This window comes from Stenotrophomonas sp. GL_101, assembly GCF_057835675.1.
Map to the genome: position 1 here is coordinate 623,738 of NZ_CM174432.1, position 115,343 is coordinate 739,080.

Consider the following 115,343-nt stretch of genomic DNA (forward strand, 5'->3'; position numbering starts at 1 on the left):
CGGCGGGCGTGGCCGGGCTGTGGCGGTTGCCGTGGCTGGATATCGCCACCGCCGGGGTGATCGGTCTGCTGATCGGCCTGATGACGCTGTACACCGATCGTCGCCCGGCCAGCCGCGAGGCCAGCGAGGCACTGGCGGCGTTGCTGGCCGGTACGGTGGCGGCGCTGGTGGCCTCGTTCCTGGGGCCGCTCAATCTCAATACGGTGATCATCGCCTCGCTGGTGGTGATGCTGCCGGGCATGTCGCTGACCAATGCGGTCAACGAGCTGGCCAGCCAGCACTGGGTGTCGGGCACGGCCCGGTTTGCCGGGGCGGTTACCACGATCCTGAAGTTGACGGTGGGCGCGGTGATCGCGGTGACCTTGTCCGGCGTCATCGGGCTGGAACCGCATGTACGCGCCTCGCGGCCGCAGGCCGACTGGGTGGAATGGAGCGCATTGTTGCTGGCCGCGTTCGCCTTCGCGATGCTGTTCAAGGCCAACCGTCGCGATTATCCATGGGTGATGGCCGCGGCCGTGGCCGGGTACGCCATTTCCAAGTTCGCCGGCCAGGCCTGGGGCCTGCCGGCGGGTATTTTCATGTCGGCGATGGTGATGACCGCGGCGGGCAATCTGTTTGGGCGCTGGGTGCAGCGTCCCGGCGCGATCATCCGCCTGCCCGGCATCATCATGCTGGTACCGGGCAGCACCAGCCTGCGCGGGGTGCTTACCCTGGTGCAGCAGCAGGACATGAGCGCCGGCCAGACGGTACTGATGACCGTGCTCAACGTGGTGATGGCACTGGTGGCCGGGCTGCTGTTCGGCAACCTGCTGGTGCCGGCGCGGAAGAATCTCTGAAAAGCGAAGCCGAGACAGGGGCCAAGTCCAACATCCAGATCCAGCGCAGCGGTTACGGGAGAGAGGGTTGATGCTCTTTCTGTACCGACCAGTGGCGTGTCCAAAAGCTGGTATGGGTGTGTTGGCGGGACCCGTGGAATCACGCGCCACGCAGGAAACAAAAAGCGCCGGCTTTCGCCGGCGTTTTTGAATTTCAGTTTCCGATGAAACCAGAAACCATTACTTCTTGATCAGGAACTCTTCGACCTTCTTGCCCTTGGTGGTCAGCGCGGCCAGCCAGCGCGGCTGCTTGCCACGGCCGGTCCAGGTTTCCTTCGGGTTGGCCGGGTTGCGGTACTTCGGGGCGACTTTGCCCAGCTTGCGCACGGCCTTCTTGACCGGTGCCTTGGTCGCCTTGGTCGCACGGCCACGGGCCGGGGCGGCGCCACCGAACACTTCTTCGATCGAATACCCGTGCGCCTTGGCCAGCTTGGTCAGCTGCGCGCGCACCTTGGTCACCGCCGGGCGCTTGGCCACGATGGTCTGTTGCTTCTTGGCGTTCTTGATCAGGGCGCCCAGCTCTTTGGCGGACAGGCCACTCAGGTCAATGCTCATCAACTACTCCGGAATCTAATTAAGGACGGGGTGGGCCAGTCCTTGGCATCGGCGACAGCATACATATCCCGTCGGGTGCTGCACAGAGTTAACCGGGATATTCAATCGCCCGGCCCAAAGGAATAGGTTCTTCTCCCATCTGCGGGAAAAGCACAACGCGCGTTGGGGTTCCTGTATCTGGCTGGCCAGGCAGGGGTGGGCGAGTTCACGTGGGCAGATGGGCCGAGCGCCGGGCATCGGTACCAGCGTGCAGAGAGCGCTGGCCGCCCACGGTAAAGACCGGCGTGCGCCTGTGCGTTCCGCAAGCCGAGCCCCTTGGCGGCCGGCAGGCCCTTGGCAAAATAAAGGAGGAGGCCGTCGCCACCGGGCGGCGGCCGGGGGACATTTGCACAAGGGCCTGCCGGCCGCCAAGGGGCCCCGGACGCTCGCGTCGTGTCCGGACAAAGTGACATCCGCGCAGGCTGCTGTCGCCGCTTGGCTGAACCTCTCAACCGGGAGAAGTGACCCGTCCTGCCATAGGTTGACACCTGTGGCGGATGATCTGGCCGCCGTCAGGCGGCCAGAGACGCCCGATGCACCGCATCGGGCGTTTGCATTTTAAGCGACAGGTGCGGCCGCTCGGCGTTATAGATCCCCACCGACTCGGCGACCATCTGGCGTGCCTGCAGCAGGTCCCGGGGCCGGTGCAGCAGGAACTCGCCCTTCAATATCCCATTTACCCGTTCGGCCAGCGCATTCTGGTAGCAGTCGTAGCCATCGGTCATCGAGCAGGTCACCCCATGCCTGGCGTGGATCTTCTGGTAGTAGTCCGAGCAGTACTGGATGCCCCGGTCGGAGTGATGGATCAGCTGCTGCCGCGTTTTTCGTTCCTTCAGCGCCATCTGCAGTGCTTGGGCGACCTGTTCGGTCTGCAGGGTGTCGTGCACGCTCCAGCCCACGATCCTGCGCGACCACACATCGGTAATCAGGCTCAGGTATACAAATTTCCCCTGCGTGGGCAGGTAGGTAATGTCGGCTACCCAGACCTGCTCACTGCCGGTCGGTACCACGCGCCCTTCGCCGGGCTTGAGAAGATTGGGGTGCCGCCGGAAGCGGTGATGGCTGTCGGTCGTCTTGTGGTACGCCCGCCGCATGGGGACCAGCAGCCGGGCATCACGAAGGACGCCAAACAGACGGTCGCGCCCCATTGCCACTCCCGATGCTTGAAGCGTCGGTCCAATCAGATGATGCAGCTTGCGCGTGCCGATGCGCGGCTGGCGCGCTCGATAGCCACCTACCAGCGCGAGCGCCCGAGCACCGTCGGCCAATTGCCGCTGCTGACGATGGCCTGCCTGATAGTACGCTTGGCGACTGATACCAAAATGCCGGCAAGCCCTTGCCACGCTTACGCCTTGGAGGCGCCTTTGCGTGAGGACTTGCCGGAAGGCTTTTTTACGATGCGCACCCCGTAGTCTTCCTTGAGCACATCCACGATGGCCTCGAAAAGCTGCGCCTTCTCGGTCGCCTCCCGCAGCTGAACCTGCAGGACTTTGATCTGTTGTTCCGGTGTCAGCGGCTTGGCCGTTCCGGACTTGGGAGCTGTGGTCATGGGGGCAGATGATGCCCCACCTGACCAGTCTTGCCGACCATGTCGCCGAAGCCACGACAGCACGGTGCTCCGTCCTTGGATTCCGTAGCGCTCCTGGGCCTGCTTGTAGGTCAGCTCCCCACGCTCGACCTGGTCCACCACCGACAACTTGAAGGCCAGCGAGTAATCCCGCTGGCTGCGCCTGATTGTTGAATTCATTGAACATTCCTCTTCCTGTGGGAAAAGGTGTCAACTCAATTCAGGACGGGTCAAAGAACCAAAAAAAGCCGGGGTATTCCCCCGGCCTTCTTCGATTCCCCGGTCTGGATCAGCCTGCCAGCCGACCCAGCAGCGCATCGCGGTCCAGGCTCTCGGCCTCGCTCGCGGTGCGCGCCCGGTACTCGTAGGTCCCGGCAGCCAGGCCGCGCTCGGATACCACCACCCGGTGCGGCACCCCGATCAGCTCCATGTCGGCAAACATCTGCCCCGGGCGCAGGCCGCGGTCGTCCAGTGCCGCATCCAGTCCGGCCGCCTGCAGCTGCGCCAGCAGGTCGGCAGCGGCAGTGGCGACGGCGTCGTCCTGCTTGGGGTTGATCACGCACACCACCACCTGCCACGGAGCCATCGCGGCGGGCCAGATAATCCCGGCGTCGTCATGATTCTGTTCGATGGCGGCCGCGACGATGCGCGAAATACCGATGCCATAACACCCCATCGCCAGCACCGCGGCCTTGCCGTTTTCATCCAGCACGGTGGCTTTGAGCGCCTGCGCATACTGGCGGCCGAGCTGGAAAACATGGCCGACTTCAATGCCGCGTGTGATTTTGAGTTCGCCACCATCGGCGGCGCGATCGCCTTCCTTTGCGTTGCGGATATCGACCACTTCCGGCTCGGCCAGGTCGCGGCCCCAGTTGACCCCGGCAAGATGGAAACCTGCCTCATTGGCACCGATCACAAAGTCGGCCATCGCCGCCACGTCGCGGTCGGCGAGGATGCGGATCGGCTGCGCCGGATTGAGCGGACCCAGGAAACCCGGCGCGCTGCCCAGGTGCGCGGCGATCTCCGCCTCGCCGGCCATGCGGTAGCCCTGCAGGCCCTCCACCTTGCCCAGTTTGATTTCGTTGACGTCGTGGTCGCCGCGCACCAGCGCCAGCACGAACCCCGCCGGGCCCATCACCGCGATCGACTTGACCGTGCGTTCCAGGCCCAGGCCGAGCAGTTCGGCGACGGCCTCACAGGTCTTCTGGGTGGGCGTATCGACCTTGCGCAGCGCTTCGCCGGCGGCCGCGCGCGGTGCCGGCGCGGCGGCAACCGCCGCTTCCATGTTGGCTGCGTAATCCGAGCCGGTGGAGAACACCAGCGCATCTTCGCCGGACGCGGCAATCACGTGGAATTCCTGCGATGCATCGCCGCCGATCGCGCCGGAATCGGCCTGCACCATGCGGAAATCCAGGCCCAGGCGGGTGAAGATGCGGCTGTAGGCCGCCTTCATGTTTTCGTACTCGCGCACCAGGCAGTCATCGTGCAGGTGGAACGAGTACGCATCCTTCATCAGGAACTCGCGTGAACGCATCACCCCGAAGCGCGGGCGGATCTCATCGCGGAACTTGGTCTGGATCTGGAAGAAATTGACCGGCAGCTGCTTGTAGCTGGACAGCTCCTGGCGCGCGAAATCGGCCGCGGCCTCTTCGGCGGTGGGGCTGTAGCAGAACACCTGGTCCTTGCGGTCCTTGATCTTCAGCAGCTGCGGACCAAACTTCTCCCAGCGCCCGGTGGCTTCCCACAGTTCCTTGGGCTGGATGGTCGGAATCTGGAATTCCACCGCGCCGGCGCGCTCCATTTCCTCGCGCACGATGCGCTCGACCTTGCGCAGGACGCGCAGGCCCAGCGGCGACCAGGTGTACAGCCCCGAGGCCAACTTGCGGATCATGCCCGCGCGCAGCATCAAGCGGTGGCTGGTGAGCTCCGCGTCGCTGGGGGTTTCCTTGGTGGTGTGCAGGTGGAACTGGGAGAGGCGCATCGTCGGCTTCGCTGAACGGCAGAAGCCGATATTCTGCCAGTCCCGCCGCCGCGATGCCCATCACCGCCGGGAAGCGCTCGGCCGCCGCCGCGCGTGGCCGCCCGGCCGGACGTTCAGGCGGCCGGCTTGCAGTACGCCTTGATGGCTGCTTCGGCCAGGCCCTTCTGGGCGTCGCGCTGCCCCGTGTCCAGCGCGGTATCGGCGATGCCGTCGCCGTTGGTGTCCTGCATGACCGCGCCCTGGCCGTTGAGCAGGGTCAGGTTGCTGCGCGCGGTGGTGCACTCGCTGGTTTCAGCCGGGGCCTTGGCGGCCGCTTCGGTGCGGATGACCGGATCGCGGCCCTGGACCTGGCGCGATTCATACTTCTGGCCGGTTGGCGGCTTTTCCGAATACTGGGTCACGCCTTGGGCGTCCTTCCACTTGTAGACGGTACCGGCACTGGCCGAGGCGCTGGCCAGCAGCAACAGGCAGCACAGAGAGGGCAGGGCACGCATGGCAACTCCGGGCAGCAGGGTCTGGGCGCCGATTGCAGCATCCCGGCCCGGCGCTGGCAAGCCGGCGGCGACAGGCGGGTCGCCGGGCGGCGGCAACGGTCTGCAGACCGGCCGTTACTGCCTGCACTGCCCCAAAGGCCGCCACACCCACTAAACTGGCCGGTATGGATGAGATGAAACCCCCGCCGCGCTCGCGCAGCATCTACTTGTTGCCCAACCTGTTCACCACTGCAGGCCTGTTTGCCGGCTTCTACGCGATCATCGCGGCGGCCAATGGCGACTTCGTCAATGCCGCCATCGCGGTGTTCGTGGCCGCGGTCATGGATGGCCTGGACGGCCGCGTGGCCCGGTTGACCGGCACCAGCAGCGAATTCGGCGTGCAATACGACTCGCTGGCCGACCTGGTCAGCTTCGGCATGGCCCCGGCCCTGGTGATGTACCACTGGTCGCTGTCGTGGCTGAAATTCGACGATCCGGTGCTGGGCCGGGTCGGCTGGGCGGTGGCGTTCCTGTATGCGGCCTGCGCCGCGCTGCGCCTGGCCCGCTTCAACACCCAGGTCACCGTGGTCGACAAGCGTTGGTTCATCGGCCTGGCCAGCCCGGCGGCAGCCGGCCTGATGATGTCCTTCGTCTGGGCCTTCGCCGATGGCAACCTGGGCTGGGACGGCAACCAGCTGCGCTACGTGGCACTGGGCGTGACCCTGGTGGCTGCACTGCTGATGGTCAGCCGGATCCGCTTCTGGAGCTTCAAGGGCAGCGGCGAGAAAGGACCGCGTGCCGATCGCGTGCCGTTCCTGGCGTTGGCGCTGGCGCCGATCGGGATCGCGATCATGGTCATCGACCTGCCGCGCGTGCTGTTCGCGGTGGGCATCGTGTATGCGCTGTCCGGCCCCTGCTACTGGCTGTGGCAGCGTACCCGCAAGACGGCCGAGCCCGGCGCGTGAGCGAGGCCGGCCTGCCGCCGCTGTGGTCGTCTGCGCAGCAGTCGTGGCTGCAGGCGATGGGCTACACCGTGTTTGTCGACGGGCAGGTCGAGGAGGCAGCCGCGGTCGCTGCGGTTGAGTTGAGCGTGGCCAGGGCAACGCCGGAGCCACCGCCAGCGGTGCCGGCCACCCCGGTGGAGGCAACCTCCCGCTCCGCCCCGCCAGCGCGTGAGCGCAGCGCGGGGGGGCGTCGGGCCGCGGTACGCATGCCCGACCGGCTGCAGATCGCGCTGCTGCGCGCCTCCGGCTGCAACCCGTCCGAACCGGACACGCAGGCGTTGATGGCCGGCTGGAACCTGGAACAGCTGCGTGGCGATGCCGCCGCCAAGCGTGCGTTGTGGCCGCAGCTTCGCGCCCTGCGCAAGCGGGGCCGGGGATGAGCGCGGTCAGCTCGCCGCGCCCGCTGTCGCTGCGCGCGCTGCGCGAGGCGGACCTGGACGTGGTGATGCCGATCGAGCTGCGCGGCTACCCGTTCCCGTGGACGCGCGGCATCTTCGTGGACTGCCTGCGGGCCGGTTACCCGTCGCTGGCGCTGGAAGACGACGGCGTGCTGGTGGGCTACGGTGTGCTGAGCATCGCTGCCGACGAAGCGCACGTGCTCAACGTCTGCGTGGACCCGCTGAGCCAGTCGCGTGGCCTGGGCCGCTACCTGTTCCGCGCGCTGGTGGTGCTGGCGCGTGAGCATCGCGCGCAGCGCGTGTTCCTGGAAGTGCGCCCCTCCAACACCGCGGCGGTGGCGCTGTACCACAGCGAAGGCTTCAACGAGATCGGCCGCCGCCCACGCTATTACCCGGCCCGCGACGGTCGCGAGGACGCGCTGGTGATGGCGATGGAACTGGTGGACGACGACATCCAGACGATGCCGCCGCTGTAACGGCGTGCCGCACGGCGCTACCCGGCCATCCGCAGCGCGCCTGCACCCAGCACGATCAATCCGGCCGCGATCCAGCGCTGGGCGGTGACACGTTCGCGCAGGACCCAGGCCGATATCAGGATGCCGAACAGGATCGAGGTTTCGCGCAGGGCCGAGATCATCGCCACCGGCGCGACCGTCATCGCCCACAACGCCAACCCGTAGGAGGTCAGCGTGCCAATGCCGCCGACCACCGCATACCCCCAGTTGCCGCGCGCATAGGCCACCAGCGGCCCCGCGCGGGTACACAGGGCCCACAGCGGCAGCGGCAGCCCGGACAGCAGGAACAACCACAGCGTGTAACTGAGCGCCGCGCCGGAATGGCGCGCGCCCCAGGCATCGACCAGCGTATAGCTGGCGATCACCATCGCGTTGAGCAGTGGTAACCACAGGTGCTGGCGTGACCCGCCGCCGGTCATGCACAGGATGCCCAGGCAGATCAACGCGATGCCGCACCAGGCGATGCCGTGCAGTGGTTCATCAAACAAAAAGATACCCGCGATGGCGACCAGGATCGGCGCGCAGCCCCGCATCAGCGGGTAGGAGGTGCTCATGTCGGTGAGATGGTAGGTGCGTGCCACCAGCACGTAATAGACCACCTGCAACAGCGTGGAGGCCGCCAGCCAGGGCCAGCTGCGCGGGTCCGGTGCGGGCAGGAAGGGCAGGCAGATCGCCGCGATCAGCGCCGCCGAGCCGGTCACCAGGATCGTGGTGAACAGGGTGTTGCTGCCGCGTTTGACGATCGCATTCCAGCTGGCATGCAGCGCGGCGGCAAACAGGACGATGCAGAAAAGGGACAGCGACATCGTGTCGGCGCAGGCTCCTTGAAAGAGCGCCCATCATGCCAGCGCAAGCATCCCCCGGCCGCCTGCGGCAGCCTCCTCCTTGATTTTGCCCAAGGACCTGCCGGCCGCGAAGGGGCTCGGCTTGCGGAAGGCGGGAGCAAGCCCACGCTTCTGATGGACCGCTCGCGCTCTGCCCAGCGCTCGACCCGGTATCTGGCCAGGCATTCGGGGCCGCGATCAGGGTAACCCTCAACGGTGGTGACCAACCTTGGTAAGCGCATCGGTGCCCGCGCGCGGAGAACCGCAGCGCCCACCAAGCGGCACCGAAAGCTCGCGATACACCCAAGCGAAGACGCACACACTCGCTGCTGCCGCCCGTTGAAGTGAATCTCTCCACTCAACGGAGAGAACAACCAAAAGCGCCGCGATCCCTGATGGGATCGCGGCGCTTTACTTAAGTGAACAACACTAGACCCAGGGTCAGCTTTTTCTGTGATCCATCCGTGCTGGATGCCTGCGCCAGAGCCGGCCAATGGCCGGCCCCGGACGCTTACAACTTCGCGCGCTGCTCGCGCAGACCGGCCAGCTGCGCGGTCCAGTCGACCAGGCGCACGCGCTCCTGTTCGACCACCGCCGCCGGCACCTTGTCGGTGAACCGGGAGAGCTTGGTTTCGCTCTTTTCCTTCTCCGATTCCACCCGGCCGATCTCCTTGTCCAGGCGGGTGCGCTCGGCATCCATGTCGACCAGCCCTTCCAGCGGGACCAGCAGCGTGAGCTCGCCGACGATGGCGGTGGCTGACGGCGGCGTTTCAGTACCGGTGGCCAACCAGTCGATGCGTTCCAGCTTGAGCAGGAACGTCAACGATGCGGCGAAGCGGGCGATGCGCGTACGGTCCTCTTCGTTGCCGCCCTGCAGCAGCAGCGGCACCAGCTTGGACGGCGGCACGTTCAACTCGCTGCGCACGCGGCGCAGGGCGTTGACCATCGACTTCAGCCATTCCACGTCGGCTTCGGCGCGGGCATGATCGCCGGCGAACTCCGCAGCCGTCGGGTACGGGCGCAGCGACAGGGTATCGCCGTCGATGCCCAGGCGCGGGGCCACCTGGCGCCACAGCTGTTCGGTGACGAACGGGGTCAGCGGGTGCAGCAGGCGCAGCAACGCTTCCAACACGTACAGCAGCGTGTGGCGGGTGCTGGTGGCATCGGCGGCGTTGTCGCCGTTGAGCGCCGGCTTGGTCAGCTCCAGGAACCAGTCGCAGAACTCATTCCAGGCGAACTCGTACAGGCACTGCGCCAGCAGGTCGAAGCGATAGTTGGCGTAATGGGTCTGCGCGTCGGCCGACACCGCTGCCAGCCGCGACAGGATCCAGCGCTCGGCGTCGGTACGCGGCTGCGGCACGCCGGTGAAGCGGCTGCCTTCGGTGTTCATCAGGGTGAAGCGGCTGGCGTTCCACAGCTTGTTGCAGAAGTTCTTGTAGCCTTCGGCGCGGCTCATGTCGAACTTGATGTCGCGGCCATGGGTGGCCAGGGCTGCGATGGTGAAGCGCAGCGCATCGGCACCGTGGGCGATGATGCCGTCGGGGAATTCGCGGCGCGTCGCCTTCTCGATCTTCGGGGCGTCCTTGGGCTTCATCAGCCCGGTGGTGCGCTTGGCGACCAGGTCGTCGATGGAGATGCCGTCGATGATGTCCAGCGGGTCCAGCACGTTGCCCTTGGACTTGGACATCTTCTGGCCCTGCCCATCGCGGATCAGGCCGGTCATGTAGATGTCCTTGAACGGAATCCTGCCGGTGAAGCTGTCAGTGGCCATGATCATGCGCGCCACCCAGAAGAAGATGATGTCGAAGCCGGTGACCAGCACCGACGACGGCAGGTAGCGGTCGAAGCCGCGTTCGGCCATCGCCTGCTCGTTGGGCCAGCCCAGGGTCGAGAACGGCCACAGCTGCGAGGAGAACCAGGTCTCCAGCACGTCGCTTTCCTGGTGCAGCACCACGTCCTCGCCCAGCCCGTTCTTCGCGCGTGCCTCGGCCTCGTCGCGGCCGACGTAGCAGGTGCCGGCATCGTCGAACCACGCCGGGATGCGGTGGCCCCACCACAGCTGGCGGCTGATGCACCAGTCCTGGATGTTCTCCATCCAGTGCCGGTAGGTATTGATCCAGTTGGGCGGGACGAACTGGATCGACCCGTTCTCGACCAGCTCCAGGCCGCGTTTGGCGAGCACGTCCATCTTCACGAACCACTGGTCGGTGAGGTACGGCTCGATCACCTGCTGGGTACGGTCGCCGCGCGGCACCTGCAGCTTGTGCGCATGGGTCTCCACCAGGATGCCGAGGTCTTCCAGTTCGGCCAGGATCACCTTGCGCGCTTCGTAACGGTCCAGCCCGCGGTATTTCTCCGGGGCGTTGTCGTTGATCGCCGCCACCGGGGTGAACAGGTTGATCATCGGCAGGTTGTGGCGCACGCCCACCTGGTAATCGTTGAAGTCATGCGCGGGGGTGACCTTGACCACGCCGGTGCCGAAGGCGCGGTCCACGTAATCATCGGCGATCACCGGCACGCTGCGCCCGGTCAGCGGCAGGGTCACGCTGCGGCCGATCAGGTGCGCATAGCGCTCGTCTTCGGGGTGCACCATCACCGCGGTGTCGCCCAGCAGGGTTTCCGGGCGGGTGGTGGCCACCACCAGGTAATGGCGGGTTTCGCGCAGGGTCTCAACGCCGTCGGCATCGCGCTCGACGTGCTCGTAGCTGGCACCGTCTTCCAGCGCATAGGCGATCGACCACAGGAAACCGTCTTCTTCCACGCTTTCCACTTCCAGGTCGGAAATGGCGGTCTTCAGCACCGGGTCCCAGTTGACCAGGCGCTGGCCGCGGTAGATCAGGCCCTGCTCGTGCCAGCGCACGAACGCCTCGATCACCGCTTCGGAGGGCTGCGGGTCCATGGTGAAAGTGGTGCGCGACCAGTCTGCCGAGGTGCCCAGGCGGCGCATCTGGCGCTCGATGATGTCGCCCGACTGCTGCTTCCACTCCCACACTTTGTCGATGAAACCGTCGCGGCCCAGCGAATCGCGGGTCTCGCCATTGCCGGCCAGCGCCAAGTTGCGCGACACCACCATTTCAGTGGCGATGCCGGCATGGTCGGTGCCCACCTGCCACAACGTGTCGTAGCCGCGCATGCGGTGGTAGCGCACCAGCGCATCCATCAGGGTCTGCTGGAAGGCATGGCCCATGTGCAGCGTGCCGGTCACGTTCGGCGGCGGCAGCAGGATGGTGTACGGCTCGCCCTTGCCGGACGGCTTGAAATGGCCGGCCTTCTCCCACGAGTCGTACAACTCGGTTTCAAAGGTTTTGGGGTCGTAGCTGGAGGCGAGTTGGGTCATGCGGGAGCCAGGATCGAAGACGGGAGGTGGGGGTGCGGGAAGTGGGGCGACGTGGTGGTGCCGACGTTGTAGAGCCGACGTTGTAGAGCCGACTGTTAGTCGGCTGCGGTGCGGTGCTGCGGTGCCATGCAGCTGTTCGGTGCAGCCGACTAACAGTCGGCTCTACCCTGTCGAGAGGATGCCTGCGATCGGGCGGCCGATGGTGAAGAAGGCGAACCAGGGAAAGATCAGGGCGGTCAGCAGGCGCATCAAGGGTCTCCGGGTTCGGGGGCAGCGCCACGGTGGGCGCCGCGCGGCTTACATGTCGTACTTGTTCAGGTCAAAGCCCAGCGCCTTGTACTGGCGCCAGCGCTCGCGCAGCGGTTCGCGCGCCTCCGGGTCGGCCGGCACCACCTCCAGCACGCGATCGCAGCTGGCCAGGTAGGGGTCGTCGCGCAGGTTGATCACCAACGGGCGGGCAGGGGCCTCGGTGCCGGGCACGGCAATCAGCACCAGCGCCTCTTCCTCGTCCATGTCTTCGCCGGCGATCTGGTGCGGAATGTAGGCATCGTCGTCGAACGACCACAGCAGCTCATCCAGTTCCTCGGCCTGGGCCTGGTCGCGGGCCAGCACCAGGGTGAACAGCCCGGCGTCGTTGGCCTTGCGTGCCAGCTCGCAGACCAGGCGCAGCGGCTCGGTCAGGAAGCGGGGCTTGGCGATCAGGTAGAAATCAGCACGGGACATGGGCAGGCCTGGAGCGAAAGGGAAGGCCCGGCACCGGGCCGGGCGGGATCGCGGCAGCCGATGGGCCGCCGCGATCGGTGCTGCATCAGGCGCGGGCGACCTGGTCCAGCAGCCACTGGCTCAGCAGGCCGACCGGGCGACCGGTGGCCATGCCACGCTTGCCTTCGTCGCTGGCCACGCCGGCGATGTCCAGGTGGGCCCAGCGCTGGCCGTCGGTGAAGCGCGACAGGAAGCAGCCGGCGGTGATCGCACCGGCCCAGCGGCCGCCGATGTTGTAGACGTCGGCAAAGCTGGAATCCAGCATCGGCTGGTACTCGTCCCACAACGGCAGGCGCCAGGCGCGGTCGAACACGTGCTCGCCGGCGGCCAGCAGTTCATTGGCCAGGTCGTCGTGCTTGCTCATCAGGCCGGCGGTCTGGTGGCCCAGCGCGACCACGCAGGCACCGGTCAGGGTGGCCACGTCGATCAGCGCGGCCGGCTCGAAGCGCGCCGCATAGGTCAGCGCGTCGCACAGGATCAGGCGGCCTTCGGCGTCGGTATTGCCCACTTCGATGGTCTTTCCCGACATCGCGGTGATGACATCGGACGGACGGTAGGCGTTGCCGTCGATGGCGTTTTCCACCGCCGGCACCACCACCACCAGGTTCAGCGGCAGCTTGGCGGTGACCGCCGCGACGAAGGTGCCGATGACGTTGGCGCCACCGCACATGTCGTACTTCATTTCTTCGATGCCGCCCTGGGTCTTCAGGTTGACGCCGCCGGTATCGAAGGTGATGCCCTTGCCGACCAGCACGTAGGGCTTGGCGTCGCCGCCGTTGCTCCACTTCAGCACCACCAGGTGCGGGCGGTTGGCCGAGCCGCGGGCCACGGCCAGCAGCGAGCCCATGCCCAGCGCTTCCATCTGCGCCTCGTCGAGGATTTCCGCTTCCGCACCGGCATGGGCCTGGGCGAAGGCGACCGAGGACTCGGCCAGGTAGGCCGGCGTGCACAGGTTCGGCGGCAGGTTGCCCAGCTCGCGGGCGTGCTGCACGCCGGCGGCGATGGCCTGCCCCTGGGTCAGGGCCTGGCTGTCGGTGCCGGCGATGGCCAGGGTGGTCAGGCCGGGTTCGTCGGCCTTCTTCTTGCCCAGCGTGGCGCTGTAGCGGTAGGCCGCGTGGTCGGCGGTGATGATCGCCTGGCGGATGTTCCAGGCCGCGTCGCGGCCCTTGACCGTCAGTTCGGTCAGGGTGAACAGGGCGTGGTGGTTGACCCCGCTTTTGAGGGCGCGGCTGGCGTCGCCGACCGCCTTGAGGTACTGCGGCACGCCAAACTTGGCCGGCTCGCCCAGCCCCACCACCAGCACGCGCGGGGCGTTCACGCCCGGCAGGTCGTGCAGCAGGGTGGTGTTGCCGGTCTTGCCGCCGACGTTGCCGCGGGCCAGCAGGGCCGACAGGCGGCCGCCCGACGCGGCGTCCAGGGCTTGCGCCGCCGGGCTCAGGGACTGGTCGGCATAGGCGCCGACGATGACGCAATCGCACTCGGCCGAGGCCGGCGCTGCGTGGTTCAGGGTGAATTCCAGGGCCATTGATCAGATTCCGTTGGCAAATCCGTACAATCGCGAGCTGTTTACGTCCCGTCAGTAGACTGGGCAGCACCGCGAACGAATCCGAGAGTTTAAACCACCGCCCCATGTCGAAGCTCGATCGCTATCTCCTGCGTGATTTCGTCCAGAGTTTTCTGGCCACCCTGATCGTATTGCTGGTGGTGAGCGTCGGTGGTGTCCTGGTGGACATCCTCGGCAACATCGCCGACGGCCGGCTGCCGGCCCGCCTGCTGTTCTCCCAGCTGGGCCTGCAGTTCATCGTCTACATGCCGCTGATCCTGCCGCTGGCGCTGATGCTGGGCCTGCTGCTGGCCACCGCGCGGCTGTACCGGGATTCGGAAATGGCCGTCCTCACCGCGATCGGCGTGGGCCCAACGCGGCTGTTGCGCCCGGTGCTGATGCTGGTGCTGCCGGTGGTCGGGCTGATCGGGATGTGCTCGCTGTGGCTGGGGCCCTGGGCCGACCGCACCGGCGAAACCATGATCGAGGAGGCCAACCGCAGCGTGGTCATGGCCGGGCTGGAGTCGGGCAAATTCACCACGCTGCCCAATGGCGGGGTGGTGTACCTGTCCTCGGTGTCCTCCGATGGCACCCGGTTGGGCAAGGTGTTCCTGCAGCGCCAGAAGGGCGACCGCATCGAGGTGGTCTCGGCCGACCGTGGCCGGATGTTCTTTGAAGGGGCACGCCAACGCTACCTGGAGCTGGAAGACGGGCACCAGGTCGAAGGCCCGGCGGCGGGCGCGCTGGACTACCGGCTGATGACCTTCGCACGCAACGACGTGGCCATGCCCGATGGCGCCGATACCCGCGAGAAGGACGACCCGGAACTGATGCCCACCACCCAGCTGTTCGGCGATCCGCGCCCGGCGGCGCAGGCGCAGCTGCATTCGCGCATTACCCCGCCGCTGATCGCGCTGGCCTTCGCGCTGATGACCCTGCCGCTGGCGCGTAGTTCGCCGCGCCAGCAGCGCTACGGCCGCATGATGCTGGCCTTCCTGGCCTACATGGTGGGCATGAACCTGATGTTCATCGGCACGCGCTGGATCGCCGATGGCAAATTGTCCGGCAGTGTCGGTCTGTGGTGGCTGAGCCTGCCGCTGCTGGCGCTGGCGATCTGGATGTACCTGCGTGACGGCAAGCTGTCGCGCCCGCGGAGGACCGCATGAAGCTCCACCCGATGCGGTTTGATGTCTATCTTGGCCGGGCGGTGCTCGGCACGGTGCTGCTGACCTGGGCGGTCCTGGTCGGGCTGGACGTGGTGATGGCCTTCTCCGGTGAGTTCAAGGACGTGGGCAAGGGCAGCTACACGCTGGGCCATGCGGCGGCGTGGGTGCTGTACACGGTGCCGCGGCGTGCCTATACGTTCTTCCCGACCGCGGCGGTGATCGGTTCGCTGATGGGCCTGGGCCAGTTGGCGGCGACGTCCGAGCTGACCGCGTTGCGCGCGTTGGGGCTGTCGCGCAAACGCCTGAGCGCGTCGGTGGCGATCGCGTTGTCGTTGTTGACCGCGGTGATGGTATTCAACGGCGAGGCGGTGGCACCGTGGGCGCAGAGCCGGGCCGACGACATCAAGATGAGCGCCAAGTGGGGCAACAACCTGGCGGTAGCGCGGTATTCGGGCGTATGGGCGCGCGAGGGCGATACGTTCCTCAACGCCGGCGCAGGCGATGAGCAGCTGCAGCCCGGCGGGGGCACCAAGCTGGTGCTGCGCGATGTACGCCTGTACCGGATCGGCGAGGACGGCAAGCTGGCGTCGCTGACCTACGCGGGCACCGCCGAGCACGGTGACAACGGCTGGGTGCTCAACAAGGTGCGCCGGGATACCTTCGGCGAGCGTTCGGCCACCCGTGAGACGGTGGAGTCCGAGCCGTGGAACTCGCGCCTGGATGCGGCGGCGTTGGCCAGCGGCATTTCCAAGCCGCGCAACCTGACCGCGATGGACCTGCGCACCAGCATCGAATATCGCAAGCGCAACGGGCTGGATGCGCGCGATTACGAGGACATCTACTGGAGCCGGTGGTTCTACCCGGTCAACGTGCTGGCGCTGTGCCTGGCAGCGGTGCCGTTCGCGTTCGGTTCGCTGCGCAGCGGGGGCATGGGCAAGCGCTTGTTCCTGGGCATCCTGTTCGCACTGGGCTTCTGGCTGTTGCAGCTGTTCTTCGGGCGCATGGCCGGTGCATTGAAATTCGACTACCGCATCGCCTACGCGCTGCCGCCGATCGTGATGCTGGCGGTGTCGGGCCTGTTGTTCCGGCGCAAGTCGGGCTGAGCGACGCGCCGCGCTGGCGCCACCACCTGCGTGGCTGGCGCTAGCGTTTGGGCAGGCGCTGCAGCTGCGTGCCGCTGGCGCGGTCGTGCCAGGTCAGGCGTTGGCGATCAAGCAGGGCCCACCACAGGCCAAGGCCGCCGAGCAGTACCGAGAACGTGCCAACGCTGTAACGCAGCCACAGCTGGCGGCGGGTGGGTGCCGAGCCATCGGTATTGACCACCTGCAACCGCCACGGGCGCATGCCCAGGGTCTGGCCGCCGCGGCGCCAGCTCAGCGTGGCGTACAGGCCGGTGACGATCCAGCAGCACAGCCAGAGCAGCCATTGCAGGGCGCTGAACGGGGCGATGTTGTCGCGGGCGGCGTGCCCGGCCAGGGCATAGCCGGCCACGAACAGCGCACTGGCCAGCATCCACAGCGCCAACGCGGGGAAGAAGTCGTACAGCAGCGACAGCAGCCGCCACAGCAGCAGTGAGGCGGGGCGGTCGGTGGTCGCAGCGGTGGTGTTGGCCATGCGCCGAGCATACCTGCGCCGCTGCCACGGTTCGATGGCTGCCGGGCGCGCTGCTCCGTATGCTGGTGGCATGTCCGACGCTACTACCCCCGCGCTGCGCCGCCAGATGGTGCAGCAGCTGCCGCCGCTGCGCGATGCTGACAACGCGCTGATCCAGCGCTTCCTGGATGCCATCTGGGCCGAACACGGACTCGCCCGCGCCAGCCTGGACAGTTACCGGCGCGACCTGGAGGGGCTGGCGCGCTGGCGCGATGGGGCCGGGGGGGGATTGGGTGCGATCGACCGGGCCGGACTGTTCGATTACCTGGCCTGGCGGACCCGGCATGGCTGGTCCCCGCGCAGCACCGCACGGCTGCTATCGGCACTGCGGGCGTTCTTTGCCGATGCGCTGCGCCGCGGCCAACGCAGCGAAGACCCCAGTGCGCTGCTGGATCCGCCGCGGCTGCCGCGCCTGCTGCCCAAGGCCTTGGCCGAAAGCCAGATCGATGCACTGCTGGCCGCGCCGGACATCGACAGCCCGTTGGGGCTGCGCGACCGGGCGATGCTGGAACTGATGTATGCCGCCGGGCTGCGGGTGAGCGAGCTGGTGAACCTGCCGGCCAACGCGGTCAACCTGCGCCAGGGCGTGCTGCGGGTCACCGGCAAGGGCAGCAAGGAGCGCCTGGTACCGTTGGGCGAGGAGTCCCAGCACTGGCTGGAACGCTACCTGGCCCAGTCGCGGCCGCAGCTGGCGGGCAAGCGCCCGGTGCCGGCCGCCCAGGACGGTGCGGTGCCGATGTTCCTGGCGCCCTCGCTGCACCCGCTCAGCCGCCAGCAGTTCTGGGCACTGGTGAAGAAATACGCGGTGCTGGCCGGGATCGACCCGGTGCGGATCAGCCCCCACGGGCTGCGCCACAGCTTCGCCACCCACCTGCTCAACCACGGGGCAGACCTGCGCGCGCTGCAGATGCTGTTGGGCCACAGCTCGTTGTCCACCACCCAGATCTACACGCTGGTGGCGCGCGAGCACCTGCAGAAGCTGCATGCGCGGCATCACCCGCGCGGCTGAATCTGCACCTTCTTCATGCGCCCTGTCGCTGTTCCGCCGCGGTCCCGCTGCGGTGATCGGCGGCTGTGCGAGAATCGCGGTCACCTTCTTCCACCCCCGGAATGCTCGATGCTCCGTGTTGCCATTGCCGCGCTTTTCGGCGCCATCAGCCTGACTGCCTGTGCGCAGCAACCGTCCGCCCCGGCGGCAACCCCGGCCGCCTCCGCGACCAAGGCGGCCCCGGCTGCGGGCGGCAGTGCCGACCAGCGCGTGCGCACGGCACTGCAGCAGCTGGACCCCAACTTCAAGCCGGATTTCATCGGTGCCGCGCCGTTCCCGGGCTTCCGCGAAGTACTGGTGTCCGGCCAGGTGCTGTACGTGTCCGATGACGGGCGGTACCTGATGCAGTCCCAGCCCTACGACATCCAGAACAAGGCGCCGGTCAGCAGCCAGGGCCTGTTGAGCTACCGCCGCAAGCTGCTGGAGGGCGTTCCCACGGCCGAGCGCATCGTGTTTGCCGCGCCCAACGCCAAGCACACCATCAGCGTGTTCACCGATATCGAGTGCGGTTACTGCCGCAAGCTGCACCAGGACATCGCCGAGCTCAACCGCAACGGCATCAGCGTGGAATACCTGGCATTCCCGCGCATGGGCCTGGGCAGCCAGGACTACACGGACATGATTTCGGTGTGGTGCGCGGCTGATCGCAAGCAGGCGTTGACGGCGGCCAAGACCGGCAAGCCGGTGGTCGCGAAGAACTGCACCAATCCGGTTGCCCTGCAGTACAAGCTGGGCCAGCAGATGGGAGTCAACGGCACGCCGGCGATCTTCGCCGCCGATGGCACGCAGTTGGGTGGCTACCTGCCGCCGGCCCAGCTGAAAGCCGCGCTGGAGCGTATTGGGGGGAAGTGATTTTTTAGAAGCTTTTAAGCGCTGGAGCAGAAGCAAATCCCAGGCAGAGCAGAGCAACAGCTGCGCTGTGCGGGTTCTGCGTACTGGGTAGGTGGGGGTGGGGTTACGGGACACGCTGCAAGTCCCCCTCCGGGGCCCGGCCACGCCGCATTGCGGCGCGGCGTTCAGTCGTGCGCGAGGCAGTGCCTCGCAAGCGCACGCCTTCACCCCTGTAAGCTCCGCCATCGCATCCATGCGATGGAGGGTCCCTCCACCCCACCCCCACCTACCCCCGACACATTTCCGGTGCTCACAGGCAAGCGTCGGTTCTGCTGACGCAGCGAGGGGTGGGGGTCTGCTGCGTTCGCTTGGGGAAAGCGTGGATAGGAGTGGTTGGGGGGTGGAGGGCGGTGGGTAGCAGAGATCCCTGCTTGCCCATGGCCACCAGCCAACTGTCTGGGGCGGGGGTGTGTGGGTTCACGGGACCCTCCACCGCATGGATGCGGTGGCGGAGCTTACATGGACGTACTTGCAGCGTGTCCCGTGAACCCGCACACCCCCGCCCAGCGCGAAGGGCAAGCGGCCCAGGGTTTTGATCGCCAACAAAAAAGCGCCCCGGAACATCCGGGGCGCTTTTGTTTTCGCTTTTGCTCGGCTTGGGCTTTTGCTCAGCTTTTAGCTTTAGCTTTCCGCCCTTCAGCTTCTAGAAACTCAATTCAACCCATCACTGACCGCCTTGGTCAGCGTGCCTTGCGCGTCGTCGCCGCTGAATTCCCAGATGAACGCGCCGCCGAAGCCCTGCGCCTTCACGTAGTTCATCTTGCGGGTGATGTTGGCCGGCGTATCGAAACTCCACAACGTGCTGCCGTTGTAGACCCAGGTCGCCCCGGCCGTGTTGTCGGTGTAGCCGTTCCAGGCCAGGTGCTTGAGCACCTTCCAGTCTTCGATGCCGGCCTCGTAGGTCCCCGGTGCCGCGCCGCTGGCGCTCTGGTACAGCCCGTTGTTCGCGCTGCCCACCCCGGTCCAGCCACGCCCGTAGTAGCCGATGCCCAGGTTCAACTTGCTCGCCGGCACCCCGCGGCTCAGGAACGCCTCCATCGCATCATTGCTGTTGTACAGCTTCTGGTCGCCGGTGGACGGATCGGCCGGCGAATCGAACAACGCCGAGTGATGGTTGGTCTGCGGATCCCACGCGCCGTGGAAGTCGTAGGTCATCACGTTGATGTAGTCCAGGTACGGGTGGTAGGCGGCCGGGTCGGTGACACGCACCTTGTCGATCCCCGCGCCCACCGCCACCGTCAACAACAGCCCCGGTCGCACCGCGTCCAGCTGGCGACGGAACTCGGCCAGCAGCGCGGTGTAGTTGGCGTTGTCGGCCGGGGTGCCGCAGCTCAGCCCGCAGGCCACCGGGTATTCCCAATCGATGTCGATGCCATCGAACACCCCTGCCGCCGCGCCCACGCCACCGGCACCGTCGGTCACCGGCAGGTTGCCCTTGATGTAGGCGTCCACGCAGGACGCCACGAAGGCCTGGCGGTTGGCCGGTTGCGCCGCGCTGGAGAAGCCGCGCGACCAGGTCCAGCCACCCAGCGAGATCAGCACCTTCACGTTGGGATGCTTGGCCTTGAGCTGCTTGAGCTGGTTCCAGTTGCCGCGCAGCGGCTGGTCCCAGGTATCGGCACTGCCGCTGACGCTCTCGCCGGCACCGAAGGCCTTGCTGTAATCGGCGAACGCATCGCCGCCCACCCCGGTGTTGGGGTCCGAGGCCTGGGTCACGCCTACTTCGCAGCGGTTGTTGCGCACGTTGCCGAAGGCATAGTTGATGTGGGTGAGCCTGGCCGCCGAACCGCTGGTGTCGATGTTCTTGACCCGATAGTTGCGCCCATAGATGCCCCACTGGGTGAAGTAGCCGATCACCCGCTTGTTGCCGCCGCCACCGCCCGCTGCCGTGGTCACGCTGATCGACGCGCTCTGCGCCGAGGCGTTGCCGGCGTTGTCGCGCGCCCGCACCGTGTAGGTGTAGGCAGTGCTGGCGGTGAGCCCGCCGTCGGTGTACTGGGTGGCGCTGGGCGAGCCGACCAGGCTGCCGCTGCGGTACACGTCGTAGCCGGCCACACCGCTGCCGCCGCTGTTGTCGGTGGCCGCGTTCCAGGCCAGGTTGACCGTGCTGGCGGTTTTCGACGGTGAGGCCAGCCCGCCGGGCACGCTGGGCGGGGTGGTGTCGTTGCTCGCCGCGGTGACAGTCACACTGACCGTGGCCGAGGACGTCACCGCCGCGTTGTTGTCGGTGGCTACCGCCTTGAAGGTGTGGCTGCCGGCGCTGGCGTTGGCCCAGGTCACGCTGTACGGGGCGCTGGTGTCGATGCCCAGCGAGGTGCCGCCCCGGAAGAACTCGACCTTGCTGATGCTGCCGTCGCTGTCGGCGGCGTTGGCGCTGACGGTGATGCTGCTGCCGGCGGTGAAGCTGGCCCCGGCGCTGGGCGCGGTCAGGCTGACGCTGGGTGGCTGGTTGCTGCCGCTGCCATCGCAGGGGCCCAGGTTGGTGTAGTACGGCGCACCGGCGGGGTGGTCGGGCGGGGCATTCCAGATGTCCTGGTTGGCCCGATACAGCACGCCGCCCTTCTGCAGGGTGGTGCCGGACAGATAGATCACCGCGCCGTTCCATTCCGGCGCACCGGTACAGTTGGCGGCCAGCGCCAGTCCGGGGGCAGTGCCGGCCGCAGCCAGTGCCAGGGCCAGCAGCCAACGTCTGTGGCGTGCCGGGGTTTGGGAGGATAACGATGTCACCGCACTGCGCATCATCGGGTCAGGCATGGTCTTACTCCGATCTAGTGATGGGCGCGGGCCGCCCAGGTGGACGGCCCGCGTGCAGCAGGTCCGGGCGCCGGTGAGAGAGGCCGGCAACAGCAGTGGGGGCGGACGAGGACCCGGCCGGAAAGCACGTCGGCCAGGTAGTGATAACGTTGTCATGTAATTCCCGGCCAATCCGTGAGCCAGCGCAAGGTTCGGCTGTGAAGGCCCGGGCGGGGAGGTATCCGGCCGGGGCGGTCGCGGCGGTGGACTTGGGTACAATAGTGGGCCCCGTTCCCAACCACGGTTCCCCGGACATGATGGTCCTCGAGGGCGCATCCGCCCTTTCGCCGTTCCGCCGCGAACGTCTTGAATCCCGCCTGCAGTCCCTGGCCACCGATCTGCGCATCACCGGTGCCTGGCATGTCTACTTCATCCAGACCGAGGGCAGCGCCGCTCCAGGCCCGGTGATCCTGAGCCGGATCCTGGAAGCCGAGCCGGCCCCGGCCGAGCGTGCCGCCGAGGCGGTCAGCCGCTACGTGGTGCCGCGCCTGGGCACGCTGTCGCCGTGGTCGAGCAAGTCCACCGAGCTGGTGCGCGGTGCCGGGCAGCCGATCCAGCGCGTCGAGCGCGGCCTGCGCATCGACCTGGCTGGCTGGCCGAGCGATGCCGCCACACAGGATGCCGTGGCACGCGCGCTGCATGACCCGATGACCCAGTCGGTGCTGACCGACACCGCACAGGCCCAGGCGCTGTTCAGCGCGCCGGCCCGTGGCGCGTTGGAACGCATCGCGCTGGACGACCTGGAAGCGGCCAACAGCCGCCTGGGCTTGGCCCTGGCCCAGGACGAGATCGACTATCTGCGCCAGCGCTTCGGCGCGCTGGGCCGCGCGCCGTCGGACGTGGAACTGATGATGTTCGCCCAGGCGAACTCCGAGCATTGCCGGCACAAGATCTTCAATGCCAGCTGGACCATCGACGGCGCCGACCAGTCGCACTCGCTGTTCCGGATGATCAAGAACACCCACCAGCAGACCCCGCAGCACACGTTGAGCGCCTACAGCGACAACGCCGCCGTGGTTGCCGGCCTGCCGGCCGCGCGCTACCGCCCGGACCCGGCCAGTGGCCAGTACCGCAGCGAGGCGGTGGTCGATTCGGCGTTCTGCATCAAGGTGGAAACGCATAACCACCCGACCGCGATCGCGCCCTTCCCGGGTGCGGCGACCGGTGCCGGTGGCGAGATCCGCGACGAAGGCGCCACCGGCCGCGGCGGCAAGCCCAAGGCCGGCCTGACCGGCTTCTCGGTGTCGCACCTGCGCATCCCGACCCTGCCGCAGCCGTGGGAAGCCCCGCGCGCGCTGAATCCGCGCATGGCCCCGGCGCTGGACATCATGCTGGAGGGCCCGCTCGGCGGTGCCGCCTTCAACAATGAGTTCGGCCGCCCGAACCTGCTGGGTTACTTCCGCAGCTTCGAGCTGCCCGAAGGCGAGGGCCTGACCCGCGCCTACGACAAGCCGATCATGCTGGCCGGTGGCCTTGGTGCGATCGACCAGAACCAGGTCGAGAAGCTGCGCCTGCAGCCCGGCGATGCGGTGATCGTGCTGGGTGGCCCGGCGATGCTGATCGGCCTGGGCGGCGGCGCGGCCAGTTCAGTGGCCTCCGGCGAAAGCGCCGAAGACCTCGATTTCGCCAGCGTGCAGCGCGACAACCCGGAAATGGAGCGTCGTGTCCAGGAAGTGATCGACCGTTGCGTCGCGCTCGGCACCGACAACCCGATCCGATGGTTCCATGACGTCGGCGCCGGCGGCCTGTCCAACGCCATCCCCGAACTGCTGCACGACTCCGCCGTGGGCGGTGTGATCGACCTGGGCAAGGTGCCCAGCGACGACCCGTCGTTGTCGCCCATGCAGTTGTGGTGCAACGAGTCGCAGGAGCGCTACGTGCTCGGCGTGCCGCAGGCGCGGCTGGCCGAGTTCGCCGCCCTGTGCGCGCGCGAGCGTTGTCCGTTCGCCGCGGTCGGCGTGGCCACCGCGGAGGAACGCTTGGTGGTGGCCTACGGCGCGACCGTTGGCAGTATCCCGGCCGATGCTCCGATCGACCTGCCGATGGACGTGCTGTTCGGCAAGGCCCCGAAGATGCACCGCGATACCGCCCACCCGCCGGCCCCGCGCTGGCCGGTGCTGAAGACCAAGGGCATGGACCTGCATGAAGCCGGTCTGCGCGTGCTGGCGCATCCGTCGGTGGCGTCCAAGAACTTCCTGGTCACCATTGGCGATCGCAGCGTGGGCGGCCTGACTGCCCGCGAGCAGATGATCGGCCCGTGGCAGTTGCCGCTGGCCAATGTGGCCATCACCCTGGCCGGGTTCGACACCGTCGCCGGTGAGGCGATGGCGATCGGCGAGCGCACCCCGCTGGCCCTGCTCGACGCTGCCGCCTCGGCGCGCATGGCGGTGGGCGAAGCCATCACCAACCTGTGCGCCGCCCCGGTGGATGCACTGGACACGGTAAAGCTGTCGGCCAACTGGATGGCCGCGGCCGGCCACAACGGCGAAGACGCGTTGCTGTATGACGCGGTGCGCGCGGTGGGCATGGAACTGTGCCCGCAGCTGGACCTGAGCATTCCGGTGGGCAAGGATTCGCTGTCGATGCAGGCGCAGTGGCACGATGCCGGCCAGGCGCACAAGTCGGTGTCGCCGGTGTCGCTGGTGATCACCGCGTTCGCTCCGGTTGCCGACGCCAACGCCCAGCTCACCCCGCTGCTCGACCGCGAGACCGACAGCGAGCTGTGGCTGATCGGCCTGGGCGCGGGCAAGCAGCGCCTGGGCGGCTCGATCCTGGCCCAGGTGCACGCTGACCACAGCGCGCTGCCGGCCTTCGCCGGTGCCGTGCCGGATCTGGACGACCCGCAGCGCCTGCGCGCGTTCTTTGAGTTGATCCGCGATGCGCGCCAGGCCGGCCTGTTGCTGGCCTACCACGACCGCAGCGATGGCGGCGCGTTTGCCGCGCTGTGCGAAATGGCCTTCGCCTCGCGCCAGGGCCTGGACATCACCCTGGATGCGTGGGGCGATGATCCGTTCCGCAGTCTGTTCAATGAAGAACTGGGCGCGGTGGTGCAGATCGCCAAGGAAGACCGTGCGGCGTTCGCCGACCTGGTCGAGCGCCACGCCCTGACCGAATGCGCGCAGCGCATCGCCCGCCCGACCACCGCCCCGGTGGTGCGCGTCTCGCTGCAGGGCGAGAGCCTGGTCGAGTGGCGCTGGGAAGCGTTGTTCGATGCCTGGTGGTCGGTCACCCATGCCATGCAGAAGCTGCGCGACAATCCCGAGACCGCCGACCAGGAACGTGCGATCGCACGCAACTTCAACGCGCCGGGCCTGAAGCCGAAGCTGACCTTCGACCTCAACGAAGACGTGACAATGCCGTACATCAACACCGGTGCGCGTCCGCGCGTGGCGGTGCTGCGCGAACAGGGCGTCAACGGCCAGATCGAGATGGCCAACATCTTTGAACGCGCCGGTTTCAGCGCGTACGACGTGCACATGAGCGACCTGATCGAAGGCCGCGTGGCGTTGTCCGACTTCACCGGCCTGGTTGCCTGCGGTGGCTTCAGTTACGGCGACGTACTGGGTGCGGGCCGCGGTTGGGCCACCTCGGTGCTGGAGCGCAGCGCCCTGCGCGATGCGTTCGCCGCGTTCTTCGCCCGCGACGACAGCTTCGCGCTGGGCGTGTGCAACGGCTGCCAGATGATGAGCCAGCTGAAGGACATCATCCCCGGGGCAGAGCATTGGCCGCAGTTCCGCCGCAACCGCAGCGAGCAGTTTGAAGCCCGCACCGCGCTGCTGGAAGTGGTGGAGTCGCCGTCGATCCTGCTGCGCGGCATGGCCGGCTCGCGCCTGCCGGTGGCGGTTGCCCATGGTGAAGGCCAGGCGGTGTTCGCCACTGCGGTCGACCAGGCGGCCGCGCGCGTGGCGCTGCGCTACGTCGATGGCGATGGCAACGTGGCCAGCCAGTACCCGCTGAATCCGAACGGTTCGCCGGACGGCATCACCGGGCTGACCAGCACCGATGGCCGCGTCACCATCATGATGCCGCACCCCGAACGCACCCCGCGCGCGCTCAACCTGAGCTGGCGCCCCAGTGACTGGCAGGGTGATTCGCCGTGGCTGCGGATGTTCCGCAACGCACGCGTATGGTGCGGCTGATATTGCGCAACGCGTCATTGTCGATGCGATGAAAATCGCGTGAAGAAACCGCCGGTCCTGCCGGCGGTTTCTTTTTGTGCGCAGCAGAAAATGATCGTCGCCAATGAGTTACAGCGGGTTACAGCGCGAAAATGCGTTATGACCATTACTCACATGAAACTAACGAAATAAGCCTGTTTTTGGACGTTTCTGTGACGTACTTCGCGGTCATGAGTTTATGGATGTCAAAGTCTTGACGTTCTTGGCACGGTGCGTTAACACTGCATGCTCATTAGGAAAGCGTTCAGTTCTGCAGTAACCGCATGGATGGCGAGTCAGCAGCAAGTTCGTAGCACTCCATTCGGCGCAACGCCGTAAATCAAGCGAAAAAACGCCCCCAGGGGACGTTGGACCACGTGGTCCGGCGTTGGCGTCGCTTTGCCAAAAACCAGCCCACTCAGGAGTTACATCGATGAATCGGATTTATCGCAAGGTCTGGAACAAAGCACTGGGGCAGATGGTTGTCGCCTCGGAATTGGCCACCAGCGCGTCTGCCGGCGTGGTCATCGACCAGCGACGATCCACCGGCACGCGCGCCTCGTCGCTGCTGTCGGCTGCCATCGCATTGACGCTTGGAGTGGGACTGGCAGGCATCGCACCGCGCGCACAGGCGCAGTCGGTGGAAGTGGGTGGCAATGCCAACTGCGTGGTGCTCAACAGCAAGATCATCGACAGCTGCGTGGTGGATGGCAGTGCCACCGCCACGGGCAGCAATGCGGTCGCCATCGGTAGCAACAGCACCGCCTCGGCCGCCAACAGCGTCGCCCTCGGCGCCGGTTCCAAGGCCAACCGGGCCAATACCGTTTCCGTCGGTGACACCGGCAAGGAACGCCAAATCACTCACCTCGCCGCAGGCACCGCCGCCACTGACGCGGTGAACAAGGCGCAGTTGGACAAGGTTGCCGTCGCCGCCGAAGGCGCGACCCGCTATTTCAAGGCCGACGGCGCTGGCAACGACAGCGACGCGGCGAGCATCGACGGTGACGGCGCACTGGCTGCCGGTGCCGGTGCCAATGCCGATGGCGATGGTGCCACCGCACTGGGCCAGGGCAGCCAGTCGCTGGCCAATGCCACCACGGCAGTGGGCAGTGGAGCAATCGCCGCCGGCCTCGGCGGCAGCGCCTTTGGCCAGGGCGCGATGGCCTTCGGCGATGCGGGTACCGCCATTGGCCAGAGTGCCGCAGCGTTCGGGCTCGGCGATGTTGCCGTGGGTGCTTCTGCGGTAGCGGCCAGCGAGAACGGCGCGGCCACCGCGATTGGCGGCCTCGCCGAAGCCAGCGCCGACGGCGCCACTGCGATTGGGGGCGGCGCATTGGCGATCGGCGCCGGCAGCACCTCGCTGGGCCGCGGCGCGGGCAGTGGTGGTGAAGCCTCGGTGGCGGTCGGCGCGTTCAGCGTTGCCGTCGCCGATTTCAGTGCCGCGCTGGGGTCCAACTCCGCAGCGGTGGCGGTGGGCAGCGTGGCGCTGGGCGCCGGCTCCTACGCCGATCGCCAGGACACGGTGTCGGTGGGCAATGGCGAAAACGGCCTGCGCCGGCAGATCACCAACGTCGCCGACGGCACCGACGCCAACGACGCGGTCAACAAGGCACAGCTGGATGAAGTGGGCGCCGTAGCGGCCACCACCGGCAAGTACTTCCAGGCAACCGGCAGCGAGGACAGCGATGCCGGTGCGTTTGCCGGCGGCGACAACGCCACCGCCATCGGTGAGGCCTCCAACGCACTGGCCAATGGCGCCACCGCGCTGGGCAGTGGTGCCACCGCCGTGGCACAGAACGCCACGGCGGTCGGCTTCAACGCCGTCGCCAGCGGCCAGAACAGCGCTGCGTTCGGCAACAACGCCCAGGCCAATGGCCCGGGCAGCGTGGCCGTTGGCGGCGCGGCGGTGGATGCCGATGGCAACCCGCTGATCACCAACGGTGGGGTCCCGGTGGATACCGGCGCCACCAGTGCCGGCGTCGGCGGTACTGCGGTAGGCGCCAGCGCCGAAGCGTCCGGTTTTGCCTCCTCGTCCTACGGCGTCGGCGCCTACGCGGGCGGTGCGCAGTCCTCCGCGTTCGGTGCGGTCTCCAATGCCATCGGCGATTACTCCACCGCCGTGGGCACGCAGAGCGTGGCCACCGGCAACAGCAGCACCGCCATCGGCGGCCCGGCCGACCTGCTGCCGGGCCTGGGCTTCTTCGTCCAGACCCAGGCCAGCGGCGAAGCGGCTACCGCCGTCGGTGCCGGCGCCATCGCCAGTGGTGATTACGCTACGGCCAATGGCACCTTGACCGAGGCATCGGGCACCGAAGCCACCGCCGTGGGCTACTTCGCCTACGCACCGGGCGAGGGCGCCACCGCACTCGGCGCGGAAACCTGGGCCAGCGGCGAACTCAGCACCGCAGTCGGCTTCTACGCCACCGCGCGCGGCGCCAACAGCGTTGCGCTGGGTGCCAATTCCACCGCTACCCGGGCCAATACGGTGTCGGTGGGGGATGTCGGCAACGAGCGCCAGATCACCCATGTGGCCGCCGGTACTGAAGCCACCGATGCGGTCAACAAGGCGCAGCTGGATGGCGTAGCCGAGGTGGCCAATGTCACGGCCAGCCGCTTCAAGGCCAACGGCTCGGCGGACAGTGACGTGGGCGCATTCGCCGATGGCGATGGCGCGCTGGCGGCCGGTGAAGCCAGCAATGCGCTCGGCGCCGGCGCCGCGGCGCTCGGCAACGGCGCCAATGCGCTGGGCGATGACAGCGTGGCGGTCGGTCGCAACGTGGCCGCCAACGGCAACGGCAGTGTTGCCATCGGCGGCCTGGGCCAGGCCTACGATGAGTACAACCAGCCGTTGGTCGACGCCGACGGCAACGCAGTGAAGGTCGGCACTACCGCCGTGCAGGATGCGGTGGCGGTCGGTGCGGGCGCACTGGCCACCGGCACCACCAGCAATGCCTTCGGCAGTGGCGCACAAGCCACCGGCAACAACAGCCTGGCGGCCGGCTACAAGGCGCGTGCCAGCGGCGACTACAGCGTTGCGCAGGGCGACAACGCCTTTGCCAGCGGCGAAGAAACCACCGCCACCGGCGCCTATGCATGGGCGACCGCCGACGGTGCAACCGCCTATGGCTCCAGTGCGTGGGCCACCGAAGCCAACGCCACCGCCGTGGGCCAGTCGGCCTGGGCCAGCGGCACCGGCGCCACCTCGATCGGCTACAACAGCTGGGCCCAGGGCACCAGCGCCACCGCCATCGGCCGCGGTGCCTTCGGCTACGGCAACAACAGCGTCGCAGTCGGCTTCCAGGCACTGGGCAACAGCATCAACAGCATCGCCATCGGTACCAATGTCGTTGCCGGTGGTGAAAGCGCCATCGGCATCGGTGCCGGCAGCAGTGCCAGCGCCTCCAACGCGGTTGCCCTGGGCGCCGGTGCGGTCGCCGACCGTGCCTACTCCGTGTCGGTGGGCAGCGACACCCGCCAGCGCCAGATCACCCAGGTGGCTGCCGGTACCGAAGGCACCGACGCGGTGAATGTCGACCAGCTCACCGAGGCCACCGCGCAGTTCCAGGCCAGCGGCGACGGCGTCGCCGTGGCCGCTGGTGAGGAGAGCGTCGCGGCCGGGTCCAATGCCGCCACCGATGGTGACTACGCCACCGCCGTGGGCTCCAGCAGCTTTGCCGCCGGCAGCGGCGCAACGGCCCTGGGCAGTGGCGCCTTTGCGCTGGCCGACAACGCCAGTGCAGTAGGCTTCAATGCCCTGGCCACCGGCGCCAATGCCATCGCGGTCGGTGCCAACGCACAGGCCACCGGCGAGTACGCCACCGCCACCGGCGCTGAAAGCGAAGCGACCGGCGAGCAGAGCACCGCCACCGGTGCGGCCAGCATCGCCTCCGGTGCCGGCAGCCTGGCCGGTGGTGCACTGTCTGAAGCGGCCGGGGAAGAGTCGGTCGCGCTGGGCTACTACAGCACTGCCAGCGGCCAGGGCGCGACCGCCGTGGGTGCCGAAAGCGTGGTCAGCGGCACCTTGTCGGCCGGCTACGGTTTCGGCGCCGAAGCGACCGCCGGCTACACCACCGCCATCGGTGGGCTGGCCGTGGCCAGCGCCTTCAACGCCACCGCGCTGGGCAGCTTCGCCCAGGCCACCGGCTCCAACAGTGTCGCCGTGGGTGGTGATGCCGAAGCCTCCGGGGCCTACAGCACCGCCACCGGCCAGGGCAGCCTGGCCAGCGGCACCAACAGCGTGGCCGTCGGCGGTGCGCTGTTCGGGCTGCTGCCCACCGAAGCGTCGGGCGACTATTCCACCGCCGTCGGCGGTGGCGCCTGGTCGCCGGGGGTGAACAGCACCGCGCTGGGCAACGCCGCCACTTCCAGCGGCATCAACAGCGTGGCGCTGGGCGCCGACTCGATTGCCGACCGCGATGACAGCGTGTCGGTCGGCAGTGCCGATGTGCAGCGCCAGATCACCAACGTCGCCGCCGGTAGCGAAGGCACCGATGCGGTTAACCTCAACCAGTTGAACGCGGTGGCCGCCGCCGGTGAAGCCACCAGCAAGTACTTCCAGGCCAGCGGCAGCGACAACAGCGATGCCGGTGCCTACGTCGGAGGCGACGATGCGCTGGCCGCCGGTGAAGCGGCCAACGCGATCGGCGACGGTGCCAGCGCGCTGGGTGCCGGGGCCAATGCGGTGGCCAACAATGCCACCGCCGTCGGCGTCAACGCACTGGCCAGCGCAGAGGGGGCCGCTGCACTGGGCAGCAACGCCCAGGCCACCGGCGAGAACAGCGTGGCCGTCGGCAACGGCGCCGTTGCCAGTGAGCTCGGTGCCACCGCCGTGGGCAACGCCGCCGCCGCGAGCGGTGCGTACAGCACGGCCAACGGTACCGAATCGGTGGCCAGCGGCCAGCAGGCCACCGCCAGCGGCTTCCGCAGCAGCGCGGCCGACGCCGGCTCCACCGCATACGGCAGCTACAGCGACGCCAGTGGGCGACTGTCCGCCGCGCTGGGTTACGGCGCAGTGGCATCGAACAACCTGGCCACTGCGGTGGGCACCTCGGCCACCGCGTCCGGAGCCAGCGCGGTCGCATTGGGCGAGTCCAGCGAAGCCACCGGCGATGAAAGCGTGGCCATCGGTGGCTCGACCTTCTTCGGCCTGCTGCCGGCCCGTGCCAGCGGCACCGGCGCGGCGGCGTTCGGGGCCGGCGCCTGGGCAACCGATGATTACGCCACCGCGATCGGCTGGAATTCCTGGGCCGATGCGGCCGACACCACCGCGCTCGGTGCCAGTGCCACGGCCAGCGCGGCCAACAGTGTCGCGCTGGGCGCAGGCTCCACTGCGGACCGCGTCAACACGGTCTCGGTGGGCACGGCAACCTCGCAGCGGCAGATCACCAACGTTGCCGACGGTACCGAAGGCACCGACGCGGTCAACGTGAACCAGCTCGATGCCGTGGCCGAGGTGGCCGAACAGACCCATCGTCAATTCAAGGCCTCCGGCAGCGGCAACGGCGATGACGTCGGCAGCTTCGTCGACGGTGCGTATGCCACGGCTGCCGGTGAAGCGGCCAATGCCTTCGGCACGGGGGCCTCGGCCTACGGCAGCGGCGCACTGGCCGCCGGTCGCAACGCCTCGGCGTCGGGCTTCAACGCCTCGGCGACGGCCGATTCGGCCACGGCCATCGGCGGCGCGCTGTACTACGAAGATGCCAACGGCAACGTGGTGCTCGACCAGGCCACCAGCGCCAGCGGTATCGGCGCCACCGCGCTGGGCGCCGGTGCGCAGGCGGCGGGGGTGTTCAGCACCGCCAGCGGTGCCGGCGCCACGTCGGCCGGGCTGCAGTCGTCGGCATTCGGCTTCAGTGCCGACGCCGGCAGCGACTACAGCACCGCCGTCGGCGCCTTCAGTGCCGCCAGCGGCGTGCGCAGCAGCGCGTTCGGTTACGGTGCCGATGCCAGCGGTGACTATGCGTCCGCGCTGGGCTGGGGCAGCACGGCCTCGGGTAGTTACGCCAACGCGATCGGGTATTCGGCGCAGGCCAGCGGTGCCAACAGCCTGGCAGCGGGTTCCACAGCGTGGGCGACCGCGGCGCAGACCACGGCGGTGGGCCAGTTGGCCTGGGCAACGTCGGCCGGCTCCACCGCGATCGGCCAGGACAGCTACGCCTACAGCGGCATCAACGCGACCGCGCTGGGCAAGAGCAGTTCGGCCAGTGGCGCAGGCAGCGTCGCGCTGGGGGCCGGGTCGCGCACCAGCGAAGCCAACGTGGTTTCGGTGGGCGGCGGCAACGGCACCACCGGTCCGGCCACGCGCCGCATCACCAACGTCGGTGCGGCGGTGAATGCCAGCGATGCGGTCAACAAGGCGCAGCTGGACAGCGTGGCGGCCACCGCCGATGCGGTTGGCAAGCACTTCCAGGCCAGCGGTGACGGCGTGGCTTCGGCCAGCGGCAGCGATGCGCTGGCGGCAGGGTCCGGTGCCGCCGCCAGTGGCAACCGCAGCAGCGCCCTGGGTACCGCGGCAGTGGCCTCGGCCACCGGCGCCACCGCCGTGGGTGCCGATGCTTCGGCGCGGGGAACCAACAGCACCGTGCTCGGCCGCGCGGCCTCGACCAATGCGGTCAACGGCGTGGCCATCGGCAACGGCGCATTCGCCAGCAACGGGGCCGGCAGCATCGCCCTGGGTGCCGGCGCCGGGGTATCCGGTGCCGGTGCGGTCGCACTGGGTGCCGGCTCGCGTGCCGTCGAGGCCAACGTGGTCTCGGTGGGTGGCGGCAATGGCACCGACGGCCCGGCCACGCGCCGTATCGTCAACGTCGGTGCCGGTCGCATCGCGGCAGGCAGCACCGATGCGGTCACCGGTGGCCAGCTCAACACCACCAACCAGCGCGTGGGTGCGGTGGAAACCCGTGTCGGTGACTTCGACGAGCGGATCGGCTCGGTGGAGAACGTCACCGCCAATGCGGTGGCCTACGACGATGCCAGCCGCGACACACTGACGCTCTCGGGCGTCCAGGGCACGGTGATCGACAACGTCGGCAGCGGCTCCATTGCGTCGGGCAGCCGCCAGGCGATCAACGGCGGTCAGTTGTTCCAGTCCTTGTCCGATGCCGCCAGCTTCCTTGGCGGTGGTGCCAGCGTAGGCATGCAGGGCGTGTTCGTGGCGCCCAATTACGTCATCCAGGGCGCCACCTACACCAACGTGGGCGACGCACTGGGCGCACTGGACCGCAAGGTCAGCGACCTCGACCAGCGCGTGGCCGGTACCGGCACCAACGCGCGGGCCCGCAGCGCCGCCGCACCGGTTGCGGCCAGCCTTGCCGGCGCGTCGCAGGCCGATGAGGGGGCAGCGGTGGCCAGCGTGCAGGGCACGCCGACCGCCGCCAGCGCCGGCACTGCGCAGGTGGCCAATGCACCGGCGGCCGCGCCGACCGCAGTCAACGCGGTGGCGATGGGCGATGGCGCAGTGGCCAGTGGCGCTTCGGCCACCGCGATCGGACAGGGAGCCAGCGCAACGGCCGCCAATTCCGTCGCACTCGGCCAAGGCTCGGTTGCCGACCGCGCCAACGCGGTGTCGGTGGGTGCGGTGGGCAGCGAGCGCCAGGTCACCAACGTCGCGGCCGGCACCCAGGCCACCGATGCGGTCAACAAGGGCCAGCTCGACGGAGGCATCGCCACCGCCAACAGCTATACCGACCAGCGCTTCGGCGCGATGGCCGACAGCTTCGACATGTACAAGGGCGAGATCGACCAGCGCCTGCGTCACCAGGATCGCCGCATCGATCGCCAGGGGGCGATGAGCGCGGCCATGCTCAACATGGCCACCAGTGCCGCCGGCGTCCGCACCCAGAACCGGGTCGGCGTGGGCGTGGGCTACCAGGGCGGCGAGTCGGCGCTGTCGTTGGGCTACCAGCGTGCGCTCAGCGAGCGCGCCACGGTAACCATCGGCGGTGCCTTCAGCAGCGATGACAGCTCGGTGGGCGTCGGTGCCGGTTTCGGCTGGTAAGCGGACGTGGCAACGCGTGGCCTCCGGGCCACGCTGCAAGCAATGCAAGGCCTGAGGGGGCAGGTCACGGGAACCCTGGCCAGGGCCGGCCAGGAAACCCGCATGGAGTGTTGGCCTGAACAATCGTTTGATCCATGACCTTGAAGAGGACTTCAACGTGACGAACAAGCAGAACCTTCGCATCACCGCACTGGCAGCCGCGCTGCTGTCGATCTCCGCCGGCAGTGCCTTCGCCGGCACCCTGCGCGTCGAGGAACCGACCCGTCCGGCTACGGCTGCCCAGCAGTCCAGCAACGGCATCATCGTCAAGTACCGCACCGGTACTGCCGCCGCATCGGACCGTTCGGCCAAGCTGGCCGTGGTGAACTCGGCACTGTCGCGGGCAACGCTCAATGGCGGCACCGCGCGCGCGGGCGCGCTCAGCCCGCAGGTGGTGCGCAAGCTCGGCGTGGGTGCCGACCTGATCCGCCTGCAGAGCCGCCTGGGCGCCACCGAACTGCAGAAGGTACTGGCTGAACTGAAGGCCGACCCGACCGTGGAATACGCCGTTGCCGATGTGCGCATGCAGCGCGCCGACCTGCGCGCCAAGCCGAGCGAAACCAAGCAGCTGGTGCCCAACGATCCGTACTACGCGCAGTACCAGTGGCACTTCAGCAGCCCCACCGGCGGCATCAACGCGCCGTCGGCGTGGGATGTCTCGCAGGGCGAGGGTGTGGTGGTAGCGGTGATCGATACCGGCATCCTGCCCGACCATGAAGACTTCTCCGGCAACCTTCTGGAAGGCTACGACTTCATCAGCGACGCGGAGACCTCGCGCCGTCCGACCGACGCCCGCGTGCCGGGTGCGCTGGATTACGGCGACTGGGTCGAAAACGACAACGAGTGCTACTCCGGCTCGCTGGCCGAAGACAGCTCCTGGCACGGTACCCACGTGGCCGGTACGGTCGCCGAGGCCACCAACAACGGCGTCGGCATGGCCGGTGTCGCCTACAAGGCCAAGGTGCTGCCGGTCCGCGTGCTGGGCAAGTGCGGTGGCAGTCTGTCGGACATCGCCGATGCCATCACCTGGGCCTCCGGCGGCACCGTGGCGGGTATTCCGGCCAACGCCAATCCGGCTGAAATCATCAACATGAGCCTGGGCGGTTCCGGCGCCTGCGATCCGGTCTACCAGGCCGCGATCAACGGCGCGGTCTCCCGCGGCACGCTGGTGGTGGTGGCGGCGGGCAATGCCGGCGGCAACGTATCCAACGCCCGCCCGGCCAACTGCAACAACGTGTTGGCGGTGGGCGCCACCCGCATCACCGGTGGCATCACCTATTACTCCAACTACGGCGCGGCGGTGGATCTGTCCGCCCCGGGCGGCGGCGGCGGTGTGGATGGCAACCCGGGTGGCTACGTCTGGCAGGCGATATCCAGCAGCACCACCTCGCCGGACCTGGGGACCTCGGATTACGGCGGCAAGGGCGGCACCTCGATGTCGGCGCCGCACGTGGCCGCGGTGGCCGCGCTGGTACAGAGTGCGCGCATCGCCAACGACCGTGATGCGTTCACCCCGGCCGAGCTGGAAACCCTGCTCAAGCAGACCGCGCGCGCCTTCCCGGTGGCGATCCCGGCGGCCACGCCGATCGGCACCGGCATCGTCGATGCCAAGGCCGCACTGGCCAAGGCACTGGAAGAAGAGTGCACCGAGAACTGCGGCCCGACCGCTACGCCGTTGACCAACAAGGTGGCCATCAGCGGCCTCAGCGGTGCCGGTGGCAGCGAAGTGCTGTACAGCTTCGAGGCCCAGGCCGGCAAGGTGCTGAGCCTGCTGACCTACGGCGGCAGCGGCAATGTGTCGGTGTACGTGAGCCAGGGCAAGGAGCCGACCGCCACGGTGTTTGATGCCAAGTCGACCCGTCCGGGCAACAGTGAAACCGTGCGCTTCACCGCGCCGGTGGCGGGCACGTACTACATCAAGCTGGTCGGCGAATCCGCGTTCAGCGGCGTCAGCGTCATCGCCAACCAGTAATCCAGGTGTGATTTCTGGGGCGTCGGTCTTTGTGACCGGCGCCCCATTTTTTTGTTCAGTTGCAGAAGCGTGAAATTCAATAGCGCCAGGAGCAAAAGCGCCAGATGTTCGCGTGCGCCAGTCTGGGCCGGCGCGGGTGGGTTGACGGGACACGCTGCAAGTACGTCCATGTAAGCTCGTTCGCGCCATCCATGGCGCTCAACGGTCCCGCCAACCCACCCGCACCGGCCCTTGATACATTTCCGGTGCACCCAGGAAGGCAGAAGTTCCATGCGCTTCTGAGGAAAAGGGCGGCTGCTGCTGCCACTGGACGTGGGGGAAATCAAGCGTTCGAGGCCGGTTGTTCTTTCAAACCAGATGTTGCGGCGGCGTTGTAGATTCGGATGCAAGCGAAGCATTGTGCTTTGGCATCTGCTTGCCCATGGCCACCAGCCAAGTGTCGAGGGCTGGAGTGGGTGGGTTCACGGGACCCTCTTGCAGCGTGTCCCGTGCCCCCCCTGCCCAGCCTGGAGCGGCAGGCAAGCGCCGCTTTTCGCTTGTGGCTGCCCGCTTTCGCTTCTGCTTCTGGGGCCCCCAACGGCCGATTCATCTATCGGCCCGCAAGCCGCTGCATTCTTTTTCAAACGGTGGCGTCGGCCATCCCCCAACGGTAGTGGCGGGAACGGAATTCATCCGCATGTCGCTTGCTGAACTGCTAAAGTCGGCAGGTCGCCAGGAGAGCTTCGTGAACGCGGTAGCCCACGATCCCACTGCAGAATCCACTGCGGAAACCCGCATCGTTGAAGCGCTGCTGCGCAATGGACGCCTGAAGGAAGGCGACCTGGTGCGCGCGCAGCCCCTGCACCGTGAAGCCGGTGGCAGCCTGCTGCAGCTGCTGGTGCGGTTGGGCCTGGTGTCCGAACGCGACCATGCGCAGGCCTGTGCCGATGTACTCGGCCTGCCGCTGCTGGACGCGCGCGCAGTGCCCGAAGCACCGCCGGAATCCCTGCTGGATGCACTGCCGCTGTCGCTGCGGTTCCTCAAGCAATTCCATGTCTGCCCGCTGTCGCTGCACGATGGCGTGCTCGCGCTGTGGCTCAGCGACCCGCAGGATCCCTACGCCGCCGAGGCCGTGCAGCTGGCCATGGGCGTGCCGGTCAGCCTGCAGGTCGGGCTGCGCTCGGAGATCGATGACCTGATCGAACGCTGGTATGGCCAGGGCCGCAGCGCCATGGGTGCGATCATCGAAACCGCCGATGGCGAAGGCGCGGTGGTCGATGACATCGAACACTTGCGCGACCTCGCCTCCGAAGCGCCGGTCATCCGCCTGGTCAACCTGGTCATCCAGCGGGCGGTCGAGCTGCGCGCATCGGACATCCACATCGAACCGTTCGAGAACCGCCTCAAGGTGCGCTATCGCGTCGACGGCGTGCTGATCGAAGGCGAAAGCCCGCCGGCCAACCTGACCGCCGCGGTGATCAGCCGCATCAAGATCATGGCGCGCTTGAACATCGCCGAACGCCGCCTGCCGCAGGACGGGCGCATCATGCTGCGCGTGCAGGGCAAGGAACTGGACCTGCGCGTGAGCAGCGTGCCCACCGCGCACGGCGAAAGCGTGGTGATGCGCCTGCTCGACCGCGACACCGTGGTGTTCGATTTCCATCGCCTCGGCTTCACCGATGCCTTCCTGCCGCAGTTCCGCAAGGTGCTCGAGCAGCCGCACGGCATCCTGCTGGTGACCGGCCCCACCGGCTCGGGCAAGACCACCACGCTGTACACCGCGCTGAGCCAGCTCAATACCGCCGACGTCAAGATCATCACCGTCGAAGACCCGGTCGAGTACCAGATCGAAGGCATCAACCAGATCCAGGCCAAACCGCAGATCGGGCTGGATTTCGCCAATGCGCTGCGCAGCATCGTGCGCCAGGATCCGGACATCATCATGATCGGCGAAATGCGCGACCTTGAAACCGCGCGCATCGCCATCCAGTCCGCGTTGACCGGTCACCTGGTGCTGTCCACCCTGCACACCAACAACGCGGCCGGTGGCATCACCCGCCTGCTCGACATGGGGGTGGAGGATTACCTGCTCACCTCCACCATCAATGGCATCCTCGCCCAGCGACTGGTGCGCCGGCTGGAGCCGGAACATGCACAGAAATACCTGGCCTCGCCCGAGCAGATCGACAAGTTCGGGCTGCGCCGGCTACAACCCGACGGCGAGATTTTCCTGTATCGCGCGCAGCCCTCGACGATCGCGCCCACCGGCTACCTGGGGCGCACCACCATCGTCGAATTCATGGTAATGAATGACGAACTGCGACGCGCGGTGATGCGTCGCGCCGGCATGGGCGAGATCGAGCAGATCGCGCGTGCCGCCGGCATGTGCACCATGTACGAGGATGGCCTGTCCAAGGCCTTGCAGGGGCATACCACTCTCGAAGAAGTGCTGCGCGTGACGGAAGAATCCTGATGCCCGCCCGCCGCTTCCCGCAGGCAGGCCGCTGAGCATGGCGCAGTACCGCTACAAGGCACTCAATGCCCACGGCGAGCTGTTCGACGGGCAGATGGAGGCGGCCAGCGAAGCAGACGTGGTCGCGCGCCTGCAGGACCAGGGCCATATGCCGATGGAAGCGCGCCTGGCCAGTACCGGCGTGGCCGGCGCATCGACATGGAAGGCGCTGCTGCAGCGCAAGCCGTTCGATGGGGGCGCGCTGGTGCAGTTCACCCAGCAGCTGGCCACCCTGCTCGGTGCCGGGCAGCCGCTCGACCGCGCCCTGAGCATCCTGCTGGAACTGCCCGAGGACGAGCGCAGCCGCCGGGTCATCACCGACATCCGCGACGTGGTGCGCGGCGGTGCCGCCCTGTCCACCGCGCTGGAGCGCCAGCACGGGCTGTTCTCGCGGCTGTACATCAACATGGTGCGCGCCGGTGAAGCCGGTGGCAGCCTGCACGATACCCTGCAGCGGCTGGCCGACTACCTCGAACGCAGTGCCGAGCTCAAGGGCAGGGTGATCAACGCGTTGATCTACCCGGCGATCCTGCTGGCGGTGGTCGGTGGTGCGCTGCTGTTCCTGCTGGGCTACGTGGTCCCGCAGTTCGCGCTGATGTATGAAAGCCTGGACGTGGCCTTGCCCTGGTTCACCCAATGGGTGCTGGCCGCCGGGCTGGTGGTGCGCGACGGCTGGCTGGCGATGATCGTGGTGCCGGCGCTGGCGTTGCTGGTGATCGAGCGCAAGCTGCGCCAGCCGGCGTTCCGCCTGGCGATGGATACCTGGCTGCTGCGGTGGCGTGGCATCGGCCCGCTGGTGGCCAAACTGGAAACCGCCCGCCTGGCGCGCACGCTGGGCACGCTGCTGCGCAATGGCGTGCCGCTGCTGGCGGGCCTGGGCATCGCCCGCAACGTGCTGGGCAACCGCGCGCTGGCCGCCGATGTCGACACCGCCAGCGACGAGGTCAAGAACGGTAACGGATTGTCGGTATCGTTGGCACGCAGCAAACGCTTCCCACGGCTGGCACTGCAGATGATCCAGGTGGGCGAGGAATCCGGCGCGCTCGATACGATGCTGCTCAAGACCGCCGACACCTTTGAACAGGAAAGCGCCCGTGCGATCGACCGGCTGTTGTCGGCGATGGTGCCGGTGATCACCCTGGTGCTGGCCTCGGTGGTCGGCCTGGTGATCGTGGCCGTGCTGGTGCCGCTGTACGACCTGACCAACGCCATCGGCTGACCGATGGCCATCCCTGTTTTTACACCCCGCAAGGAGCCAACCGCATGCAACGCCGCCTGATCAGTTTTACCTCGCCGCGCCGCCAGGCGGGCATGAGCCTGCTGGAAATCATCATCGTCATCGTGCTGATCGGCGCGGTGCTCACGTTGGTCGGCAGCCGCGTGCTGGGCGGTGCCGACCGCGGCAAGGCCAACATCGCCAAGGCGCAGGTGCAGACCGTCGCCGGCAAGGTCGAGAACTTCCAGCTGGATACCGGCAAGTTGCCGGCCAAGCTCGACGAGCTGGTCACCCAGCCCGGTGGCAGCAGCGGCTGGCTGGGCCCCTATGCCAAGCCGGCCGACCTCAACGACCCGTGGGGCCACCCGCTGGAATACCGCGTGCCCGGCGAAGGCCAGCCGTTCGAACTGATCAGCCTGGGCAAGGACGGCAAGGTCGGCGGCAGCAGTTACGACACCGACATCCGCTACGAGTAACCCCGCGTGCCGGCCATTGCCCTGCCATGCACCGCCTTGCCCCGTCGTCTGTCGCGCTGCCCGCGCGCGGTGGCCGGGCTGTCGTTGCTGGAAATGCTGCTGGTGGTGGCGTTGATCGCCATCATCGGCGTGGTGACGGCCACGGCCATGAACGGCGGCATCGATGGCCTGCGCCTGCGCACGGCCGGCAAGGAGCTGGCCAGCCAGCTGCGTTACACCCGCACCCAGGCCATCGCCAGCGGCGAGCGCCAACGCTTCCTGATCGATCCACAGGCACGCACCTGGCAGGCGGCCAACGGCCGCCATGGCACGTTGCCGGCGACGCTGGCCGTGCGCTTCCGTGGTGCGCGCGAAGTGGCCGATGTGCCCGGGCAGGGCGCCATCGCGTTCTTCCCCGACGGGGCGTCCAGCGGCGGCAGCATCGACCTGCAGGTGCGCGACGCTGTCTGGCACATCGACGTGGGCTGGATCACCGGTGAAGTGCGCTCGGGCCAGCAGCGGGGCGGCCGATGAAGCACCAGCGTGGCTACTCGCTGCTGGAGGTGATCATCGCCTTCGCGTTGCTGGCCCTGGCCTTGACCCTGTTGCTGGGCAGCCTGTCCGGCGCCTCCCGCCAGGTCAAGCAGGCCGATCTGCGCAGCCGCGCGGTGCTGCATGCGCAGTCGCTGCTGGCCGTCACCGGGGTGGTCGAGCCGCTGCAGCAGGGCGAGCGCAGCGGTGACTGGGAAGACGGGCGTTATCGCTGGCGCCTGCAGGTTGCACCCTATGAGGAGCCGCGCAGTGGCGTCGTGTCGGCGGCCGACACCGTCGCCGGCCCCACGCTGGCGCAGGTGAGCCTGCAGGTGTCCTGGGGCGAGGGCGCGGGCGAGCAGCTGCAGTGGCAGAGCCTGCGCCTGCTGCCGGCCGATCCGGCGGTGCCGCGATGAACCGGCGGTCGGCGCTGGCGCGCGGCTTCACCCTGATCGAAGTCCTGCTGGCGACCGCGCTGCTGGTCGGTGGGCTGGCGCTGGCCTTCGCCACGGTACGCTCGGCATTGGCCATCAGCCAACGCGGCGAGCAGATGGCCTCCCACAACGAGCGCATGCGCGCGGTCGAAGGATTCCTGCGCCGGCGCCTGTCGATGGCGATGCCGAGTGCGACCTCGCCGCCGGATCCGACCCGCGAACCGGTGTATTTCCTCGGCGAGCCGCAGCACATGTTGTTCGTGTCGGACCTGCCGGGCTACCTCGGCCGCGGCGGCCCTTACGTGCATGAGCTGCAGGTGCGTGGCAGCGGCGATGCGCAGCGCCTGGAACTGGCGCTGACCCTGGTGCAGAACGGCGAGCGCATCGACGAAGCACCGCCACGGCCACCGGAAATGCTGGCCGATGGGCTGCGCGCTGTGGTGTTCCGCTACCGCGGCGTGGACCCGCTCAACGGCCAGCTCGGCCCGTGGCAGGAGCGCTGGGACGATACCCGGCGGCTGCCGCGCCTGGTGTCGATCCAGGTCACTCCACGGCAGGGCCCGGCCTGGCCACCGATGGTCACCGCGCTGGCCCAGTCGTCGTCCACCGGCCAGCAGCAGGGCATACAGCGATGACGCGCATGCGTGGCGCCGCGCTGGTACTGGTGCTGTGGCTGATTGCCCTGCTGACCGCCGTGGTCGGCGCGTTCGCGCTCAGTGCGCGTATCGAACACCTGCAGCAACGGGTGGTCAACGACGATGCGATCGGCCAGGAACATGCGCGGGCCGGCCTGGAATACGCGTTGTTCCGCCTGCAGCCCAGTGCCACCCGACCGGCCTGGGTGGCCGACGGCCGGCGCTATCGCTGGACCTTCGCGCAACGCCGGATCGATCTGCGGATCATCGACGAGAACGGCAAGATCAACCTGAATCTGGCCGACGCAACGCTGCTGACGGCCTTCCTGCGGGCGATGGACCTGGAACCCGAACGCGCGCAGCAACTGGCCGGGGCGATCCTCGACTGGCGCGATGCCGACAGCCTCAAGCAGCCTGCCGGCGGTGCCGAACTGCCCGATTACCTCGCTGCCGGCCTGCCCTACGGGCCGCGCAACAACCGCTTTGAAACCCTGGGCGAACTGCAGCGCGTGCTGGGCATGGACGCGCCGCTGTATGAACGCCTTGCACCGATGCTGACCCTGTACAGTCGGCAATCGCGCCCGGATCCGCGCTTTGCCGCCGGACCGGTGCTGACCGCGCTGGGCCTGGATGCGCAGGCGCTGCTTGCCGCGCGTGAGCAGGCCAGTGCCAACCCGGCGTCGGAAGTGGGTACTGCGGCGCTTGCCAGTGGCAGCGGCACCTATAGTATCGAGAGCCGCGCAACGGATGCGCGCGGCAGGGTATCGGTGCTGCAGGGCGTGGTGCGGATGGGGGCGGCAGGCACGCCGGGAACGACATACACAGTACTTCGTTGGGAACAGGGAATGGCAACACGATGACGGCATGGCGGGACAGTCTGGTGCGGGCGCAGGGGCAACTCGCGCCGGGCGTGGGCAAAGGCCTGCGCTGGTGGCGGCGTTCGCTGTTGGCGTGGTTGCCCGAACGCTGGCAAACGGCGCTGGGCTGGTCGCGTGCGCGCCTGCTGCTGGAGCGGCGCGGCGAGCGGCTGCGGGTGCTGCGCGATACCGGGACACGCTGCGACACCCTCGCCGAACTGCCCTGGCCGCAGACCCCTGCCGCGCTCGAACAGCACCTGGATGCACGGCTGCGCACGCTGCCCCGGCATTGGCTGCTGCCGGCCGGCGCGGCGCTGCGCCGGCCACTACGGTTACCTGCCGCCGCCGCCACCCGGCTGCGCGACGTGGTCGGCTTTGAGATCGATCGACAGACGCCGTTTGAATCGGCGCAGGTCAGTTACGACGTGCGCGAGCTCGGTGCGCTGGACGACGGCCAACTGCAGGTCGAGCTGGTGGTGATTCCGCGGCAGGCGCTGGAACAGTGGGCGCAGCAGGTGGGGCCGTGGGCACAGGGCCTGGTCGGGCTCGACGTGGCCGATACCGATGGCCGTGCGCTCGGGGTGAACCTGCTGCCGCTGGAGCAACGGCAGACGCTGCGCGATCCGATGCGCCGCTGGAACCTGCTGCTCGGCATTGCCGCCGTGGTGTTGCTGGCACTGGCCGGTCAGCAGATGCTGGACAACCGCCAGGCAACGGCCGATACGCTGCGCGAACAGGTCAACGCGGCAGCACGTGATGCACGCGGCGTGGCCGCGCAGCGCCAGCAACTGCAGACCCTGGTGGAAGGGGCCGCATTCCTGGAACAGAAGCGCGGCGCACATGCCAGTACCGTCGAACTGTGGAATGAACTGACCCGCCTGCTGCCCGACGGTACCTACCTGGAGAAACTCTCGGTCGAGGGCGACACCCTGCAGCTGATCGGACTGAGCCGCGAGGCATCCCAGCTGGTCCCGCTGCTGCAGGATTCGCCCCTGTGGCGCAAGGTCAACCTGACCGGCGTACTGCAGGCCGATGGCGGTGCCAGTGGGCGCGATCGCTTCACCCTCACCGCCGAACTGCAGCCGTTGCCCGGCGCTGTGGCCACCCCGACCACCACGCCTGCCGCGGAGGGTGCCGATGGCAATGCCGACCACACGCCGTGACCGCTGGCTGGCCTTGGGCCTGTTGCTGGCGGTGGTCGCGCTGGCCTACCTGCTCGTGGTGCACCCGTGGTTCACCCGGCCGCTGCTGGCGATCAACAACGACATCAGCGAACTGCAGCAGCGCGACCAGCGCGTGCAGGCGCAGCTGCAGCAGCGCCGCCCGGTGGCCCAGGCACTGGCACAGGTGCAGGCGGCGCTGGCCGACCGCCCCGGCTTCCTGCGCGATGCCACCACCGAATCGGCCGCCGCGGCGTTGTCCTCGCGTCTGCAGGACGCCGTGGCCTCGGCGAGCCCAGGCAACCGCAGCTGCGCCATCAGCAACCGGTCGCCGTTGCAGGGCAGCAGTGGTGATGTGCCGTTCCCCAGGGTTGCGCTGCAGGTGCGTTTGCGCTGCGGCATCCCGGAGATGGCGGCAGTGCTTTACACGCTGGAAAGCGGTACCCCGCGCCTGTTCATCAACAACCTCAACCTGCTCGCGCAGCGCTTCCAGCAATCGCCGAATGAAACCGGCACCGGCCTGGATGTGTCCTTCGAGCTGGTGGGTTACCTCAAGCCGGATGCACTGGCTGCCAGTGCCCAACAGGCCGCCCCGGCCCCCGGCGCGCTGGCCCCGCCGGCAGACCCGCTGGGCGGGGTGACCCCGCCGCCGGCAGCGGCGATGGCGGTCCCGGCCGACCCCGGCACGGTGGCTGTCGAAGGTGCTGCAGGCGCCGCTGACGCCAGCCCCGACGCAGCAGCGGAGGGTGAGCATGAAGATTGAACTGACCTCGCTGCGCAGCGGGTGGCTGGCTGCCCTGGTGCTGTGGGCGCTGGCCATCTGGATCGCCAGTCTGTTCGGGCTGGGCGGGCGTGTTGCCGCGGCTGCCGATGGCGATCGCAGCGCCTCGCCGTTGCCGGTACTGGCGCCGGCCTTGCCCGATCGCATCGCCTCGGCCCAGGCCTACGCGCAGATTGGCGAGCGACCCTTGTTTGCCGAAGACCGCAAGCCGCGCCCCTACCTGCTGGGCGGCAGTGAACCGGGCGCCTCCAGCGCGGTCAGCCTGACCGGCGTGCTGCTCACCGCCGAGTTCAGCATGGCCATTCTCACCACCGACCAGAAGCAGTCGCTGCGCCTGCGCCTCAACGGCGAACCGGTGAATGGCTGGCAGCTGCTGGCGCTGGCGCCACGCAGTGCCACGGTCAGCGGCCCCGGTGGCACGCAGACGCTGGAATTGAACGTGTTCAATGGCCAGGGTGGCGAGCCGCCAACGGTGCTGGGCAACCCGGTCAACGGCCGGGTGCCACCGGCCGGCGCGGGCGTCTCGCCGCTGCCGCCCCCGCCGCCCCAGCAATCGGCCCCGGTGCGCCCGGCAACGCCAACACTGCCGGTGCCCCAGGCGGTGCCTGCGGTGGCCCCGGCCGGGCAGAATCCCGCCGCGCAAGGTCCCAGCGACGAGCAGATGCAAGCCATCCGCGCGCGCATCCAGGCGCGCCGCCAGCAGCTGCAGCAGCAACAGCAGCAACAATCGCAGCGACCGCCCACGGGCGGCTCCGGCCAGAACAACTAGAGTGCAAAGCATGACACTGCGTCCTTTCTCCCTTCGTCTGTTCTCACTTTCCCTGGCTGCGGCCCTGTTGGTGGGCTGCACCACGGTTCCGGCCCCGGACGTGCGTCGCAACGCGGTGCTCGATGGCAACCACCAGGTCGTGGCCGGCGACGGCTCGCATGCCGGGGTCGATGCCGAGCCGCTCGACGCCACGGCCAGCCCGCAGGCGGTGATCCGCCGCGGCAGCGGCACCATGATCAACCGCAGCGCCGCGGCCGCGGCGGCACCCTCGCTGTCGCAGGCCGGCAACGGTACGGCCACCTTCAACTTTGAAGGCGAATCGGTGCATGCCGTGGTCAAGGCGATCCTCGGCGACATGCTCGGCCAGAACTACGTGATCGCCCCGGGCGTGCAGGGCACCGTCACCCTGGCCACGCCCAAGCCGGTGTCCTCGGCGCAGGCGCTCAACCTGCTGGAAATGGTGCTGGGCTGGAACAACGCCCGCATGGTGTACAGCGGCGGGCGCTACAACATCGTCGCCGCCGACCAGGCATTGGCCGGCACCGTCGCGCCGAGCACCGCCTCGCCGTCCAGTGCGCGCGGCTTTGAAGTGCGGGTGATCCCGCTGCAGTACATCTCGGCCACCGAGATGAAGAAGGTGCTGGAGCCGTACGCGCGGCCGAACGCGATCGTGAACGTGGACAACGGCCGCAACGTGATCACCCTGGGTGGCACCCGCAACGAACTGGAAAATTACCTGCGCACGGTGGAGATCTTCAACGTCGACTGGTTGTCGGGCATGTCGGTGGGGGTGTTCCCGATCCAGACCGGCAAGGCCGAGCAGGTCGCCGCCGACCTGGAGAAGGTGTTTGGCGAGGAGAGCAAGACCCCCAGTGCCGGCATGTTCCGCTTCCTGCCGCTGGAAAATGCCAACGCCGTATTGGTGATTACCCCGCAGGCGCGCTACCTCGACCAGATCCAGCAGTGGCTGGAACGCATCGACACCGCCGGCGGCAGCGCCCGCCTGTTCTCCTACGAGCTGCGCTACATCAAGGCCAAGGACCTGGCCGAGCGCCTGGCCGAAGCGTTCGCCAACGAGAACAATCGCGGCGGCCGCGGCAGCAGCGGTTCGCTGGCGCCGGGCGCGAGCCAGATGGACCTGGGCGGCCGCGACGGCAACTTCAATAATTCCAACGGCATGAACAGCAGCGGCGCCGGCGATGGCAGCAGCAGTGGGGGGCTCGGCAACGGCAGCTTGAACCTGCCGCAGCGCCAGGCCGGCAATGCCAGCTTCAGCCTGGAAGTGCAGGGTGACAGCGTCGGCGTCTCGGCGGTGGAAGAAACCAATACCCTGCTGGTGCGCTCCACGCCGCAGGCTTGGCGCTCGATCCGCGAGGTCATCGAGAAGCTCGACGTGATGCCGATGCAGGTGCACATCGAAGCGCAGGTGGCCGAGGTGGCGCTGACCGGCGACCTCAGCTACGGCGTCAACTGGTTCTTCGAGCAGGCCGTTACCACCGGCAAGACCGAAAGCGGCATTGATCTGCCCAGCGCATTGGGCAGGTCGATCTGGGGCAGCATCTCCGGCGTCGTCGGCGACGGCGGCGTGGGCTGGACCTTCCTTGGCAAGAACGCGGCCGCGGTGGTCAGTGCGCTGGACAAGGTCACCAACCTGCGCCTGCTGCAGACCCCGTCGATCTTCGTGCGCAACAACGCCGAGGCCACGCTCAACGTGGGGACGCAGATCCCGATCAACTCGGTGTCGGTCAATACCGGGATCGGCGGCGACAACACCTACAGCCAGGTGCAGTACAAGGACACCGGCGTGATCCTGAAGGTACGCCCGCGGATCACCCGCGACGGCGTGGTGTTCCTGGATATCGCCCAGGAGATCAGTGCGGCCGGTGCGACGCCGGCCGGCTGCGACCCGACCAAGAGCACCTGCAACCCGCCGATCAACACCCGCAAGATTTCCACCGAAGCGGCCGTGCAGAGTGGTGACACCATCATGCTGGCCGGGTTGATCACCGATTCGGACGAGCAGGGCAGCAATGGCGTACCCGGGCTGAGCAAGATCCCGGTGATCGGTGCGCTGTTCGGTAGCAAAAGCCAGAAGCGCGGCCGCTCCGAAGTGATCGTACTGATCACCCCCACCATCGTCCGCAACGCGCAGGAAGCGCGCAACCTGACCGACGAGTACGGCAGCCGCTTCCGCGCGATGGAGCCCTTCCCGGACCGCCAGAAGAAGAACTGAGCACGCGCCGCGCTGTCATCGCGGCCATCGCGCCTGCTACGCTGCGGCCAAGCAGCGGTCCCCGAGCGGGGCCGCGATCCGCATGCCGCGCACAGGAGGACCGATGGGGACGATCGTGTTGCTGCCGATCGGGGTGGATGACACCGCCCTGGACCGGTGCCTGGGGGCGCTGGACGCCGGCACCCCGGCAGACACCTCGGTGTGGTTGGCCGACGACGGCCAGGCCGGGCCACGCGCACAGGCGGTGATCGAGCACTGGCTGGCGCATACGCCCCTGCGTGCCGAGTACACCCGGCGCGCGCGTGGCATCGGCGAGGTAGCCCACCTGGACGAAATGCTGCGCGCCTGCGCGGGTGCCGACGTGGTGGTGCTGGCCCCCGATGCGATTCCCGCGCCCGGTTGGCTGCAACAGCTGGATGCGTGTTTCGCCCGCGATCCGTCGATCGGTTCGGCCACGCCGTGGTGCAATGCCGGCGAGACGGCGGCCTGGCCGCGCTTGGGCGAGATCGACCCGGTCCCGGCCGACCTGGCGGCGATGGCGCAGGCCTGCGCCGCACTGCCGCCGATGCATCCGGAACTCCCTTCGGCGGTCACCCATTCGGTGCTGCTGCGCGCCAATGCACGGCGCAAGGCCGGCGGGCTGGACATGCACAGCTACGGCTCGTGGAATGCAGCCCTGGTCGACCTGAGCCTGCGCATGGCCGGGCTGGGCTGGCGCAATGCATTGTGCGAGACCGCCTTCGTCGCGCGCGCGGTCGAAGCGCACCCGCATGAGGGCGACATGGATGCGCTGGGCACGCGCTGGCCGGGGTGGCAGCCGCGGCTGGCGGCATTCCTCATGACCGACCCCCTGCGACAACCGCGCGAGGCGCTGCAGCAACTGCACCGGCAGGCGATAATGCCGCGTTCCCAGGGCGATCTGTTCGCCGCCCTCGCCCCTGCCGCCGCACCGGAGTGACTGCTTGAGCCCTGCCATCGTCGCGATCATCGTCAGCTACCAGAGCGCCAGCACCCTGGAGGGCTGCCTGGCCCGGCTGCGGGCGGCTGACGGCGTGGCCGAGATCCGGGTGATCGACAATGGTTCCGAAGACGGCACGCTGGAGATCGTGCAGCGCCATGCCAGTGCGGACCCGCGCGTGCGTTTCATCGCCAATCCCGACAACCCCGGCTTTGCTGCCGCCAACAACCAGGGCGTGGCCGACAGCGCCTCGCCGTGGCTGGCCTTCATCAACCCCGACCTGATGGTGGCGGCGGACACCCTGGCCCGGCTGTGCGAGCGCGGTGCCGCACTGGGCGACTGCGTGCTCGGGGTGGAACAGGTGGACGAGCAGGGGCTGCCGGACGCGGCGGTGCGCCGCCGCGACCCGGATTTCGCCGCGATGCTGCGCCACCCCGGGCAGGGCGCGAAGCTGGCCATCGCCGCCGATCCTTCTCAGCCGCTGCAGCGCGTACCGGCGCTGTCCGGCGCGCTGCTGCTGATGCCACGTGCGTTGTTCGACCGGCTGGGCGGTTGGGATGCCGGTTACCGCCTGCATGCCGAAGACCTGGACCTGTGCCGGCGCGCGCGCGAGGCCGGCGCGGTGGTGGCGATCGCCAACGATCTGCAGGTGACCCATGTGCGCGGCGTATCCAGCCGCGCGCGGCCGTTCTTCGTCGAATGGCACAAGCATCGCGGCCTGTGGCGCTACTTCCGCAAGTTCGAGGCCGGCCAGCGCAACCTGGCGGTGCAGGGCGGGGTGTTCGCCGCGATCTGGGCACACGCACTGGCGCAGGTGCCGCGCCTGCTGCGCGTCGGTCGCTAGGGCAGCCGGCGTTTCCGGCCGGGCAGGGCACGGCCCGTCGTTGGTGGGTACATCCGCGCGGGCGCATAATCGCCCGCATGATCATCCAGTCCCTGCTCGACACCGACCTGTATAAATTCACCATGATGCAGGCGGTGTTGCACCAGCACCCCGGCGCACTGGTCCAGTACCGGTTCAAGTGCCGGACGCCGGGCATCGACCTGGCCCGTTACATCGACCAGGTCAACGAGGAGATCGACCACCTGTGCCGGCTGCGCTTCAGCACCGACGAGCTGGAGTACATCCGCGGGCTGCGCTTCGTCAAACCCGATTTCGCCGACTTCCTCGGCCTGTTCCACCTCGACCGCAAGTACATCGACCTGCGCCCATCGCTGGCCGTCCCGGGCGAGATCGAGCTGGACATCACCGGGCCGTGGCTGCACACCATTCTGTTTGAGGTGCCGCTGCTGGCGATCATCAACGAGGTCTGGTTCCGCAATACCACCACCGCCGACTTCGCCGAAGGCGAGCGCCGCCTGCAGGCCAAGACCGCGCTGCTGCGGGACACTCCCGGTTTCGAGCTGTGCCGCATCGCCGACTACGGCAGCCGCCGTCGCTACTCGCGCCAGTGGCATGCACGCATGCTGCCGATGCTGCGCGATGCGCTCGGGACGCAGTTCGTGGGGACCAGCAACGTGCATTTCGCCCGCCTGTACGGCATGACCCCGCACGGCACCATGGCCCATGAATACCTGCAGGCCTTCCAGGCGCTGGGCCCGCGGCTGCGCGACTCGCAGGTGGCCGCACTGGAATCGTGGGCGCGCGAGTACCGGGGCGACCTGGGAATCGCGTTGTCCGACGTGGTCGGGCTGGACGCGTTCCTGCGCGATTTCGACATGTACTTCTGCAAGCTGTTCGACGGCGTCCGCCACGATTCGGGCGACCCGTTCGCCTGGGGCGACCGCATGCTGGCCCACTTCAAGGACCGCCGCGTGGATCCGCGCAGCAAGGTACTGGTGTTCAGCGATGGCCTGAACATCGAGAAGGTCATGCAGCTGTTCGACTACTTCCGCGGCCGCTGCCAGGTGGCGTTCGGGGTGGGCACGCACCTGACCAACGACCTCGGCCCGACCCCGCTCAACATCGTCATCAAGATGGTCCGCTGCAACGGGCAGCCGGTGGCCAAGCTCAGCGATTCGCCGGGCAAGAGCATGTGCGACGACCCCGGCTACCTGTCCTACCTGCGACAGGTATTCGAGCTACCCGACCCCGCCGCTCAGGGGTAATCGACCACCACCAGGTAGGCCCCGCGCAGCGGCTGCTGCGTCGGTGCTTCCAGCCGGTAGTGCTCGGAGAACGACAGGTCGCCAGCGCGCATCGTACGCGCGGCCACGGTCAGCTGCTGGCCGCGGCGCTCGCCGTCGCGCAGCGTCACCCCCTGGCCTTCGCCCAGCATCGTCACCGCCACCTTGGCACCCTTGGCCGAAGGCGGGCACGCTTCCAGGCTCAACAGTTGCCGGGACAGCTGCGTGGTGCAGCCGGGGTCCACGATGCGGCCGCCAAAGCGGATGCTTCCGCCGTCGGCCTGCGCCAGTCCGCTCACGGACAACAAGGTCGCGCACAGCAGGATCGAGGTCTTCATGGCACGTTCTCTGGTTCGGTGTGTCCTAGTTAGCGGCAGTCGGGGACCACCTTTAAGAGGCAGTGTTTCGTTCTGCTAGGGCCATCACCTAGAAAGAGTGATGCACGTCAAATAAAGCGATATTTGCCTGGAAATCGCCTGCCCTGATCGGGGCATTTGCGTCACCCCGGGCACGCCAGCGCCCTGCGGGAGGGGAGGGGCCCCTGCCTGCGTTAGCACGTCAAACAATTGACGTCAATTGTCGCTCGTTATGAAAAAATTGAGACATAGATCACATTTCCACATATACTCCCGTCACGGATTCAGGGATGCGTGTCCGAATTCCGTCACAGGTGAGACGCAAGGATGGGTCTGATGCCCGGCAGTGCTCCTTGCTTCCTCCTCTACTTCCACCACTTCAGTAGGGTTAGGTACAAGCAATGCACAAAATCAATTTCATCGCGGTTCTGATGCTGGCTGCAGCTCCGCTGGCCGCCAATGCTGCCGACGGCACCATCACCTTCAATGGCAAGGTCACCGACAAGACCTGCACCATCTCGACCCCGGGTGGCAAGGACTTCTCGGTCAACCTGCCGACCGTCTCCAAGAGCACCCTGGCTGCCGCCGGTGCCGTGGCCGGTCGTACCCCGTTCGCGATCAACCTGACCAAGTGCAGCGCCGGCAACGTCGCCACCTACTTCGAGCCGGGTTCGACCGTCGACTTCAACAGCGGCCGCCTGAACAACCAGGCTGCGGCCAACGCTGCCGGCAACGTGCAGCTGCAGCTGCTGGGTGCGACCAACCAGTTCCTGCCGGTCAAGGCCGCAGGCGCCAACCAGGCCCAGGACAACTCGCAGTGGGTGACCGTGGCCGCCGACGGCACCGCCAACCTGAACTACTACGCTGAGTACTACGCCACTGCCGCCGCTACCGCCGGTGAAGTGACCAGCAGCGTCAAGTACACGATCATCTACAACTGATCGTTGCCGTACCCCGCACTGGCCGGCGTACGCGCCGGCCAGTGCGCCCGGGCCCTGGCCACACACCTCGAGCGTAGTCCTTCCGATGAAAGCCTTCTTTCCCCGGGCGCTGCTGCTGGCAGCGTCGACGCTGGCCTTGTGCCCAAGCGCCATGGCCGGTGTCGTGGTCAATGGCACCCGGGTGATCTACCCGGCGCAGTCGCGTGAAGTCACCGTGCAGGTCGACAACGTCGGCGATTCCCCGGCGCTGGTGCAGGCATGGGTCGACGCTGGCGATGCCAACCAGACCGCCGATACCAGTGATGCGCCGTTCGTGTTGACCCCGCCGATCAGCCGCGTCGAACCGGGCCGCAGCCAGGCGTTGCGCCTGATCTTCTCCGGTGCAGCGTTGCCGACCGATCACGAATCGGTGTTCTGGCTCAACGTGCTGGACGTACCGCCCTCGCCGGAAAACAGCGACGGTGGTGAACAGAATTACCTGCAGGTCGCGTTTCGTTCGCGCCTGAAACTCTTTTATCGGCCGCAGGGCCTGAAGGGCGTCGCCAACGACGCGCCGGCAGCACTGCGCTGGACCCGCAGCGGTGATCGCCTGCGGGTGGAAAACCCAAGTCCCTACCACGTCACCCTGGCCGAAGTGCATGCCGTCATCGGCAGCAACGAACGCCCGGTCGAAGAGCTCGGAAAGATGGTTGCGCCCAAGCAGAGCCTGGAGTTCGCAGCGCCGGCCGGCATCGAGCAGGTGCGATTCATCAGCATCAACGACTACGGCGGTCGGGTGGAACACAAGGTACGCCTGGCCGGTACCGGGGGCTGAAGGCGCCGCGTGGGCCAGTGGCCTGCGCATCCCGCAACTGCCGCCGTGCGGCGAATTGAAGGAATGTCAGTGTGATAGGAAACAGATTGACATTGTCGATCCATCAGGCGCTTTGCCTGTTGGTTGCCGGCGTGGCCTGCCCAGGATGGGCGCTGGCTGCATCGGCCAATCTCGGCGAACAGGCGCTGACCGCGCAAAGCAGCGCGGCCGATGCCCGCGCCCCGGAACAGGCCCAGTTCAATTCCAGTTTCCTGTCTGGCCAAGCCAAGCAGGTCGACCTGGCCGCGTTCTCCAACGGCAACCCCATGGTCGCCGGCAGCTACCGCGTCAACGTCTACGTCAATGGCGCCTGGCAGGGCCGGCGCGACGTGCAGTTCAAGGCTGATGCCCAGGGCCGCGTCGATGCGTGCCTGGACCTGGCGACGCTGGAAGAACTGGGCGTGGACAGCGAAGCGGTGCTGCTCCAGCAGGACCCATCCGCCGCGCTGGACCTGACCGCCTGCGCGCCGGTACAGCAACGCATGGCCAACGCCTACGGTGCCTATGACAGCGGCAACCTGCGCTATGACCTGAGCATCCCGCAGGCATTCCTGCGTCGCGAGGCGCGCGGCTATGTCAATCCGGCGCTGTGGGATCGCGGCATCAACGCCGGCTTTGTCGGCTACAGCTTCAACGCGATCGACAGCGACAGTCGTATTGAAGGAGGCAGCCGCAACCGCAGCGCCTATCTGGGCCTGAATGCCGGCCTGAACCTCGGCGGCTGGCAGTTCCGCCACGATTCCAACCTCACCTGGAACGAAGGTGAGGGCCGCCATTGGCAGAGCATCGCGACCTATGCCCAACGGGGCATTCCGCAGGTGCGCGGCATGCTCACCCTGGGTGAGGCCTACACCAGTGGCGAACTGTTCGATTCGATCGGTTACCGCGGCGCCAGCCTGGCCAGCGACGATCGCATGCTGCCCGATTCGCTGCGCGGCTACGCGCCGGTGGTGCGCGGCATTGCCGAGACCAATGCGCGCGTCGAAGTGCGTCAGAACCAGCAGCTGATCTATTCGGCCACGGTGTCGCCGGGCAACTTCGTGATCGACGACCTGTACCCGACCGGTTACGGCGGCGACCTGGAAGTGAGCGTGGTCGAGGCCGATGGCCGTCGCCGCGAGTTCAAGGTGCCGTTCGGCTCGGTGCCGCAGATGCTGCGCGCCGGCGTGTCGCGCTATGCAATCACCGCCGGCCAGGTGCGCAACAAGCAGCTGCGCGATGAGCCCTGGCTGATGCAGGGCACCTACCAGCGCGGTATCGGCAACCAGCTGACCCTGTATGGCGGCAGCGCGCTGAGCGATGGCTACCTGTCGCTGCTGTACGGTATCGGCGTGTCGACGTCGCTGGGCGCTTTCGCCGCCGATGTCACCCATGCGCGCACGGCATTCGACCATGCCGGCGACAGCACCGGTGCCAGCGTGCGGTTGAGCTACAGCAACATGATCGGCGAGACCGGCACCAACCTGACCCTGGCCGCCTACCGCTACTCCACCGAAGGCTTCTACAGCCTGCAGGACGCGCTGTATGCCCGCGATGCCGATGACCGCGGGGTTGATCCCGGTACCCGTGGCCGTCAGCGCAGCCAGTTCCAGCTGACCTTGAACCAGCCGCTCGGCCGTCGCTGGGGCGCGCTGTATGTGACCGGCTCGGTGCGTGACTTCTATGATCGCCCGGGTACCGCCAAGCAGTACCAGGTGGGCTACAACAATGCCTGGCGCTCGGTGAACTACGGTTTCTCGGCGCTGCGTACCGAGGAGGGCGTGATCGGTCGCGCCGATACCCAGTACCTGCTGTCGTTGAGCGTGCCGCTGGGCCGTGGCACCCACCCGGTGTCGCTCAGCGCCGACGTCGGTGCACGCGATCGCGGTGGCTACGACAACAGCCGCGTGGGCATCGCCGGTGCGGCCGGCGTGGACAACAACTTCAGTTACGGCGTGGCCCTGGCCGATACCCGCGATGGTGGCACCTCTGCGGTCGGCAACGCCGAGTACCGCAGCCGCTACACGGCCTTGAACGCAACCTACGGTCACTCCAACGACTTCCGCCAGGCCTCGGTCGGTGCCAACGGCAGCCTGGTCGTGCATGCCGGCGGCGTGACCCTGACCCCGCAGCGTGGCGACACCATGGTGCTGGTCGAGGCCCCGGGCGCGCGCGATGCCATGGTCAGCAACGCGCCGGGCCTGCGTATCGATGGCCGCGGTTATGCCGTGGTCCCGTATGTCTCGCCGTATCGCCTCAACACCGTGACCCTGGATCCGCAGGGCATGGCCCACGACGTCGAGCTGGAAAGCAGCAGCCAGTCGGTGGCGCCGTTCGCCGGTGCGATCAGCTACCTGCGCTTTGACACCCGCAAGGGCAACGCGCTGTTGATCCAGGTGCGCAACACCGATGGCCGCACGCTGCCGTTCGGCGCGCAGGTCAAGGACGAGCAGGGCCAGCCGGTGGGCATGGTCAGCCAGGGCGCGCGCCTGTACGTCCGCAGCGAAAAGACCCAGGGCCGCCTGCTGGTCGAATGGGGCTCCGGTGCAGACCAGCGCTGCACGGTCGATTACCAGGTTCCGGCGGGCGCCGACGCGTCCAAGACCGGTTTCATTCCGCTGGAGGCAACATGCCGATGATCCTTTTGAGCCGCCGCAACGCCTGGGCCGCCGCGGCCGTCATTGCCGGTGCGTTGCTCGCCCAGCAGGCCAGTGCCTCGTGCCGCATCCAGTCCAGCCGGTTCATCGCGCAGGACGTCCAGATGGACATGGGCCAGATCGTGATCCTGCCCAGCACGCCGGTTGGCGGGGTCATCAAGCAGCTCAGCGTGCCGATCAACCAGCAGGACAGCGTCGCCGCGTGTGACTGGTCCGGTGGCCGTTCGGTTGGCCAGTACGTCAATGCCGCGCAGCGCAACCCCGTGCCCGGCTTTGCCAATGTCTATGAGACCGGCGTCGCAGGCGTGGGCATTCGCCTGTTCCGCGATTCCGGCGCGATCCAGACCTACTACCCGCACTCGATCAACTTCGGAGGCAACAACACCATCTCCCTGGTCGGTGGCATGTTCCGCATCGAGCTGGTCAAGACCGCGGCGCAGACCGGTTCGGGCACGATCGCGCCGAATGGCCGCTTCACCACCTACTACTTCGATGGCGATGGTCCAAGCCGTCCGGTGCTGACCTCCACCTTCAAGGGCTCCGGCACCACCGTGGTCAGCGCCACCTGTGAAGTGCAGGCCGGCAGCCGCAACATTCCGGTGGAGTTCGGCAGCGTGCCCAACACCAGTTTCACCGGGGTGGGTTCCAAGGCGGTCAATCGTGATTTCGACATCCGCCTGAACTGTCAGGGCAGCAACCTCGCCCAGTTCCAGAGCAAGGTCGGCATCCGCCTGGACGCCGACCAGGATGGCTCGAACATGCCCGGCGTGCTCAAGCTCAGCGCCGTCGCCAACAGCGCTACCCGCATCGGGATCGAGATGGTGCAGCGCGAGGGCGGCAGCGAGCGCGAAGTGCGCTTCGGCCAGACCATCAACATCGGGACCACCACGGTGGGCACCTCCACCTTGAGCCTGCCGTTGCGTGCGCGTTACGTGCAGACCCAGGCCGGCACGGTCGGTGCCGGCATCGCCAACGGCCAGGCCACCTTCACCATTCAGTACGACTGACGCGGTTGCCGCGCCGCGCCGCTCATTCCAACGCGTAGCGCAGCACGAACAACCCGGCCACCAGCCACACCGCCGGGTGCACCTCGCGCCAGCGCCCGGTACCGGCCTTGAGTACGGCATAGGCGATGAAGCCGAAGGCCAGGCCGTTGGCAATCGAATAGGTGAACGGCATCGCCAGCGCACACAGCGCAGCGGGCACCGATTCGGTCAGGTCGCTCCAGTCCACGTCGACCAGCTCGCGCAGCATCAGCCCGGCCACGAACAGCAGGGCAGGGGCCGTCGCATAACCGGGCACCATCGCGGCCAGCGGCGAGAACAGCAGCGCCGCCAGGAACAACGCGGCCACCACCAGCGCGGTGAGCCCGGTGCGGCCACCGGCCTGCACGCCCGAGGCGCTTTCGGCGAACGCGGTGGTGCTGCTGGTCCCCAACAACGACCCGGCCACGATGGCGGTGCTGTCGGCCAGCAGCGCACGGCCGAAACGCTTCTGCGCGCCCGGCAGTTTGAGCAGGCCAGCACGCCCGACCACGCCGTACAACGTGCCGGTGGCATCGAACACTTCCACCAGCACGAACACCAGCACCACCTGCAGCAGCACCGCGATCGGCGCGCCGCCGTCGTGGTGCAGCAGGCCGGGCAGGTCCAGCTGCAGGAAGGTCGGGGCCAGGCTCGGCGGCAGTGAAATCAGCCCGTGGAACTGCACGTCACCGAGCAGCCATGCCGCACCGGTAACGGCCAGGATGCCGATCAGGATCGCGCCGCGCACCTTGCGTGCTTCCAGGATCGCAATGAGCAGGAAGCCGGCCAGGGCCAGCAGCGGCGGCGCGGTGTTGAGCGGGCCGAGCGCGACCAGGGTGTCGGTGTTGGCGATGATCACCCCGGATTTCTGCAGCGCGATGATCGCCAGGAACAAGCCGATACCGGCCACGATCGCCGCGCGCAGCGAGGGCGGAATGCCCGCCACCAGCCAGGCGCGCAGGCCGGTCAGCGACAGCGCCAGGAATACCAGGCCGGAAATGAACACTGCGGCCAACGCCTGTTGCCACGGCAACCCTGCCGCGCCGACCACGGTAAAGGCGAAAAACGCGTTCAAGCCCATGCCTGGGGCCATGCCGACCGGGAAGTTGGCCGCGAACGCCATCACCAGCGAGCCCACCGCCGCGGCCACGCAGGTGGCCACGAACACCGCGCCCGGGTCCATGCCGGTGGTGCCGAGGATGTCCGGGTTGACGAAGACGATGTAGGACATCGTCAGGAAGGTGGTCAGCCCGGCCAGCACCTCGGTACGCACGGAGGTGCCGTGCTGCTGGAGCTGGAACAGGCGTTCAAACAGGGCCATCGGAACTCTCTCGCGCCTGGGCGCAGTGCTGCGCCCGGACGGACCTGCTGGTGCATCGCCGCGGCGCTTAGAAGTGGTAATTCAACTTCAGGGTAACGCTGCTGTAGTCGGTATGGAAGCTGCGACGGGTGGCGCCGGGGTAGTTCGGATCGTGCAGCTGCACCGGGCTGGAGCCCAGGTTCGTGTAACGGTATTCCGCGCCGGCCGACAGGCGGTCGTTGAAGCGGTACAGCACGCCGGCACCCACACTGGCGCCGGTGGATACGTGGCTTTTGGTGGTCTGGAACTCGGCCACGCGGCAGCCGTTGGTCTTTTCAACCAGCGATTTATCGCAGCCCAGGGTGAATTCCTGTTGAGCCACGGTCACCCCGGCGCTGAGGTAGGGCAGCCACCGGCCAGCGGCGTAGCCCAGCGTGACGTCGATGTTGCCGGCGGCGGTCACCGCGTCCTTGCCGTAATACGGGCTGTGCGCGTTGTTGTCGCGGTCCTTCCAGGTACGCTCGATGTTGCCCAGCGACAGCCCGCCTTCCAGGCCCAGCACCACGTTGTTGTCGAACTGCCAGCGGCGACCCGCCTGGATGCCACCGGTTGCGCCGAACAGGCTGTTTTCCGAGGCGTTGGCGTTACCGCGGTCCTGGCTGTGGCCTTCTGCATAGCTGCCCTGCACGCCCAGGTAGGCGCCTTCCCAGGTAGCCGGCGCGGCGGCGGCGGTGCCCGACAGCAGCAGGGCTGCGGTGCTGAGGATCAGCGCTTTCATGGTGATTTCCTACGTTTCCAAGGGGAGTGGCGATAAACGCCATTTACTGGATACGTATGGAATCAAAAGAAACCGTCTATCGACATGCAACAAGTTGTAAAGGTCGCGGATGGCATGCCGATGGCCCGGGTGAGAAGCGTCACCACCAACGGTGGTGACCTGCCAGAGCAGAACGGCCGCGCAGTGCGCGGCCGTTCCAGACGCTTCGGAGGTGTCACCACCAACGGTGGTGACCTACTTCAGCGCCTTGAAGCGCAGGCGCTTCGGTGCGGCGTCGTCGCCCATGCGGCGGCGCTTGTCTTCTTCGTACTCGCGGTAGTTGCCCTGGAAGAACTCCACGTGCGAGTCGCCTTCGAACGCCAGGATGTGGGTCGCGATGCGATCCAGGAACCAGCGGTCATGCGAAATCACGAACGTGTTGCCCGGGAACTCCAGCAGCGCATCTTCCAGCGCACGCAGGGTTTCGATGTCGAGATCGTTGGACGGTTCATCGAGCAGCAGCACGTTGCCACCCTGCAGCAGGGTCTTGGCCATGTGCAGGCGGCCACGCTCACCACCGGACAGCGACCCCACCAGCTTCTGCTGGTCCTGGCCCTTGAAGTTGAAGCGGCCGATGTAGGCACGCGACTGGATCTCGACACCGTTGATGTTGAGGATGTCCAGGCCGCCCGCGATTTCCTGGAACACGTTGTGGTTGCCTTCCAGCGCGTCGCGGCTCTGGTCCACGTAGGACAGCTGCACGGTCGGGCCCACCACGATCTCGCCGGTGTCGGGCTTTTCCTGGCCGGTGATCATCTTGAACAGGGTCGACTTACCGGCACCGTTGGGGCCGATGATGCCCACGATCGCGCCACCGGGCACCAGGAAGTTCAGGTCGTCGAACAGCAGGCGGTCGCCGAACTTCTTGGACACGTTCTTGAACTCCATCACCGCATTGCCCAGGCGCTCGCCCGGCGGGATGAAGATTTCGTTGGTCTCGTTGCGCTTCTGGTAATCCACCGACTGCAGTTCTTCCAGCCGGGCCAGACGGGCCTTGCCCTTGGTACGGCCGCCCTTGGCATTCTGGCGCGACCATTCCAGTTCCTTCTGGATCGCCTTCTGGCGCGACTTTTCCTGGTTGTCTTCCTGGCGCAGGCGGTCGTCCTTCTGGGTCAGCCAGTCGGTGTAGTTGCCCTTCCACGGAATGCCGCGGCCGCGATCCAGTTCCAGGATCCACTCGGCGGCGTTGTCCAGGAAGTAGCGATCATGGGTAACGGCCACCACGGTGCCGGTGTAGCGCGCCAGGAACTGTTCCAGCCATTCCACCGACTCGGCGTCCAGGTGGTTGGTCGGTTCATCGAGCAGCAGCATGTCCGGCTTCTGCAGCAGCAGGCGGCACAGCGCCACGCGACGCTTTTCACCACCAGACAGGGTGCCTACGATGGCTTCCCACGGCGGCAGGCGCAGCGCATCGGCGGCCACGTCCAGCTGGTTTTCCAGGGTGTGCGCGTCGCCAGCGGCCAGGATCGCCTCCAGGCGCTCCTGTTCCTTGGCCAGCTTGTCGAAGTCGGCGCCTTCCTCGGCATAGGCCAGGTACACCGCGTCCAGCTGGGCCTGGGCCTGCAGCACTTCGCCCACGCCTTCCTCGACCGCTTCACGCACGGTCTTGGCCGGGTCCAGCTCCGGTTCCTGGGCCAGGTAGCCGACCTTGATGCCGGCCTGCGGGCGGGCTTCGCCCTCGAAGTCGGTATCCACGCCGGCCATGATCTTCAGCACGGTCGACTTGCCCGAGCCGTTCAGGCCCAGCAGGCCGATCTTGGCACCCGGGAAGAACGACAGCGAGATGTCCTTGATGATCTGCCGCTTGGGCGGGACCACCTTGCTGACACGGTTCATGGTGTAGATGTATTGCGAGGACATGAGGTCTCCGAAGGCGCAACCCTGCGCCCGTTCCGTGCGGAACAGGAACAGATGAATAAAGGGGTACCGCCGATTATAGCCGGAAGCGATGACAGCCGCCGGTCTGCCCCTGCGGCGGGGCTTGCCGGCGCCTGAATGGGCCGTCAAAGCCCTTGAATTGGAAACCGTTTCCAGCCGGAGAGCGTTCAGATGCCGTGCGCATGATGGAGTCATCAATCCACCAGGCGAGGTCAATCATGCGCATGAATCGAATTGTGGTCGGGGCCATCGCCTCGCTGCTGGCCCTGGGCACGGTGGCGCCGGCGTTTGCCGACAACGATCACCGCGGCCGTGGCCATGACCGTGGCGATGATCGCCGTGACCATCGCCGCGATGACCGCCGCGACTGGCGCGACCATCGCCGGGACGACCGCCGCGAGGCGCGGCATGACTATCGCCACGACCGCCGTTACTACGACAACCGGGGCTATTACCGCCCGGCGCCGCCGCCGCGCGTGGTCTATCGCCCCGGTCCCGGCCACGGCTCCTACGGCTGGGCCCGTGGCCACCGTTACCGCGAGTACTACGGCGGCCCGGTGTACGTGGTCAACGATTACAGCCGTTACTCGGTGCGCCGCCCGCCGCACAACCACCACTGGATCCGCGACGACCGCGGCAACCTGCTGCTGGTGGCCATCGCCACCGGGATCATTGCCGATTACGTGGTCAACAACCGGTAAGACCGGTCCGGCTGCCGGACGGTGACAGACGGCGCCCCCCGGGGCGCCGTTTTCCATTGCGCCGGGCGGCGCCTGGGCCCGCCGGCATTGGTCACCCCGCGCGCCGCGGACTACAATCCAGAGCTCGCGCTGTCCCCCCTCTGCCTGCCTGGAGTAACCGATGTTCCCGCGTGACGTCCGCATCGAAACCTACGATCCCGAACTGGCCAAGGCCATCGCCGCCGAAACCCAGCGCCAGGAAGACCACGTCGAGCTGATCGCCAGCGAGAACTACACCAGCCCGGCGGTGATGGAAGCCCAGGGCAGCCAGCTGACCAACAAGTACGCCGAAGGCTACCCGGGCAAGCGCTACTACGGTGGCTGCGAATACGTGGACATCGCCGAACAGCTGGCGATCGATCGCCTCAAGCAGCTGTTCGATGCCGACTACGCCAACGTGCAGCCGCACAGCGGTTCGCAGGCCAACCAGGCGGTGTACTTCGCCCTGCTGCAGCCGGGCGACACCATCCTGGGCATGTCGCTGGCGCACGGCGGCCACCTCACCCACGGGGCCAAGGTCAATGCGTCGGGCAAGCTGTTCAACGCCGTGCAGTACGGCGTCAACGAAGCTGGCCTGATCGACTATGACGAAGTCGAGCGCCTGGCCATCGAGCACAAGCCGAAGATGGTCGTCGCCGGTTTCTCGGCCTATTCGCAGGTGGTGGACTGGGCGCGCTTCCGCGCCATCGCCGACAAGGTCGGTGCCTACCTGTTCGTGGACATGGCCCACGTCGCCGGCCTGGTCGCCGCCGGCGTCTACCCGAGCCCGTTGCCGCATGCCCATGTGGTCACCTCGACCACCCACAAGACCCTGCGCGGCCCGCGCGGCGGCATCATCGTCGCCAAGGGTGCCAGCGAAGACCTGGTCAAGAAGCTGCAGTCGATCGTGTTCCCGGGTATCCAGGGCGGTCCGCTGATGCACGTCATCGCCGCCAAGGCCGTGGCCTTCAAGGAAGCCCTGGAGCCGGCGTTCACGGCCTACCAGCAGCAGGTGGTCCGCAATGCCCAGGCGATGGCGAAGACGCTGATCGCGCGCGGCTACAAGATCGTCTCTGGCGGTACCGAAAACCACCTGATGCTGGTGGACATGATCGGCAAGGACGTGTCCGGCAAGGACGCCGAAGCCGCACTCGGCAAGGCCCACATCACCGTCAACAAGAACTCGGTGCCCAACGACCCGCGTTCGCCGTTCGTCACTTCCGGCCTGCGCCTGGGTACCCCGGCAGTCACCACCCGTGGCTACGTCGAACAGGACTGCGTGGACCTGGCCAACTGGATCGCCGACGTGCTCGACGCGCCGGCCGATGAAGCGGTCATTGCCCGCGTGCGCGATGCGGTCAGCGCCCAGTGCGCGAAGTACCCGGTCTACGGGTGATGGATGAGGCCCGGCAGCAGCGCCTGTATGCGCTACAGGCGCTGCTGCTCGGGTTGCCTACCGTGGCCGCCGGGGGAACCCTGGCGGTCATGGCGGTGGTGGTGTTCTTTTCCCGCAACCGCTACATGGGCGCAGGTGAAAGCCTGTTCCTGCTGGGTTGGGGGCTGGCCGGCCTGTGCGGTCTGCTGGCCTGGCTGTGGTTGAGCGGTGTTTACCTGCGGCGCGGCCGCGATGGACTGCGCCGCAGCGCGCCGGCGGCATGGATCGGCATCGGCCTGGGCAGCATCGCCGCACTGGGCGTGCTGGGCACGGTGGCCTTCGCGTTCCTGGCCGGTGGGAGTCCGTGGCAGGTACTGGGCTACCTGGTTTTCGGCCCCCCGTTGTTGATCCCCAGCGCCCATCTGGCGTGGTTGCGCGGCGCGCGTGGCGAGGCGGTTGCAGGCTGACCGGCGTCTCTATTTGTATGGTCCGGCCTTCTCAGGTACCGTTGCGACGCTGCCGTAGCCATGGCAGGCCGTTTTTCCTGATGCAAGGCGTTCCATGTACTGTCCGTTCTGCCAGCATGCCGATACCCGGGTGATCGATTCGCGCGTCTCTGAAGACGGGGCGACGATCCGGCGTCGGCGCGAGTGCGAGGCCTGCAACGAACGCTTCAGTACCCTGGAAACCATCGAGCTGAAACTGCCGGCCATCGTCAAGAGCGATGGCAGCCGTGAGGCCTTCGACGCGCGCAAGCTGCGATCGGGCTTCGACCGCGCGCTGCAGAAGCGGCCGGTGCCCGAGGACAAGATCGAACTGGCGGTACGTGCGGTGATGCAGCAGCTGCGCATCTGCGGCGAGCGTGAAGTGGCTTCGATCAAGGTCGGCGAGTTCGTCATGAACGAACTGCGCAAGCTCGATCATGTGGCCTACGTGCGCTTCGCCTCGGTCTATCGCAGCTTCGGCGACGTCGCTGATTTCCGCGAAGAGATCGAAAAGCTCGAACGCGACCTGCCTGCCAGCACCGAACAACTGCAGCTGCTCGGCGGCGACACCGTGACGGAAAAGAAAAAGAAGGGCTGATCCCCGTCGTCATGACCGTCTTTTCCGCCCTCGACCACCTGCACATGGCGCACGCATTGCGCCTGGCCGAACGCGCTGCCTGCACCGCACGTCCCAACCCGATGGTCGGCTGCGTGATCGCGCACGGGGAGACGGTGCTGGGCGAGGGCTGGCACCAGCGCACCGGCGGCCCGCATGCCGAAGTATTCGCGCTGCGCCAGGCCGGCGAACGCGCCCGCGGTGCCAGCGCCTACGTAACCCTGGAGCCGTGCGCCCATCATGGGCGCACGCCGCCCTGCGCGCTGGCCCTGATCGACGCGGGCGTCAGCCGCGTGGTCGCGGCGATGCGCGATCCGTTCCCGAAAGTCGACGGCGGCGGCTTCGTGCTGCTGCGCGAGGCGGGCATCGACGTTGCCGAAGGGCTGATGGCCGCGCAGGCGCGCGAACTCAACCGCGGTTTCCTGTCGCGCATCGAGCGGGGACGGCCGTGGCTGCGGGTCAAGCTGGCCGCCAGCCTGGACGGACGCACCGCGATGGCCGATGGCCGTTCCAAATGGATCACCGGGGCGGCTGCGCGTGAGGATGTGCAGCACTGGCGCGCCCGCGCCGGTGCGATTCTCACCGGCGCCAACACCGTGCTGGCCGACGACCCGATGTTGACCGTGCGCCTGGCTGGCACCGAGGTGCTGCCGCCGCTGCGCGTGGTGCTCGACCCCCGGCTGCGTTCGCTGGAATGCGCGCGCGTGCGTGAGGGCGGGGCACCCACGTTGTACCTGCACGATGCGGCGATCAGCCCACCGGATGCGGCCGATGCCGAGTTCGCCAGCGTGGCCTGCCATGACGGCCGCCTCGACCTGGGCGCGGTGCTGGCGCTGTTGGCCGGGCGCGGCATCAACGAGGTGCATACCGAAGCCGGTGCCACCCTGGCCGGCGCGTTGCTGGCCGGCGGCTGGGTCGATGAACTCCTGCTCTACCAGGCACCGACGTTGCTTGGCGAACACGGGTTGCCGCTGTTGAGCGGGCTCGGCATCCACGCGATGCAGCAGCAGAAGCGGCTGCGCGTGGTGGACCAGCGCATGGTGGGCGAGGACCTGCGCCTGTTGCTGCGGCCAGAGCGCGCAGCACAGCCCACGTAGCCCCGGGCTCTGCCCGGCTGCTTTGCGGCGGTCGCACAACATCAGCCGGGCAGAGCCCGGCGCTACGCGGGATGTGCCGGTGCCGACCGTTGGTCGGCACGCGCCTTCAACTGTAGGTGCCGACCGTTGGTCGGCACGCCCCCTCAACCGCAGTCGTCGCCCCACATCGCCTCGGCCATCGAACGCAGTGCCTTGCATTCCTGGGTCATCGCTTCGGGCGTGCTCAGCTTCGCCTTGGACGTCAGTTCGTCGGCCATCACTTCCACACCGGTGAGCTGGTCCGGTGCCGTCCTGGCAATGCACTGGCGGTGCTGCTGCAGCAGCAGGTCGCAGGCCGGCACGCCGGTGACCTTGGGTGCCTGTTCGGCCAATGCGTCCTGCGACCATGCTTCAAACGGGGCGGCCGCGCCCAGCACCGGGCCCAGCAGATCGTCGAGATTGCCGCTGTACCAGTAGCCCTCGCCCTTGCCTGGGTACAAGGTGATGGTGCCGGCCAGCTCACGACGTGGGCCGGTGCGCAGCAGCGCGGTGTAGGCATCGATGAAGCGCTTGAGATTGGCCGCCGAGTTGTCCTGCAGGCCGGCGTTGAACAGCGGGCGCACGCTGGCCAGGTCGGTGACCTGGCAGGTGAACGCAATGTCGGCGAGCTTCTGGCCCTCCACGTAGTCGCTGGTGCGGATCTTGCTGCTGCGTGCACGGCACTCGGTCCTGGCCAGGTTGGCGGCATACACCTCCACCAGGTCCGTGCCAAGCGTCGCACCGCCCTGCTTGGCCAGCACCTCGCGCAGTGGCGTCGCCAGCGCAGTGGCCAGCCCGCGCGGCGAAGGCGTGAGCGCGTCCTTGCCATCGAACGCCGGGCGCAACGCTTCGTTGAGCGTACGCGCGGCGCTGGCGTCGTCTTCCAGCAGCGTGCGCGCGTACAGGTCGAAGGTCTGTTCCGGGGTCAGCCCGCTGGCCGGCGCGGCTGACGCCAGCAGCGGAGTGCACAGCAGCAAGGTGGTGGCAAGCGCCAGGGAGGCGGTCTTCATGGTCTGCGTCCAATGCGTGGGCGCCGAAGACTAGCGCATTTACAGCAGCCCCGGCCTGGCGAGGCCGGCCCAGTCGCGCCGGTGGTCTTGCCGGTACGTGCATCGACAAGCGCTTTCCTGCGTCAGGTTCGGATTGGAGGCCACTGGCGCGCCGTATGGGTCAGTGCCAGCACCCAAATGGTGTCCTCATCAACGGCAATCTCGTACACCAGGCGATAGCTCACATGCGGGATCAATTCGCGCGTTCCAAGGATCTTGCCGGCAGGCCCCAGCATTGGGAACCGGGCAAGCGTTGCTGCGGCATCCGAGAACAGCTGATCCATGCGCACAGCCGCCGAAGGACTTTCCGTTGAGAGCGCTACCCAGATATCGTCACGATCCTGCGCGGCGTCCGGAGCCCAGATCACCTTCACTCTTTGCCCGCCGCCCTGTCGCGCCGGGCAGCGAATGTGGCCTCAACCTCATCATTGGATCTGCCCTCGCCCAACCGAATCGACGCTCGGGCGGCGTCGACTTTGCCCTGCAGGAACAGGTCGTATCCCCGTGCCTGCTGCTGGCGTTGAATGAAGTCGCGCATCATTTCGCGCACAAGCTGCGAGGCCGGACGATGTGCCGCCTCGGCTTCGGCCATGAACTGATCCCTCAGCTCTGGTTCGAGCTTCATCGTAAACACGGCTTCTTTGGACATGACGACCTCGGGCACTCGGGTAATGACGTGGTATATACATTATCATTACCGGCAATCCAGCGATGAACCAAAAAAAACGGGCCCCTTTCGGGACCCGTTCGATCATGGCGCAGCAGTGATGCCGCGGCCCGATCAGAAACTTGCGCGCACGCCCACCGAGTACTGGGTGACTTCGTCGTACGCCTGCACTTCGCCGACCAGACCCCAGGTCGGGGTGATGTTCACCTGGCCACCGAGGGTGCCGGTCCAGGTGCCATCCATGTCGCTGCCGTCGATGTAACCGGCCTTCAACCAGGCTTCGGTACGCGGCGAGGGCTTGCCACGCACGCCCAGGGTGGCGCGGGCGGCGTTGGTGTGCTCCTTGAAGCGCTCGGTGTCGAAGCCGTCGGCTTCGTACTTGGCCTCATTGTTGATGCGCAGCCAGGCGATGTCGGTGGTGAAGTCGACGCGGTCGCTCATCGGCATGTGGTAGCCGACGCCCAGCTCCGGCTGGTTCAACTCCTGCTTGATGCGCAGGTCGTAGCTGCCCAGGTCGTAGGTGTGGGTCTTGGACACCGTGCTGTACGCAGCAAACACATGCACCTGCTCGGCGATGGCGAACGAACCGCGGAGGTAGCCGCCGTCCAGCTTCGGCTTGGACGGCGCGCCGTTGCGGTCCAGCTGCAGCTGGGTCCAGCCACCCTCGACGTAGGTGTAGCTCAGGCCATCGGCGGCGGCCGAAAGCGGGGCGATGGCCAGTAGGGCGACGGCCAGAAGAATGTTGCGCATGCAGGTTCCTTGTTGGGTGAGGTCCATTTCAGCCGGCCCTTCATGGGCGGCAGCGACGGCAATTCAGTGCCGCGCGGCGGGATTTTAACCATATCTTCACAAAAAGCGAGCAGTCAGGTAGCCCTGTTACAATGGCCGCGCCGGTTCGCCGGTACACAAACGTCTTCAGGGCGGGGTGCGATTCCCCACCGGCGGTAGGTGCGCAAGCACGAGCCCGCGAGCGCTTCCGGTCCTGCCGGAAGGTCAGCAGATCCGGTCCAATGCCGGAGCCGACGGTATAGTCCGGATGAAAGAAGACGGTGTCTGCCGGGCCTTGTGCCTGGCGTGCACCACTATGCCTTGCGGCGTTTTTCGCTCACTTTCTGCGGGAAACGTTATGTCTCAGCTTTCTGTTGTTCCCTGCCTCCCGATGGAGGCCCACTGATGTTCACCGGCATCATTGAAGGCGTAGGCCAGCTGGCCACGCGCGAAACCCTTGGCGGCGATGTCCGCTTCACCTTCAACGTCGGCAGCCTGCCATTCGATGCAGTGCAGCTCGGCGAGAGCATCGCCATCAATGGCGTGTGCCTGACCGTGATCGCATTCGACACGACCAGCTTCCAGGCCGATGCCTCCACCGAAACCCTCGGCCTGACCACGCTCGGCCAGCTCGCCGATGGCGCGGTGATCAACCTGGAACGCGCGATGCGCCCGACCGACCGCCTCGGCGGCCATCTGGTCAGCGGCCATGTCGATGGCCTCGGCCATGTGCTGTCCATCCACGACGACGCCCGCGCCCAGCGCTGGCGCTTTGCCGCACCGGCCGCGCTGCTGCGCTACATCGCCAAGAAGGGCTCGATCTGCGTGGACGGCGTGAGCCTGACCGTCAACGAGGTGGATGCCGAAGGCTTTGAGGTCGCGCTGATTCCGCACACCGTGGCCAACACCGCCTTTGCCGCCACCGGCGTGGGCGGTGCGGTGAATCTTGAGATTGATCTGGTGGCCCGGTATGTGGAGCGGCTTGTGGGTCTGCCGGCCAACGGTCGGCAGCTACCGGATGATGGCCGGCAGCTACCGGATGATGGTCGGCAGTTGCAGGGTGATGCAGGAGACGCCGCATGAATTTCGCGCCGATTCCCGAGATTCTGGAAGACATCCGCCTGGGTCGCATGGTGGTCATCGTCGATGACGAAGACCGCGAGAACGAAGGCGACCTGATCATGGCCGCCGAATTGGTCAAGCCGTCGGACATCAACTTCATGGTCACCCACGGCCGCGGCCTGGTGTGCCTGCCGCTGACCCGCGCGCGCGCGGCCGACCTCGGCCTGGCGCCGATGGTGCAGGCCAATACGGCGCAGTTCCAGACCAATTTCACCGTCAGTATCGAAGCCGCCGAGGGCGTCACCACCGGTATTTCCGCCTACGACCGCGCGCACACCATCCGCACCGCGGTGAAGCCGGACGCCAGGCCGGCCGACCTGCACCAGCCGGGCCACATCTTCCCGCTGATCGCCCAGCCGGGCGGCGTGCTGACCCGCGCCGGGCATACCGAGGCCGGGGTGGACCTGGCGATGCTGGCCGGGCTGGAGCCGGCCGGCGTGCTGGTGGAGATTCTCAACCCCGACGGCAGCATGGCGCGCCGCCCGGAACTGGAGGTGTTCGCGCGCGAGCACGGTTTGAAGATCGGCTCGATCGCCGACCTGATCGCCCATCGCCTGGCTACCGAAAAGACCGTGGAGCGCGTGGATGAGCGCGACATCGACACCGAGTTCGGCCCGTTCAAGCTGGTCACCTACCGCGACCGGATCGCCCACGACCTGCATTTCGCCCTGGTCCGCGGCACCCCGGACACCGAACCCACGCTGGTCCGGGTGCAGGTGGAAAACCCGCTGGCCGACCTGCTGCACTGGCGTCGCGACGACTTCGGCGTGGCTTCCACCGATGCCCTGCGCGCCATCGCCGCCGCCGAACGTGGCGTGATGGTGGTGCTGTCCGCGCCGCGCGACAGCAACAGCCTGCTGGCCCGCCTGCGCCAGCAGCCGTTGCCGGTGACCCCGGGCAAGGACAAGGATGTAAGCCAATGGCGCCGCAACGGGGCCGGTGCGCAGATCCTGTCCGACCTGGGCCTGGGCAAGCTGCGCGTGCTGGGCACCCCCCGGCGTCAGATCGGCCTGGCCGGGTACGGCTTGGAAGTGGTGGAGACGGTCACGCCCTGACCGGTACCGCGAACCACCGTCCTGTAGAGCCGGGCTCTGCCCGGCTGCCCCACGAACCACCGCGTAACGCCAGCCGGGCAGAGCCCGGCTCTACGCGGCCATGGCCACCCGGGCCGCGCCGGCCCTTGTCCGGCGTAACTGGCCCGCCCGCGTTAAACTAGTCAACCTTTTGGACCCCACGCCGAACATGAGCCACTACGAAGGCGATCTCCGTACTCCGGAAAAGGCCCGTTTCGCGATCCTGGCCAGCCGCTGGAACGCCCGCATCACCGACGTGCTCGTCGCGGGTGCGCGGCAGAGCCTGGCCGGCAACGGCATCGCCGAAGCGGCCATCGACGTGATCCGCGTGCCCGGTGCGTGGGAACTGCCGCTGGTGGCTGCCCGCCTGGCCGCTGCGCATGAGCATGCCGCGATCATCGCGCTGGGCTGCGTGATCCGCGGCGACACCCGCCATTACGAACACGTCGCCGATGGCTGCGCCGAGGGGCTGATGCGCGTGCAGCTGGATTTCGGCGTGCCGGTGCTCAATGGCGTGCTGGCGGTGGAAAACGCCGAGGATGCCGAGGCCCGTGCCGGCGGCAGCCATGGCAACAAGGGTGAGGAAGCCGCGCTGACGGCGTTGGAAATGGTCAATCTTCTGGAGCAGTTGTCGTGAACAAACCAACCTCGGGCAAGCCCTCCGGCAAGCCGGTCCGCCGCGATGGCATCGACCCGGTGCTGCGCTCGCGCGCGCGCCGTCGTGCCCTGCAGGCCATCTATGCGTGGCAGATCTCCGGCGGCACCGCGCAGACCGTGATTTCGCAGTTCGCCCACGAGCAGGCCCGCGAAGTGGCCGACCTGGCCTATTTTGAAGCGCTGATCCACGGTGTGCTCGAAAACCGCAAGGACCTGGACGAAGCGCTGGACCCGTACCTGGACCGTGGCATCGACGAAGTGGATGCGATTGAACGTGCCGCACTGCGTGTGGCCGCCTTCGAGATGCGCCACCGCCTGGACGTGCCGTACCGCGTGGTGATCAACGAAGCCATCGAGTCGGCCAAGCGCTTCGGCTCCGAGCATGGCCACACCTACGTCAATGGCGTGCTGGACCGCGCGGCGGTCGAGTGGCGCAAGGTCGAATCCGGTCACTGACCCGCCGGTGGTAATGAGCCGCCGGTGGTGATGACCCGCCTGGTAGTGCCGGCCGCTGGCCGGCAACCACCGGGAGTCTGAGGTTGCCGGCCAGCGGCCGGCACTACCGACAACCGCACGCAGCGCGGCAGGCATAACCGCCCATCGCGCGCCGCGCGGCACGTACAACCGCCCCACCGCGCACGGCGCGGCACGCACAACCGCGGGAGCGCCCCATGTCCCTTGCCGAATTCGCCCTGATCGACCGCATCCGTGCCCGCACCGCCGAGCGCGACGACGTGGTGCTCGGCATTGGCGATGACGCCGCGCTGCTGCAGCCGCGCCCGAACGAACAGCTGGTGGTCACCGCCGACACGCTCAACAGCGGCGTGCATTTCCCGGCCGAGACCATGCCCTTCGACATCGGCTGGAAGACCCTGGCGGTCAACCTGTCCGACCTGGCTGCCATGGGCGCACGCCCGGCCTGGTGCACGCTGGCGTTGTCGCTGCCCGACGCGCACCCGGACTGGATCGAATCCTTCGCCGACGGCTTCTTCGCGCTGGCCGACGAACACGCCATCGCGTTGATCGGCGGTGACACCACGCGTGGGCCGCTGTCGCTGTCGGTCACGGCGATGGGGCAGGTGGCACGCGGGCAGGCGCTGCGCCGCGACCGCGCCCAGGTGGGCGATGACATCTGGGTGAGCGGCACCCTCGGCGACGCCGCCGGTGCCCTGCAGCTGTGGCAGCGCGGCGAGTTGAACATCGCCACCGCCACCGTGCTGGGTGATTACGAAACACTGCGCCTGCGCCTGCTGCGGCCGACCCCACGGGTGACGCTGGGCCTGCGCCTGCGTGCCTTCGCGCATGCCGCCGTGGATATCTCCGACGGCCTGCTGTCCGACCTGGGCCACATCGCCGCGCGCAGTGGTGTCGGTGCCGAAGTGGATGCCGACGCCGTGCCGCTGTCACCGGCCCTGCGTGCGGTGCTTGGCCGCGACGCCGCGCGTGCGTGTGCCCTGCGCGGCGGCGACGATTACGAACTGTGCTTCACCGCCGCCGCCGACCAGCGCGAGGCGCTGCATGCCGTAGCCGAATCGCTGCGCCTGCCGCTCACCCGCATCGGCCGCATCGTGGACGGGCAGGGCGTGCAGTGCGAATGCGAAACCGGGCCCGGCGGCTACCAGCACTTCGCGGAGTGAGTTGAGCAGCCGGGCAGAGCCCGGCTCTACGTCACCTCACGCGCGACCCACCCTCACCACCGGTACGACATCCCCAGGTTCGCCGTCGCTTCGCGATACCCGTGGTCGCCGCGCATCACGCCCAGCCCACCCCAGCCACTCAGCCCCGAGCGGAACTCCACCCGGCCACCGGCGCTGATCTCATACCGGTTGCGCGGTACGCTCGCCTGCAGCACGTCTTCATCGAACGCCATGCCGTTGCTGCTGCCATCGCGGTACCAGTTCACCGCCAGGTACGGGCTCACCGCCGCACCCACCGTGGCGCGCGACTCGCCCTGCAGGCGCAGGCCCACGCGGCCCGACAGCCCGTCATCGCCCACGCTGCGCACGATCGTGCCGTTGCGCTCTTCGTGGCGGTCGGTGGTGGCGTCGGTGTACACCAGCTGCAGTTCCGGCTGCAGACTCAACGCGGTGCTGCCGATCTGGCCGATGGTGAAGCGATAGCCCGCTTCCAGCGACGACTGCCAGATGTCCGAGTCGTAACGCTCGGCGGCCAGGCCCTCGCCCTTGCACGCGGTTGCGGAACTGCCCGCGCTGCACGCCGGCATCCACATACATCGCCTCGTTGCTCCAGTTGCCGTACACACCGGCCGCGCCGCCCTCCACCTTGCCGCGCGCGCTGTAACCGGTCACCTCCGAACGCGACTGCGCATCGGCCTGCCCGGCGGTGAACATCACGCCCACACGGCCCCGGCCGTTATCGAACACGCCCACGTCGGCCCCCAGCTGCAGGCGCGAGCGCTGCACGCGCAGGTCCAACTGGTCCTGTACCGCGGACAGGTGGCTGTTGGTGGCATCGACCCGCGCCCAGCCACGCACGCCGTCGGCCGTTGCTTCGCCGCCCTGGCGGTCGCGCCACTGGTGGCGCAGCAGCTGGTCCATGGCGAACTGGTTGGCCAGGTAGGCACCGGCTTCCGGGCGCAGCACCGGGGTGGGCGGGTCGATCGGGTCAATCGGGTCAATCGGCTTGCACTCGGGCAGGGTCGGGTCGACCAGGCACGGGTCCGGCGCGGTGGCCAGTTCCGAGCGCAGGTACCAGTTGCCGTTGGCGTCCTTCACCAGCGAATACTCGTACTGCCCACCCACCGCACGCCCGACCAGGTCGAACTGCGCATTGGACGCACCGCCGATGTCGATCAGCTCGATGCCACGATCGGTCTTCGCGCCGGTGCCGCCGGCGTTGCTCACCCGCACGTTGGCCTGCCCGTTGGCATCGCCGGTGATGACCAGCCGGTCACTGGCCGAACGGTCATCGCCGAGCTGGGTGTTGAAGGCCAGCGTGCCGCCATCGCCGGTGAACGAATCGACGGTGAGGGTGTTGAACGTGGTGCCGTCGCCCATCCCGATGGTGCCGGTGCTGCCCAGCGCCAGCCGGCCGACGTTGCTGTCGCCGGTCAGCAGCCAGGTGCTGTCGCCGTCGATGCTGGCCGAGGTGACGTTGAAGAAGCGGCCGTCGATCTGCGCCTTGTTGCGCAGGACGACATCCAGCGATCCCGTGACGGTCGCCGCATCGAAGGTGATGTTGCCCGCCAGGCGGGAATCGTCGACGGTGAAGCTGACTCGGTCTGCTCGGGGCTCCGGATGATGTCGTCGCCGACCCGCAGCAGGTTTCCGTCGCCGCCGATCAGTCGTGAATGGTTGGCGACGGTGATGTCGTAGCGGTTTGCCTCCAACGGCATGACCTGGATCGCGGCACCCCGACCGGATTCCAGCGTCGCGTTGTCGATGCCCAGGCGCAGGCTGCCCGCCGGATTCGCTTCACCCCACAGCATGGCGCCGACGTTGGCAGCGGTTATGTACGAGCCATTGATGATATCCATCTGACCCATCTGCAACCGCACACCCAAGCCGCTGTTGTAGGGCCTGCTGGTGTCCGGTGCGTCCTCGACGCGGAGGGTGGTGCCACTGATCCATGCATAGGGATTGCTCGCCCCGGCGCTGACATCGGCGGCCAGATCGACGCCTATGGCCTTGCGTTCGGTGGGCCGCAGGCCCGCGGTCGTGACAATGACCTCGCTGTCGCGCAGGTATGCCTCGGTGCTGGAGGCCCGAAGCGAAATTCCGCCCAGGATACGGCTGTTGTCAGCGCTCAGACGAGCGTTGCCGTAGAGCGTGATGGCATCCTGTGCGGTACCGCTGCGGGTTACTTCGGCACCACGTTCGAGCGTAACGGTGGAGGTGCCGTCGGCGACAATCTGCAGCGTCTTTCCAGCGGCCACCGCCAGCTGCGAGTCATTGATCAGGCGCCATGCTTCCACCGGATCGGTCGGACCGACGATGGCACTCTGGTCGTCAAGGTCACCGGCCAGGGCCACGCCCATGGGCAGGGCGGTCAAGGCCAGCAGCAACCCCTGTGCAAGTGGGCGCAGGGTGGGGCGGACATTCGTGCGGAGGTTCCAGCGTGCGGGAGAATTCATGGTCACGTCCTTTCAAGGGGAAACATCGGCCACGTCGCTGTGCTGAGACGGTTACGGATTCACCTGTACGACGATCAATGCAGTAAATGTGAAACCGGGGTGGGCGAGGGCATCGCAGCGCGTGTGGATCGGGTTGGCTGAATGTCTGGTCGCACGGCCTTCGGCATCCCATGCAACTAGTTGCAAATGCAGGAGGTGACGATTGTTCGGGCGGTTTTGATTCAGGCGGTCGATCGTGTGAATGATCGCCCAAGCTGATATTGCTTTTGATCACTGTCGCTTAGCGCACCACGTCTTACATCTGTACGACGCTTACAACAATTTGCATGGTGCGCTATCACGCCGATAGACAGGATCACCCGGGCATTTGCCAGGAGCATCCCTATGCGCTTTATCCATCCACGTCATAAAACACTCGCGCTTGCCATGAGCGCTGTACTTTTCGCCGCACACCCGGCCATCGCCCAACAGGTCATCGCCGACGGCGATGATCAGACGCCCGCCGCCGGTGATTACCACACCTCCGATCCGGCCGATCCGGGCACCACCGCCGGCCATGCGTTCATGGCCCGCAACGGCGGCAGCATCGTGCCGTCGGGCGAGGTCAACCTGCGCACCGAAGGTCAACGCGCGTCAGGGGCACGCGTAGAGGGGGCGGGCAGTCGTATCGCGTTGAACGGTGGCAGCGCGGTCACCACCGGTTACGGTGCCGCCGGCCTGGCCGCCCATGACGGTGGCCGACTGGACCTGCGAGGCACCCGTATCGAGACCAGTGGTAGTGCGGCCAGTGGCATCGAACTGGGCAACGGCAGCGTGGTCGCCGACAACCTCCACATCACCACCCGCGGCGGGCTGTCGCACGGTATCGAGCTGCGCGACGGTAGCGCCGAATTGCGCGATAGCGTCATCGACATCCAGGGCAGCAGTTCAAATGGCCTGTTCGTTGCCGGAGGCACCCTGCTGGCCGAGCGCGTGCGTATTGAACACGCCGGCGGCGGTGCGGCGGTATGGATAGAGCCGGGGAGTACCAACGATGTGACCCTGCGTTCGGTACAGATCAACGGAAACGGTGCTGGCTCCACCGGCATCCTTGCCGGACGTGGAAGCGCCGTGGAGCTGGAAGACGTGGACATCAACCTCACCCACGAACGCTCCGGTGAGGGCATCCTGGTGGGCGGCGATGTGGTGGTGCGCGGTGGTCGCATCCACGCCGGTGGCAGCAACGCAACCGCGCTCAGCTATGGCGCGAGCGGCGGCAGTGTCGCACTGGACGGCACGCAGGTTCATGGCCACACAGGCGTGTTCATGATGGAGGGGGCCGCGCTGGACATGCGCAACAGCGTACTCACCAGCGTGAGCACCGGCATCAACATCAACCAGCGCAATGCCACCGCGCGCGTGGAAGGGTCTTCCATCACCACACAGAATGGTGTGGGCATCCTGATGTTCAACGACGCGCAGTTGGAGGTGGTCGGTTCGCGCATCAGCGCCGACGGCGAGCTGCATCAAGCGGTGTCGGTGCTGGGCGGAGCGGCCACCCTGCGCGACAGCGCGCTGCGTACCGGCGGTCGAAACGGGCATGGGCTCTATGTGGAGGGCTCCGGCACGCCGGCCCCGGTAGCCCATGCGCAGGCCGTCGATATCCTCACCGAAGGCGACGGTGCCATCGGCGCCATCGCCCGGCTCGGTGGCAGCGTGCACCTGGCCGACAGCGTCGTCCGCACCACCGGTATCAGTTCGCACGGCGTGCTGTCGGGCGGCCGCGGCGAGATGACGCTGCGCGATACGCACGTCCGCACTGAAGGCGCGGGCGCCTGGGCGGCGGTGATCAATGACAACGGCCGCATGCAGATCGACGGGGGCTCGCTGGTGAGCGCGCAGCACGGCGGCATGTGGTTGCGTAGCAGTCGCGATGCGGGGCTGACATTGGACAATGGCGCACTGCTGTCCGGGGGCAATGGCACCGCACTGTCGCTGGACGCCGCGGTGAGCGGTCGCTTCGACGTACGGCTGGAGAACGGCGCGCAGATGCAGGGTGACATTGTCATCACCCGCGAAGACCTGGAGAACGGGCTGGTGCCGCAATCGCAGGTGCAGGTCAGCCTGGCCGGTGGCTCGCACTGGTGGGGCAGCAGCGACCTCGTGGAGCACATGGAACTGGACGGCGGCAGCCAGTGGACCCTGCGCGGTGACGCACGCGTGGATGCGCTGACGATGCGCGACAGCACGCTGGCCCTGTCCGATGGGCGTGCTGCGGTGGGCACCCTACTCACCGTGGACGGCGACCTGCACAGCGATGGCGGCACCTTCCTGTTTCACGGTGCGCTGGCGGGCGATGACACGCTGATCGACCGCCTGCACGTGCGCGGCGATACCAGCGGCGACGCCAGCCTGCGCGTGCAGAACGTCGGTGGCGTGGGCGCGCCCACCGAAGATGGCATCCCGCTCATCCAGGTCGACGGCGCATCGCTGGCGCGTTACGCCTTGGCGGGGCGTGCGGTGGGGGGTTCGCACGAGTACTTCCTGGTCCAGGGCGGTATTGCCGATCCCAACGATGGCCAGTGGTACCTGCGCTCGCAGTGGTTTGATCGCTGTCAGGACGATCCGACCGCCCCGGGCTGCATCACCCACCCGGACCCGGAAGAGGGCGGTGACGGGGGCATTCCGATTACGCCGCCGGGGCCGGTATTGCGCCCGGAGGCAGGCGCCTACCTGGCCAACCAATCCGCCGCGATGGGCATGTTCCAGCACCGTCTGCATGATCGCATCGGTGCGCCCGGCGTGGCCGAGGGGCGTGGCGCCTGGGCGCGCGTGGGCAGCCAGCAGGCCGATTTCCACGCGGTGGGTGGCCAGTTGGCCGTGGACGGCGCGACCACGCTGCTGCAGATCGGCAGCGATCTGTGGCAGCGCAACGGCACAACGCTGGGCGTGATGCTGGGCAGCGGCCGTGCCGATAGCACTGTGGCTTCCCGGCTGACCGGCTACACCGCCAAGGGGCGCGTGCGCGGCAACGCCCTGGGCGCCTATGCCACCTGGTTGCAGATGCCCGGTCAGAGTGCGGGTGCCTACCTGGACACCAGCGTGCAGTACGGCCGTTTCGACAACCGCGTGGAAGGCGTGGGGCTGGACCGTGAGCAGTACGACGCGCGCGTGCTGAACACCTCGGTCGAAGGCGGCTATACGTTCACCGTGTGGCAGGGGCCGGCGGCCACACTCCATGTGCAACCGCAGTTGCAGCTATCGCACGTGGATGCCCGCACGGACCGGCATGTCGAAGGCAACGGCACCCGTATCGACCAGGCTGAAAGTGGCGGGTTCAGTGGGCGGCTGGGTATACGCGTGTTCGGCCACGACACCCGGGCAGGCAATGTGGTGCAGCCCTACCTGGCGGCCAACTGGCTGCGGGGGACGGCCAGCAACCGGATGCGGTTCAACGAGGAGGTGTTGGCAGCAGCGCTGCCGCGTGATCGCTACGAGCTGCAGGCAGGTGCCGAGGTGTCGCTGGGCCAGCGTGCGGCGATCTGGGGCGGGATGACCGTGCAGCGCGGCAACCACGACTACCGCAACGTGGGCGCTCAGTTGGGCATGCGCATGCGCTGGTAACGGCAGCAGGGAGCCGGGCGATGCCCGGCTTCCCGTGTGGTGCTACAGGCCGACCTTCGCCACCTGCTCGCGCGCGGTGCCGTAATCGTCCAGCCAATGGAACGTCACCGTCGCCGGTGACGGTGTACCCGCTGGCAGTGCCAGCGTGACCTGCTGCCCGGGGGCCACCATGTCAGCGTCGATCTGGCCACCGTCGGCCAGGGTGATGCGGCTGAGGGTCACGTGATACGCGGTGGGGTTGTGGATCTGCAGCCCGCCGTCGCCTGTCGGCGTCCATTGCAGGGCCGCGGCCGCATCGCGCGCGCTGCCCGGCAAGCCGGCCGGGCGGTAGAACAGCTTGATGCGTGTGCGTACCGCGACTGCAGCAGGTTCTTGCCTTCTGCTTGTTGCGGTTTCGGCGGAATGTCCAGAAGATTGAAGTACAGCAGCGACTCGCGGTCGGTTGGGAGTGCGGCACCGGCCATCGGGGCATAGGTCAGCCGGAACGCCTGTGCGTGCCCCACCTCGATGCGTCGCGTAGTGGGGGTCAGCACGAACGGCAGCTTCTGGCTGCCCGCTTTCGCGCTGGCGTCGCCATCGTCCAGCCAGACCTGGGCCAGCGCAACGTTGTCGCCGCGGTTGCTCGCATTGACCGTCACTGCTCCCTTGCTGCCGTCGTAGACCACCCGCGTACCCTGCAGGGTCACGGCGGCCGATGCCGGCATCGCCGCTCCGGCCCCGCCCAGAGCCAGCAGCAGCGCATACACGCGAATACTCATGGAATGTCCTCGGAAAGGGCCACCCGGCGGCATGGCCGGGTGGCCGGGGCTTACTTGTAGATGATGTCCATCTGCGCGGCGGCGTTTGCCGAACCGGCTTCGACGTCGGCGGCGGCCCCGGTCTTGCTGTACCAGACGCTGTGCTTGAGCGTCTGCGGCGCGGCATCGCTAACGTTGACGAACTGCGTCGGCGCGCTGTTGATCATCAACAGCGTGTCGGTGATGTCGTAGATGCGGTACGCCACGCCCTTGGCAGCGCTGGCTGCGGTCAACGCCAGGCCACCGTCGGCAGTGGCCGAGCCGCTGAACTTCACCGCCACATCGTGCGAGCCGCTGGCACCGGGGCAGCTGACGGCAACGTCCAGGTCGCGCCGGCCGATACGCTCGCTGTCCTTGAGGTCTTCAAGGTCCACCTTGCCCATCTGTACGTCCAGCCCGCCATTGATGGTGGCGGTGCAGGTGGTCTCGACGATCTCGCCGCTGATGCTGCAGATCTCCGTGCTGGACGGGTCCGGTGCCCAGAACAGCCCGTGCGGCATCCGTATGTATGCCAAGCTCGCCGCCGAACTGAGCGGCGCGCCCAGAAAGGCGGCGTACAGCAGCGGGGCGTAGAGCCGGGCGCTGCCGGACGTCACGCTGTTTTTGCAACTTTTTGCATAGGCGCAGCCAATGTGTGGTGTGAGTATGCACGCTCATTCTCCAAGCGAGCCCGCAATGCTGCGCGTTCTCTCTCTCCTGCTGCTGGCGACCTTCGCCTGTAGCGCCCATGCCGCTGCACCGCAGATCAACGTCGGCGTGCTGTTCGACTATCTGCAGCCTGCGCACAGCAACCTCCTCAAGCGCATCCGCAATACCGGAGACGGCACCGCCTATGTGCGCGTGGAGGTCACCGAGATGCACTTCGATTCCGGTGGAAAGGCTAGTGAAGTGGCCGTGGATACTGCCGCGCTGGTACGCAATGATTCCGCTGCGCGTGGCGTCATCGCCAGCCCCAGCCGGTTGATCATCGCCGGCAACGGCCAGCAGGCCACACGATTGATCTACCGCGGCTCGCGCGGCGAAGAGCGCTATTACCGTTTGCGATTCGTGCCGGTCGCTCCCAGTGCCGAAGAATTCTCCCTCAGTGAAGAAGACGCGCTGAAGGCCAGAGAAATCACCTCGGCGATCCGGGTATTCACCGGATTCGGAACGCTGCTGTTCATCGCGCCGGAGAACGCGCACTACGACACCCGCGTGCAGGACAACCAAGTCCACAACCATGGCAATGCCACGGTGGTGCTGGATAACCTGCGCTATTGCCAGCGGGCCAGTCCGGACACCTGCACGCCTGGTGTCATCGCCCACATCCGGCCGGGCCGTGCCTACACGCTGCAGGCCGCTGATGCGCAGTTCGCCCGCTACGAGCTGGTGGAAGGCGACAACCAACAACGTGTCGATTCGCGACGCTGATCTGTCGTCCTTCAGCCTGCGCTCTTGTCCCGAACGGGTCCGCCAGGCGCCCGCCCGGGTTGTTTTGCCACTGCCCTGGTTTCTTCAATCCCTCACCCCTCCAACCTGGAACGTTTCCATGTCCATTAAAAGCTCTCTTCTGACTGCAGTCGCAGCACTGCTCATCACCCCGGCCGTTGCCCTGGCTGCTACTGAAACCAAGACGATCACTGTCAATGTGACCGCCGATGTGCCCAACAATGCGGGACTGCAGGTCTCCACGCCGGATGGCTGGGAAGGTCTGCCGCAGAACCTGCCGTGGGATGTTGCCCGTCAGACCTTGAATGAGCTGACCGGCCGTGTCATCAACGTCAAGTCGCCGGCTGAGATCAGCGCCTACCTCACCGCACCGGCGCAAATGTCCTCGGCGGCTGACGTGGTGGACCTGGTGGTGAAGCTGGACAACGTGGTGGTGCCGGCAACCGCGGCAGCGAAGGTCGTGGTCGCCACCGAATCGCAGGCGGCCGCTGGCAAGGCGCTTGCCTTCGCCATTGCGCCTACCGCGCCGAGCGGTGGCTACCAGCAGGGCAGCTACGGCGGCCAGTTCCACATGATCTTCGAGAGCGACATTCCGTAAAGCGCTTCCTGCCTGCGGCACATCGCGCCGCAGGCGGGGCCGGAATCGCCCTATGCTCACTTTTCATTCTTCTGCCTACCTGGCGCTTGCTCGCCTGACGGTCGCCATCGGCGCCGTACTGCTTGCAGGCTCCACCCATGCCGCTGGCTTGGCGCCGGGCGAACTGCCCAACTTGCTGGACCAGCGCGAGCGCATGCCCGTGGAGTTCCGCGAGCACCTGTTCGGCAATCCGCTGACAGTGCGCGTAGAGCTGGATGGTGAGTATCTTGGCGATGCGCAGGTGCTGCTGCATCAGGACAATCGTGTGCAGCTCATCGGCTTCGGCGAGAGCCATGGCAGCTCGTGGCCGCAGACTGAACGTACACGCTGGACCGAGCAACTGGCCGAACCGATGGTGCTGGGGGTGTGCACGCAGCAGTGCCGTGGCCTGGCCGCGCTGCACTACAGCCTGGCCAACTCGCTGCTCAGCCTGCTCACCCCGGACGGTGCGCAGCAGGAAGAACGACATATCGCGCTGCCGGACGCCGGCAGCCGCGGTCTGATCGTCCGCAACAGTCTTGCCGTGCACGGCGGCCAGCAACAACCCACCGCTGCGCGCTACAGCGCCGAGCTGCGTGGCAGCCTCGGCCACTGGAGCACGGTCGGCAGTTATCAGTATTACGCCCAGCCCGACAGCGCCGAGCACTATCTCAGTGCCCTGTACGCACAGCGCGAGCGGGGCGACCACTTCATCCGCGTTGGCTATTTCCTGCCCACCTTCGAAGGAACCATCCGCCAGCCGCGTGCACCGGGAACCCAGAACGACACAGCCCTGGGCCTGATGGTGGGCTCCTCGGACGTATTGCTGGCCGATACCCGCAGCGCCAGCGTGTTCCCGGTCTATGTCACTGCCAGCCGCGACGGCGTGGTGGAGATCCTGCGCGACGGCAACCTGCTGACCACGCAATCGGTCAAGCCTGGCATCCAGGAGATTGATACGCGGCGCCTGCCCGGTGGCATCTATGACGTGGAGCTGCGCGTAGTGGAGGACGGTCGCGAGGTGTCGCGCGAGATCGCCGCCATCCACAAGCCCAACCGCTGGCGCGATCCCAGCCGGCGCTGGCGCTACAGCCTGTTCGCCGGTCAGCAACGCGGCCTGTTCGACAGCGGCAGTACCGGCCAGGACGGCGAGATCGCTGCGGGCGCCGTGGTCAACTACCTGCTGCACCCGCGTGCGGTGGCTGGTGCCAGCGTGCAACAGATCGGCGAGCGACGTGCTGCCGGTCTTTCGATGGACTGGCAGGCCAGCGACCGCTTCAGTACCTACACCAATGTCTACACGTCGAGTGATGCCGGGCGAGGTGTGGACCTGCAGGGTCTGTACCGTTATCGCGCCGGCTCGATCGTGGCCAACCATGCGCGCCGCTGGATTGAAACGCGGCAGCGCATGCTGCCCGGTGACGGCGCGCCGCCGCGCTGGGAAACCAGCGGCGGCTGGCAGGACACCACCGCAGTATCGATCACCCACCGTTTCAGCCATCGCGACAACGCGAGCCTGCGGGTGGCGCGCAGCTCCGGGTTTACCCGCGGCACCGGCATCGACGTGTCCTACGGTCGCCGCGAAACGCTGTTTGGCCGGCATGACGTGAACTGGCGGGTCTCGGCTTACGATCGCCCCGGCGGCCGTTTCACACAGTATCGCCGTCAACGCGGCATCGACCTCATCATAAGCGTATCGCTGGGCAGCGAGCAGCGCAGCTACAGCGGTAGCATTGGCAGCCGCACCGATGAGGGCGGCCAGCGCGACACCTACGTGACCGCCGCCGCCACCCAGCGCGTGGAGGGCAAGCTGGTACACACCGTGACCGGCACCGTCACCGCCGAACGCAATGGTGTCGGCGGTGGCCTCGGCACCTATCTGCAGAGCCCGCTGCTGGAAGGCGACGTGCAGCTGTACGCAGACCCGGGCACCGGCAGGATCAGTGGCAGCGCCAACCTGGACAGTACCGTGGTGCTGGGTGGTGGCAAGGTCGCCGTGCTGGGCCAGGGCCGCAGCGGCAGCGTGGATACCGGCATCATCGTAGACGTGCGCAGCGACTACCCCGATATCGACCTGCGTGCCGACGACAGCCGTGGTGGTGGCGTGGTGCTGCGCGCAGGTCGCAACTTCGTGCCGGTTACCGCGTATCGCGCCGGCCACGTGCAGTTTGATTTCCAGGGGCGCCACGCTCCCTCGGCTGCGCTGCAGCCAACCACGGTCAGCTACCACCTCAACAAGGGCGGGGTGATGCACGCCACGCTCGACGTGCTGCGCACCTTTACCGTGATGGGCCAGGTGATCGACGCGCACGGCAACGGCATGCGTGGCGCGCAAGTGATCAATCACGCCGGCCGTAGTGTCAGCCAGGAAGAGGGTTTCTTCACCCTGGAGCTGAGTGCACGTGCGCCGGTGGTGGAACTGCGTTACCCGAACCAGATCAGTTGCGTGCTGACGATGGAAGAAGGGCGCTACCCGCGCGAAGGCGATGTACTGATGGTGGGCGGCGTGCAGTGCCCGCCGCCGCTGGCAACGCAATAGCGTTCCCCTTTTGAGGATTTCTGCAATGAAGACACGTTTCAGGCTGTGCATTGCCGTGCTGTACGGGTTGGTCGCCACGGTGGCAGGACCTGCCGCCGCCCAGGTACAGGTGGTCACCGTTACCGGGGAGTTCCGGCCGAGCGCGCTGAACCCGGGCAATACCGCATTCCGAAACACTACCCCGCCCAGCAGGTACTGCAACTGGCGGCCGGAGGAGTGCAGCCGCGAGGGTGCCTACATTTTTGATGTGGGCGGCGGCGGCGAGCTCTGGCGCAAGAGCGGTGATGACGACGATGCATCGCGCCGCGACACAACCTATGTACGATTCCCCCTGCCGCGGATGATTACCCTGCAAGACGCGTCGACTGGGCAGTCGTTCGAGGCGAAGGTCAGCTTCGTGGCGATCTCGATGCGGCTGAATTTCGCCAACGGCGCCGACCCCTGGCTGTACGGCATCACCGGCGGCTGCACGACCATTTTTGGCGCTGGTGGATTGGGATGGGGAGAGGGGGCCTGGAGAGTGCGCGACCCGCTTGCCCCTCAGGAGTGCTACAGCACGCGTGTACGTAACGGCCGCACGTATGTGTATCGCAGTGTGGGGATCGGCCTCAACGTCGAGCTGCCCAGCGCTTTGGAGTTGCAGGGTGGCCGCTACACTGGGCAGGAAGAGTGGACCACCGGTGGTGCCGGCGCTGACATCGACCTGGGCGACAACATCAGCGGCACGCAGGCGATCAGCATGAACTTCGTGTTCGATGTGATTCATGACTTCCAGGTGAGGTTTCCGGCCGAGCAGCCGCAGGTGCAGTTGGCGCCAGAAGGCGGGTGGAAGCAGTGGGTGGACCACGGCATCGCGCCGGCCAGCCTGCGCCAGGTGGTGCCCTTCCAGCTGACCACCTCGATGGATTTCAGCATGAAGTTGCGCTGCGAGTACCCGGTGGACAGCCGTTGTGGCATCCGCAACACGGCCGTGGATGCGGTGGTGCCTGTGGATGTGGATGTCACGCTGCCGGGCATGACCAATCTTCGTGATGGGCGCCCCGCGCAGTTCACAGCACTGTCGTCCGATGATGGCCTAGCGCCGCGATTCACACCTGATGGCTACCTGATGCGGCGCCGGTCGACCCTGAACTTCAGCGCTGGCCGCGAGGCGGTGACGGAGATGCTGAAGGCACCCGGGTCACGCTGGGAAGGCAACATGACGGTGGTGTTCGACGCCAATCCCTGAGCACCCACGGCGATGGCCGTGGTGGGCGCCCGCCAGCCGGCGCCAGGCTGCTGTCGCGGTGCCCATGCGGGTGCCCAACGCCTTTGCCAGATCATCAGACACGCGCAGGGGCGCCGGATCAAGCGGCGCCGGAGATCATCCGGCATCGCTGCAGTGTGCTCAGGGCACTGGATCTATCGGTAACGGCGTTTCGTGCGAGCTGCGCCGCAGTACCGATCGCACCCAACCTATACCGCAACGGAACGACGGCGGACGGTGTCGTGTTTGCCCTTTGAACCGCTCGCCCTGTTGCGTCAATCCTGTGGATCACCTACCTCGCCTCGGCCGCCCACATGCGCACGCCTGGATGCTCCTACAACCCCGCCATTGACGGCATGCGCGCGCTCGCCGTGCTGGCCGTCATCGTCTTCCACGTCGATGGTCAGCTGCTGCCGGGTGGCTTTACCGGCGTGGACCTGTTCTTCGTCATTTCAGGCTTCGTGATCAGCCAGTCGCTGGCCGCGCGGGGTGACAGGCCACTCGGCACCTTGCTGCTCGATTTCTATCGTCGCCGCGTGCTGCGCCTGTTGCCTGCGCTGCTGCTGATGCTGGTGGTCACGTTCGTGCTGTCGGCGTTGCTGATTCCGCGGGCGTGGCGCAATGAACAGTTCGACCAGACCGGCATGGCCGCGCTGCTTGGCTTGAGCAATTTCGTGCTGGCCGGCCAAGAGGACAGCTACTTCTCGCCCGGTGCAGACCTCAACCCGTTCCTGCATACCTGGACATTGGGCGTGGAGGAACAGTTCTACCTGGTCTTTCCCGTGCTGTTCATCGCCTGGTTGCGCGGTCGCCAGCGCTTCCCTTCGTTGCGCTGGCTGCTTCCGGTAGTGTCGCTGGTGTCTCTGTTGCTGGCGGCGTGGCAGAGCCGTGCTGCGCCCACGACGGCCTTTTACCTGCTGCCCGCACGCTTCTGGGAACTGGCCGCCGGCGCGCTGTTGTACCAGTGGATAGCGGCCCGTGGCGGTGCGCCGCACGGGCGTCGGCTGGCGTTGCCCGGACTGGCGCTGCTGGTGGCAGGCGTGGTGCTGGCGCCGATGCTGCCCTTGCCGTTCCCCGGGGTGGCGCTCACGGTGACCGGCGCGCTGCTGGTGCTGGTCGCGGTGTCCACCGAGGGTGCCGCGGTGTCCTGGTACGGTCGGATGCTGTCATGGGGGCCGTTGACCTACCTGGGCCGCATCTCGTACTCGCTCTATCTCTGGCATTGGCCGCTGCTGGTCCTGCTGCGGTGGACCTACGGGCTTCAGGGCGCGGTGCTGTGGCTGTACCCGATCCTGCTTCTGCTGCTGGCATCGGCTTCGTATCGCTGGGTGGAGGGGCCGGTGCGCCGCGCGCCCCGGTTGTCTGCATGGGCACCGATCAAGGTGCTGGCGCTGGTGGTGCCGGCGATTGCCGGGTCTGCGTTGCTGGCGTGGAGCATGGTGACCTTCCATGAGCAGATATCGCTCAGCAACACCCGCGACGGTTACGTATGGCAGGCGCGCAAGTATCCGGCATGGCGCCCGATCGAAGCCGTGAACGCACCCGGGTTGGCGGGGCGCCGCCTGTTCGTCGTCGGTGACTCGCACGCAGCGGCGTATCGCACGCTGACCTCGATGGTGGCGCGGCAGACCGGCATGGAGGTGCGCCAGGACGACCAGGGTGGGTGTGGCATCGTCAATCTGCTGCGCGCGGCCCCGGCCGACTGCCGGTCCTTCGCCGAGCGGGCGCTGTCCCGCATCGAGGCGCAGGCGCGACCGGGCGACATCGTGCTGCTGGCATCGCTGCGCATGCCCGAACTGCGTGGCCGCGACTGGGGCAATGGCGATGCGGTGGTGTTCCAGCAGATGCTGGCAGAGCGTACGCCGTCCGATGCCGCCGCTGCGCGCGCCGAGGCGGAGGGGGTGCTGGACAGGCTGCAGCGGCTGGGCGTGCACGTGGTGGTGGATGCGCCGTTGCCGCTGTTCAAGGCGGGGGCGTACCGCTGCATGGACAGATTCAACCGGATGAATCCGGCCTGCGCCGGCGGGCTGGACATGGCGCGCGCCGACCTGGAGCTGCTGCGTGCACCGCAGCTGGAACTGCTGGCCGCGCTGAGCGACCGCTATCCGTCGTTGCACGTTTGGGATCCACTACCGCTGTTGTGTGGTCCGCAGACGTGTTCGGCCATGGACGGTGACCAGCCGCTGTTCTTCGACAACGATCACCTGAGCGGTCACGGCAACCGCGTATTGCTGCCAGATTTCCGCACCACGCTGATTGACATCACCCAGCGCGCACGCCCCGTAGAGCCGGGCAGAGCCCGGCTTCCGTAGAGCGGGGGCTCTCCGGCTGCCATCCGCTCCCGCGCCGTGAACCCGCATCACGCCGGCGGCAGCACCTTGCCTGGGTTGAGGATGCCGTCCGGATCCAGCGCGTGCTTGATCGCACGCATCGCCGCCAGCGTGGCCGGGCTGAACGCCTGTGCCATGAAATCGCGCTTGGCCAGCCCGATGCCGTGCTCGCCGGACAAGGTGCCGCCGAGTGCCAAGGTCAGTTCAAAGATCTTCGGCAGCGCGGCATGGGTCAGCGTGTACTCGCGCGCCAACGCCTGCACGCCGGCCACCAGGTCGGGGATGCGCGATACCGGCACCACCACGTCTTCGTTGATCTTGCCCGGGGCGATGCTGCGCAGCGCGGGCGACAGCGCCTTGCGCGCGGCCGACAGCTTGTTGCATACGGCCTTCCATCGGCATCAGCCCGGATCAGCCCAAATCAGCCCAAATCAGCCCAGACATACTCGATAATGCAATCACTCCTTTCCTTGACGGTGTTCGGATGAGCGACCAGGACACACTTCTCCGCGTTCTTGACCAGGCACAACGGCAGGGCGGAAGTATCTGGAAGGGGCTGAGTTCACGAAAGACGCCGGGCAGTGCCCGGCGCCTGAGCGATATATCAGCGGTGCCACCCTCAGGCGCACGTCCACGTAGCGTCGGGCTCTGCCCGGCGTTACGGGACGCTTACAGGCGCTTCCAGGTCGCGCGGCGAACCGTAATCATCCAGCCATTGGAACGTCACTCTCGCGGGCATGGCCGCACCGGCAGGTAGCGGCAGACGTACCTGCTGGCCCGGCGCGATCATGTCCACGTCAACCTTGCGACCATCGGCCAGGGTGAGGGTGCTCAGGGTTACGTGGTAGGCGCTGGGATTGCGAACCTCCAGCGCGTCGCCCGCACGCGACCAGACCAGTGCAGCGGCTGCATCGCGTGCATCACCCGGTAGGCCGGCGGGCCGATGGAAGAGCTTGATGCGCGTGCGCACCGCAAACTGCAACAGGTTCTTGCCGGCTGCATCGCGGGGCTTGGGCGGGATGTCCAGCAGGTTGAAGTAGAACACCGACTCGCGATCAGTCGGCAGTGCTGCTTCGGACGGGCGCGGTGCATAGGTGATGCGGTACGCCTGGCCCTGGTGGGGCTGCAGCAGGCGCGGTTCTGCCGGGGTCAGCCGGAACGGTGTGCGCACGTTCTCCGGGCGCGCCTGGCTGTCGCCGTCGTCGATCCAGACCTGGGTCATCGCCGGCAGCTCGCCGACATTGCTGGCCTTCAACGTTACGTCACGCCCCTGGCGGGCGTCGTGGATGATGCGGGTGCCCTGCAGGGTGACCGCGGCCGATGCCGGCGTGGCGACGAGAATGCTCGCCAGCGCCAACACCCATGTCGATGCATGGGATGTCATGTGTTGCCCTCTGGGAAAAGGGAGGGCGGCGCCGGTCGCCGGCCCTCCTGTGCGGTGCTATTTGTAGAGCACCACGAAGTCGCCGGACGCGTTGGCGATGCCCTGGGTGGCATTCTGGGCGGGGGAGGCATACCACGCGCTGTAGTCCAGCTGGCCGCTGCCGCCGGCGGCAATGGTCACCCACATCGACGGGTCTTCACCGATCTTCTGGTGGTCACCGTTGGCGTCATACAGCGCCACGCCGACATTGGTCGCAACCGAGGTTGCCGTGAGTGCCAGGTTGCCCGTGCTGCCATCGGGGGTGCCGCCAAAGCGCACGCCCACTTCCTGCGCCGCGCCCGAGCCGCTGCAATCCAGGTTGATGCTGAAATTCTTCTGGCCGGCGCGGGTGTTGGCGTTCACCGACGCCAGGTCGACCTTGCCCATCGGCACGGTGACGGCGCCGCCGGTGGAGCCCACCGCGCAGGTGGAGGTCATCAACTCGCCGGTGATTTCCAGACGCTCGGCCATGGCAGCAGGTGCGGCTACGACGGTGATCAGGCTGGCGCAAAGCAGGTTGAATCTGAAGGACATCGTGGTCGCTCCTTTGTGGGAAACAAGGGGGTGAGGAATGCGGTCTGCTTCCGTGGGGCGGGCAGTGTGCGTGCGCATCGCCCCTTGCGCCATGCAACAAGTTGCAGATTGTGTGAGCGTCGATGAGCACTGCGATTGATGTATTGCAGCCTGTGGGCAAGGCGGATATCTGCAACTTGTTGCATGGGATCGGCCACACCTCCGCCCTACACTGCGCAATCTCCTGACTCCCTGGCGCCGGCGGTCACCGCCGTCGCGATTCGTCGTCTTCCATGCACGATTCCCGCTGCGTCACCTCGCCACCATGCCACGTCGGTGCCCTCGCTGCGGCCATCGTCGCCACGTTGTCGACGGCCAGCATGCCAGTGCTGGCCGCCCCTGCGGCGCTGGAATTCAGCGACGGCTTCCTGATCGGTGGCAAGGCAATCGACATGCAGCGCTACGCGCGTGCCGGGCAACTGGAGGCCGGCGTACATCCGTTGGACGTGGTGGTCAACGGTGAAGCACGCGGCACGCAGGACATTGTCTTCAGCGGCGACGAGCACAACGTCCAGCCCTGCGTTTCCGCTTCGCTTGTGCGTACGCTGGGCCTGAAAGCAATGTACCTGGACGCGCTCGATCCCGATCCTGAGGCCTGCGTTGCACTGGCTGCGATGATCGACGGTGCCAGCCTGGAGGTGGACAGCGCCACGCTGCAGCTGCTGATTGGCATCCCGCAGGCGGCGCAGGCTACCACCGCGCGCGGCTACGTGTCACCGGCGCAGCGCGATACGGGCATCACCGCTGGTTTCATCGATTACGCCTTCAACCAGAACCGCAGCCAGGGAGGGCGCGACAGCCGCTACCTCGGGGTGAATGCCGGGCTCAACCTGGGCGCGTGGCGCCTGCGCCACCGCGCGTCCATCAGTCACAGCGAGCGCGGCACACGCCATGAAGTGATCAGCAGCCACCTGCAGCGCGATCTGCCGCATTGGAACAGCCAGTTGCTGCTGGGCCAGGGCAATACCGGCGGCGAACTGTTCGACAGCGTGGCATTCACCGGCCTGCGCGTGGCTACCGACGACCGCATGCTGCCCGATTCACTGCGCGGCTACGCGCCGGTGGTGCGCGGCATCGCCGAGGGCAATGCGATGGTGCGCATCCGCCAGAACGGCAACATCATCCATGAGGCCAACGTCGCGCCCGGGCCGTTCTCGATCGAGGATCTTTACCCCACCAATTTCGGCGGTGACCTGGACGTTACCGTGACCGAGGCAGATGGCCGCGAGCAGCGCTTCTCGGTCAGTTTCTCGGCCGTACCGCAGGCGCTGCGCGCGGGCTCCTCACGCTTCAGTGCCACGGCGGGTGCGCTGCGTGATGCCAGCGGCTACCTGCAGGAGCTCCGGTTCGCCGAAGGCACCTACGCGCGCGGCATCAGCAACCGCTTGACCGCCTTGGGCGGCACCCAGCTGGGCGAGGATTATCAGGCCCTGCTGGTTGGCGCGGCGCTCAACACCGCCATCGGCGCATTTGGTGCGGACGTGACCCATTCGCGCGCGCGGCTGCGCGGCGACGCTCGGATCAGCGGCAACAGCTACCGGCTCAACTACCAGCGCTATGTGGCCAGCACCGGCACCAACGTGGGCCTGGCCGCCTATCGCTACAGCACCCGCGGCTACCTGACCCTGGGTGATGCGGCGCGCCTGCAGGACGATGAATGGGGATACAGCAGCCGCGCACGGCAGCGCTACCAGCTGAACTTCTCGCAGAAGGTGGGCGCCCGCAGTTCGCTGTACATCAGCGGCGGGCACGTGAGCTACTGGGACAACAGCCAGCGCCGCAACGACATCCAACTGGGCGTGCAGAGCGTGTGGGGTCGTGCCAACTACGGGCTCTCGGCCATGCGCTATCGCCTGCAGGGCGGTGGCGAGGATACCCGCTACGCGTTCACCCTGAGCATGCCCATCGGCCGCAGCCCGAGTGCGCCGCGCCTGGGCAGCCAGATCAGCCATGCCGACAGTGGCAGGCAGGCACAGCTCGGGCTCACCGGCGCGTTGGGCGAGAACCGTGCGCTGAGCTACAACGTCTCCGCCGGCGCCGCCAGTGGCGGCGACCGCAACCGCAGTGCGTACGCGGCTTACCAGGGCGGCCGTGGCAACTTCACTGCAGGGTACAGCCGCTCGGGCAGTCACAGCGCGCTGTCGGCCAGTGCCGCCGGCAGCGTGGTGGTGCATGGCGGTGGCGTGAACGTCGGGGCGCCTGTCGGTGAAGGCTTCGTCCTGGTGCAGGCCGACGGCGCCCAAGGCGCGAAGGTTGGCTACGGCGAGCCGATCCGCGTGGCCCGCAATGGCTATGCGCTGCTGCCGCATGTCAGTCCCTACCGGTGGAACCAGATCGACCTGGATCCCTCCGGCCTGCCCGCTGGAGGTGGAACTGCTGCAGACCTCGCAGCGGGTGGCGCCCACCGCAGGCAGCATCGTGCGCGTGGTGTTCACTGCCCGCCGCGAACGCACGCTTTTCATCGATACCACCGATGCGCTGGGCCAGCCGCTGCCCTTTGCGGCCCGGGTGGACGATGAGACCGGCCGCACGCTGGGTGCCGTGGGGCAGGGCGGCGTGATCCAACTGCGCGGCGCGCAGGACAGCGGTGCGCTGTGGGTGGACCCCGACGGCCCGCACCGCTGTCGCCTGGACTACCGCACGCCCGATGCCCCCGATGCCTACGGCCTGTCCTGGACCCAGGCCGTGTGTGTCCGCCAGCCCGTGCTTGGCCCAGGGCTGCAGGCTGCTGCCGACGCAGCGGCACACGCTGATTGACCTTCCTCTCATGCCCTTCCTCTGCAGGAGCACCCCCATGTTGAATTCCCGCCGTCTCGTGCTGGTCGCCGCGTTGCTGGCCTTTGCCCCGGCCACGTTCGCCGATACCGCCACCCTCACCATCAGCGGCCGCGTGCTGCCCGGAACCTGCACGCTGGCAGCGCCGGCGATCGCGCTGGACCCGGTCAACGCCAATGACCTCACCCAGGGCGACAATCTGCTCAAGGCCGGCGTGTTGAATTTCACCGGCTGCGTGGGCGTGACCAAGGCAGTGTTGTCCTTCGACGGTACCGCCGCCGATGGCGATGCCGCACGCTGGAAGAACACCGCCAGCACCGATGCGGCCGATGGCGTATCGATCGCCCTGCTGGCAGGCGCCACCGGCAGTACCTACCTCAAGCGCGGCGATACCGGCATCGACGTGCCGGTGACCGGCGCGACGGCCAGCTATGCGTTGCGTGCGGGTTACTACCTGCCGGTGCTCGGGGGGCTGACGGCCGGCGCGGTGCAGGCCGAGATCGTCGTGACTGCGGACTACGAATGAGCCGGGTGATTCCACTGCGAAGGATGATCCTGCCCGCCCGTCGAGCTGTCCCGGAGATGTGCCGTCATCGCGGTGGCTTTCTTGCTGGCGTCGCGCGGGGCAGCACGCTGCGGTCGTGGATGCGCCTGGTCTGTGCGCTAAGCGTCGTGTTCGGCGCCGCGCAGGCCTCCGCCGCCTGCGTACGCTTGAACCCGGGCGACCAGGACATGACCATCAGCCTGACCATGCCGAACCTGGACTTTCCAGACAGGCGCTTTCAAGCACGTTCGGACGGGGCACTTGGTGACGCCTTTCGTTGTGACGCTGGCCAGAGTGCCTTTCATCTCGATCTGCCGCTGACCGGTCTTACATACGAGCGCGAAATTGCTGCAGAGGACGGCCGCACCTACAGTGTCTACAGCCTGGGCCCACGATCGCCATTGATTGGCTTCATGCACTCGGTAAGTACCCGCCATAACGGCAACCACCGTTCCAGCCAGCGCGCCGTCACGGTGGGAGCACCATTTCTGAATCAGGGCATTGTCTCCAACGCTGACGAGCCGGTGGACGTGGAAATGTATGTGATGTTGTTCTTCCGCGGTGGCGCGATGGAGAGCATTCCCATGACCCATCTCGGCACCGCTACTTCGTGGAGCGACAGTGACCCGAGCCAGCGCATCCAGCATCACATCCGGCTGGAGGTGAATGTGCCGGTGCTGACCTGCACCCTGAGCGACACTGCGCGTACGCTTGATCCGGTGTCGGCCGACCAGCTGGCCGTGGTCGGCAGCGATGCAGGCGAGAAGCCGGTGGTGATGAGCATGAGCTGCCCCAGTGCGAACATCAACGTCGAGATGGTGCTGGCCGATGCGAACGACGCCGGCAACCGAGGCAGCGTGCTGGCACCGGCGTCTGGTTCCGATGCGGGGGGCGTACGCGTGGAGATGCTGCGCGGTGGCAGCCCGGTCCAGTTCGGCCAGTCGTGGCGGCATGGTGGGTCCAGCAAGGGCAGCCAGGACATTCCTTTCACCGCGCGCTATGTCCGCACGAGCGATCCCCTTCACCCTGGCCAGATCGTCGGGGAGGCGGTGTTGACCGCCACCTATCGCTAAGCCGGCGGCAGCACCTTGCCCGGATTGAGAATCCCATCCGGATCCAGCGCCCGCTTGATCGCACGCATTGCCGCCAATGTCGCCGGCGTGAACGCCTGCGCCATGAAGTCGCGCTTGGCCAAGCCAATCCCATGCTCACCCGACAACGTGCCGCCCAGCGCCAAGGTCAGTTCAAAGATCTTCGGCAGCGCGGCATGCGCGCGTGTGTTTTCGTCGGCGTTGTCGGGGTGGTACAGGATGTTGACGTGCAGGTTGCCGTTGCCGGCATGGCCGAAGGTGACGATGGTCAGCGTGTACTCACGCGCCAGCGCCTGCACCCCGGCCACCAGGTCGGGAATGCGCGACACCGGCACCACCACGTCTTCATTGATCTTGCCCGGGGCGATGCTGCGCAGCGCAGGCGACAGCGCCTTGCGCGCGGCCCACAGTTTCTCGCGCGCGGCCCCTTCCATCGCCACGTCCAACGCCAGCAGGCCGGCGCCCTCGGCGGCGGTGGCCAGTGCCTGCAGCAGGTAGGGCAGGGTGTCGTGGTCGCCATCGGCGTCCACCAGCAGCATCGCACCGGCCTCGGGCACGTCGGCGCCATTGCGACGCAGCAGCTCCAGGCTGCGCGCGTCCATGAATTCCAGCCGCGTGGGCACCACCGGTTGCGCCATCAGCCGCGACACGGCTGCGGCGGCGGCATCGGCATCGCGGTACAGCACGCGCAGCCCGGCCTGGGCGACCGGCAGCGGGGTGAGCTTGAGTGTGGCTTCCACGATCAGCGCCAGCGTGCCTTCGCTGCCGACCAGCAGGTGGGTGAGGTCGTAGCCGGTGGCATCCTTGGTGTAAGCGCCGCCGCAATGGATCAGGTCGCCTGCGCCGGTCACCGCCACCAGGCCGAGCACGTTGTCGCGGCTGGTGCCGTACTTCACCGCGCGCGGCCCGCCGGCATTGCAGGCCAGGTTGCCGCCGATGCTGCAGATCTCCGCGCTGGACGGGTCCGGCGCCCAGAACAATCCGTGCGGCATCAGGGCCTGCTGCAGGTCGCCGTTGAGCACGCCCGGTTCGACCACCGCGCAGCGGTTGCCGGGCTGGATGTCCACGATGCGGTTCATGCGTGCCAGCGACAGCACGATGCTGCCCTGTACCGGCACGGCCGCGCCGGTGGTGCCGGTGCCGGCACCGCGCGCGACCACTGCGATGCGGTGTTCGCGGCAGGCGCGGACCACGGCCACCACCTCGTCGCGATGCCGCGGCAAGGCAACGCCGGCCGGCAGCATGTGCCGCCACGAGTTGTCCTGCGCGTGCGCTTCCAGCGCGCTGTCGTCGGTGCGCCAGCCGTCCTCGCCGAGCAGGGCATGCAGGGTGGCAACGAAGGCAGCAGGCAGGGCAGTAGTCATCAGGAGGTCCGGGAATCGACAGGCGCGCGTTGGATCAACTTCCAGCCGACCACGGCAGCGGCCAATGGCAGCCACACCCAACGCAGTTCGGATACCAGCGTGGCCAGCCCGCGCGCGCTGAAGAACTGGCCGGCGAACGGCGACACACGAATCGGCCGCCACGGTGCAAACAGGCGTTCGCCACTCCACGGCCACCACAGCGCAACCCCGAGGCCACCGAAGGTGAACGCATCCAGCAGCGGGTGCGACAGCGCGCTGATGCCGACGAAAGCGGCGGCCTGCAGTGCGCTGGCGCGCAGGCGCCGATGCAGCAGTGCGGCCAGGGTGGCGAGCACGCTGGCGAAGGCGATGGAATGACTGGCGCCGCGATGGCCGAAGCTGTCGGCATAGGGAATGTGCAGGGCGAATGCCAACACATCGGCATCGGGCAGCATCGCCGCGACCACGCCTGCGGCCAGCAACGGTGTGGAAATGCGACCCCGATCAGAGGCCGCCCACAGTGCCAGCGGAATCGCCGCGTGGGTAAAAATACTGGGCATCAGCAATCCTCCAACCGGAAGGCATCGCGCAGCCAGCGCAGCTGCGGCGGCTCCCCGCTGGCATCGATCACATCGAAGCGGCACGGTTGTTCGGCCAACGCCGGATGCGCCATCAGGAACAGCTGCGCGGCCAGGACCAGCTTGCGCCGTTTGCGCAGGTCGACCGAGGCTGCACCGCCGCCGAACCCGGCGGTGGCGCGGTAGCGCACTTCGACAAACACCGTGGTGCCGCCATCACGCATCACCAGGTCCAGCTCACCGCCGCGATAGCGGGCGTTGGCGGCAACCGGGCGTAGCCCGGCGTTGCGCAGATGGGCGAGCGCGGCTGCTTCCACCGCCGCGCCGCGTCGTGCCTGCGCGGTGGGCACCGGGCTTAGTTGCTGGTGGCGATCGGCATCGGCCGGCCGCCGCTGAAGGTCGACCACGCCGGCACCCGCAGCACATTGCCGTTGCTGTCCAGGAACAGGGTGCCGGTGGCACCGGCCAGGCCGCCTTCGGTGGCCACCTTGTCCAGGTAGGCGCTGATCTTCCACGCATCGAAACCGAACGCGAACAGGCGCCCGGAGGCACCGCGCGCGGACGGCAGGATCTGCCCGGCGGTGGTGGCCGAAGGCAGGCCGGGCACGCCGCGCACGTTCCAGGCTTCGTTGGGGTAGACGATGCCGTCCAGCGCCATGTCTTCCTCGACCTTGCCGGCCCCCACGGTCAACTGCGAGGTGCCCACGCGGGTGGCGCCGCCGGCACCGGCCAGCGCCAGCAGCGGGGCCAATGCACGCGCCTGCGGTGCCTTCACTGCCAACAGCACGCCATCCACGCTGCCGGCGTTGCGGATCTGCGCGCCGATGTCACCGACGGTCTCGCCCACGCCGATCGTGGCAACCACCTGGCCGCCACGCTGGGCGAAGCGCTCGCGGAACGCAGCGGCGGCGCGGCGGCCGTTGTCGTCATTGCTGTGCAGCACCAGCACCTTGCTGCGTTCGCGGCTGCGCAGGTACTCGGCGGCGATGATGCCGTCGTCTTCCGGGGCCAGCGAGAAGCCGGCACTGCCGGCCGGCGGGCTGCTCTTGCCACGGTTCAATGCCAGCACCGGCACCGGCAGCTGGGTGCGGCCGAACACCGCGTCCACTTCATCGCGGCCGAGCGGGCCGACGATGAAATCGACCCCGGCGTTGACCGCCTTGTCGTACGCGGCCACGGCGCCGGAGGCGGTACCGGCGGTATCGATGAACTGGATGTCCGGGCGACGGCGGGATTCACCGTAGTAGCCGCTGAGCAGGCCGTCACGCACCGGCTGCGCGGCGGTGGCCAGGCGCCCGCTGAGTGGCAACAGCACGGCCATCTTGAGCGGCGGGCGGTAGCCATCGCTCATCGCGGCAGGGCGCTTGCTGGTATCGAACTGCGAGGCGCCTTCGCGATCGAACGGACGCGGCAGCGGCAGGCCACGCGCGATCAGGGCGCGGCCGGCGAAGTTGTACAGCGGCTCGTTGGCCGGCAGCGCGGCGGCGCGGGCGCGCAGGGTGGCATCGTCGAGCGTACCCAGCACGCTGGCGATGGCCTGCTGGTTGTCGATGCGGGCCTGTCCGGTGAGCGCGGCATGCGCGCGGGCGCGCTCCTGCGCGGCGCCGAACAGGTCGCCGGTGGCCTGCAGCGCGTTGGCGCGGGCCAGCTGCCAGCGCGTGCGCAGTTGCGGTACCACCTTGTCCGGGGATTCCTTCAATGCCGCCAATGCCTGCGCCGGCTGCTTGTCGGCCAGGGCCAGTTCGGCGCTGGTCAGCTGGTAGCGCTGCAGGCTGGCGCCGCCGAGTTGGCGCGGGGTGATCTGTGCCAGCAGGGTGCGGGCGCGTGGGCTATCGCCGGCTTCGTGCCAGGCGAACGCGGCGTCGGCCAGTGCGGCGGCGCGGGCGGCGCCCTTGAGCGTGTTGGCCAGCGCTTCCAGCTGCACGGCGGCATCGCGCGGTTTGCCTTGATCGATCAATGCCAGCGCCTGGGCCTGGGCCGGCGATTCGGGCGCGCTGGTCAGGCTCGTCGTGGCGCAGCCGGCAAGCAGCAGCAGCGACAACGACAGGGCGGAGATCCGTGCGACGGGCTTGTTCATGATCAGGTCCATTCGATGGGGGCAGCGGCCGTGGCCGGGGAACGGTACGATTCTACCCTTGACCCACGAGTGCCGTTGCGATGAGTGCTGTCCCCACGCTGTATGTCGTTGCCACCCCGATCGGCAACCTGGCCGACCTGACACCGCGGGCGCAGGACGTGCTGCGCTCGGTGGCGGCGATCTGCGCGGAGGACACCCGCCGCAGCGGCCAGCTGCTGGCCCATTTCGGCATCCAGCAGCCGCTGGTGGCATTGCATGACCACAACGAAGAAGCGTTGTCGCAACGGATCGTGGCGCGGTTGCAGGCCGGGGAGTCGCTGGCGCTGGTGAGCGATGCGGGCACGCCACTGGTCAGCGACCCGGGCTATCGGCTGGTCCGCGCGGCACGTGAGGCCGGTATCCGGGTCAGCCCGGTACCGGGCGCATGCGCGGCGATTGCCGCGCTGAGCGTGGCCGGGCTGCCCAGCGACCGGTTTACCTTTGAAGGCTTCCTGCCGGCCAAGGCATCGGGCCGCCGCGAGCGCCTGCAGGGCCTGGCCGGGGAAACGCGCACGCTGGTGTTCTATGAATCCTCGCACCGCATTGCCGAGTCGCTGGCGGACATGGTGGCCGCGTTCGGCGCCGAACGCCCGGCGGTGCTGGCGCGCGAGCTGACCAAGCTGTTTGAAACCGTGCTCGATGGTGACCTGGCCGGGTTGCTGCGGCAGGTGGAAGCCGACGACAACCAGCGCAAGGGCGAGTTCGTGGTGATGGTGCAGGGCGCCGCCGACGATGAGCAGGCCCAGTTGGCCGCCGGCCGGCGCATGTACGCCAAGCTCAGCGAGCACCTGCCGCCGTCGACGGCGGCCAAGCTGGCCGCGGAATTGACCGGGGCCCCGAGAAAGGCGTTGTACGGCGGCTAAATTCCGACCTGGGAACGGCCGGCTGGCCCGCGATTTGTGGGACAATGCGCGTGGCGGAGTCGGCCAGACAGTCGCGTCATCCCTTGCGGATGCCGAGGAAAGTCCGGGCTCCACAGGGCAAGGTGCCAGGTAACGCCTGGGCGGCGCAAGCCGACGGAAAGTGCAACAGAAAGATACCGCCTACGTTCCCCTCGGGGAGCCGGTAAGGGTGAAATGGTGCGGTAAGAGCGCACCGCGAGTCTGGTAACAGACCGGCACGGCAAACCCCACCTGGAGCAAGACCAAATAGGGACCTAATGACGTGGCCCGCGTCGGGTCCGGGTAGGTTGCTTGAGCGTTGCGGTGACGTAACGCCTAGAGGAATGACTGTCCACGACAAAACCCGGCTTATCGGCCGGCTCCGCCCTTTCTTCGCGATGTCGCGAAGAAGCCCCACGGTTTGCGGTGCAAACCGTGGGCCCCGGGCGCCACCAGCCCCCAATTCCCTGCGCCTGTCGGCGCGCCCCCCCTTACTAAAGGCTCTTCGCCCATCTGCGGGGCAAACAGAAACGTGCCTTGACGCTTACCAGGCGCAGCCGTCGTTGGGTCGGGCGCTGGGCCCCCGTGCCCTTTCCGGCGAATGTCCTCCGGCGTCGGCCTGCGGCCGCCCCCTCCCCCTTTATTTCGCCTCCAAGGGCATGGGGGCCCAGCGCCCGACCCAACGACCACCGTCAAAAAAGCGTGGCGTCCACTTGCCCATCGCAAGCCGAGCCCCGTAGCAGCCGGTAGGCCCCTGGGCAAAATCAAGGAGGAGGCCGCCCGCGGCCGGGGGACATTTGCGCCAGGGGCCTACCGGCTGCTACGGGGCCCTCACGCTCGCGACCGGCCTGATCGGAGACGCCGGTCAATCCAAATGGCGCCTGCACACCTGGCCAGCGGCGTAGCGTCGTGCTCACTCTGCGACGGCCCTTGCAGCAGGACGCTCCCCTCAGATGGGAGAAGAACTTACTAAAGGGGGCTGTCATGTCTGCCAGGCCCCGTGCGCTGGATGCTGGCGACACCTTCTATTGCGGCGACGTCGCTGCCTGCACCCGGTCGCGGTATTGGGCGGCGGAGATGAACTGGCTGAACGCTTCGCACCAGACCACCACGGTGGTGTAGTCGTCGATGTCCACGCTGGCCGGGACATCGGCCAGGAAGCGCTTGAACGTTTTGACGTCGCCGATCAGGCGGGCGTCCTGCTTGATGCGCAGGAAATCACCGCGGGTGTCGACGAACTCGCGGGCCAGGTACACCTTGTAGTCCGGGCCGGGGGCCATCTTGCCGTCGAAGGCGATCTGCTTCTGGCTGACACTGACCTTGCCTTCGGCCCAGTGCACCGCATCGCTGCCCTTGAGGTCGCGGCGGAATGCGGCCTGGTAGGTGGCGCGCTGCATCACCGCGCTGACCTGGTCCTGCGCCGGGTCGTCGGGGGCGGTGAGGATCGGCAACAGATAGATTCCCAGGCCAATGCCCAGGCCAAGGGCCAGGACGTGGGTGGCGAAAAGAACAAGGACTCGTCGGTTCATTACAGCTCCGGTCAGTACGACGCGCAGGCGCCAGGTACCGGAGAAGAGGGCGGTGGGCGTCGATTCGATCCGCCGGGCGTCGCCACACCATTCAGGTTCGAGGCGGCACCGGGGGCTGCCCCGCGCTAGCGGGGTGGGCCGGGCACCCGTCGGGTCTCGCCCGTACACGCACCATCGGCGCCGAACCGGCGCTCGCAGATGAAGCCGTGGCCGGCGGCATCCAGCGCGATCACCGTACTTGCGCGGGTGCCGTACTCGGGGCTGCGGATGAAGGCCGACGACAGCCAGCGCTCACGTTCCAGGCCAATCCCGGTATCGGGCAGGGCGCTGTCGTCGGCGCGGGTTTCATCGGCCAGCGCACGCCACAGCGGGGCCAGATCGTCCTCGCCTTGGTCGATCCAGGCCTGCAGGGCCGCGATCAACATCACAGTTTTCGGCCAGGGGGCGTCCAGTGGACCGTTGGACATGCCGTGCACGCCGGCCGTCAGCGCCTGCCGCCCGGCCGGGTGGTTGCCCAGGAACTCACAGCTACTGGTGTCGGCCAGCAGCAGGTTGAATGGCGCAAATTCCGCCGCGCGGGCCGCCAGCCGGTCGGAAAACGCCGCCGCCGATGCGCGGTCACGCAGGTAGTCGGCCACCAGCGCCCCGCGTGAAGGCCCGGTCTGGCGGGCCAGCGGGTCGCGCACGTTGGTGACCACCGCCATCCGGCCGCCGGCACCGATGCCGGCCCAGCTGCCGCCCGAGCGCAGGTCACGCCCGGCCAGCAGGCCGCTGTCCGGGGCCGGCCAGGCCGCCAGCGCGGCCGTGGGGCGGGCGTGGAACTCATCGCGGTTGCCGGCCAGGACCAGTTGCCAGCGCGGGTGGGACTTCCAGGCAAGGGCGAGCAGGCACATGGACGACATTGTGGCGCGTTTGCGCAAGGCCGAGTCAATGGCGACGGGCCTCTGAATGAATGCGCGTCTATGTTTCACGCGGTCTACACGGGGCTGAACTTCGCCCCAATCTCAAAAATTGAGACGAAACAGCGACTTGTGGATAAGCCTTGAACAAGTCTCTAAAGATTGCTGCAAGCCCTTGATGTTCCAAGCGATTTGTCGGTCGCAAAGTTGTTGACAACCTAATCGGCACTGCTAAGGTGGGCAACAGAGGGAAAACCGGGTCTTTTGTGGTTTTTCGTGGTTCAATGTTTCACCGGGCAAAGGAAAAGGTGCACGCGTCGTGTTTCAAGGCGAGACGGCCATCACGGTTGACGATAAAGGACGCATGGCGGTTCCCACCGCGCATCGCGACCTCGTCGCGCGCGTGAGCAACAACCGCCTGGTCCTGACCTACAACCCCTTCGAAGCGGGCTGCCTGTGGCTGTACGCCGAGACGGAATGGGAGCGGGTCCGCGACGACGTCATGTCCAAACCCAACACACAGCGCGTCGTACGTCTGCTGCAACAGAAGCTGGTCGGTTCGGCCGCGCATCTGGAGCTGGACGGCAACGGCCGCATCAGTATTCCTGCCAGCCACCGCGGTGCCGTTGGTATTGAAAAGAAGGCGGTTCTGCTCGGCATGGGCGACAAATTTGAATTGTGGAGCGAGCAGGCACATCGCGCACTGATCCAACAGACGTTGTCTGACGGGGATCTGGGCGATGGGTTGCTCGACCTGAAGTTGTGAGCCGGGGTGCCCGGATGCGCGGAGCAGCGCAGACCGGTCACCTTCCGGTGTCGCAGTCGCCGGCGGGGCACCTGCCGGTGCTGTACACGCAGGTCCTGGATGGCCTGCAGGTGATCGAAAACGGAACGTATCTCGATGGCACGTTTGGTCGTGGCGGTCACGCCCGTGGCGTGCTTGAGCAACTCGGTCCTGGAGGCCGGCTGCTGGTCATGGACAAGGATCCCGAAGCGATTGCGGTAGCCGAGCGCGATTTCGCGCCGGACCCGCGCGTGTCGATCTTCCGGGGCAGCTTTGCCGACCTGCTGCAGTGGGACGCCACCGCCGGTGGCCTGGACGGGGTGCTGTTCGACCTGGGCGTGTCCTCGCCGCAGCTGGACGTGGCCGAGCGTGGTTTCAGCTTCGGCAAGGACGGCCCGCTGGACATGCGCATGGACCCGGACAGTGGTGAAAGTGCCGCGCAGTGGCTCAACCGGGTGGAAGAGCGCGACCTGATGGACGTGCTGTGGACCCATGGCGAAGAACGCCAGGGCCGCCGCATCGCCAAGGCGATCATCGCCCGCCGCGACCAGCAGCCGTTCACCCGTACCGCCGAACTGGCCGAGCTGATCGCCTCGGTGATGCCGCGCGGCAAAGACAAGATCCACCCGGCCACGCGCAGCTTCCAGGCCATCCGCATCCACATCAACCGCGAACTGGCCGACCTTGAGGCGGGCCTGGACGCGGCGATGGCGCGGCTCAAGCCCGGTGGCCGGCTGGCGGTGATCAGCTTCCATTCGCTGGAAGACCGCATCGTCAAGCAGTTCATGAACCGCCACGCCAAGGCCCCGCCGAGCAACCGCCGGCTGCCCGAGCTGGCCGCGTTCGTGCCGACGCTGGACCTGCACGGCGGCGCGATCAAGGCCGAGGCCGACGAGCTGGCGGTCAACCCGCGCGCACGCAGCGCGGTGCTGCGCGTGGCTGAAAAACGCGAGGTGGCCCAATGAGCCGCCTGCTGCTGATCGTGCTGCTGGCCTGCACCATCGCCTCGGCGATCGGGGTGGTGTTCATGCGCCACCGTCATCGGCAGACCTTCGTCGAGCTGTCCAAGGCCGAGCGCGCGCGCGATGAAATCAACATCGAGTTCGGCCGCCTGCAGCTGGAGCAGGCCACGCTGGCCGAGTCCACCCGGGTGGATCGTGTCGCCCGTGAAAAGCTCGGCATGAAGTTTCCCGAAGCGGCCGACGTCGTGGTGGTGCGGCCATGAGCAAATCCGGCCGCAACCGTACCCGCAACAGCTTCAACCTGCGCAAGCGCCTGAAGTGGGTGGGACTGGCGCTTGGGCTGTGCTCGGTGTCGCTGGTGGGCCGGGCGGCCTACGTGCAGCTCATCAACAGCGATTTCTACCAGCGCCAGGGCGAGGCCCGCTACCTGCGCGAGCTGCCGATCAATACCTCGCGCGGCATGATCACCGACCGCAATGGCGAGCCGGTGGCGGTGTCCACGCCGGTGGCCTCGATCTGGGTCAACCCGCAGGAGTTGCTGCGTGCGCCGGACCGTATCCCGGAACTGGCGAGCGCGCTGGGCATGCCGCTGGACGAGCTGAGCACCAGGCTGTCGCAGAAGGCCGACAAGGAATTCATGTACCTGCGCCGCCGGATCAATCCGGACGAGGCTGAGCGCGTGGTCGCGATGAAGATCCCGGGCGTGGCCTCGCAGCGCGAGTTCCGCCGCTTCTACCCGCAGGGTGAGGCGATGGCGCACGTGCTGGGCTTCACCAACATCGACGACCGTGGCCAGGAAGGGCTGGAGCTGGCCTTCGACGAATGGCTGCGCGGCAAGGCCGGCGCCAAGCGGGTGATCCGCAACCGCAAGGGCGACACCGTCGAAAGCGACCTGCTGCGCGCCGCCGAGCCGGGCAAGGACCTCACCCTCAGCATCGATCGCCGCATCCAGTTCCTGGCCTTCAAGGAGCTGCGCAACGCGCTGATCGCCAACAAGGCGGCCGGTGGCTCGATGGTGATCATGGACGTGGCCACCGGCGAGATCCTGGCCATGGTCAACCTGCCCACCTACAACCCCAATGCGGTGGGCGGCACTGCGCCGGACACCCGCCGCAACCGCGCGGTGACCGACCTGGTCGAGCCCGGCTCGACCATGAAGCCGTTGACCATCGCCTCGGCGCTGCAGTCCGGCGTGGTCACCAAGGACACCACGGTAGACACCAATCCGGGCTACATGGCGGTGGGCCGCTTCACCATCAAGGACGTGCCGCGCAACAACGGCGTGCTCAACGTCACCGGCGTGATCACCCGCAGCTCGAACATCGGCGCGGCCAAGATCGCCGCCAAGATGCCGGACCAGGTCTTCTACGACCACGTGCACAGCTTCGGCTATGGCGTGGCCCCGCACAGCGGTTTCCCCGGTGAATCGGCCGGCGTGCTGCCGCGCCCGGCGCGCTGGAGCGGCTCGTCCAAGACCACCATGTCCTACGGCTATGGCCTGAATGTCACCCCGCTGCAGATCGCCACGGCGTATTCGGCGCTGGGCAATGGCGGCAAGCTGATCGCGCCGACCTTCGTCAAGGGCCAGCGCAGCGAAGGCAAGCAGATCATCGACGAGAACATCGCCAAGGAAGTGGTGGCGATGATGGAAACGGTGGTCACCCAGGGCGGCGCCAAGCAGGCGGCGGTGCTGGGCTACCACGTCGCCGGCAAGACCGGCACCGCCCGCAAGGCCGGCCCCGGCGGTTACGAGCGTGGCCATTACAACGCCTTGTTTGCCGGCATCGTGCCGGCCTCCAACCCGCGCTTCGCCACGGTCATCGTCATCAACGACCCGCAGGGCGGCAAGTATTACGGTGGCCTGGTGTCCGCGCCGGTGTTCCACAACGTGATGGAAGGCGCACTGCGCCTGATGGACGTGCCGCCGGACGACATCGAGTCGTGGCTGGCCGCCCAGCAGTCCGGAAAGATGGGTCACTCGGCGTCGGTGCTGCCGACGCCGCCGCCGGAAACGGTGATCGCCCCCGATGCCGCCGCCGAATTCGATGCCGCGCTGCCCAGCGCGCACGTCCCGGTGCCGCCCGCGCAGGGAGGCACCCAGCAATGAGCCAGATGATGTTGCTTTCGCAGTTGCTTCCCGATGTGGCGCTCAGCCACGATCCCGCCATCACCGGCCTGGTGCTGGACAGCCGGGCCGTGCGCCCGGGCAATGCCTTCGTGGCGATCGCCGGGTTCGGCGCGCACGGGCTGGGCTTTGTCGAGCAGGCGCGCGCGGCTGGCGCGGGCGCGATCCTGTTCGACCCGCCGGCCCCGGCCGAGCTGCCGGCCCCGGCCGATGCCATCGCGGTGCCGGGCCTGCGCACGCGCATGGGCGCGATGGCCGACCAGTTCCACGGCCATCCCTCGCGTGCGATGTGCATGGTCGGGGTGACCGGCACCAATGGCAAAACCTCCACCGTGCAGCTGCTGGCCCAGGCCTGGCACCTGCTCGGTACCCGCAGCGGCAGCATCGGCACGCTCGGCGTGGGTCTGTATGGCGATGTGGTGCCAACCGGTTTCACCACGCCGCTGGTGCTGCAGATGCATGAAGTGCTGGCGCAGCTGCGCGACGACGGCGCGCGCGCGGTGGCGATGGAAGTCAGCTCGCACGCGCTGGACCAGGGCCGCGTGGATGCGGTGCACTTTGATGTGGCGGTGTTCACCAATCTCACCCGCGACCATCTCGACTACCACGGTGACATGGACCAGTACGGCGCGGCCAAGGCCAGGCTGTTCCATCGTGAGGGCCTGAAGGCGGCCGTGGTCAACCTCGATGATGCGTTCGGCAGCGAACTGCTGCGCACCGTCGATGCCGACGTGCGCCAGGTCGGGGTCAGCTCGCGCGGCGCGCAGCAGGCCGCGTTGCGCGCCGACTCGCTCACGCTCGACGGCCACGGCATCGCCTTCGACCTGGTCGTCGGTGGCGCCCGGCATCCGGTGCAGTCGCCGTTGCTGGGTCGCTTCAATGTCGACAACCTGCTGGCCGTGGGCGGCGCGTTGCTCGCGCAGGGCCATGCCCCGGCCGCGATCGCCACGCTGCTGTCGCAACTGCAGCCGATCGCCGGGCGCATGAACCGCCTCGGCGGCGAGCGCGGCCTGCCGACGGTGGTGATCGACTACGCCCATACCCCCGATGCGCTGGAGCAGGCGTTGTCCAGCCTGCACGACCATCTGTCCGGCCGCCTGGTCTGCGTGTTTGGCTGCGGTGGCGAGCGCGATACCGGCAAGCGCCCGCAGATGGCCGCCATTGCCGAACGGCTGGCCGATGTGGTGATCGTCACCGACGACAACCCGCGTGGCGAAGACGGCGATGCGATCGTCGCCGACATCCTGGCCGGGCTGAGCAGCCCGGCCGCTGCCAGCGTGCAGCGCGACCGCGCCGCTGCGATCGTCGCGGCGATCGGCCAGGCCGGCGCCGGTGACATCGTGTTGATCGCCGGCAAGGGCCATGAGCCCTACCAGGAAGTGCAGGGCGTCAAGCATGCCTTCGACGACAGCGTGGTAGCAGGCCAGGTGCTGGCTGCACTGCAGAACGCGGAGGGAGCAGGATGAAGCGCACCCCCCTGTCGCTGATCGCCCACTGGGCCGGTGGCGAGATCCATGGCGATGACACCGCCATCGATACCATCAGCAACGACACCCGCACGCTTGCCCCGGGCAGCCTGTACGTGGCGCTGCGCGGCGAGCGTTTCGACGGCCATGACTTCGCCGGCGATGCGGTGGCGCGCGGTGCCTCGGCCCTGTTGGTCGAACGCCTGCTGGATGTCGCGCTGCCGCAGATCGTGGTCGCCGACAGTGAACATGCGCTGGGCCGCATCGCCCATGGCATGCAGCGCGACCGCAGCGCGGCGGTGTTCGCCATTACCGGCAGCAACGGCAAGACCAGCGTCAAGAGCCTGCTGCTGGCGATCCTGGAGCAGGTGGCGCGCGACCAGCACAAGGTGGTCTACGCCAACCCGGGCAACCGCAACAACGAGATCGGCCTGCCCCTAGCGGTGCTCGATGCGCCCGACGACGCCGATTTCGCCATCTATGAAATGGGTGCCGGCAAGCCGGGCGACATCGCCTATCTCACCGACATCGTGCGCCCGCGCTACGCGCTGGTGAACAACATCGCGCCGGCGCATTTGGAACGGATGGGCAGCCTGCAGGGCGTGGCCACCACCAAGGGCGCCATCTACGCCGCGCTGCCGGCTGATGGCGTGGCGGTGATCAATGCCGACGACGCCTTCGGCCTGTGGTTTGAACAGCACATCATCGGCCAGCCGCCGCGCTGCCGCGTGCTGCGCTATGGCCTGGACCACAGTGCCGATGTCACCGCGCTGGCGGTCCGACCCGCTGCGACGGGCAGTCAGTTCCTGCTGACCAGCCCGGCCGGACAGGTGGAAATCGCCCTGGCACTGCCGGGCCGCCACAACATCAGCAACGCGCTGGCCGCCGCTGCGCTGGCGCTGGCCGCCGGCATCGGCCTGGACCAGATCGCGCTGGGCCTGGCCCGCGCCGCGCCGGTGCCCGGCCGCCAGATCAACCACCGCCTGCCCAACGGCGCGGTGTTGATCGATGACAGCTACAACGCCAATCCCGGTTCACTGGCCGCGGCGATCGATACCCTGGCCGGGTCGAAGGACGAAGGCTGGCTGGTCCTGGGCGACATGCGCGAACTGGGCCCGGAGGGCGAGGCATTGCATGCCCAGGCCGGGCGCCGCGCGCGCGACGCCGGGATCAAGCGCCTGTACACGCTGGGCAGCCTGAGCGCTGCCGCATCGACTGCGTTCGGCGAGGGTGGCCGGCACTTCCAGGACCACGACGCGCTGGCCGCGGTGTTGGCCGACCAACTGCATGCTGGCGTGCGCTGCCTGGTCAAGGGCTCGCGCGGCAGTGCCATGGACAAAATCGTGAAAGCGCTGCTGGCGCAAGGAGAGGAAACCCCCAATGTTGCTTGAACTGGCCCGATGGTTGCAGCAGTTGGAGAGCCTGTTCGGGCTGTTCGGCTATCTGACGCTGCGCGGCATCCTTGCCGCGCTGACCGCGCTGTTCCTGTCGCTGTGGCTGGGCCCGGCGATGATCCGCAAGCTGGCCCAGTTCAAGGGCGGCCAGCCGATCCGTACCGATGGCCCGCAGACCCACTTCGTCAAGGCCGGCACGCCGACCATGGGCGGCTCGCTGATCCTGCTCACCATCACCTTGTCGGTGCTGATGTGGGCCGACCTGCGCAACCGCTATGTGTGGGTGGTGCTGGCGGTGATGCTGTGCTTCGGTGCGATCGGCTGGTACGACGACTGGATCAAGATCGTGCGGCGCGACCCGAACGGCCTCAAGTCACGCTGGAAGTACCTGCTGCAGTCGATCTTCGGCCTTGCCGCCGGCCTGTACCTGTTCTACACCGCCGATGTGCCGGCGGCGTTGACCTTCTACATCCCGATGTTCAAGTCGATCGCGTTGCCGCTGGCCGGCATCAGCTTCGTGGCCATCGCCTACTTCTGGATCGTCGGCTTCTCCAACGCGGTCAACCTGACCGACGGCCTGGATGGGCTGGCGATCATGCCCACGGTGCTGGTCGCCTGCGCACTGGGCGTATTCGCCTATGCCTCGGGCAATGTGGTGTTCTCCAGCTACCTGCAGATCCCGCAGATTCCCGGTGCCGGTGAACTGGTCATCATCTGCGCGGCGATTGCCGGCGCAGGCCTGGGCTTTTTGTGGTTCAACACCTACCCGGCCATGGTCTTCATGGGCGACATCGGCGCGCTGGCGCTGGGTGCGGTGCTGGGCACCATCGCGGTGATCACCCGCCAGGAACTGGTGCTGGTAGTGATGGGCGGTGTGTTCGTAATCGAAACGCTGTCGGTGATGATCCAGGTGGCCTCGTTCAAGCTGACCGGCAAGCGCGTGTTCCGCATGGCACCGATCCATCACCACTTTGAACTGAAGGGCTGGCCGGAGCCGCGCGTGATCGTGCGCTTCTGGATCATCTCGGTAGTGCTGGTGCTGATCGGCCTGGCCACGTTGAAGGTCCGCTGATGAACGACCTGTCGCGCCAGGCAACCCGCCTTGAAGCCATCGGAGGCCACTTCGACAAGTGGCTGCTGGGCGCGATCATCGCGCTCACCGGGCTGGGTGTGGTGATGGTCGCGTCGAGCTCGATCGCCTTGATGAGCAGCCCGTTCTACTACCTCAACCGGCACCTGATCTTCCTGGCCATCGGCATCGTGCTGGCCGGCATCGCCATGCGTACCGAACTCAAGAGCATCGAGCAGTACAACCAGGTGCTGCTGCTGGGCTGCTTTGCACTGCTGGTGATGGTGTTCGTCCCCGGCCTGGGCAGCAGCGTCAACGGTGCCCGCCGCTGGATCAACCTGGGCGTGTCCAAGTTCCAGACCGTCGAAGCGGTCAAAGTGCTCTACATCGTGTGGCTGTCCAGTTACCTGGTGCGTTTCCGCGACGAGGTCAACGCGACCTGGCCGGCAATGCTCAAGCCGCTGGGCGTGGCCGGCGCGCTGGTGGTGCTGCTGCTGCTGCAGCCGGACTTCGGCTCGTCCACCCTGCTGCTGGCGATCACCGCCGGCATGCTGGTGCTGGGCGGGGTGAACATGCCGCGGATGTCGATGCCGGTGGTGTTCGGCCTGGTGGGCATGAGCGCGCTGGCGATCATCGAGCCCTACCGCATGCGCCGCATCACCTCCTTCCTGGACCCGTGGGCCGACCAGCAGGGCGACGGCTACCAGTTGTCCAATGCGCTGATGGCCGTGGGCCGTGGCGAATGGACCGGCGTGGGCCTGGGCAACTCGGTGCAGAAGCTGTACTACCTGCCCGAAGCGCATACCGACTTCATCTTCTCGGTCACCGCCGAGGAGCTGGGCTTCATCGGCACCTGCCTGATCATCGGCCTGTACGCGCTGCTGGTGGGCCGCAGCTTCTGGCTGGGCATGCGCTGCGTGGAAATGAAGCGCCACTTCTCCGGCTACATCGCCTTCGGCATCGGGCTGTGGATCAGCATGCAGAGCTTCGTCTCGATCGGGGTCAACCTCGGCATCCTGCCGACCAAGGGCCTGACCCTGCCGCTGATTTCCTCCGGTGGTTCCAGCGTGCTGATGACCTGCGTGGCGATGGGCCTGCTGCTGCGCGTGTCCTATGAACTGGATCGCGCCGAGCGCCGCCAGGCCGTACGCATGGGCGCGGCCGAAGGCGACGAACCCATCGCCAACGACCCGGGCAGCGCACAGAGCGCATCGGCCGTGGCGGCAGCGAAGCAGGACAGCGCCGCCCCCCGCGACGGCATGCCGCGCGACAGCTCGCCGCGCGGCACCAGCCGCATGCAGCAGCGCATCGAGCCGACCCTGGGGAGGATGGGATGAGCACGCCCCTCACCGCATCCCAGCGCCCGGTGCTGATCATGGCCGGCGGCACCGGTGGCCACATCTTCCCCGGCCTGGCCGTGGCCAGGGTGCTGCGCGAGCGCGGCGTCCCGGTGACCTGGCTGGGCAGCGACGGTGGCATGGAAACCCGCCTGGTGCCGCAGCACGACATCCACATCGACACGTTGGCCATCAGTGGCCTGCGCGGCAAGGGCAAGCTGGCGATGCTCAGCGCGCCGGGCCGTCTGCTGCGCGCGGTACGCGCGGCCGGCTTCCTGATCCGCGACCGCCAGCCGCGCGCGGTGATCGCCTTCGGCGGCTTTGCTTCCGGCCCCGGTGGGCTGGCCGCGCGCCTGCACGGCTTGCCGCTGCTGGTGCACGAACAGAACCGTGCCCCCGGCCTGACCAACCGCGTGCTGTCGCGCTTCGCCCGCCGCGTGCTGACCGGTTTCCCGGGCAGCTTCGCCAGCGGCGAAGAAGCCGTCGGCAATCCGGTTCGTGCCGAAATCGCCGCCATCACCCCGCCCGAGCTGCGCCTGGCCAACCGCGACGGGCCGTTGCGCCTGCTCGTACTGGGCGGCAGCCAGGGCGCACGCGTGTTGAACAACGCCGTGCCCAAGGCACTGGCCGCGCTCGGCACCGGCGTGCAGATCGAGGTGCGTCACCAGAGCGGTGAGAAGCTGCATGCCGAAGCGCAGCAGGCCTACCGCGACGCAGGCGTCAGCGCGCGCGTGGAAGCGTTCATCGCCGACATGGCCGAAGCCTTCGCCTGGGCCGACCTGGTGGTGTGCCGCGCCGGTGCCTCCACCCTGGCCGAACTGTGCGCGGTCGGCGTGGGCAGCGTGCTGGTGCCTTTCGCCGCTGCCGTGGATGACCACCAGACCCGCAATGCGGAGTACCTGGTCGACCGTGGCGCGGCTGTATTGCTGAAGCAGGATGAAACGCTGGCCACCCACCTTGAAGGTGTGCTGCGCGACTTGTCCCAGAATTCCGCCCGTCGCATGCAGATGGCACATGCCGCGCGTGCCCTGGCCAAGGTCGATGCCGCCGAGCGCATCGCCGACATCATCCTCGAGGAATCCAAATGAACACCGCCACGCGCCCCCGCGCCCGCCACATGGCAGGCCGCGCATGATCCGCCGCCTGCACGACACCAACGACCTGGTGCGCGCCTTTCCGCGCGTGCACTTCGTCGGCATCGGCGGCACCGGCATGAGCGGCATCGCCGAAGTGATGCTGACCCTGGGCTACGAAGTGTCCGGGTCGGACAACGCCGACAATGCGGCCACCCGCCGCCTGGCCAGCCTCGGTGCGCGGGTGATGCGCGGCCACTCGGCGGCCAACGTGCTCGGCACCGACTGCGTGGTGGTCTCCAGCGCGATCCGTGACGACAACCCCGAGCTGATGGAAGCGCGCAGCCAGCGCATTCCGATCATGCCGCGTGCCGCCATGCTCGCCGAACTGATGCGCTTCCGCCGCGGCATCGCCGTGGCCGGCACCCACGGCAAGACCACCACCACCAGCCTGACCGCCGCGGTGCTCAGCGAAGGCGGGCTCGACCCGACCTTCGTGATCGGTGGCCAGCTGCTGGCTGCCGGTGCCAACGCCAAGCTCGGCGGGGGCCAGTGGCTGGTTGCCGAAGCCGACGAGAGCGATGGCAGCTTCCTGCGCCTGAACCCGCTGGTGTCGGTGATCACCAACATCGATTCAGACCACCTGGAAAACTACGGCAACGATTTTGCCCGGGTCCAGGCCGCGTTTGCCGAGTTCCTGCAGCGCCTGCCGTTCTACGGCCTGGCCGTGCTGTGCATCGACGACCCGGAAGTGGCCGCGCTGGCCGCGCAGACCCCGCGCCATGTCATGAGCTATGGCATGAGCGGCAACGCCGACGTGCGCGCCGAAGACGTGGTCCAGGACGGCCCGCGCATGCGCTTCACCCTGCGCCTGCCCGAGGGCAGCAGCCACCCGGTGGTGCTGGCCCTGCCGGGCGCGCACAACGTACTCAATGCACTGGCCGCCGCGGCGGTGGGCTGGCAGCTGGGCGTGGCCCCGGAAGCGATTGCCCGCGCGCTGGAAAGCTTCGCCGGCATCGGCCGCCGCTTCAACGATTTGGGCGTGGTCACCACCCACAGCGGTGCCAGGGTGCGGGTGATCGACGACTACGGCCACCATCCGCGCGAACTGGCCGCGGTGTTCGCCGCCGCCCGCGGTGGTTGGCCGGACCAGCGCCTGGTGGTGGCCTTCCAGCCGCACCGTTACAGCCGCACCCGCGACCAGTTCGACGCGTTCGCCGCGGTGCTGTCCGAAGTGGATGCACTGGTGCTGAGTGAGGTCTACCCGGCCGGCGAAGCGCCGATTCCCGGCGCCGATTCGCGCTCGCTGGCACGCGCCATCCGCGCGCGCGGCCGCAGCGAGCCGGTCGTGGTTGGCCAGACCGCCGAACTGGCGCACGTGCTGCCCGACGTGCTGCAGGACGGCGACCTGCTGTTGATGATGGGGGCCGGCGACATCGGCCACGTCGCCCAGTTGATCGCCACCGAAGGTTTCCAGGAGGCTCCGGCGGCATGAGCACGATCGTCTTCCCGCCGCTGCGCGTCACCGACCCGGCCCAATTCGGCCGCGTCGCCGTGCTGCTGGGGGGTACCTCCAGCGAGCGCGAGGTGTCGCTGGATTCCGGTCGCAACGTCATCGAGGCACTGCGCGCGCGTGGCGTCGATGCCACCGCCGTGGACGGCATCCCGGCACTGGCGCGCGCACTGGTGGAAAAGCGCTTCGACCGCGTGTTCAACATCCTGCACGGCCATAACGGCGGTGGCGAGGACGGCATCGTGCAGGGGCTGATGGAAGCCTTCGGCGTGCCCTACACCGGTTCCAACGTGCTCGGCTCGGCGCTGAGCATGGACAAGATCCGCACCAAGCAGGTGTGGCTGTCGCTGGGCCTGCCGACGCCGCGTTACGTCAAGCTGGTGGAGGGCGTGGACGTGCATGCCGCCGCTGCCGAACTCGGCCTGCCGGTCGTGGTCAAGCCGGCCAACGAAGGTTCCAGCGTCGGCATCAGCCGGGTCACCGATGACGCCGGCCTGGACGAAGCGGTGGCACTGGCGGCGCGCTACGACGGCCAGCTGCTGATGGAGCAGATGGTGGTGGGCGACGAGCTGACCGTGGCGATCCTGGGCGAGCAGGCGCTGCCGTCGATCCGCATCGTGCCCAAGGGCCAGTGGTACGACTACAACGCCAAGTACATCGCCGACGACACCCAGTACCTGTGCCCGGGCCTGGAGGGCGGGGATGAGCAAGAAATCCGCCGCATCGCGCTGGCCGCCTTCCGCGCCGCCGGCTGCCATGGCTGGGGCCGGGTGGATGTGATGCGCGACCGCAGCAGTGGCCGTTTCTACCTGCTGGAAGTGAACACCGCGCCGGGCATGACCAGCCACTCGCTGGTACCCAAGGCCGCCGGCCAGGCCGGGATCGGATTTGAGGAACTGGTCTGGCGCGTGCTGGAACAGACCCTGGTGCTCACCCCACAGGAGAGCGTCCACGCATGAACGCGGTACTGCGCATCTTCGTCTGGTTGCTGGCCCTGTCGGTGGTGGCGCTGCCCGTGGTGGCGGTGCTCAACGGCTGGGTCGGTGCCGAACGCTGGCCGCTGGCCAAGCTGCGCGTGCATGGTGAATTCAAGCGGGTGCCGGCCGAGCAGCTGCAGCAGGTCGTGCTGCCGTATGCGAAGTCCGGCTTCTTCGCGGTCAAGCTGCAGGACGCGCAGGACGCCATCGAACAACTGCCCTGGGTGGAAAGCGCGCAGGTGCGCAAGCAGTGGCCCGACGTGCTGGAAATCAGCCTGGTCGAGCACAAGCCGTTCGCGCGCTGGGGCAAGGACCGGCTGCTGTCCGAGCAGGGCAAGCTGTTTGCCACCCCGCAGAAACTGCAGGACCTGGCGCTGCCCGACCTGGACGGCCCGGACACCCAGACCGAAGAAGTGGTGGCGCTCTACAACGATGCCCGCGCGTTGTTTGCGCCGGCCGGCGTGGACGTCACCCGGGTGGCGATGGATGCGCGCGGCAGCTGGTCGCTGCAGCTCAGCAACGGCACCGAAGTGGTGGTGGGCCGCGATGATGCGCGCTCGCGCCTGCAGCGTTTCGTGCGCGTGCTGCCGCAGCTGGCCAACCAACAGGCGCCGATCGAACGCGCCGACCTCCGATATACCAATGGCTTCACGTTGAGCTGGGGTACCCCGGCCCCGGCCGCGCCGGCCAATGTGGCAAGAAGGACGCAGGACAGGACATGAATCGCAAGGGTGACAAATCGCTGATCGTCGGCCTGGACATCGGCACCTCCAAGGTGGTGGCGCTGGTGGGTGAGTATTCGCCGGGCAATCCCATCGAAGTGATCGGCATCGGCTCGCACGAATCGCGCGGTCTCAAGCGTGGCGTGGTGGTGGATATCGAATCGACCGTGCAGTCGATCCAGCGTGCGGTCGAGGAAGCCGAGCTGATGGCCGGCTGCGAGATCCGCTCGGTGTACGCCTCGATTTCCGGCAACCACGTGCAGTGCAAGAACTCGCCCGGGATCGTGCCGATCCGCGATGGCGAAGTGACCTGGGGCGACCTGGACCGGGTGCTCGACGCGGCCAAGGCGGTGGCGATCCCGGCCGACCAGAAGATCCTGCACGCGATTCCGCGCGAGTACGTGCTGGACGACTCGCAGGAAGGCATCCGCAACCCGGTCGGCATGACCGGCGTACGCCTGGAGGTGCACGCGCACCTGGTGGTGTGCGCGCAGTCGGCGGCGGCCAACATCTCCAAGTGCGTGCAGCGCTGCGGCCTGCAGGTGGACGACCTGGTGCTGTCTTCGCTGGCCTCCAGCGTGGCCGTGCTGACCGCCGACGAGCGCGAGCTGGGCGTGGTGCTGGTGGACATGGGCGCGGGCACTACCGACCTGGCCGTGTTCGTGCAGGGCGCGATCTGCCATACCGCCTCGCTGCCGATCGCCGGCGACCACGTCACCAACGACATCGCGCACATGCTGCGCACGCCCACCCCGGAAGCGGAGCAGATCAAGGTGCGCTATGCCTGCGCCCTGGCCCAGCTGGCCACCGCCGAGGAGAGCATCCAGGTACCCAGCGTCGGCGATCGTCCGCCGCGCCGGATGCCACGCCACGCACTCGCCCAGGCGGTGCAGGGCCGTTACGAGGAAATTTTCGAGATGGTGCAGGCCGAACTGCGCCGCTCCGGCTTCGAGGAATTGGTGCGCGCCGGCATGGTGCTCACCGGCGGCGCCTCGAAGATGGAAGGCGTGGTCGAACTGGCCGAGGAAATGCTGCAGATGCCGGTCCGCGTGGGCATCCCGCAGCACGTCACCGGGCTGGGCGAAGTGGTCGGCAACCCGGTGCATGCCACCGGTGTGGGCCTGCTGCTGATGGGCAGCCAGATCGAACACCCGCGTCGCCCGTCGCTGCCCACCGGGCGCGCCGGCAGCATGTTCAAGAAATTGAAAACCTGGTTCCGCGGCGAATTCTGACGCGGCACCTGCACCACCCGGCTTCGGCCGGTTGCACCACCGGCAATGCAACGCACCACGGCAACACACAACCCACACAGCCGCAACGGCAACATGCAGCGCAAAAGCAGGATGCTTGAGCACACATGTCACCGACAAGCGGATACAACGAGGACACGGACATGGCGCATTTCGAACTGATTGAAAAGATGGCACCCAATGCGGTGATCAAGGTGATCGGCGTGGGCGGCGGCGGCGGTAACGCCGTGGCGCACATGGTCAACACCAACGTGGACGGCGTGGAGTTCATCACCGCCAACACCGACTCGCAGGCGATCAAGAACTGCGGTGCCAAGCTGCAGCTGCAGCTGGGTACCAACGTCACCAAGGGCCTGGGCGCAGGCGCGAATCCGGAAGTGGGCCGCCAGGCTGCGCTGGAAGACCGCGAGCGCATCATGGACGCCCTGCAGGGCGCGGACATGGTGTTCATCACCGCCGGCATGGGCGGCGGCACCGGCACCGGTGCGGCACCGGTGGTGGCACAGCTGGCCAAGGAGATGGGCATCCTGACCGTGGCCGTGGTCACCAAGCCGTTCCCGTTCGAAGGCCGTCGCCGCAT

General features: G+C 67.6%; 93 protein-coding genes, 1 other RNA gene, 4 pseudogenes and 1 riboswitch (2 of these 99 running past the window's edge). Of the genes and pseudogenes, 65 read left to right on the forward strand and 33 right to left on the reverse strand.

Annotation, left to right across the window (positions count from 1 at the left end; all coding sequences use genetic code 11):
• Positions 1 to 836, forward strand: partial view of a threonine/serine exporter family protein gene (locus AC3IR9_RS02805; RefSeq protein WP_489293913.1) — the 3' portion only. The gene continues 424 nt to the left of window position 1, outside the view; 836 of the gene's 1,260 nt are visible here — the last part of the coding sequence; its start codon lies beyond the left edge, outside the window; the stop codon is at positions 834 to 836.
• A gap of 222 nt (positions 837 to 1,058) precedes the next feature.
• Here the strand turns inward: AC3IR9_RS02805 and AC3IR9_RS02810 are convergent.
• From AC3IR9_RS02810 to AC3IR9_RS02825, 4 genes and pseudogenes are all read right to left on the reverse strand, one after another.
• Positions 1,059 to 1,430 (reverse strand): annotated as a pseudogene (locus AC3IR9_RS02810) (H-NS histone family protein); the annotation flags it as partial.
• A gap of 551 nt (positions 1,431 to 1,981) precedes the next feature.
• Positions 1,982 to 3,216 (reverse strand): IS3 family transposase gene (locus tag AC3IR9_RS02815; RefSeq protein ID WP_489291031.1). Its coding sequence is split into 2 segments (ribosomal slippage): positions 1,982 to 2,865 and positions 2,865 to 3,216, totalling 1,236 coding nucleotides; the frame shifts between segments, so codons are not numbered across the junction.
• Positions 3,217 to 3,325: 109 nt separating this feature from the next.
• Positions 3,326 to 5,017: a proline--tRNA ligase gene (locus AC3IR9_RS02820; RefSeq protein ID WP_489293914.1), complete on the reverse strand. Its 1,692-nt coding sequence runs from the start codon at positions 5,015 to 5,017 to the stop codon at positions 3,326 to 3,328.
• A 113-nt stretch (positions 5,018 to 5,130) separates the two neighbouring features.
• Complete coding sequence (locus AC3IR9_RS02825; protein ID WP_489293915.1) at positions 5,131 to 5,511, reverse strand: DUF4124 domain-containing protein; 381 nt, start codon at positions 5,509 to 5,511, stop codon at positions 5,131 to 5,133.
• Between the two features lie 164 nt (positions 5,512 to 5,675).
• Here AC3IR9_RS02825 and pssA point away from each other — a divergent pair, with 164 nt between their 5' ends.
• Genes pssA through rimI form a run of 3 tightly spaced genes read left to right on the forward strand, consistent with a single transcriptional unit; the run spans position 5,676 to position 7,368 of the window.
• Entirely contained in the window at positions 5,676 to 6,455 is a 780-nt protein-coding gene (gene pssA, locus AC3IR9_RS02830) for a CDP-diacylglycerol--serine O-phosphatidyltransferase (RefSeq protein WP_489293916.1), read from the forward strand.
• Positions 6,452 to 6,874 (forward strand): hypothetical protein, encoded by a 423-nt coding sequence (locus tag AC3IR9_RS02835; protein ID WP_489293917.1) that lies wholly within the window; start codon positions 6,452 to 6,454, stop codon positions 6,872 to 6,874. The genes pssA and AC3IR9_RS02835 overlap by 4 nt, the downstream gene beginning before the upstream one ends.
• A complete protein-coding gene (rimI, locus tag AC3IR9_RS02840) occupies positions 6,871 to 7,368 on the forward strand; it encodes a ribosomal protein S18-alanine N-acetyltransferase (RefSeq protein ID WP_489293919.1) in 498 nt (165 codons plus the stop codon). The genes AC3IR9_RS02835 and rimI overlap by 4 nt, the downstream gene beginning before the upstream one ends.
• Positions 7,369 to 7,385: 17 nt before the next feature.
• Here the strand turns inward: rimI and AC3IR9_RS02845 are convergent, their stop codons facing one another.
• The 4 genes from AC3IR9_RS02845 to AC3IR9_RS02860 form a co-directional block, all read right to left on the reverse strand.
• On the reverse strand, positions 7,386 to 8,213 hold the full coding sequence (locus AC3IR9_RS02845) for a DMT family transporter (protein ID WP_489293921.1): 828 nt from the start codon (positions 8,211 to 8,213) through the stop codon (positions 7,386 to 7,388).
• Between the two features lie 529 nt (positions 8,214 to 8,742).
• Positions 8,743 to 11,568: a valine--tRNA ligase gene (locus AC3IR9_RS02850; RefSeq protein ID WP_489293923.1), complete on the reverse strand. Its 2,826-nt coding sequence runs from the start codon at positions 11,566 to 11,568 to the stop codon at positions 8,743 to 8,745.
• Between the two features lie 297 nt (positions 11,569 to 11,865).
• Entirely contained in the window at positions 11,866 to 12,291 is a 426-nt protein-coding gene (locus AC3IR9_RS02855) for a DNA polymerase III subunit chi (RefSeq protein ID WP_489293924.1), read from the reverse strand.
• Positions 12,292 to 12,376: 85 nt separating this feature from the next.
• Entirely contained in the window at positions 12,377 to 13,855 is a 1,479-nt protein-coding gene (locus tag AC3IR9_RS02860; protein WP_489293925.1) for a leucyl aminopeptidase, read from the reverse strand.
• Positions 13,856 to 13,959: 104 nt separating this feature from the next.
• Between AC3IR9_RS02860 and lptF the strand changes: the two genes are divergently transcribed.
• Positions 13,960 to 15,039: an LPS export ABC transporter permease LptF gene (gene lptF, locus AC3IR9_RS02865; RefSeq protein WP_489293926.1), complete on the forward strand. Its 1,080-nt coding sequence runs from the start codon at positions 13,960 to 13,962 to the stop codon at positions 15,037 to 15,039.
• Complete coding sequence (gene lptG / locus AC3IR9_RS02870; RefSeq protein ID WP_489293927.1) at positions 15,036 to 16,142, forward strand: LPS export ABC transporter permease LptG; 1,107 nt, start codon at positions 15,036 to 15,038, stop codon at positions 16,140 to 16,142. Before lptF ends, lptG begins: the two co-directional genes overlap by 4 nt.
• Positions 16,143 to 16,182: 40 nt before the next feature.
• Here lptG and AC3IR9_RS02875 read toward each other — a convergent pair whose 3' ends face one another.
• Positions 16,183 to 16,653 carry an RDD family protein gene (locus tag AC3IR9_RS02875; protein ID WP_489293929.1) on the reverse strand — a complete coding sequence of 157 codons (471 nt, stop codon included), beginning with the start codon at positions 16,651 to 16,653 and terminating at the stop codon, positions 16,183 to 16,185.
• A gap of 70 nt (positions 16,654 to 16,723) precedes the next feature.
• Here AC3IR9_RS02875 and xerD point away from each other — a divergent pair, with 70 nt between their 5' ends.
• Positions 16,724 to 17,701 carry a site-specific tyrosine recombinase XerD gene (gene xerD / locus AC3IR9_RS02880; protein ID WP_489293931.1) on the forward strand — a complete coding sequence of 326 codons (978 nt, stop codon included), beginning with the start codon at positions 16,724 to 16,726 and terminating at the stop codon, positions 17,699 to 17,701.
• Positions 17,702 to 17,809: 108 nt separating this feature from the next.
• Entirely contained in the window at positions 17,810 to 18,592 is a 783-nt protein-coding gene (locus tag AC3IR9_RS02885; protein ID WP_489293932.1) for a thioredoxin fold domain-containing protein, read from the forward strand.
• A 690-nt stretch (positions 18,593 to 19,282) separates the two neighbouring features.
• Here the strand turns inward: AC3IR9_RS02885 and AC3IR9_RS02890 are convergent.
• Positions 19,283 to 21,385, reverse strand: a complete 2,103-nt coding sequence (locus AC3IR9_RS02890; RefSeq protein WP_489293934.1) for a glycosyl hydrolase family 18 protein — start codon at positions 21,383 to 21,385, stop codon at positions 19,283 to 19,285.
• A 293-nt stretch (positions 21,386 to 21,678) separates the two neighbouring features.
• Between AC3IR9_RS02890 and purL the strand changes: the two genes are divergently transcribed.
• From purL to pncB, 17 genes are all read left to right on the forward strand, one after another.
• Complete coding sequence (purL, locus tag AC3IR9_RS02895) at positions 21,679 to 25,563, forward strand: phosphoribosylformylglycinamidine synthase (RefSeq protein WP_489293936.1); 3,885 nt, start codon at positions 21,679 to 21,681, stop codon at positions 25,561 to 25,563.
• A gap of 451 nt (positions 25,564 to 26,014) precedes the next feature.
• Positions 26,015 to 33,577, forward strand: a complete 7,563-nt coding sequence (locus AC3IR9_RS02900) for an ESPR-type extended signal peptide-containing protein (protein ID WP_489293938.1) — start codon at positions 26,015 to 26,017, stop codon at positions 33,575 to 33,577.
• Between the two features lie 157 nt (positions 33,578 to 33,734).
• On the forward strand, positions 33,735 to 35,588 hold the full coding sequence (locus AC3IR9_RS02905) for a S8 family peptidase (protein ID WP_489293940.1): 1,854 nt from the start codon (positions 33,735 to 33,737) through the stop codon (positions 35,586 to 35,588).
• 724 nt (positions 35,589 to 36,312) lie between these two features.
• Complete coding sequence (gspE, locus tag AC3IR9_RS02910; RefSeq protein WP_489293942.1) at positions 36,313 to 38,040, forward strand: type II secretion system ATPase GspE; 1,728 nt, start codon at positions 36,313 to 36,315, stop codon at positions 38,038 to 38,040.
• A gap of 37 nt (positions 38,041 to 38,077) precedes the next feature.
• Positions 38,078 to 39,298, forward strand: a complete 1,221-nt coding sequence (gene xpsF / locus AC3IR9_RS02915; RefSeq protein WP_489293943.1) for a type II secretion system protein XpsF — start codon at positions 38,078 to 38,080, stop codon at positions 39,296 to 39,298.
• A 44-nt stretch (positions 39,299 to 39,342) separates the two neighbouring features.
• Positions 39,343 to 39,771: a type II secretion system major pseudopilin GspG gene (gene gspG, locus AC3IR9_RS02920; RefSeq protein WP_489293945.1), complete on the forward strand. Its 429-nt coding sequence runs from the start codon at positions 39,343 to 39,345 to the stop codon at positions 39,769 to 39,771.
• 93 nt (positions 39,772 to 39,864) lie between these two features.
• Positions 39,865 to 40,284, forward strand: coding sequence for a type II secretion system protein XpsH (gene xpsH / locus AC3IR9_RS02925; protein ID WP_489295673.1), 420 nt, complete (start codon positions 39,865 to 39,867; stop codon positions 40,282 to 40,284).
• Positions 40,281 to 40,697: a type II secretion system protein XpsI gene (gene xpsI / locus AC3IR9_RS02930; RefSeq protein WP_489293946.1), complete on the forward strand. Its 417-nt coding sequence runs from the start codon at positions 40,281 to 40,283 to the stop codon at positions 40,695 to 40,697. The genes xpsH and xpsI overlap by 4 nt, the downstream gene beginning before the upstream one ends.
• A complete protein-coding gene (locus tag AC3IR9_RS02935; protein WP_489293947.1) occupies positions 40,694 to 41,350 on the forward strand; it encodes a type II secretion system protein J in 657 nt (218 codons plus the stop codon). Before xpsI ends, AC3IR9_RS02935 begins: the two co-directional genes overlap by 4 nt.
• Positions 41,347 to 42,210 carry a type II secretion system minor pseudopilin gene (locus AC3IR9_RS02940; RefSeq protein WP_489293948.1) on the forward strand — a complete coding sequence of 288 codons (864 nt, stop codon included), beginning with the start codon at positions 41,347 to 41,349 and terminating at the stop codon, positions 42,208 to 42,210. Before AC3IR9_RS02935 ends, AC3IR9_RS02940 begins: the two co-directional genes overlap by 4 nt.
• A complete protein-coding gene (locus AC3IR9_RS02945; protein WP_489293949.1) occupies positions 42,207 to 43,370 on the forward strand; it encodes a PilN domain-containing protein in 1,164 nt (387 codons plus the stop codon). Before AC3IR9_RS02940 ends, AC3IR9_RS02945 begins: the two co-directional genes overlap by 4 nt.
• The gene (gspM, locus tag AC3IR9_RS02950; RefSeq protein ID WP_489293951.1) at positions 43,345 to 44,130 is read left to right on the forward strand and encodes a type II secretion system protein GspM; all 786 of its coding nucleotides are present in this window, start codon (positions 43,345 to 43,347) and stop codon (positions 44,128 to 44,130) included. The genes AC3IR9_RS02945 and gspM overlap by 26 nt, the downstream gene beginning before the upstream one ends.
• Complete coding sequence (locus tag AC3IR9_RS02955) at positions 44,120 to 44,917, forward strand: hypothetical protein (RefSeq protein WP_489293952.1); 798 nt, start codon at positions 44,120 to 44,122, stop codon at positions 44,915 to 44,917. Before gspM ends, AC3IR9_RS02955 begins: the two co-directional genes overlap by 11 nt.
• Positions 44,918 to 44,927: 10 nt before the next feature.
• Positions 44,928 to 47,150, forward strand: a complete 2,223-nt coding sequence (gene gspD / locus AC3IR9_RS02960) for a type II secretion system secretin GspD (RefSeq protein ID WP_489293953.1) — start codon at positions 44,928 to 44,930, stop codon at positions 47,148 to 47,150.
• A gap of 103 nt (positions 47,151 to 47,253) precedes the next feature.
• The gene (locus AC3IR9_RS02965) at positions 47,254 to 48,108 is read left to right on the forward strand and encodes a glycosyltransferase family 2 protein (protein WP_489293955.1); all 855 of its coding nucleotides are present in this window, start codon (positions 47,254 to 47,256) and stop codon (positions 48,106 to 48,108) included.
• 4 nt (positions 48,109 to 48,112) lie between these two features.
• Positions 48,113 to 48,952: a glycosyltransferase family 2 protein gene (locus AC3IR9_RS02970; protein ID WP_489293956.1), complete on the forward strand. Its 840-nt coding sequence runs from the start codon at positions 48,113 to 48,115 to the stop codon at positions 48,950 to 48,952.
• A gap of 77 nt (positions 48,953 to 49,029) precedes the next feature.
• Complete coding sequence (gene pncB, locus AC3IR9_RS02975) at positions 49,030 to 50,217, forward strand: nicotinate phosphoribosyltransferase (RefSeq protein ID WP_489293958.1); 1,188 nt, start codon at positions 49,030 to 49,032, stop codon at positions 50,215 to 50,217.
• Here pncB and AC3IR9_RS02980 read toward each other — a convergent pair.
• Positions 50,208 to 50,573, reverse strand: a complete 366-nt coding sequence (locus AC3IR9_RS02980; RefSeq protein ID WP_489293960.1) for a hypothetical protein — start codon at positions 50,571 to 50,573, stop codon at positions 50,208 to 50,210. The genes pncB and AC3IR9_RS02980 overlap by 10 nt on opposite strands.
• Positions 50,574 to 50,992: 419 nt before the next feature.
• On the opposite strand from AC3IR9_RS02980, the gene AC3IR9_RS02985 reads away from it, so the two are divergent.
• The 4 genes from AC3IR9_RS02985 (at position 50,993) to AC3IR9_RS03000 (ending at position 56,028) form a co-directional block, all read left to right on the forward strand.
• Positions 50,993 to 51,532: a fimbrial protein gene (locus tag AC3IR9_RS02985; protein WP_489293962.1), complete on the forward strand. Its 540-nt coding sequence runs from the start codon at positions 50,993 to 50,995 to the stop codon at positions 51,530 to 51,532.
• 85 nt (positions 51,533 to 51,617) lie between these two features.
• On the forward strand, positions 51,618 to 52,346 hold the full coding sequence (locus tag AC3IR9_RS02990; RefSeq protein WP_489293963.1) for a fimbrial biogenesis chaperone: 729 nt from the start codon (positions 51,618 to 51,620) through the stop codon (positions 52,344 to 52,346).
• Positions 52,347 to 52,438: 92 nt separating this feature from the next.
• Positions 52,439 to 55,003 carry a fimbria/pilus outer membrane usher protein gene (locus tag AC3IR9_RS02995; protein ID WP_489295675.1) on the forward strand — a complete coding sequence of 855 codons (2,565 nt, stop codon included), beginning with the start codon at positions 52,439 to 52,441 and terminating at the stop codon, positions 55,001 to 55,003.
• On the forward strand, positions 54,994 to 56,028 hold the full coding sequence (locus AC3IR9_RS03000) for a fimbrial protein (protein ID WP_489293964.1): 1,035 nt from the start codon (positions 54,994 to 54,996) through the stop codon (positions 56,026 to 56,028). Before AC3IR9_RS02995 ends, AC3IR9_RS03000 begins: the two co-directional genes overlap by 10 nt.
• Positions 56,029 to 56,050: 22 nt before the next feature.
• Here AC3IR9_RS03000 and AC3IR9_RS03005 read toward each other — a convergent pair whose 3' ends face one another.
• The 3 genes from AC3IR9_RS03005 to ettA form a co-directional block, all read right to left on the reverse strand.
• The gene (locus tag AC3IR9_RS03005; RefSeq protein WP_489293966.1) at positions 56,051 to 57,367 is read right to left on the reverse strand and encodes an NCS2 family permease; all 1,317 of its coding nucleotides are present in this window, start codon (positions 57,365 to 57,367) and stop codon (positions 56,051 to 56,053) included.
• Positions 57,368 to 57,434: 67 nt separating this feature from the next.
• Entirely contained in the window at positions 57,435 to 58,124 is a 690-nt protein-coding gene (locus tag AC3IR9_RS03010) for an outer membrane protein (RefSeq protein WP_489293967.1), read from the reverse strand.
• A gap of 234 nt (positions 58,125 to 58,358) precedes the next feature.
• Positions 58,359 to 60,023 carry an energy-dependent translational throttle protein EttA gene (gene ettA / locus AC3IR9_RS03015; protein ID WP_489293968.1) on the reverse strand — a complete coding sequence of 555 codons (1,665 nt, stop codon included), beginning with the start codon at positions 60,021 to 60,023 and terminating at the stop codon, positions 58,359 to 58,361.
• 236 nt (positions 60,024 to 60,259) lie between these two features.
• Here ettA and AC3IR9_RS03020 point away from each other — a divergent pair, with 236 nt between their 5' ends.
• The 5 genes from AC3IR9_RS03020 to ribD all read left to right on the forward strand — a co-directional run bounded on the left by AC3IR9_RS03020 (position 60,260) and on the right by ribD (position 64,333).
• Entirely contained in the window at positions 60,260 to 60,742 is a 483-nt protein-coding gene (locus tag AC3IR9_RS03020; RefSeq protein WP_489293969.1) for an RcnB family protein, read from the forward strand.
• Between the two features lie 160 nt (positions 60,743 to 60,902).
• On the forward strand, positions 60,903 to 62,156 hold the full coding sequence (gene glyA, locus AC3IR9_RS03025) for a serine hydroxymethyltransferase (RefSeq protein WP_489293970.1): 1,254 nt from the start codon (positions 60,903 to 60,905) through the stop codon (positions 62,154 to 62,156).
• Positions 62,156 to 62,602 carry a hypothetical protein gene (locus AC3IR9_RS03030; RefSeq protein ID WP_489293971.1) on the forward strand — a complete coding sequence of 149 codons (447 nt, stop codon included), beginning with the start codon at positions 62,156 to 62,158 and terminating at the stop codon, positions 62,600 to 62,602. The genes glyA and AC3IR9_RS03030 overlap by 1 nt, the downstream gene beginning before the upstream one ends.
• 94 nt (positions 62,603 to 62,696) lie before the next feature.
• Positions 62,697 to 63,218: a transcriptional regulator NrdR gene (nrdR, locus tag AC3IR9_RS03035; RefSeq protein WP_489293972.1), complete on the forward strand. Its 522-nt coding sequence runs from the start codon at positions 62,697 to 62,699 to the stop codon at positions 63,216 to 63,218.
• Between the two features lie 11 nt (positions 63,219 to 63,229).
• Positions 63,230 to 64,333 (forward strand): bifunctional diaminohydroxyphosphoribosylaminopyrimidine deaminase/5-amino-6-(5-phosphoribosylamino)uracil reductase RibD, encoded by a 1,104-nt coding sequence (gene ribD, locus AC3IR9_RS03040; protein ID WP_489293974.1) that lies wholly within the window; start codon positions 63,230 to 63,232, stop codon positions 64,331 to 64,333.
• A 143-nt stretch (positions 64,334 to 64,476) separates the two neighbouring features.
• On the opposite strand, the gene AC3IR9_RS03045 is transcribed toward ribD, so the two are convergent.
• The 4 genes from AC3IR9_RS03045 to AC3IR9_RS03060 form a co-directional block, all read right to left on the reverse strand.
• Positions 64,477 to 65,361 carry a hypothetical protein gene (locus tag AC3IR9_RS03045; protein WP_489293975.1) on the reverse strand — a complete coding sequence of 295 codons (885 nt, stop codon included), beginning with the start codon at positions 65,359 to 65,361 and terminating at the stop codon, positions 64,477 to 64,479.
• Positions 65,362 to 65,483: 122 nt separating this feature from the next.
• On the reverse strand, positions 65,484 to 65,774 hold the full coding sequence (locus AC3IR9_RS03050) for a type II toxin-antitoxin system RelE/ParE family toxin (RefSeq protein ID WP_489293977.1): 291 nt from the start codon (positions 65,772 to 65,774) through the stop codon (positions 65,484 to 65,486).
• Positions 65,771 to 66,049, reverse strand: coding sequence for an antitoxin of toxin-antitoxin stability system (locus AC3IR9_RS03055; RefSeq protein ID WP_489293978.1), 279 nt, complete (start codon positions 66,047 to 66,049; stop codon positions 65,771 to 65,773). Before AC3IR9_RS03055 ends, AC3IR9_RS03050 begins: the two co-directional genes overlap by 4 nt.
• 132 nt (positions 66,050 to 66,181) lie before the next feature.
• A complete protein-coding gene (locus tag AC3IR9_RS03060) occupies positions 66,182 to 66,817 on the reverse strand; it encodes an outer membrane beta-barrel protein (RefSeq protein ID WP_489293979.1) in 636 nt (211 codons plus the stop codon).
• 157 nt (positions 66,818 to 66,974) lie between these two features.
• A riboswitch (FMN riboswitch) is annotated at positions 66,975 to 67,119 on the forward strand.
• A gap of 121 nt (positions 67,120 to 67,240) precedes the next feature.
• Between AC3IR9_RS03060 and AC3IR9_RS03065 the strand changes: the two genes are divergently transcribed.
• The 5 genes from AC3IR9_RS03065 (at position 67,241) to thiL (ending at position 71,324) form a co-directional block, all read left to right on the forward strand.
• A complete protein-coding gene (locus AC3IR9_RS03065; RefSeq protein ID WP_489293980.1) occupies positions 67,241 to 67,918 on the forward strand; it encodes a riboflavin synthase in 678 nt (225 codons plus the stop codon).
• Positions 67,915 to 69,012 (forward strand): 3,4-dihydroxy-2-butanone-4-phosphate synthase, encoded by a 1,098-nt coding sequence (gene ribB, locus AC3IR9_RS03070; protein WP_489293981.1) that lies wholly within the window; start codon positions 67,915 to 67,917, stop codon positions 69,010 to 69,012. The genes AC3IR9_RS03065 and ribB overlap by 4 nt, the downstream gene beginning before the upstream one ends.
• Before the next feature lie 187 nt (positions 69,013 to 69,199).
• Positions 69,200 to 69,667 (forward strand): 6,7-dimethyl-8-ribityllumazine synthase, encoded by a 468-nt coding sequence (gene ribH / locus AC3IR9_RS03075; RefSeq protein ID WP_489293983.1) that lies wholly within the window; start codon positions 69,200 to 69,202, stop codon positions 69,665 to 69,667.
• Complete coding sequence (nusB, locus tag AC3IR9_RS03080) at positions 69,664 to 70,143, forward strand: transcription antitermination factor NusB (RefSeq protein WP_489293984.1); 480 nt, start codon at positions 69,664 to 69,666, stop codon at positions 70,141 to 70,143. Before ribH ends, nusB begins: the two co-directional genes overlap by 4 nt.
• A gap of 215 nt (positions 70,144 to 70,358) precedes the next feature.
• Entirely contained in the window at positions 70,359 to 71,324 is a 966-nt protein-coding gene (gene thiL / locus AC3IR9_RS03085; RefSeq protein ID WP_489293985.1) for a thiamine-phosphate kinase, read from the forward strand.
• Positions 71,325 to 71,377: 53 nt separating this feature from the next.
• On the opposite strand, the gene AC3IR9_RS03090 is transcribed toward thiL, so the two are convergent.
• The 3 genes and pseudogenes from AC3IR9_RS03090 to AC3IR9_RS03100 all read right to left on the reverse strand — a co-directional run bounded on the left by AC3IR9_RS03090 (position 71,378) and on the right by AC3IR9_RS03100 (position 73,780).
• Positions 71,378 to 71,917, reverse strand: a complete 540-nt coding sequence (locus tag AC3IR9_RS03090) for an autotransporter outer membrane beta-barrel domain-containing protein (protein ID WP_489293986.1) — start codon at positions 71,915 to 71,917, stop codon at positions 71,378 to 71,380.
• 4 nt (positions 71,918 to 71,921) lie between these two features.
• Positions 71,922 to 72,704: pseudogene (locus tag AC3IR9_RS03095) on the reverse strand (autotransporter outer membrane beta-barrel domain-containing protein); the annotation flags it as partial.
• A 53-nt stretch (positions 72,705 to 72,757) separates the two neighbouring features.
• Positions 72,758 to 73,780 (reverse strand): hypothetical protein, encoded by a 1,023-nt coding sequence (locus AC3IR9_RS03100; protein WP_489293988.1) that lies wholly within the window; start codon positions 73,778 to 73,780, stop codon positions 72,758 to 72,760.
• A 426-nt stretch (positions 73,781 to 74,206) separates the two neighbouring features.
• Between AC3IR9_RS03100 and AC3IR9_RS03105 the strand changes: the two genes are divergently transcribed.
• Positions 74,207 to 77,383, forward strand: a complete 3,177-nt coding sequence (locus AC3IR9_RS03105; RefSeq protein WP_489293989.1) for an autotransporter family protein — start codon at positions 74,207 to 74,209, stop codon at positions 77,381 to 77,383.
• 42 nt (positions 77,384 to 77,425) lie between these two features.
• Here AC3IR9_RS03105 and AC3IR9_RS03110 read toward each other — a convergent pair whose 3' ends face one another.
• The 3 genes from AC3IR9_RS03110 to AC3IR9_RS03120 form a co-directional block, all read right to left on the reverse strand.
• Positions 77,426 to 77,698 carry a fimbrial biogenesis chaperone gene (locus AC3IR9_RS03110; protein WP_489293990.1) on the reverse strand — a complete coding sequence of 91 codons (273 nt, stop codon included), beginning with the start codon at positions 77,696 to 77,698 and terminating at the stop codon, positions 77,426 to 77,428.
• Positions 77,602 to 78,129: a fimbria/pilus periplasmic chaperone gene (locus AC3IR9_RS03115; protein ID WP_489293992.1), complete on the reverse strand. Its 528-nt coding sequence runs from the start codon at positions 78,127 to 78,129 to the stop codon at positions 77,602 to 77,604. The genes AC3IR9_RS03110 and AC3IR9_RS03115 overlap by 97 nt, the downstream gene beginning before the upstream one ends.
• 62 nt (positions 78,130 to 78,191) lie before the next feature.
• Positions 78,192 to 78,776 (reverse strand): fimbrial protein, encoded by a 585-nt coding sequence (locus tag AC3IR9_RS03120; RefSeq protein WP_489293993.1) that lies wholly within the window; start codon positions 78,774 to 78,776, stop codon positions 78,192 to 78,194.
• Positions 78,777 to 78,855: 79 nt separating this feature from the next.
• On the opposite strand from AC3IR9_RS03120, the gene AC3IR9_RS03125 reads away from it, so the two are divergent.
• The 5 genes from AC3IR9_RS03125 (at position 78,856) to AC3IR9_RS03145 (ending at position 86,321) form a co-directional block, all read left to right on the forward strand.
• Positions 78,856 to 79,590: a fimbrial biogenesis chaperone gene (locus tag AC3IR9_RS03125; RefSeq protein ID WP_489293994.1), complete on the forward strand. Its 735-nt coding sequence runs from the start codon at positions 78,856 to 78,858 to the stop codon at positions 79,588 to 79,590.
• Complete coding sequence (locus AC3IR9_RS03130; RefSeq protein WP_489293995.1) at positions 79,571 to 80,206, forward strand: CS1 type fimbrial major subunit; 636 nt, start codon at positions 79,571 to 79,573, stop codon at positions 80,204 to 80,206. Before AC3IR9_RS03125 ends, AC3IR9_RS03130 begins: the two co-directional genes overlap by 20 nt.
• Positions 80,207 to 80,258: 52 nt before the next feature.
• A complete protein-coding gene (locus AC3IR9_RS03135) occupies positions 80,259 to 82,763 on the forward strand; it encodes a TcfC E-set like domain-containing protein (RefSeq protein WP_489293996.1) in 2,505 nt (834 codons plus the stop codon).
• A 25-nt stretch (positions 82,764 to 82,788) separates the two neighbouring features.
• A complete protein-coding gene (locus AC3IR9_RS03140; protein WP_489293997.1) occupies positions 82,789 to 83,991 on the forward strand; it encodes a hypothetical protein in 1,203 nt (400 codons plus the stop codon).
• A 332-nt stretch (positions 83,992 to 84,323) separates the two neighbouring features.
• Positions 84,324 to 86,321 (forward strand): acyltransferase family protein, encoded by a 1,998-nt coding sequence (locus AC3IR9_RS03145; protein ID WP_489293999.1) that lies wholly within the window; start codon positions 84,324 to 84,326, stop codon positions 86,319 to 86,321.
• 47 nt (positions 86,322 to 86,368) lie between these two features.
• On the opposite strand, the pseudogene AC3IR9_RS03150 reads toward AC3IR9_RS03145, so the two are convergent.
• The 3 genes and pseudogenes from AC3IR9_RS03150 to AC3IR9_RS03160 all read right to left on the reverse strand — a co-directional run.
• Positions 86,369 to 86,719, reverse strand: a pseudogene (locus AC3IR9_RS03150) (FAD-binding oxidoreductase); the annotation flags it as partial.
• 278 nt (positions 86,720 to 86,997) lie between these two features.
• Positions 86,998 to 87,723 (reverse strand): fimbrial biogenesis chaperone, encoded by a 726-nt coding sequence (locus AC3IR9_RS03155; protein ID WP_489294000.1) that lies wholly within the window; start codon positions 87,721 to 87,723, stop codon positions 86,998 to 87,000.
• Between the two features lie 57 nt (positions 87,724 to 87,780).
• A complete protein-coding gene (locus AC3IR9_RS03160) occupies positions 87,781 to 88,296 on the reverse strand; it encodes a fimbrial protein (RefSeq protein WP_489294002.1) in 516 nt (171 codons plus the stop codon).
• 272 nt (positions 88,297 to 88,568) lie between these two features.
• Between AC3IR9_RS03160 and AC3IR9_RS03165 the strand changes: the two genes are divergently transcribed.
• From AC3IR9_RS03165 to AC3IR9_RS03180, 4 genes are read left to right on the forward strand one after another with little or no spacing between them, the layout of a single operon-like run.
• Positions 88,569 to 90,854 carry a fimbria/pilus outer membrane usher protein gene (locus tag AC3IR9_RS03165; RefSeq protein ID WP_489294003.1) on the forward strand — a complete coding sequence of 762 codons (2,286 nt, stop codon included), beginning with the start codon at positions 88,569 to 88,571 and terminating at the stop codon, positions 90,852 to 90,854.
• A complete protein-coding gene (locus AC3IR9_RS03170; RefSeq protein WP_489294004.1) occupies positions 90,760 to 91,092 on the forward strand; it encodes a FimD/PapC C-terminal domain-containing protein in 333 nt (110 codons plus the stop codon). The genes AC3IR9_RS03165 and AC3IR9_RS03170 overlap by 95 nt, the downstream gene beginning before the upstream one ends.
• A 37-nt stretch (positions 91,093 to 91,129) precedes the next feature.
• On the forward strand, positions 91,130 to 91,636 hold the full coding sequence (locus AC3IR9_RS03175; RefSeq protein ID WP_489294005.1) for a fimbrial protein: 507 nt from the start codon (positions 91,130 to 91,132) through the stop codon (positions 91,634 to 91,636).
• Positions 91,633 to 92,727 (forward strand): fimbrial protein, encoded by a 1,095-nt coding sequence (locus tag AC3IR9_RS03180; RefSeq protein ID WP_489294006.1) that lies wholly within the window; start codon positions 91,633 to 91,635, stop codon positions 92,725 to 92,727. The genes AC3IR9_RS03175 and AC3IR9_RS03180 overlap by 4 nt, the downstream gene beginning before the upstream one ends.
• Here AC3IR9_RS03180 and AC3IR9_RS03185 read toward each other — a convergent pair.
• Genes AC3IR9_RS03185 through AC3IR9_RS03200 form a run of 4 tightly spaced genes read right to left on the reverse strand, consistent with a single transcriptional unit; the run spans position 92,724 to position 96,743 of the window.
• Positions 92,724 to 94,109, reverse strand: coding sequence for an FAD-binding oxidoreductase (locus AC3IR9_RS03185; protein WP_489294008.1), 1,386 nt, complete (start codon positions 94,107 to 94,109; stop codon positions 92,724 to 92,726). The genes AC3IR9_RS03180 and AC3IR9_RS03185 overlap by 4 nt on opposite strands.
• A complete protein-coding gene (locus AC3IR9_RS03190) occupies positions 94,109 to 94,648 on the reverse strand; it encodes a metal-dependent hydrolase (RefSeq protein WP_489294009.1) in 540 nt (179 codons plus the stop codon). Before AC3IR9_RS03190 ends, AC3IR9_RS03185 begins: the two co-directional genes overlap by 1 nt.
• Entirely contained in the window at positions 94,648 to 95,016 is a 369-nt protein-coding gene (locus tag AC3IR9_RS03195; protein WP_489295676.1) for a YraN family protein, read from the reverse strand. The genes AC3IR9_RS03190 and AC3IR9_RS03195 overlap by 1 nt, the downstream gene beginning before the upstream one ends.
• A gap of 5 nt (positions 95,017 to 95,021) precedes the next feature.
• A complete protein-coding gene (locus AC3IR9_RS03200; protein WP_489294010.1) occupies positions 95,022 to 96,743 on the reverse strand; it encodes a penicillin-binding protein activator in 1,722 nt (573 codons plus the stop codon).
• A gap of 80 nt (positions 96,744 to 96,823) precedes the next feature.
• On the opposite strand from AC3IR9_RS03200, the gene rsmI reads away from it, so the two are divergent.
• Positions 96,824 to 97,645, forward strand: coding sequence for a 16S rRNA (cytidine(1402)-2'-O)-methyltransferase (gene rsmI / locus AC3IR9_RS03205; protein WP_489294011.1), 822 nt, complete (start codon positions 96,824 to 96,826; stop codon positions 97,643 to 97,645).
• A gap of 55 nt (positions 97,646 to 97,700) precedes the next feature.
• Positions 97,701 to 98,051: RNase P RNA component class A (gene rnpB / locus AC3IR9_RS03210), an RNA gene on the forward strand.
• Positions 98,052 to 98,688: 637 nt separating this feature from the next.
• On the opposite strand, the gene AC3IR9_RS03215 is transcribed toward rnpB, so the two are convergent.
• Positions 98,689 to 99,192, reverse strand: coding sequence for a DM13 domain-containing protein (locus AC3IR9_RS03215; RefSeq protein ID WP_489294012.1), 504 nt, complete (start codon positions 99,190 to 99,192; stop codon positions 98,689 to 98,691).
• A 125-nt stretch (positions 99,193 to 99,317) separates the two neighbouring features.
• Positions 99,318 to 100,085, reverse strand: a complete 768-nt coding sequence (locus AC3IR9_RS03220; protein WP_489295678.1) for an NRDE family protein — start codon at positions 100,083 to 100,085, stop codon at positions 99,318 to 99,320.
• 325 nt (positions 100,086 to 100,410) lie between these two features.
• Between AC3IR9_RS03220 and AC3IR9_RS03225 the strand changes: the two genes are divergently transcribed.
• The 14 genes and pseudogenes from AC3IR9_RS03225 to ftsZ form a co-directional block, all read left to right on the forward strand.
• Positions 100,411 to 100,857 (forward strand): division/cell wall cluster transcriptional repressor MraZ, encoded by a 447-nt coding sequence (locus AC3IR9_RS03225; protein ID WP_489294014.1) that lies wholly within the window; start codon positions 100,411 to 100,413, stop codon positions 100,855 to 100,857.
• 14 nt (positions 100,858 to 100,871) lie between these two features.
• Positions 100,872 to 101,840, forward strand: coding sequence for a 16S rRNA (cytosine(1402)-N(4))-methyltransferase RsmH (gene rsmH, locus AC3IR9_RS03230; RefSeq protein WP_489294015.1), 969 nt, complete (start codon positions 100,872 to 100,874; stop codon positions 101,838 to 101,840).
• A complete protein-coding gene (gene ftsL, locus AC3IR9_RS03235) occupies positions 101,837 to 102,100 on the forward strand; it encodes a cell division protein FtsL (RefSeq protein WP_489294016.1) in 264 nt (87 codons plus the stop codon). The genes rsmH and ftsL overlap by 4 nt, the downstream gene beginning before the upstream one ends.
• Complete coding sequence (locus AC3IR9_RS03240; protein ID WP_489294017.1) at positions 102,097 to 103,944, forward strand: peptidoglycan D,D-transpeptidase FtsI family protein; 1,848 nt, start codon at positions 102,097 to 102,099, stop codon at positions 103,942 to 103,944. The genes ftsL and AC3IR9_RS03240 overlap by 4 nt, the downstream gene beginning before the upstream one ends.
• Positions 103,941 to 105,428, forward strand: coding sequence for a UDP-N-acetylmuramoyl-L-alanyl-D-glutamate--2,6-diaminopimelate ligase (locus AC3IR9_RS03245; protein ID WP_489294019.1), 1,488 nt, complete (start codon positions 103,941 to 103,943; stop codon positions 105,426 to 105,428). Before AC3IR9_RS03240 ends, AC3IR9_RS03245 begins: the two co-directional genes overlap by 4 nt.
• Positions 105,425 to 106,819, forward strand: a complete 1,395-nt coding sequence (locus tag AC3IR9_RS03250) for a UDP-N-acetylmuramoyl-tripeptide--D-alanyl-D-alanine ligase (protein ID WP_489294020.1) — start codon at positions 105,425 to 105,427, stop codon at positions 106,817 to 106,819. The genes AC3IR9_RS03245 and AC3IR9_RS03250 overlap by 4 nt, the downstream gene beginning before the upstream one ends.
• Entirely contained in the window at positions 106,809 to 107,894 is a 1,086-nt protein-coding gene (mraY, locus tag AC3IR9_RS03255; RefSeq protein WP_489294021.1) for a phospho-N-acetylmuramoyl-pentapeptide-transferase, read from the forward strand. The genes AC3IR9_RS03250 and mraY overlap by 11 nt, the downstream gene beginning before the upstream one ends.
• A complete protein-coding gene (gene ftsW / locus AC3IR9_RS03260; RefSeq protein WP_489294022.1) occupies positions 107,894 to 109,228 on the forward strand; it encodes a putative lipid II flippase FtsW in 1,335 nt (444 codons plus the stop codon). Before mraY ends, ftsW begins: the two co-directional genes overlap by 1 nt.
• Positions 109,225 to 110,316, forward strand: a complete 1,092-nt coding sequence (gene murG / locus AC3IR9_RS03265) for an undecaprenyldiphospho-muramoylpentapeptide beta-N-acetylglucosaminyltransferase (protein WP_489294023.1) — start codon at positions 109,225 to 109,227, stop codon at positions 110,314 to 110,316. Before ftsW ends, murG begins: the two co-directional genes overlap by 4 nt.
• 43 nt (positions 110,317 to 110,359) lie before the next feature.
• Positions 110,360 to 111,796 carry a UDP-N-acetylmuramate--L-alanine ligase gene (murC, locus tag AC3IR9_RS03270; RefSeq protein ID WP_489294024.1) on the forward strand — a complete coding sequence of 479 codons (1,437 nt, stop codon included), beginning with the start codon at positions 110,360 to 110,362 and terminating at the stop codon, positions 111,794 to 111,796.
• Positions 111,793 to 112,773, forward strand: a complete 981-nt coding sequence (locus AC3IR9_RS03275; protein WP_489294025.1) for a D-alanine--D-alanine ligase — start codon at positions 111,793 to 111,795, stop codon at positions 112,771 to 112,773. The genes murC and AC3IR9_RS03275 overlap by 4 nt, the downstream gene beginning before the upstream one ends.
• Positions 112,770 to 113,447 (forward strand): annotated as a pseudogene (locus AC3IR9_RS03280) (cell division protein FtsQ/DivIB); the annotation flags it as partial. The gene AC3IR9_RS03275 and the pseudogene AC3IR9_RS03280, both read left to right, overlap by 4 nt.
• A gap of 62 nt (positions 113,448 to 113,509) precedes the next feature.
• A complete protein-coding gene (gene ftsA / locus AC3IR9_RS03285; RefSeq protein WP_017355446.1) occupies positions 113,510 to 114,745 on the forward strand; it encodes a cell division protein FtsA in 1,236 nt (411 codons plus the stop codon).
• Positions 114,746 to 114,906: 161 nt separating this feature from the next.
• On the forward strand, positions 114,907 to 115,343 hold the 5' portion of the coding sequence (gene ftsZ, locus AC3IR9_RS03290; protein ID WP_489295680.1) for a cell division protein FtsZ. The gene runs 790 nt beyond the window's last position; only the first 437 of its 1,227 coding nucleotides appear in the window; its start codon is at positions 114,907 to 114,909; the stop codon falls past the right edge of the window.

Bases quoted from the DNA above. Each gene is read 5' to 3' on its own strand.
- AC3IR9_RS02820 (WP_489293914.1), bottom strand. From the start codon at position 5,017: ATGCGCCTCTCCCAGTTCCACCTGCACACCACCAAGGAAACCCCCAGC.
- AC3IR9_RS02825 (WP_489293915.1), bottom strand. From the start codon at position 5,511: ATGCGTGCCCTGCCCTCTCTGTGCTGCCTGTTGCTGCTGGCCAGCGCC.
- pssA (WP_489293916.1), top strand. From the start codon at position 5,676: ATGGATGAGATGAAACCCCCGCCGCGCTCGCGCAGCATCTACTTGTTG.
- rimI (WP_489293919.1), top strand. From the start codon at position 6,871: ATGAGCGCGGTCAGCTCGCCGCGCCCGCTGTCGCTGCGCGCGCTGCGC.
- AC3IR9_RS02845 (WP_489293921.1), bottom strand. From the start codon at position 8,213: ATGTCGCTGTCCCTTTTCTGCATCGTCCTGTTTGCCGCCGCGCTGCAT.
- AC3IR9_RS02850 (WP_489293923.1), bottom strand. From the start codon at position 11,568: ATGACCCAACTCGCCTCCAGCTACGACCCCAAAACCTTTGAAACCGAG.
- AC3IR9_RS02855 (WP_489293924.1), bottom strand. From the start codon at position 12,291: ATGTCCCGTGCTGATTTCTACCTGATCGCCAAGCCCCGCTTCCTGACC.
- AC3IR9_RS02860 (WP_489293925.1), bottom strand. From the start codon at position 13,855: ATGGCCCTGGAATTCACCCTGAACCACGCAGCGCCGGCCTCGGCCGAG.
- lptF (WP_489293926.1), top strand. From the start codon at position 13,960: ATGTCGAAGCTCGATCGCTATCTCCTGCGTGATTTCGTCCAGAGTTTT.
- lptG (WP_489293927.1), top strand. From the start codon at position 15,036: ATGAAGCTCCACCCGATGCGGTTTGATGTCTATCTTGGCCGGGCGGTG.
- AC3IR9_RS02875 (WP_489293929.1), bottom strand. From the start codon at position 16,653: ATGGCCAACACCACCGCTGCGACCACCGACCGCCCCGCCTCACTGCTG.
- xerD (WP_489293931.1), top strand. From the start codon at position 16,724: ATGTCCGACGCTACTACCCCCGCGCTGCGCCGCCAGATGGTGCAGCAG.
- AC3IR9_RS02885 (WP_489293932.1), top strand. From the start codon at position 17,810: ATGCTCCGTGTTGCCATTGCCGCGCTTTTCGGCGCCATCAGCCTGACT.
- AC3IR9_RS02890 (WP_489293934.1), bottom strand. From the start codon at position 21,385: ATGCCTGACCCGATGATGCGCAGTGCGGTGACATCGTTATCCTCCCAA.
- purL (WP_489293936.1), top strand. From the start codon at position 21,679: ATGATGGTCCTCGAGGGCGCATCCGCCCTTTCGCCGTTCCGCCGCGAA.
- AC3IR9_RS02900 (WP_489293938.1), top strand. From the start codon at position 26,015: ATGAATCGGATTTATCGCAAGGTCTGGAACAAAGCACTGGGGCAGATG.
- xpsF (WP_489293943.1), top strand. From the start codon at position 38,078: ATGGCGCAGTACCGCTACAAGGCACTCAATGCCCACGGCGAGCTGTTC.
- gspG (WP_489293945.1), top strand. From the start codon at position 39,343: ATGCAACGCCGCCTGATCAGTTTTACCTCGCCGCGCCGCCAGGCGGGC.
- xpsH (WP_489295673.1), top strand. From the start codon at position 39,865: ATGCTGCTGGTGGTGGCGTTGATCGCCATCATCGGCGTGGTGACGGCC.
- xpsI (WP_489293946.1), top strand. From the start codon at position 40,281: ATGAAGCACCAGCGTGGCTACTCGCTGCTGGAGGTGATCATCGCCTTC.
- AC3IR9_RS02935 (WP_489293947.1), top strand. From the start codon at position 40,694: ATGAACCGGCGGTCGGCGCTGGCGCGCGGCTTCACCCTGATCGAAGTC.
- AC3IR9_RS02940 (WP_489293948.1), top strand. From the start codon at position 41,347: ATGACGCGCATGCGTGGCGCCGCGCTGGTACTGGTGCTGTGGCTGATT.
- AC3IR9_RS02945 (WP_489293949.1), top strand. From the start codon at position 42,207: ATGACGGCATGGCGGGACAGTCTGGTGCGGGCGCAGGGGCAACTCGCG.
- gspM (WP_489293951.1), top strand. From the start codon at position 43,345: ATGGCAATGCCGACCACACGCCGTGACCGCTGGCTGGCCTTGGGCCTG.
- AC3IR9_RS02955 (WP_489293952.1), top strand. From the start codon at position 44,120: ATGAAGATTGAACTGACCTCGCTGCGCAGCGGGTGGCTGGCTGCCCTG.
- gspD (WP_489293953.1), top strand. From the start codon at position 44,928: ATGACACTGCGTCCTTTCTCCCTTCGTCTGTTCTCACTTTCCCTGGCT.
- AC3IR9_RS02965 (WP_489293955.1), top strand. From the start codon at position 47,254: ATGGGGACGATCGTGTTGCTGCCGATCGGGGTGGATGACACCGCCCTG.
- pncB (WP_489293958.1), top strand. From the start codon at position 49,030: ATGATCATCCAGTCCCTGCTCGACACCGACCTGTATAAATTCACCATG.
- AC3IR9_RS02980 (WP_489293960.1), bottom strand. From the start codon at position 50,573: ATGAAGACCTCGATCCTGCTGTGCGCGACCTTGTTGTCCGTGAGCGGA.
- AC3IR9_RS02985 (WP_489293962.1), top strand. From the start codon at position 50,993: ATGCACAAAATCAATTTCATCGCGGTTCTGATGCTGGCTGCAGCTCCG.
- AC3IR9_RS02990 (WP_489293963.1), top strand. From the start codon at position 51,618: ATGAAAGCCTTCTTTCCCCGGGCGCTGCTGCTGGCAGCGTCGACGCTG.
- AC3IR9_RS03000 (WP_489293964.1), top strand. From the start codon at position 54,994: ATGCCGATGATCCTTTTGAGCCGCCGCAACGCCTGGGCCGCCGCGGCC.
- AC3IR9_RS03005 (WP_489293966.1), bottom strand. From the start codon at position 57,367: ATGGCCCTGTTTGAACGCCTGTTCCAGCTCCAGCAGCACGGCACCTCC.
- AC3IR9_RS03010 (WP_489293967.1), bottom strand. From the start codon at position 58,124: ATGAAAGCGCTGATCCTCAGCACCGCAGCCCTGCTGCTGTCGGGCACC.
- ettA (WP_489293968.1), bottom strand. From the start codon at position 60,023: ATGTCCTCGCAATACATCTACACCATGAACCGTGTCAGCAAGGTGGTC.
- AC3IR9_RS03020 (WP_489293969.1), top strand. From the start codon at position 60,260: ATGCGCATGAATCGAATTGTGGTCGGGGCCATCGCCTCGCTGCTGGCC.
- glyA (WP_489293970.1), top strand. From the start codon at position 60,903: ATGTTCCCGCGTGACGTCCGCATCGAAACCTACGATCCCGAACTGGCC.
- AC3IR9_RS03030 (WP_489293971.1), top strand. From the start codon at position 62,156: ATGGATGAGGCCCGGCAGCAGCGCCTGTATGCGCTACAGGCGCTGCTG.
- nrdR (WP_489293972.1), top strand. From the start codon at position 62,697: ATGTACTGTCCGTTCTGCCAGCATGCCGATACCCGGGTGATCGATTCG.
- ribD (WP_489293974.1), top strand. From the start codon at position 63,230: ATGACCGTCTTTTCCGCCCTCGACCACCTGCACATGGCGCACGCATTG.
- AC3IR9_RS03045 (WP_489293975.1), bottom strand. From the start codon at position 65,361: ATGAAGACCGCCTCCCTGGCGCTTGCCACCACCTTGCTGCTGTGCACT.
- AC3IR9_RS03055 (WP_489293978.1), bottom strand. From the start codon at position 66,049: ATGTCCAAAGAAGCCGTGTTTACGATGAAGCTCGAACCAGAGCTGAGG.
- AC3IR9_RS03060 (WP_489293979.1), bottom strand. From the start codon at position 66,817: ATGCGCAACATTCTTCTGGCCGTCGCCCTACTGGCCATCGCCCCGCTT.
- AC3IR9_RS03065 (WP_489293980.1), top strand. From the start codon at position 67,241: ATGTTCACCGGCATCATTGAAGGCGTAGGCCAGCTGGCCACGCGCGAA.
- ribB (WP_489293981.1), top strand. From the start codon at position 67,915: ATGAATTTCGCGCCGATTCCCGAGATTCTGGAAGACATCCGCCTGGGT.
- ribH (WP_489293983.1), top strand. From the start codon at position 69,200: ATGAGCCACTACGAAGGCGATCTCCGTACTCCGGAAAAGGCCCGTTTC.
- thiL (WP_489293985.1), top strand. From the start codon at position 70,359: ATGTCCCTTGCCGAATTCGCCCTGATCGACCGCATCCGTGCCCGCACC.
- AC3IR9_RS03090 (WP_489293986.1), bottom strand. From the start codon at position 71,917: ATGTGGATGCCGGCGTGCAGCGCGGGCAGTTCCGCAACCGCGTGCAAG.
- AC3IR9_RS03100 (WP_489293988.1), bottom strand. From the start codon at position 73,780: ATGAATTCTCCCGCACGCTGGAACCTCCGCACGAATGTCCGCCCCACC.
- AC3IR9_RS03105 (WP_489293989.1), top strand. From the start codon at position 74,207: ATGAGCGCTGTACTTTTCGCCGCACACCCGGCCATCGCCCAACAGGTC.
- AC3IR9_RS03125 (WP_489293994.1), top strand. From the start codon at position 78,856: ATGCTGCGCGTTCTCTCTCTCCTGCTGCTGGCGACCTTCGCCTGTAGC.
- AC3IR9_RS03135 (WP_489293996.1), top strand. From the start codon at position 80,259: ATGCTCACTTTTCATTCTTCTGCCTACCTGGCGCTTGCTCGCCTGACG.
- AC3IR9_RS03140 (WP_489293997.1), top strand. From the start codon at position 82,789: ATGAAGACACGTTTCAGGCTGTGCATTGCCGTGCTGTACGGGTTGGTC.
- AC3IR9_RS03145 (WP_489293999.1), top strand. From the start codon at position 84,324: ATGCGCACGCCTGGATGCTCCTACAACCCCGCCATTGACGGCATGCGC.
- AC3IR9_RS03155 (WP_489294000.1), bottom strand. From the start codon at position 87,723: ATGACATCCCATGCATCGACATGGGTGTTGGCGCTGGCGAGCATTCTC.
- AC3IR9_RS03160 (WP_489294002.1), bottom strand. From the start codon at position 88,296: ATGTCCTTCAGATTCAACCTGCTTTGCGCCAGCCTGATCACCGTCGTA.
- AC3IR9_RS03165 (WP_489294003.1), top strand. From the start codon at position 88,569: ATGCACGATTCCCGCTGCGTCACCTCGCCACCATGCCACGTCGGTGCC.
- AC3IR9_RS03175 (WP_489294005.1), top strand. From the start codon at position 91,130: ATGTTGAATTCCCGCCGTCTCGTGCTGGTCGCCGCGTTGCTGGCCTTT.
- AC3IR9_RS03180 (WP_489294006.1), top strand. From the start codon at position 91,633: ATGAGCCGGGTGATTCCACTGCGAAGGATGATCCTGCCCGCCCGTCGA.
- AC3IR9_RS03185 (WP_489294008.1), bottom strand. From the start codon at position 94,109: ATGACTACTGCCCTGCCTGCTGCCTTCGTTGCCACCCTGCATGCCCTG.
- AC3IR9_RS03190 (WP_489294009.1), bottom strand. From the start codon at position 94,648: ATGCCCAGTATTTTTACCCACGCGGCGATTCCGCTGGCACTGTGGGCG.
- AC3IR9_RS03200 (WP_489294010.1), bottom strand. From the start codon at position 96,743: ATGAACAAGCCCGTCGCACGGATCTCCGCCCTGTCGTTGTCGCTGCTG.
- rsmI (WP_489294011.1), top strand. From the start codon at position 96,824: ATGAGTGCTGTCCCCACGCTGTATGTCGTTGCCACCCCGATCGGCAAC.
- AC3IR9_RS03215 (WP_489294012.1), bottom strand. From the start codon at position 99,192: ATGAACCGACGAGTCCTTGTTCTTTTCGCCACCCACGTCCTGGCCCTT.
- AC3IR9_RS03220 (WP_489295678.1), bottom strand. From the start codon at position 100,085: ATGTGCCTGCTCGCCCTTGCCTGGAAGTCCCACCCGCGCTGGCAACTG.
- rsmH (WP_489294015.1), top strand. From the start codon at position 100,872: ATGCGCGGAGCAGCGCAGACCGGTCACCTTCCGGTGTCGCAGTCGCCG.
- ftsL (WP_489294016.1), top strand. From the start codon at position 101,837: ATGAGCCGCCTGCTGCTGATCGTGCTGCTGGCCTGCACCATCGCCTCG.
- AC3IR9_RS03240 (WP_489294017.1), top strand. From the start codon at position 102,097: ATGAGCAAATCCGGCCGCAACCGTACCCGCAACAGCTTCAACCTGCGC.
- AC3IR9_RS03245 (WP_489294019.1), top strand. From the start codon at position 103,941: ATGAGCCAGATGATGTTGCTTTCGCAGTTGCTTCCCGATGTGGCGCTC.
- AC3IR9_RS03250 (WP_489294020.1), top strand. From the start codon at position 105,425: ATGAAGCGCACCCCCCTGTCGCTGATCGCCCACTGGGCCGGTGGCGAG.
- mraY (WP_489294021.1), top strand. From the start codon at position 106,809: ATGTTGCTTGAACTGGCCCGATGGTTGCAGCAGTTGGAGAGCCTGTTC.
- ftsW (WP_489294022.1), top strand. From the start codon at position 107,894: ATGAACGACCTGTCGCGCCAGGCAACCCGCCTTGAAGCCATCGGAGGC.
- murG (WP_489294023.1), top strand. From the start codon at position 109,225: ATGAGCACGCCCCTCACCGCATCCCAGCGCCCGGTGCTGATCATGGCC.
- murC (WP_489294024.1), top strand. From the start codon at position 110,360: ATGATCCGCCGCCTGCACGACACCAACGACCTGGTGCGCGCCTTTCCG.
- AC3IR9_RS03275 (WP_489294025.1), top strand. From the start codon at position 111,793: ATGAGCACGATCGTCTTCCCGCCGCTGCGCGTCACCGACCCGGCCCAA.
- ftsA (WP_017355446.1), top strand. From the start codon at position 113,510: ATGAATCGCAAGGGTGACAAATCGCTGATCGTCGGCCTGGACATCGGC.